Annotated in this window: 92 protein-coding genes and 1 rRNA gene (1 of these 93 running past the window's edge); 39 read left to right on the forward strand and 54 right to left on the reverse strand. The window is 41.2% G+C overall.

Annotated features, from left to right (window positions below; all coding sequences use genetic code 11):
- Nucleotides 1-89: ribosomal RNA gene (locus M472_RS38770) — 16S ribosomal RNA — on the reverse strand; the annotation flags it as partial.
- A 915-nt stretch (nt 90-1004) separates the two neighbouring features.
- On the reverse strand, nt 1005-2168 hold the full coding sequence (locus M472_RS38775) for an acyl-CoA dehydrogenase family protein (protein ID WP_021071383.1): 1164 nt from the start codon (nt 2166-2168) through the stop codon (nt 1005-1007).
- 106 nt (nt 2169-2274) lie between these two features.
- Between M472_RS38775 and amaB the strand changes: the two genes are divergently transcribed.
- The 3 genes from amaB to M472_RS38790 all read left to right on the forward strand — a co-directional run bounded on the left by amaB (nt 2275) and on the right by M472_RS38790 (nt 6121).
- Entirely contained in the window at nt 2275-3804 is a 1530-nt protein-coding gene (gene amaB, locus M472_RS38780) for an L-piperidine-6-carboxylate dehydrogenase (protein WP_031301904.1), read from the forward strand.
- A gap of 13 nt (nt 3805-3817) precedes the next feature.
- The gene (gene lat, locus M472_RS38785) at nt 3818-5107 is read left to right on the forward strand and encodes an L-lysine 6-transaminase (protein ID WP_021071385.1); all 1290 of its coding nucleotides are present in this window, start codon (nt 3818-3820) and stop codon (nt 5105-5107) included.
- Between the two features lie 186 nt (nt 5108-5293).
- On the forward strand, nt 5294-6121 hold the full coding sequence (locus M472_RS38790) for a sulfurtransferase (protein WP_021071386.1): 828 nt from the start codon (nt 5294-5296) through the stop codon (nt 6119-6121).
- A gap of 62 nt (nt 6122-6183) precedes the next feature.
- Here the strand turns inward: M472_RS38790 and M472_RS38795 are convergent, their stop codons facing one another.
- From M472_RS38795 to hutH, 5 genes are all read right to left on the reverse strand, one after another.
- Nucleotides 6184-7059, reverse strand: a complete 876-nt coding sequence (locus M472_RS38795) for a pirin family protein (protein ID WP_021071387.1) — start codon at nt 7057-7059, stop codon at nt 6184-6186.
- 212 nt (nt 7060-7271) lie between these two features.
- The gene (gene hutG / locus M472_RS38800; protein WP_021071388.1) at nt 7272-8231 is read right to left on the reverse strand and encodes a formimidoylglutamase; all 960 of its coding nucleotides are present in this window, start codon (nt 8229-8231) and stop codon (nt 7272-7274) included.
- Between the two features lie 187 nt (nt 8232-8418).
- Nucleotides 8419-10425, reverse strand: coding sequence for a urocanate hydratase (locus M472_RS38805; protein ID WP_021071389.1), 2007 nt, complete (start codon nt 10423-10425; stop codon nt 8419-8421).
- 2 nt (nt 10426-10427) lie between these two features.
- Nucleotides 10428-11675 (reverse strand): imidazolonepropionase, encoded by a 1248-nt coding sequence (hutI, locus tag M472_RS38810; RefSeq protein ID WP_021071390.1) that lies wholly within the window; start codon nt 11673-11675, stop codon nt 10428-10430.
- A 2-nt stretch (nt 11676-11677) separates the two neighbouring features.
- Nucleotides 11678-13237 (reverse strand): histidine ammonia-lyase, encoded by a 1560-nt coding sequence (gene hutH, locus M472_RS38815; RefSeq protein ID WP_021071391.1) that lies wholly within the window; start codon nt 13235-13237, stop codon nt 11678-11680.
- 78 nt (nt 13238-13315) lie between these two features.
- Here hutH and M472_RS38820 point away from each other — a divergent pair, with 78 nt between their 5' ends.
- Entirely contained in the window at nt 13316-14215 is a 900-nt protein-coding gene (locus M472_RS38820) for a LysR family transcriptional regulator (RefSeq protein ID WP_021071392.1), read from the forward strand.
- An 8-nt stretch (nt 14216-14223) separates the two neighbouring features.
- Here M472_RS38820 and M472_RS38825 read toward each other — a convergent pair whose 3' ends face one another.
- Entirely contained in the window at nt 14224-14814 is a 591-nt protein-coding gene (locus tag M472_RS38825; RefSeq protein ID WP_021071393.1) for a pentapeptide repeat-containing protein, read from the reverse strand.
- 189 nt (nt 14815-15003) lie between these two features.
- On the opposite strand from M472_RS38825, the gene M472_RS38830 reads away from it, so the two are divergent.
- Nucleotides 15004-20907 carry an alpha-2-macroglobulin family protein gene (locus tag M472_RS38830; RefSeq protein WP_021071394.1) on the forward strand — a complete coding sequence of 1968 codons (5904 nt, stop codon included), beginning with the start codon at nt 15004-15006 and terminating at the stop codon, nt 20905-20907.
- 74 nt (nt 20908-20981) lie between these two features.
- Here M472_RS38830 and M472_RS38835 read toward each other — a convergent pair whose 3' ends face one another.
- From M472_RS38835 to gyrB, 6 genes are all read right to left on the reverse strand, one after another.
- On the reverse strand, nt 20982-23210 hold the full coding sequence (locus M472_RS38835; protein ID WP_021071395.1) for a sodium-translocating pyrophosphatase: 2229 nt from the start codon (nt 23208-23210) through the stop codon (nt 20982-20984).
- 98 nt (nt 23211-23308) lie between these two features.
- A complete protein-coding gene (locus M472_RS38840) occupies nt 23309-25207 on the reverse strand; it encodes a RecQ family ATP-dependent DNA helicase (protein WP_021071396.1) in 1899 nt (632 codons plus the stop codon).
- A gap of 3 nt (nt 25208-25210) precedes the next feature.
- Entirely contained in the window at nt 25211-27184 is a 1974-nt protein-coding gene (locus M472_RS38845) for a ComEC/Rec2 family competence protein (RefSeq protein WP_158499926.1), read from the reverse strand.
- Nucleotides 27185-27291: 107 nt separating this feature from the next.
- A complete protein-coding gene (locus M472_RS38850) occupies nt 27292-29340 on the reverse strand; it encodes a helix-hairpin-helix domain-containing protein (RefSeq protein ID WP_021071398.1) in 2049 nt (682 codons plus the stop codon).
- Entirely contained in the window at nt 29330-30133 is an 804-nt protein-coding gene (locus tag M472_RS38855; protein ID WP_021071399.1) for a hypothetical protein, read from the reverse strand. Before M472_RS38855 ends, M472_RS38850 begins: the two co-directional genes overlap by 11 nt.
- A 161-nt stretch (nt 30134-30294) precedes the next feature.
- Nucleotides 30295-32253: a DNA topoisomerase (ATP-hydrolyzing) subunit B gene (gene gyrB, locus M472_RS38860; RefSeq protein WP_021071400.1), complete on the reverse strand. Its 1959-nt coding sequence runs from the start codon at nt 32251-32253 to the stop codon at nt 30295-30297.
- Nucleotides 32254-32525: 272 nt separating this feature from the next.
- Here gyrB and M472_RS38865 point away from each other — a divergent pair, with 272 nt between their 5' ends.
- Both M472_RS38865 and M472_RS38870 read left to right on the forward strand, forming a co-directional pair.
- Nucleotides 32526-33146 (forward strand): OmpH family outer membrane protein, encoded by a 621-nt coding sequence (locus tag M472_RS38865; protein ID WP_021071401.1) that lies wholly within the window; start codon nt 32526-32528, stop codon nt 33144-33146.
- Nucleotides 33147-33297: 151 nt separating this feature from the next.
- Entirely contained in the window at nt 33298-34203 is a 906-nt protein-coding gene (locus tag M472_RS38870; RefSeq protein WP_031301906.1) for a magnesium transporter CorA family protein, read from the forward strand.
- 1 nt (nt 34204) lies between these two features.
- Here M472_RS38870 and tsaB read toward each other — a convergent pair whose 3' ends face one another.
- The 5 genes from tsaB to mscL all read right to left on the reverse strand — a co-directional run bounded on the left by tsaB (nt 34205) and on the right by mscL (nt 36312).
- Nucleotides 34205-34897 carry a tRNA (adenosine(37)-N6)-threonylcarbamoyltransferase complex dimerization subunit type 1 TsaB gene (gene tsaB, locus M472_RS38875; RefSeq protein ID WP_021071403.1) on the reverse strand — a complete coding sequence of 231 codons (693 nt, stop codon included), beginning with the start codon at nt 34895-34897 and terminating at the stop codon, nt 34205-34207.
- A gap of 30 nt (nt 34898-34927) precedes the next feature.
- Nucleotides 34928-35179 carry a membrane protein insertion efficiency factor YidD gene (gene yidD, locus M472_RS38880; RefSeq protein WP_021071404.1) on the reverse strand — a complete coding sequence of 84 codons (252 nt, stop codon included), beginning with the start codon at nt 35177-35179 and terminating at the stop codon, nt 34928-34930.
- Nucleotides 35163-35552, reverse strand: a complete 390-nt coding sequence (locus M472_RS38885; RefSeq protein ID WP_021071405.1) for a ribonuclease P protein component — start codon at nt 35550-35552, stop codon at nt 35163-35165. The genes yidD and M472_RS38885 overlap by 17 nt, the downstream gene beginning before the upstream one ends.
- A 57-nt stretch (nt 35553-35609) precedes the next feature.
- On the reverse strand, nt 35610-35768 hold the full coding sequence (gene rpmH, locus M472_RS45020) for a 50S ribosomal protein L34 (RefSeq protein WP_081643199.1): 159 nt from the start codon (nt 35766-35768) through the stop codon (nt 35610-35612).
- A gap of 136 nt (nt 35769-35904) precedes the next feature.
- Nucleotides 35905-36312 carry a large-conductance mechanosensitive channel protein MscL gene (mscL, locus tag M472_RS38890; protein ID WP_021071406.1) on the reverse strand — a complete coding sequence of 136 codons (408 nt, stop codon included), beginning with the start codon at nt 36310-36312 and terminating at the stop codon, nt 35905-35907.
- A 204-nt stretch (nt 36313-36516) separates the two neighbouring features.
- Between mscL and M472_RS38895 the strand changes: the two genes are divergently transcribed.
- The gene (locus tag M472_RS38895; protein ID WP_021071407.1) at nt 36517-37158 is read left to right on the forward strand and encodes a response regulator; all 642 of its coding nucleotides are present in this window, start codon (nt 36517-36519) and stop codon (nt 37156-37158) included.
- A 61-nt stretch (nt 37159-37219) separates the two neighbouring features.
- On the opposite strand, the gene M472_RS38900 is transcribed toward M472_RS38895, so the two are convergent.
- The 14 genes from M472_RS38900 to mraZ all read right to left on the reverse strand — a co-directional run bounded on the left by M472_RS38900 (nt 37220) and on the right by mraZ (nt 53551).
- On the reverse strand, nt 37220-37396 hold the full coding sequence (locus M472_RS38900) for a hypothetical protein (RefSeq protein ID WP_021071408.1): 177 nt from the start codon (nt 37394-37396) through the stop codon (nt 37220-37222).
- A 151-nt stretch (nt 37397-37547) separates the two neighbouring features.
- Nucleotides 37548-39260: a cell division protein FtsZ gene (gene ftsZ / locus M472_RS38905; RefSeq protein ID WP_021071409.1), complete on the reverse strand. Its 1713-nt coding sequence runs from the start codon at nt 39258-39260 to the stop codon at nt 37548-37550.
- A gap of 130 nt (nt 39261-39390) precedes the next feature.
- Nucleotides 39391-40755, reverse strand: coding sequence for a cell division protein FtsA (gene ftsA, locus M472_RS38910; protein ID WP_021071410.1), 1365 nt, complete (start codon nt 40753-40755; stop codon nt 39391-39393).
- Nucleotides 40756-40778: 23 nt separating this feature from the next.
- Complete coding sequence (locus M472_RS38915; RefSeq protein WP_022829411.1) at nt 40779-41597, reverse strand: cell division protein FtsQ/DivIB; 819 nt, start codon at nt 41595-41597, stop codon at nt 40779-40781.
- Between the two features lies 1 nt (nt 41598).
- Nucleotides 41599-42951: a UDP-N-acetylmuramate--L-alanine ligase gene (murC, locus tag M472_RS38920; RefSeq protein ID WP_021071412.1), complete on the reverse strand. Its 1353-nt coding sequence runs from the start codon at nt 42949-42951 to the stop codon at nt 41599-41601.
- A gap of 11 nt (nt 42952-42962) precedes the next feature.
- On the reverse strand, nt 42963-44057 hold the full coding sequence (gene murG, locus M472_RS38925; RefSeq protein WP_021071413.1) for an undecaprenyldiphospho-muramoylpentapeptide beta-N-acetylglucosaminyltransferase: 1095 nt from the start codon (nt 44055-44057) through the stop codon (nt 42963-42965).
- 85 nt (nt 44058-44142) lie between these two features.
- Nucleotides 44143-45336, reverse strand: a complete 1194-nt coding sequence (locus tag M472_RS38930) for an FtsW/RodA/SpoVE family cell cycle protein (RefSeq protein ID WP_021071414.1) — start codon at nt 45334-45336, stop codon at nt 44143-44145.
- A gap of 134 nt (nt 45337-45470) precedes the next feature.
- Nucleotides 45471-46844: a UDP-N-acetylmuramoyl-L-alanine--D-glutamate ligase gene (gene murD / locus M472_RS38935; RefSeq protein WP_021071415.1), complete on the reverse strand. Its 1374-nt coding sequence runs from the start codon at nt 46842-46844 to the stop codon at nt 45471-45473.
- A 1-nt stretch (nt 46845) separates the two neighbouring features.
- A complete protein-coding gene (gene mraY, locus M472_RS38940) occupies nt 46846-48090 on the reverse strand; it encodes a phospho-N-acetylmuramoyl-pentapeptide-transferase (protein WP_021071416.1) in 1245 nt (414 codons plus the stop codon).
- A 9-nt stretch (nt 48091-48099) separates the two neighbouring features.
- Complete coding sequence (locus tag M472_RS38945; RefSeq protein WP_021071417.1) at nt 48100-49554, reverse strand: UDP-N-acetylmuramoyl-L-alanyl-D-glutamate--2,6-diaminopimelate ligase; 1455 nt, start codon at nt 49552-49554, stop codon at nt 48100-48102.
- 2 nt (nt 49555-49556) lie between these two features.
- Nucleotides 49557-51674: a penicillin-binding protein gene (locus M472_RS38950; RefSeq protein ID WP_021071418.1), complete on the reverse strand. Its 2118-nt coding sequence runs from the start codon at nt 51672-51674 to the stop codon at nt 49557-49559.
- Nucleotides 51675-51691: 17 nt separating this feature from the next.
- On the reverse strand, nt 51692-52102 hold the full coding sequence (locus M472_RS38955) for an FtsL-like putative cell division protein (RefSeq protein ID WP_021071419.1): 411 nt from the start codon (nt 52100-52102) through the stop codon (nt 51692-51694).
- A gap of 59 nt (nt 52103-52161) precedes the next feature.
- Nucleotides 52162-53088: a 16S rRNA (cytosine(1402)-N(4))-methyltransferase RsmH gene (rsmH, locus tag M472_RS38960; RefSeq protein ID WP_021071420.1), complete on the reverse strand. Its 927-nt coding sequence runs from the start codon at nt 53086-53088 to the stop codon at nt 52162-52164.
- Nucleotides 53081-53551 (reverse strand): division/cell wall cluster transcriptional repressor MraZ, encoded by a 471-nt coding sequence (mraZ, locus tag M472_RS38965; protein ID WP_021071421.1) that lies wholly within the window; start codon nt 53549-53551, stop codon nt 53081-53083. Before mraZ ends, rsmH begins: the two co-directional genes overlap by 8 nt.
- Before the next feature lie 417 nt (nt 53552-53968).
- Between mraZ and aspS the strand changes: the two genes are divergently transcribed.
- Together aspS and M472_RS38975 are read left to right on the forward strand one after the other, a co-directional pair.
- A complete protein-coding gene (gene aspS, locus M472_RS38970) occupies nt 53969-55723 on the forward strand; it encodes an aspartate--tRNA ligase (protein ID WP_021071422.1) in 1755 nt (584 codons plus the stop codon).
- 120 nt (nt 55724-55843) lie between these two features.
- Nucleotides 55844-57229: a LutB/LldF family L-lactate oxidation iron-sulfur protein gene (locus tag M472_RS38975; RefSeq protein ID WP_021071423.1), complete on the forward strand. Its 1386-nt coding sequence runs from the start codon at nt 55844-55846 to the stop codon at nt 57227-57229.
- A 36-nt stretch (nt 57230-57265) separates the two neighbouring features.
- Here the strand turns inward: M472_RS38975 and serS are convergent, their stop codons facing one another.
- The gene (gene serS / locus M472_RS38980) at nt 57266-58537 is read right to left on the reverse strand and encodes a serine--tRNA ligase (RefSeq protein ID WP_021071424.1); all 1272 of its coding nucleotides are present in this window, start codon (nt 58535-58537) and stop codon (nt 57266-57268) included.
- 90 nt (nt 58538-58627) lie between these two features.
- Between serS and rsmI the strand changes: the two genes are divergently transcribed.
- The 4 genes from rsmI to M472_RS39000 all read left to right on the forward strand — a co-directional run bounded on the left by rsmI (nt 58628) and on the right by M472_RS39000 (nt 63048).
- The gene (gene rsmI, locus M472_RS38985) at nt 58628-59293 is read left to right on the forward strand and encodes a 16S rRNA (cytidine(1402)-2'-O)-methyltransferase (RefSeq protein WP_021071425.1); all 666 of its coding nucleotides are present in this window, start codon (nt 58628-58630) and stop codon (nt 59291-59293) included.
- 118 nt (nt 59294-59411) lie between these two features.
- The gene (locus M472_RS38990) at nt 59412-60131 is read left to right on the forward strand and encodes a PH domain-containing protein (RefSeq protein ID WP_021071426.1); all 720 of its coding nucleotides are present in this window, start codon (nt 59412-59414) and stop codon (nt 60129-60131) included.
- 9 nt (nt 60132-60140) lie between these two features.
- Nucleotides 60141-61763, forward strand: a complete 1623-nt coding sequence (gene lnt / locus M472_RS38995) for an apolipoprotein N-acyltransferase (RefSeq protein WP_021071427.1) — start codon at nt 60141-60143, stop codon at nt 61761-61763.
- 151 nt (nt 61764-61914) lie between these two features.
- Complete coding sequence (locus tag M472_RS39000) at nt 61915-63048, forward strand: cysteine desulfurase family protein (RefSeq protein ID WP_021071428.1); 1134 nt, start codon at nt 61915-61917, stop codon at nt 63046-63048.
- A 31-nt stretch (nt 63049-63079) separates the two neighbouring features.
- Here M472_RS39000 and M472_RS39005 read toward each other — a convergent pair whose 3' ends face one another.
- Together M472_RS39005 and M472_RS39010 are read right to left on the reverse strand one after the other, a co-directional pair.
- Nucleotides 63080-63496 carry a copper resistance protein NlpE gene (locus tag M472_RS39005; protein WP_021071429.1) on the reverse strand — a complete coding sequence of 139 codons (417 nt, stop codon included), beginning with the start codon at nt 63494-63496 and terminating at the stop codon, nt 63080-63082.
- A gap of 94 nt (nt 63497-63590) precedes the next feature.
- Nucleotides 63591-63923 carry a hypothetical protein gene (locus M472_RS39010; RefSeq protein ID WP_021071430.1) on the reverse strand — a complete coding sequence of 111 codons (333 nt, stop codon included), beginning with the start codon at nt 63921-63923 and terminating at the stop codon, nt 63591-63593.
- 479 nt (nt 63924-64402) lie between these two features.
- Between M472_RS39010 and M472_RS39015 the strand changes: the two genes are divergently transcribed.
- The 4 genes from M472_RS39015 (at nt 64403) to M472_RS39030 (ending at nt 68301) form a co-directional block, all read left to right on the forward strand.
- Complete coding sequence (locus tag M472_RS39015; protein WP_021071431.1) at nt 64403-65140, forward strand: electron transfer flavoprotein subunit beta/FixA family protein; 738 nt, start codon at nt 64403-64405, stop codon at nt 65138-65140.
- Nucleotides 65141-65199: 59 nt separating this feature from the next.
- Nucleotides 65200-66174, forward strand: coding sequence for an electron transfer flavoprotein subunit alpha/FixB family protein (locus M472_RS39020; protein WP_021071432.1), 975 nt, complete (start codon nt 65200-65202; stop codon nt 66172-66174).
- Nucleotides 66175-66288: 114 nt separating this feature from the next.
- Entirely contained in the window at nt 66289-66915 is a 627-nt protein-coding gene (locus M472_RS39025; RefSeq protein ID WP_021071433.1) for a bifunctional nuclease family protein, read from the forward strand.
- A gap of 9 nt (nt 66916-66924) precedes the next feature.
- Nucleotides 66925-68301, forward strand: a complete 1377-nt coding sequence (locus M472_RS39030) for a nucleoside permease (protein ID WP_022829413.1) — start codon at nt 66925-66927, stop codon at nt 68299-68301.
- Between the two features lie 60 nt (nt 68302-68361).
- Here the strand turns inward: M472_RS39030 and M472_RS39035 are convergent, their stop codons facing one another.
- Nucleotides 68362-68778: a hypothetical protein gene (locus tag M472_RS39035; protein ID WP_037458830.1), complete on the reverse strand. Its 417-nt coding sequence runs from the start codon at nt 68776-68778 to the stop codon at nt 68362-68364.
- 238 nt (nt 68779-69016) lie between these two features.
- On the opposite strand from M472_RS39035, the gene M472_RS44635 reads away from it, so the two are divergent.
- Nucleotides 69017-70009, forward strand: a complete 993-nt coding sequence (locus tag M472_RS44635) for an energy transducer TonB (protein ID WP_021071436.1) — start codon at nt 69017-69019, stop codon at nt 70007-70009.
- A 57-nt stretch (nt 70010-70066) separates the two neighbouring features.
- On the opposite strand, the gene M472_RS39045 is transcribed toward M472_RS44635, so the two are convergent.
- Nucleotides 70067-70531 (reverse strand): helix-turn-helix transcriptional regulator, encoded by a 465-nt coding sequence (locus tag M472_RS39045; protein WP_158499927.1) that lies wholly within the window; start codon nt 70529-70531, stop codon nt 70067-70069.
- A gap of 812 nt (nt 70532-71343) precedes the next feature.
- Nucleotides 71344-71619: a GIY-YIG nuclease family protein gene (locus M472_RS39050; protein WP_235049520.1), complete on the reverse strand. Its 276-nt coding sequence runs from the start codon at nt 71617-71619 to the stop codon at nt 71344-71346.
- Nucleotides 71620-72581: 962 nt separating this feature from the next.
- Between M472_RS39050 and M472_RS39055 the strand changes: the two genes are divergently transcribed.
- Both M472_RS39055 and M472_RS39060 read left to right on the forward strand, forming a co-directional pair.
- A complete protein-coding gene (locus M472_RS39055; protein ID WP_021071439.1) occupies nt 72582-73382 on the forward strand; it encodes an RNA polymerase sigma factor in 801 nt (266 codons plus the stop codon).
- Nucleotides 73383-73385: 3 nt separating this feature from the next.
- A complete protein-coding gene (locus tag M472_RS39060) occupies nt 73386-74480 on the forward strand; it encodes a hypothetical protein (RefSeq protein ID WP_021071440.1) in 1095 nt (364 codons plus the stop codon).
- Between the two features lie 30 nt (nt 74481-74510).
- Here the strand turns inward: M472_RS39060 and M472_RS44640 are convergent, their stop codons facing one another.
- The gene (locus M472_RS44640) at nt 74511-75746 is read right to left on the reverse strand and encodes a DoxX family protein (RefSeq protein ID WP_021071441.1); all 1236 of its coding nucleotides are present in this window, start codon (nt 75744-75746) and stop codon (nt 74511-74513) included.
- Between the two features lie 180 nt (nt 75747-75926).
- On the opposite strand from M472_RS44640, the gene M472_RS44645 reads away from it, so the two are divergent.
- Nucleotides 75927-76973 (forward strand): WG repeat-containing protein, encoded by a 1047-nt coding sequence (locus tag M472_RS44645; protein WP_021071442.1) that lies wholly within the window; start codon nt 75927-75929, stop codon nt 76971-76973.
- 60 nt (nt 76974-77033) lie between these two features.
- Here the strand turns inward: M472_RS44645 and M472_RS39065 are convergent, their stop codons facing one another.
- Nucleotides 77034-78389: an ATP-binding protein gene (locus tag M472_RS39065; protein WP_021071443.1), complete on the reverse strand. Its 1356-nt coding sequence runs from the start codon at nt 78387-78389 to the stop codon at nt 77034-77036.
- 268 nt (nt 78390-78657) lie between these two features.
- On the opposite strand from M472_RS39065, the gene M472_RS39070 reads away from it, so the two are divergent.
- Nucleotides 78658-79836 (forward strand): hypothetical protein, encoded by a 1179-nt coding sequence (locus tag M472_RS39070; RefSeq protein WP_021071444.1) that lies wholly within the window; start codon nt 78658-78660, stop codon nt 79834-79836.
- Nucleotides 79837-79842: 6 nt separating this feature from the next.
- On the opposite strand, the gene M472_RS39075 is transcribed toward M472_RS39070, so the two are convergent.
- Nucleotides 79843-80406, reverse strand: coding sequence for a C40 family peptidase (locus tag M472_RS39075; RefSeq protein WP_021071445.1), 564 nt, complete (start codon nt 80404-80406; stop codon nt 79843-79845).
- Nucleotides 80407-80605: 199 nt separating this feature from the next.
- Here M472_RS39075 and M472_RS39080 point away from each other — a divergent pair, with 199 nt between their 5' ends.
- The 3 genes from M472_RS39080 (at nt 80606) to M472_RS39090 (ending at nt 83481) form a co-directional block, all read left to right on the forward strand.
- On the forward strand, nt 80606-81508 hold the full coding sequence (locus tag M472_RS39080; RefSeq protein ID WP_144062757.1) for a hypothetical protein: 903 nt from the start codon (nt 80606-80608) through the stop codon (nt 81506-81508).
- 79 nt (nt 81509-81587) lie between these two features.
- Nucleotides 81588-82160, forward strand: coding sequence for an RNA polymerase sigma factor (locus M472_RS39085; RefSeq protein ID WP_021071447.1), 573 nt, complete (start codon nt 81588-81590; stop codon nt 82158-82160).
- Nucleotides 82153-83481 (forward strand): carboxypeptidase-like regulatory domain-containing protein, encoded by a 1329-nt coding sequence (locus M472_RS39090; RefSeq protein WP_021071448.1) that lies wholly within the window; start codon nt 82153-82155, stop codon nt 83479-83481. The genes M472_RS39085 and M472_RS39090 overlap by 8 nt, the downstream gene beginning before the upstream one ends.
- Nucleotides 83482-83531: 50 nt before the next feature.
- Here the strand turns inward: M472_RS39090 and M472_RS39095 are convergent, their stop codons facing one another.
- The gene (locus tag M472_RS39095) at nt 83532-84416 is read right to left on the reverse strand and encodes an energy transducer TonB (protein ID WP_021071449.1); all 885 of its coding nucleotides are present in this window, start codon (nt 84414-84416) and stop codon (nt 83532-83534) included.
- Nucleotides 84417-84761: 345 nt separating this feature from the next.
- Here M472_RS39095 and M472_RS39100 point away from each other — a divergent pair, with 345 nt between their 5' ends.
- Nucleotides 84762-85187, forward strand: a complete 426-nt coding sequence (locus M472_RS39100; protein ID WP_144062758.1) for a hypothetical protein — start codon at nt 84762-84764, stop codon at nt 85185-85187.
- A gap of 306 nt (nt 85188-85493) precedes the next feature.
- Nucleotides 85494-88031, forward strand: a complete 2538-nt coding sequence (locus M472_RS39105) for a TonB-dependent receptor domain-containing protein (RefSeq protein ID WP_262506454.1) — start codon at nt 85494-85496, stop codon at nt 88029-88031.
- A gap of 34 nt (nt 88032-88065) precedes the next feature.
- Here the strand turns inward: M472_RS39105 and M472_RS39110 are convergent, their stop codons facing one another.
- The 3 genes from M472_RS39110 to floA all read right to left on the reverse strand — a co-directional run bounded on the left by M472_RS39110 (nt 88066) and on the right by floA (nt 90547).
- A complete protein-coding gene (locus tag M472_RS39110) occupies nt 88066-88662 on the reverse strand; it encodes a Maf family protein (RefSeq protein ID WP_021071452.1) in 597 nt (198 codons plus the stop codon).
- A 1-nt stretch (nt 88663) separates the two neighbouring features.
- Nucleotides 88664-89182: a KdsC family phosphatase gene (locus M472_RS39115; RefSeq protein WP_021071453.1), complete on the reverse strand. Its 519-nt coding sequence runs from the start codon at nt 89180-89182 to the stop codon at nt 88664-88666.
- A 381-nt stretch (nt 89183-89563) separates the two neighbouring features.
- Nucleotides 89564-90547: a flotillin-like protein FloA gene (gene floA, locus M472_RS39120; protein WP_021071454.1), complete on the reverse strand. Its 984-nt coding sequence runs from the start codon at nt 90545-90547 to the stop codon at nt 89564-89566.
- 318 nt (nt 90548-90865) lie between these two features.
- Between floA and M472_RS39125 the strand changes: the two genes are divergently transcribed.
- From M472_RS39125 to M472_RS39155, 7 genes are all read left to right on the forward strand, one after another.
- Complete coding sequence (locus M472_RS39125) at nt 90866-94153, forward strand: response regulator (RefSeq protein ID WP_158499928.1); 3288 nt, start codon at nt 90866-90868, stop codon at nt 94151-94153.
- Nucleotides 94141-94977 (forward strand): CheR family methyltransferase, encoded by an 837-nt coding sequence (locus tag M472_RS39130; RefSeq protein ID WP_021071456.1) that lies wholly within the window; start codon nt 94141-94143, stop codon nt 94975-94977. The genes M472_RS39125 and M472_RS39130 overlap by 13 nt, the downstream gene beginning before the upstream one ends.
- A complete protein-coding gene (locus M472_RS39135) occupies nt 94974-95552 on the forward strand; it encodes a chemotaxis protein CheB (protein WP_021071457.1) in 579 nt (192 codons plus the stop codon). Before M472_RS39130 ends, M472_RS39135 begins: the two co-directional genes overlap by 4 nt.
- Nucleotides 95549-97171, forward strand: coding sequence for a response regulator (locus tag M472_RS39140; RefSeq protein ID WP_021071458.1), 1623 nt, complete (start codon nt 95549-95551; stop codon nt 97169-97171). The genes M472_RS39135 and M472_RS39140 overlap by 4 nt, the downstream gene beginning before the upstream one ends.
- Before the next feature lie 197 nt (nt 97172-97368).
- A complete protein-coding gene (locus M472_RS39145) occupies nt 97369-97905 on the forward strand; it encodes a plastocyanin/azurin family copper-binding protein (protein ID WP_021071459.1) in 537 nt (178 codons plus the stop codon).
- A 130-nt stretch (nt 97906-98035) separates the two neighbouring features.
- A complete protein-coding gene (gene lpdA / locus M472_RS39150; protein ID WP_021071460.1) occupies nt 98036-99442 on the forward strand; it encodes a dihydrolipoyl dehydrogenase in 1407 nt (468 codons plus the stop codon).
- 110 nt (nt 99443-99552) lie between these two features.
- Nucleotides 99553-99963 carry an acyl-CoA thioesterase gene (locus M472_RS39155; RefSeq protein ID WP_031301911.1) on the forward strand — a complete coding sequence of 137 codons (411 nt, stop codon included), beginning with the start codon at nt 99553-99555 and terminating at the stop codon, nt 99961-99963.
- 20 nt (nt 99964-99983) lie between these two features.
- Here the strand turns inward: M472_RS39155 and M472_RS39160 are convergent, their stop codons facing one another.
- The gene (locus M472_RS39160) at nt 99984-100319 is read right to left on the reverse strand and encodes a DUF3817 domain-containing protein (protein WP_031301912.1); all 336 of its coding nucleotides are present in this window, start codon (nt 100317-100319) and stop codon (nt 99984-99986) included.
- A 263-nt stretch (nt 100320-100582) separates the two neighbouring features.
- Here M472_RS39160 and lpdA (M472_RS39165) point away from each other — a divergent pair, with 263 nt between their 5' ends.
- The gene (gene lpdA / locus M472_RS39165; RefSeq protein ID WP_021071463.1) at nt 100583-101971 is read left to right on the forward strand and encodes a dihydrolipoyl dehydrogenase; all 1389 of its coding nucleotides are present in this window, start codon (nt 100583-100585) and stop codon (nt 101969-101971) included.
- Between the two features lie 45 nt (nt 101972-102016).
- Here the strand turns inward: lpdA (M472_RS39165) and M472_RS39170 are convergent, their stop codons facing one another.
- The 5 genes from M472_RS39170 to M472_RS39190 are packed head-to-tail and all read right to left on the reverse strand — an operon-like array spanning nt 102017 to nt 106321.
- Nucleotides 102017-103027 carry a LacI family DNA-binding transcriptional regulator gene (locus tag M472_RS39170; RefSeq protein ID WP_021071464.1) on the reverse strand — a complete coding sequence of 337 codons (1011 nt, stop codon included), beginning with the start codon at nt 103025-103027 and terminating at the stop codon, nt 102017-102019.
- A gap of 46 nt (nt 103028-103073) precedes the next feature.
- Nucleotides 103074-104612 carry a S41 family peptidase gene (locus tag M472_RS39175; RefSeq protein ID WP_021071465.1) on the reverse strand — a complete coding sequence of 513 codons (1539 nt, stop codon included), beginning with the start codon at nt 104610-104612 and terminating at the stop codon, nt 103074-103076.
- 12 nt (nt 104613-104624) lie between these two features.
- Complete coding sequence (locus tag M472_RS39180; protein ID WP_021071466.1) at nt 104625-105191, reverse strand: hypothetical protein; 567 nt, start codon at nt 105189-105191, stop codon at nt 104625-104627.
- On the reverse strand, nt 105188-105658 hold the full coding sequence (locus tag M472_RS39185; RefSeq protein WP_021071467.1) for a hypothetical protein: 471 nt from the start codon (nt 105656-105658) through the stop codon (nt 105188-105190). Before M472_RS39185 ends, M472_RS39180 begins: the two co-directional genes overlap by 4 nt.
- 9 nt (nt 105659-105667) lie before the next feature.
- Nucleotides 105668-106321, reverse strand: coding sequence for an ABC transporter ATP-binding protein (locus tag M472_RS39190; protein ID WP_031301913.1), 654 nt, complete (start codon nt 106319-106321; stop codon nt 105668-105670).
- Nucleotides 106322-106460: 139 nt separating this feature from the next.
- Here M472_RS39190 and sucC point away from each other — a divergent pair, with 139 nt between their 5' ends.
- Both sucC and M472_RS39200 read left to right on the forward strand, forming a co-directional pair.
- Complete coding sequence (gene sucC / locus M472_RS39195) at nt 106461-107657, forward strand: ADP-forming succinate--CoA ligase subunit beta (protein ID WP_021071469.1); 1197 nt, start codon at nt 106461-106463, stop codon at nt 107655-107657.
- A 140-nt stretch (nt 107658-107797) separates the two neighbouring features.
- Nucleotides 107798-108946, forward strand: coding sequence for a calcium:proton antiporter (locus M472_RS39200; RefSeq protein ID WP_021071470.1), 1149 nt, complete (start codon nt 107798-107800; stop codon nt 108944-108946).
- Nucleotides 108947-108949: 3 nt separating this feature from the next.
- On the opposite strand, the gene tsaD is transcribed toward M472_RS39200, so the two are convergent.
- Nucleotides 108950-109957 (reverse strand): tRNA (adenosine(37)-N6)-threonylcarbamoyltransferase complex transferase subunit TsaD, encoded by a 1008-nt coding sequence (gene tsaD / locus M472_RS39205; protein WP_021071471.1) that lies wholly within the window; start codon nt 109955-109957, stop codon nt 108950-108952.
- A gap of 77 nt (nt 109958-110034) precedes the next feature.
- On the opposite strand from tsaD, the gene M472_RS39210 reads away from it, so the two are divergent.
- Nucleotides 110035-114384: a translocation/assembly module TamB domain-containing protein gene (locus tag M472_RS39210; protein WP_031301914.1), complete on the forward strand. Its 4350-nt coding sequence runs from the start codon at nt 110035-110037 to the stop codon at nt 114382-114384.
- A 10-nt stretch (nt 114385-114394) separates the two neighbouring features.
- On the opposite strand, the gene M472_RS39215 is transcribed toward M472_RS39210, so the two are convergent.
- A protein-coding gene (locus tag M472_RS39215; protein ID WP_021071473.1) for a DEAD/DEAH box helicase family protein crosses the window boundary here: on the reverse strand, nt 114395-115343 show its 3' portion. Its footprint extends 1808 nt past the window's final position; 949 of the gene's 2757 nt are visible here — the last part of the coding sequence; the start codon falls outside the window, past its right edge; the stop codon is at nt 114395-114397.

Below are 115343 nucleotides of genomic sequence, written 5' to 3' on the forward strand. Positions count from 1 at the left end.
TAGCAAGCTACAGATGGATCCCGTTCGACTTGCATGTATTAGGCCTGCCGCTAGCGTTCATCCTGAGCCAGGATCAAACTCTCCATAGTAAAATGAAGTGTGAGATCAAGACTATTTATGAAAAATAGAATTGTCCTTATTTAAATAATTTCTGATTCTATGATCGTCAGGTTGAGTTTTTTTAACTTTCGTTGTTTCTCAACACTACTCGTTACGTTACATGATCATTTCCTTAAAGAACTTTATCGCATCCGCTTCGCGCTTCTGCTTGTATCATCGACATCCGAAGATGTGACCTGTCATTTTTTTCCGGACTCCCTTGCGGAGACCGCCCTTCGTTTCCGTTGGGACTGCAAAGGTAGGAATCTTTTTCGAACCTCCAAATTTTATTTTAAAATAATTTCCGGAAAAGATTTCAGAGTGTTGGATCTAATCGATCAGATCGAAAAAGAACCACTCTGCCTACCCTATGTCATCGTTCCGAAGAACCGTCCCTCCCTCGCGGAGTGGTGCAAAGATAGGAACTTTAAAACCATATTTCAAAGACATAAAACAAACTATTTTACGCCAAACAGCATAAAACGCTGGAACAGCGAACAATAAAATTGAAAAAAGAAAGCACACAGGCACCATGGAATGCACAAAAGGCATACTGTTCCTATCATTGGGCAGGATCAGCAGGGATTTAAGCCTGGCATAACAGAGCTTTTATAGTGGTTTACCTCTATGAACCCTCTATAAAACCTCTATTATGTCCCTAAATAATCTCTACAAAATTTAAAGCAGGTACGGAACAATAAAGAAGTATTGTTAAAGAACAGATTACTCAGACCATACATATAAAGAAAGAAGAGACAAATTAGAACACACTGACTGCACCATCTTAAGCAGGGCTCATTTCTTAACTCCAATACAAGAGTCAAAAAAAGACCTTTTCCATTACCGAAAAGGTCTTCAAACAGTAAAACAATCGAAATATGCTAAACCAGAATTATTGCAACGAGCTAAAAACCGCTGATACCAGTAATATCCTGCCCCGTAATCAATAGGTGCACATCATGTGTTCCCTCATAAGTAATGACGGATTCCAGATTCATCATATGACGCATAATCGGATAGTCCCCCACAATCCCCATAGCGCCGAGAATTTGCCGAGACTCCCGTGCGACCTGTAAAGCCATATGCACATTATTACGTTTCGCCATAGATATTTGTTGAGGAGTAGCTCTATTTTCATTTTTCAAAACACCCAAACGCCACGAAAGTAATTGAGCTTTTGTTATTTCCGTAATCATCTCCGCCAGCTTTTTCTGTTGCAACTGATACGCTGCTATAGGTTTTCCGAATTGAGTTCTTTCTGACGCATATTGAAGAGCAACTTGATAACAGTCGATGGCCGCTCCTATTACACCCCAAGAAATACCATAACGAGCCGAATTCAAACAAGACAATGGTCCGCGCATAGATGAAACATCCGGCAACAACCGCTCAGATGGTATATATATACTATCAAACACCAGTTCGCCAGTTCGGGATGCCCTCAACGACCATTTGTCTTTAATCTCAGGAGTAGAGAAACCTACGTCTGTCCGTTCTATGATCACTCCTCTCACTTTTCCTTCCTCATCTTTGGCCCATACCACCGCAAGATCACAGATTGGGGCATTCGTTATCCAGGTCTTTGCTCCATTCAGTCGATATCCTTCACCGTCCTTCACCAGACGAGTTTCCATATTTGAAGGATCTGACCCATGATTTGGTTCAGTAAGTCCAAAAGCTCCTATACAATCCCCTGAAGCCAACATTGGCAAATATTTATTTTTCTGTTCTTCGGACCCGAAAGTATATATAGGATACATCACTAAAGAGGATTGTACTGATGCTGCCGAACGAATAGCCGAATCTCCTGCCTCTAGCTCTTGCATAATCACTCCATACGCCATATAATCCAACCCCGCTCCTCCATATGCACTAGAGACAAAAGGCCCCAAAGCTCCTATTTGCCCCAACTTTTTCATCAAATCTGGAATTTCCTCATGTCGCTGAGCTTTCTGATCAATAGTTGGCAAAATTTCCGCGCGTACAAAATCACGAATTGTATCACGAATCAGCAGGTACTCTTCTCCGAAAAGCTCCCCTACATTAAAATAATCTACAGTAGTATTCATATCCTATCTAGCTTTATGTAAAAATATCAATCATTCAACACAAAAGCACATATTATAAATATTATTCTTTATATTTATGAAAATTTCGAATAATATAAACCATATTATGACAATTAAAGAATTAAAAACACTAGGAATAGAAAACGAAAACCTAGGTACATCAACAGGTAGTAAATGGTTTGCAAAAGGAGACGTTATTTCTTCTTTCTCACCAACCAATGGACAACTTATTGCAAAAGTGCAATCAACAACACGTAAAGAATACGACAAAGTAATCGGTGAAGCTGAAAAAGCGAAACTTATCTGGAGAGATATCCCGGCACCTAAGCGTGGAGAGATAGTACGCCAACTAGGCGACAAATTAAGAGAACTAAAACCTGTATTAGGCAAGCTGGTATCTTATGAAATGGGCAAATCCTATCAAGAAGGACTTGGAGAAGTCCAGGAAATGATTGATATATGTGATTTTGCCGTTGGACTCTCCCGTCAACTTTATGGCAACACGATTCATTCGGAAAGACCAGGACACCGCATGTACGACCAATATCATCCACTTGGCATTGTTGGCGTAATTACTGCATTCAATTTCCCTGTTGCCGTATGGTCATGGAATACGGCGTTAGCTTTGGTATGTGGCGACGTGGTTATTTGGAAACCTTCAGAAAAAACACCGTTATGTGCAGTAGCTTGTCAAAAAATCATTGCTGATATCCTCAAAGCGAACAAACTTCCAGAAGGTATTTCTTCATTAGTAATGGGAGATGCAGAAGTTGGAAAATGGATTTCTGAAGACGAACGCATTCCATTAGTGTCAGCTACAGGATCCACAAGAATGGGTAAACTAGTAGCAGCAACCGTTGCTCAACGCCTTGGAAAGACGCTACTGGAACTGGGTGGCAACAATGCGATTATCGTAACCCCAAGTGCAGACTTGAAAATGACAGTCATAGGAGCTGTATTCGGTGCTGTAGGAACAGCTGGTCAACGTTGCACGAGCACAAGAAGGCTGATCGTACACGACAGCATCTATGACAAAGTAAAAAAGGCACTAACCGACGCCTATAAACAAGTCAAAATCGGTGATCCATTGGACACTAAACATCATATGGGACCATTGATTGATACAGATGCTGTAAAAATGTATCTGAATGCATTAGACAAAATCAAAGAACAAGGTGGAAAAATATTAGTTGACGGCAAAGTCCTAAGCGGCAAAGGCTATGAAAGCGGCTGTTATGTGACTCCTGTTATTGCAGAGGTCGAGAATCATTATCAAATCGTACAGGACGAAACTTTTGCTCCTATATTATATCTTATCAAATACAGTGGGGAAGTGGATAACGCCATTGCACTCCAAAACGGTGTAAAACAAGGCTTATCCTCGGCTATCATGACCTCTAGTCTACGTGAATCTGAACTATTCTTAAGCCAAAATGGGTCTGACTGTGGTATCGCGAATGTTAACATCGGCACTTCGGGAGCAGAGATCGGTGGAGCCTTTGGTGGCGAAAAAGAAACCGGAGGTGGCCGCGAATCAGGTTCTGATGCATGGAAAGTATATATGCGCCGCCAGACCAATACGATCAACTATACAACAAGTCTGCCTTTAGCGCAAGGAATAAAGTTTGACCTTTAAAAACAAAAAGATTATGAGAGAAGTACACCAAAGATTGGCAAAACATATATTAGCGGACGGATACCCTGTAGTTATCGATCTGGAAAAATCACACGGATCGTACATTGCTGATATAGACGGAAATGAATACCTAGACATGTTCAGTATGTTTGCCTCTTCCCCGATCGGCTACAACCATCCTTATATTATCAAAAATGCAGATCTGTTAAAGGATGCTGCCATAAACAAACTAGCATTATCCGACATCTACCCATCCATCTACGCCGACTTTATGGACACCTTTGGTCGCGTAGCTATTCCCAAAGAACTAAGCTATTGTTTCTTTATTGACGGGGGCTCATTGGCTGTAGAAAATGCACTGAAGGCAGGGTTTGACTGGAAAACAAGAATCAACCTATCCAAAGGCATAGAACATGAGGCGAGTCAGGTCATTCACTTTAAACAGGCATTCCACGGTCGTTCGGGATATACTTTATCTTTGACCAATACCAAAGATCCAAAAAAGTACATGTACTTTCCAAAGTTCAATTGGCCCCGTATTACGAATCCAAAGTTGAAGTTCCCACTCAATGAGAGTAATCTCGCAGATACTGTAGCACTGGAAAATCAAGCTATAGCAGAAATCAATGCTGCTATTGGACAACGTCCAGAAGATATCGCCTGTTTGATCATCGAAACCATACAGGCTGAAGGAGGTGACAACCACTTCAGAAAAGAGTTTTTCCAAAAACTGAGAGAGATTTGTGATCAGAATGATATCATCCTCATTTTGGACGAAGTACAGACTGGTATTGCCATGACCGGAAAAATGTGGGGATATCAACACTACGGAATCATTCCTGATGTAATCGCTTTCGGCAAGAAGACACAGGTTTGTGGGATACTCGCTAACCAGGAAAAATTTGACCTCGTAGAAAAAAATGTCTTCAAAGAGTCTAGTCGAATCAATTCTACTTTTGGGGGAAACCTGGTAGACATGGTACGCTTCAAGTTGATCTTGGAAGTCATCGAACAAGAAAACCTAGTCGCTAAGGCGGAAGAAAAAGGCAAGTACATCCTACAGCAGATCGAACAGTTGGTAAAAGATTTTCCACAATTATCAAATGCACGTGGAAAAGGACTACTTACAGCTTTCGATTTTGAAGATGAAAAATCACGCGATGCTTTTATTTCCAAAACATTCGACAACAAATTGTTAATATTAGGATGTGGAGAAAAAAGTGTACGCTTCAGACCACATCTAACGGTTAGTATCGAAGATATAGACAAAGCATTTACCATCATCCGTAATTGTTTAAAATAAACTCTTTTTCTATTCAGATAGATATTAAAAAAAACTAAAGGCTACATAATATATGTAGCCTTTAGTTTTTTAATTGTGTATCAGATCTAAATAGATGAGGATAAATACAAGGTTCGATGTTAGATAACAGTACAATTATATTGTTTGTAAATACGAATTTATGTAGGTTTATAAAAAAGAATATTTATGATACAATCTCCTTTAATCGACATAGAAACCCTTCAAGAATTAAGTAGTAACCATAACCTTATTCTATTAGATTCAACAATAGATAAAGTCACTGAAAAGATCGACAATGATAATATAGCATTAATCCCCAATTCAGTCTTTCTTGACATTGAAAAAGATTTTTCAGATCCCAACTCTGGATTACCACACACCTTAATCGACGAAACGGCGTTTACGGAAAGAGCACAGCAACTGGGCATCAACCAAGACAGTATTCTTGTTATCTATGATCGTTGGGGCATTTATTCAAGCCCACGAGCTTGGTGGATGTTTCGCTATATGGGGCATCAACAGACATACGTACTGGATGGCGGCATCAGCGCTTGGCAAGAAGCTGGGCTTCCTACGACCAATCGCCATATCCTTCCCTCAAAACAAGGCAATTTCCTTGCTGCTGTACAACCTGAATGGATCGTCGACAAAAAAATGATATTAAACGCTTTAGATACAAAGGCGATGACCATCGTAGATGCCCGAGGCGCAGGCCGCTTCAGCGGCAGCACACCTGAACCCAGAAACGGCGTACGCTCGGGACACATCCCCACCTCCAGCAACCTTCCCTTTGATCTCGTTTTGGACGGAGCATATTTAAAAGACATCGAATCACTGAAGGCCTTATTCCAGACACACCTTTCTGCCAACAAGAGAAATGTATTTTCTTGCGGATCCGGAATAACGGCGTCAATACTTGCTCTCGCCGCTTTTCAGATTGGCGTAACCAATATTTCGGTATATGATGGTTCATGGGCAGAATGGGGATCGGATCCTCAGTTGCCTGTTGCATAAAACAAAAAAGAAGAGGGTTCTCTCCTCTTCTTCTCAAGCCTAACTCCATGGTAAGCTCGCTATCAAGCTCCCGGATAAGGTACATAATCATCATCTCCTGGAACTTTAGGAAATTCCCGTGCAATCCATTTGCGTTTAGCCTCCTCATTAATTTCTCTATCGGTAGCTACAAAGTTCCATGATATAAACCGTTCTTCCGGAAATGGCTCCCCTCCAAAGATATATACCGTCGTATTAGCTTTCATTGTAAATGAGCAGAGGTGTGCATCTTTAGTAATCAAAATCTGCTTGGGACCATAATCGAATCCATTGCTTTCAATGTCTCCTTCTAAAATATAAAGACCGCTTTCCCCATACAGTTCTCCACGGATATCAATGAAAGCATCTTTTTTACCCGTCTTGATTTCAATCATATATAATTTACTATACACCGGAACGGGAGACTTCTTTCCGAAGGCTTGTCCTGCAATCAGCTTATAGGACACCCCATCCTTTTCCCAGGCAGGTATATCCTCAGCTTCGGTATGATGAAATTCGGGATCCATAAACTCTAACTCTTTGGGCAACGCTACCCAAATCTGTAAACCATGCATGAATTTATCCTGATGCCGGAGATACTCAGGTGTCCGCTCGGAATGAGTCACACCTTTACCAGCAGTCATCCAATTTACAGCACCTGGTTTGATTTCCATTGCTGTACCTAAACTATCACGGTGAAAAATCGCACCATCAAAAAGGTAGGTCAGCGTAGAAAGGCCGATATGCGGATGAGGCCCTACGTCGAGGTTTTCATGTTCAGCAAGACAAACAGGCCCCATATGGTCAATAAATACAAATGGACCTATAGATCTCTTTTGTCGAAAGGGTAAAAGCCTACCCACAAGAAAATTACCAATATTGGCAGCAGTTTCTTCTCTAATAAAATCAATATTTGACATACTATATTTCCTCCTTTGTTTTCTGAAAGTATATGATTTTAATGGACATCAAGAACTTTCATGTCTTTTGGTGATCCAAAGGAATCATGAAAGTTTCATACCTAAAGTTACATAATATATGTTAGTTATAAACTGAAGAAAATTTGAAAAAATGCCATCCTATAAAGGCGTGCCTAGCAAGGCACGCCTTTATAGGATAAGAACCGTTGTCTTTAAAACTTCTGTAAGATCTTAAAGATCAAATCAGAGCCTAACTTAGTCGTCCGCTGGTCAATATCATAAACTGGATTTAATTCGGCGATATCCACACTTACTAAATTAGGCAAACGGATAATTTCCTGAAAAATCTGTTGAAAGGTTACATCTGGAACAAGACCATTAAAAGCCAAGGCACTCACCCCCGGAGCATAAGGCGCGGCAAAAGCATCTAAATCTATCGTCAGATAAACCAGATCTACCTGAACTGCAAAATCACGCACTGCCTTCCGTATTTCCGATACGTTACCCGCGTGGACATCTTCAGCCTTTATAACCGTTGTTCCTTTATCTTTAGCATAAGCTAATAGCGATGGCGTATTCGAAATATCTTGAATCCCTAAGGCCAAATAATGAAAAGACCTTCCCTCCCGAGACAGATCATCGGCTATCTGATAAAATCCTGTACCCGAATTTCCCACACCATCTTTCAGGGGGCGAATATCCAGGTGTGCATCGATATTAATAATTCCAATGGATTTACCCTCGACATGCAATCCCTTAAAGTGCGCATAGGTAATCTCATGCCCACCTCCCAATAAGAGAGGGAACCCGCCTTGCTGGCGGATCTTGGCAACCAGTTCAGCGAGGCACTGTTGGGCTGCTTCCAGCCCAGTATCTTGACAATACACGTCTCCAGCATCCAGTAATCGGATTTGATCCGAAAAATGCACCGGCAATCCTGCTAATATTTTTCGGAACTGAGCAGGGCCATTCTGGGCACCCACCCTTCCCTGGTTACGGCGCACGCCTTCATCACAACAAAACCCCAACAGCACAACAGCATTTTTCAGTTCTTGTGTTTCGTCCAGATCGATAGAACGCACCTCCTGATGCCAGCGTCGCAGTCCTTGCTCCGTACCATCAACACGACCTGCCCAATGTCCGGGATTCCCTGGTTGATATAATGAATTCATATGTAAATAATTATCTTCGATGAGCTCGCAAGCTCGGTTTGTCTTCAATAGCCATTAACTTGTCCCGACTAGTCGGGATGAAATATCCAAAGTATATTATGCACGACTTTATTACTGTTGGTGTGCATGCTGCTCCGCGGTCATGCATGTTTGTGCAGTCCGTGCTACATGGATATTTCATGCTAACCTATTCAAAAAGTTTATCTAACACCGCGGTATCCACCAATTCGGCTTTTGTAACCTTCAATGTAGGGCTTCGCTGCAGTTCTGTTTCTATCGCCTGCATGGCCTCTTTATTGCGGGCCCAAGCTCTACGTGCGATTCCATTATTAACATCAAAGAACAACATATTACGCAACTTCTCTTCTGCAGCGGCGGAACCGTCCAGCAACATACCGAAGCCGCCATTGATTACCTCACCCCATCCTACACCGCCACCGTTATGGATAGACACCCATGTAGCACCTCTGAAACTATCACCGATTACATTATGTATCGCCATATCGGCCGTAAATTTACTGCCATCATAGATATTGCTCGTTTCCCGATAAGGCGAATCCGTACCACTTACGTCATGGTGATCTCTACCCAGCACAACAGGTGCAGACAACTGCCCCGTTTGTACCGCATCGTTAAATGCTTTTGCAATTTTCGTACGACCCAATGCATCGGCATATAAGATACGAGCTTGAGACCCCACTACCAAACGGTTTTCTTCAGCATCCGCTATCCATTTTATATTATCCGCAAGTTGCTGTTTGATTTCTTCTGGTGCTTCTTTCTGTAGATCCTTCATCACCTCAAGAGCAATTCGGTCAGTTGTGCGCAGATCCTCAGCCTTGCCTGAAGTACACACCCAACGGAATGGCCCAAAACCATAGTCAAAACACATTGGTCCTAGAATATCCTGTACATAAGACGGGTATTTAAAGTTAATACCATCTACAGCCAACACATCAGCTCCGGCACGCGAAGCTTCCAACAGAAAAGCATTTCCATAATCGAAGAAGTAAGTTCCACGTGCAGCGTGCTTATTAATAGCATTAGCCTGTCGAACCAAGGACTGTTGCACCGCCTTTTTAAATTCTTCGGGTTCTTCTGCAATCATCCTATTCGCCTCCTCAAAGCTATATCCCACGGGATAGTATCCGCCCGACCAAGGATTATGCAATGATGTCTGGTCCGAACCAACCGTAACAAACACTTCTTGCTCATAAAAAGCTTCCCATACATCTACCACGTTACCTATATAAGCCAATGACACGACTTCTTCCTCTTGGATTGCCTGTTTTACCCGGGCTATAAGCCCCTGCATACTTTCATGCAGCTCGTCGACCCAGCCCTGTTCGTGGCGCTTGCGTGCCGCAGCGGGATTCACTTCTGCACATACCGTGACACAACTCGCTATATTTCCAGCTTTAGGCTGCGCACCACTCATCCCCCCTAATCCCGAGGTCAGGAAAATTTTGCCCCGAGAACTATCGCCCTTTTTCAGATGCTTACGAAAAGCATTCATAACTGTAATCGTCGTACCATGTACAATACCCTGTGGGCCAATATACATGTACGAACCTGCAGTCATCTGTCCATATTGCGTAACCCCCAAAGCATTGAAGCGCTCCCAATCATCGGGCTTAGAATAATTAGGAATCATCATCCCGTTGGTCACCACAACTCTTGGTGCTGAAGTAGATGATGGGAACAATCCCATCGGGTGTCCTGAGTACATATGCAGAGTTTGCTCCTCCGTCATCTTTGCCAAATATTGCATCGTCAACAGATACTGTGCCCAGTTTTGGAATACTGCACCATTCCCCCCATAAGTAATCAACTCATGCGGATGCTGTGCTACCGCAGGATCCAGGTTATTCTGTATCATCAGCATAATCGCTGCCGCTTGACGGCTTTGCGCGGGATACTCTTCTATCGGACGGGCATACATCGCATAAGTCGGGCGGAAACGATACATGTAAATCCGTCCGTAACGACGCAGCTCCTCGAGGAAGTCTGCGGCCAGCTCTTCATGCCATCCTGCAGGAAAATAACGTAACGCATTTGCGATAGCCAATCGTTCTTCGTCTTTCGTAAGTATCTGTTTACGTACCGGAGCATGGCTCACCGAAGGATCTAAAGCCACCTTAGCTGGCAATTGATTCGGTATACCCTGTATTATTTCATTTTTAAATTTCTGCATGATTATTTTAAATTAGATCGAACAGCTACCCCGTTCTTCCAAACAGCTGATGGTTGCAATGCTCCTTGTAGGTAAGTGATGTTCTGATAATTGTTCGTATCATAGAGGACAAAGTCGGCTAACTGTCCTTCGACCAATCGACCTCTATCAGAGAGATTCAAGGCTTGTGCTGCTCTAAACGTAACGGCTGCCAACACTTCGGCATTGGAGAGTTTCTCCATCGTTGCCAGAATACCAGCCGATGCAATGAGCTGCCCCATAGGTGCCGAGCCTGGATTCCAGTCGGTTGCAATTGCCAACGACGCACCTGCATCCAATAAGCGTCGAGCTGGTGTGAATGCACAGCCTATTCCCAGAGAAGCTGCAGGCAAAGCGACAGCTACTACATCCGAATCCGCAAGTAGCGCAATCTCTGCATCTGTTGATGCCTCCAGATGATCAGCCGATACCGCATCAAAAGCAACAGCAACCGCAGATCCTGAGGTACTGAATTGATCAGCATGTACTGTGATCTTAAAGCCCAGCTCTTTTGCTTTTTTGAAATAATCCTGAATATCTTCTGCCGAAAAGGCAGTCTGTTCGATAAAAGCATCTATCCGCTCAGTCAGCTTCTCCTCCTTCAACACAGGGAAAAGGTCTGCTGCCATAAGAGCTAGATATTCTTTCGCTGTCCCTTCAAAATCTTTTGGTTTCATGTGCGCTGCCAGACAAGTTGGGACAAGATCCATCTCCAGTTCCGCATTAGCCTGCTTGACTGCCCGCAATGTCTTCAGCTCTTCCTCCTTATTAAGTCCGTATCCACTTTTCACCTCTACAGTGGTAATTCCTTGCGCCAAAAGATAAGCAGCCCTACGCTTTGTCAATTCCTTCAATTCCTCTTGTGTCGCCTCACGTGTATGTTTGACCGTACTCCAAATACCACCACCTGCTTGGGCAATCTCCAAATAGGAACTCCCCGCATTACGCATTGCAAAATCATTAGCACGATTGCCACCAAAGGCAATGTGTGTATGGCAATCAACAAATGAAGGTAAACAGACCTTATCTCCCGCGATCAACTCCACCTCTACCGCATCTCCCGCCTGACTACGGAGTGTCTCAAAATCACCTACTGCTTTGACTTTTCCATTTTCGATCCATAACCCACCCTGCTCAATTACCTCGAGCTGACTGTCATTCAACGCCCCTTTAAGAGGCAGATCACGCATGGTCAGCAACTGCCTAAAAGGTCCTATAAGTACTTCGTTCATCCCTAATAATTTTCAAAATATTCAACACCTGCGCCAAAATACGCTTTATCACCTGTAGCTTTGGCCAGCTCAACCAATTCACCCGATTTTACCAATGCCAACGCTTTATCCATAATATCCTGCATAGGCTGATCTTCTTCCAGATGAGGAATATGCTTGCGGATATGCTGATGTAAGGCTTCTACAACAGCTGTAGATTGCAGTGGGCTATGGAAATCCTTAGCTTGTGCTGCGCAAAGCAGCTCTACACTTAATATCTTATCCACATTATCAATAACCTGTAATAACTTTCTTCCGGATATCGACCCCATACTCACATGATCTTCCTGTCCCATCGATGTGGGTATGCTATCTGCCGAAGCAGGGAAACAAAGTCCTTTATTCTCGCTGGCAATAGCAGCAGTTGTGTACTGCAAAATCATAAAACCAGAATTTAGACCTGTTGCCTTCATCAACAACTTAGGCACCCCATTTGTTTCTCCCTCTAGGGAAAGATACACCCTACGATCGGATATATTCCCCAATTCACTAACAGCTAGTGTTGCATAATCCAACGGAAGTGCGATAGGCTGTCCATGGAACGAACCTCCACTAATGGTCAGTTCACTATTTATAATAATAGGGTTGTCTGTTACTGCATTAATCTCTGTTTCAATAATTTCTTTAAAATGCAGCCAAGCGTTGCGGGAAGCACCATGCACCTGTGGTATACAACGCATCGAATAAGGATCCTGTACTCTCGAACAGTTCTTATGCGACTCTAAAATTGCAGAACCCGACAACAGGTTATGTATCGTCGAAGCGACAAACACATTCCCCTTATACGGTCTCAACTGGTGTAATTCGCTAAAGAACGGTTTGATCGAACCATTCAATCCCTCGATCATTAAAGTTGCGATCAGATCAGCGTTATTCATCAATCGGTTCATCTCGACAACAGCCTTCACGCCATGTGCAGCCATAAACTGTGTTCCGTTGATCAATGCTAACCCCTCTTTTGCACCCAGAGCCACAGGTTTCATCTGTAATTCATCCAACACATCGGCTGTATTGCGGATTTCATCTTTATAAAACACCTTTCCGAGACCAATCAAAGGCAAGAATAGATGTGACAATGGCGCTAGATCACCAGAAGCCCCTACCGATCCCTGTTTTGGGACGACAGGAACGATATCCTGTTGGATATGCCAGATAATGCGTTGTACTGTACTCAACTGTACCCCCGAAAAACCTTTGGACAAAGCATGTACCTTCAAAATCATCATCAACTTGGACAACTCCTTATCAATAGGCTCTCCTACCCCTACAGCATGACTCATCAAGATGTTCTCCTGCAGTTTACGGGTATCGTTAGCATCAATCAGAGTCGTGCATAACGGACCAAAACCAGTATTTATTCCATATACTACCTTCCCCGAGTCCACGATTTCCTGTACATATCCTGCACTCTTCTCGATATCCTTTATTACTTCTTCTGTTAAGATACCATGCACTGTACCTCTTGCTATACCTAAAGCAATGGAGCTCTGTAAAAAATCGACTCCGTATTTAAATGTATTCATCTTGTCTTTCGTTTTATCTCAAATTTAACAGCTATATTTGATAACTGGTAATACCATTTAAGTCAACTATTAATAACTATGAATTATCAAATAGAACTTCGACATCTCCATTATTTCAAGGTTCTAGCCGAAGAACTTCATTTCCGTAAAGCTGCGGATCGGCTTTTTATCTCCCAACCAGGCCTGAGCAGACAGATCAAACAGATGGAAAGTATTTATAAGACTACACTATTTGAACGAACCAAGCGTACAGTGCAATTGACTGAGGCTGGCAAATACCTTTTACACGAAGTGGAACTGCTATTCAGTCAACTCAGCAACATTCAAACACAGATTGAAAAGATTGCGGAAGGGAAGATAACATCACTCAAACTGGGATTTATTGGCTCTGCTGTACAGACTATACTTCCCAAACTATTAGCTTCATTAAAGCAAAAGCAACCTTTGATCGACATCACGCTCAATGAGCTCAGCAATGAAATGCAACTCGAAATGCTAGGACGTAATGAATTGGATTTTGGATTTGTCCGTGTCGATGGTACGCCACCGCATATAAAATCATTACCTATCCTAACCGAGCATTTCGCACTTGTTATACCCAAGAATCATCCGCTCAAATCAAAACCCAATCTTCAGTTGACAGACTTCAAAGATGAACCCTTCATCCTGTTTTCAAAAGCTTATAGCATTTCCTATTATGACTTGGTGATGAGCATATTTCGCGATCATGATTTTGTACCCCATGTCACCCTACGAACGGTCAATGCATTAAGTATATTCAATCTGGTATCTCAGGGACTTGGAGTAGCGATAGTTCCCTCTTCGTTAAAAAACGGATACAGTACAGACGTTGATTTTATCGAACTCGAACAGATACGCCAGCGTACAACCCTAACCCTGATTTGGAATAGGGAGAACCGCAATCCTGGCATATCAGCTTTACTTGAAGAGGTTAAGCACTTGTTAGAAGATAATTAGTATCTCTGTTAATTCAGGTCGTTTTCTATTGCTAGATCATACTTTAGCAGCAGGAGCTCCAACTGATAGACCGTAAACTTTGCCTTTTTCACCTTATTGAGGTCCAGGTCTAGAATCACATTTGTAGATGTTCTAAAATCGACTTTCTCGATGTTTGTTCCTACAAAAGTCGCCCCCAGTAGATCACAGTCCGCAAAAACGCTCGCTGACAAATCCGCTTCGCTAAAATCCACCTCGCGCAAGGAGCATTTCGAAAAACGCATCTTCTTTAGATTTGCACCATAAAATATAGAATAGTCAAGCTGGCATTTTTCAAAAGAAAAAGAGAACATAAACTTGTTGAGGGAGGAAAAATCCAGCCCCATAATCTTACAATCCTTAAAAACCACATTACGCAATCCTACCCCCTGCAGATTCGCCATAGAAAGATTGCATGCATCAAAGGTACAATCTTCGAAATCATTGGTTCTTAGGTCACTCTTAGAAAAATCACAGCCCACAAAATGACACCGGACAAACTCCCTATTACGAAGTCCCTTCTCTGCATAATCAACCTGTTGAAAGGTTCTGTCGGCATGTGTAACAATCTCTGAGTTCATATTCTATCTGATTTTCAGGACCTGATCAAGACCCGCAATTTCCTGCTTAAGGTAGGAATTATTTCGCTTGCTTTTCAAAAAGCCGTAACTTGAGTGCATAATTTTACACTTCGTTTATGGAACTACGTCTGTTGCCGCATCCATTGTACAAAACGTAGTCATTTTTTAGTAAATACAATCACATTATATATGAAGCGACTGATCAAAACGTACTTTCCGCTATTAATAATCTGCCTATTGCCTTTTATGGGAGTAGCGCAGACCACCTCTACTCCATCCCCTAAATGGAAAGAAATAGAACGACTTATCTCCATCAGGAATTATGAGCAAATCCTACCTCTCCTAGCAGACATTAAAGCTGAAGCCCGTCGCAGCGGTAATTCCGCGGAATGGATACGCGCCATTGTTGCCGAAGGCCAGACAAAGAAAGTCAACCGCACCAATGACAGCTTATTTGTCGAGGTCGAGAAACACTTCCAACAACATATCAAACAGGCATCTCCTATAGAAAGAGCAGTTCTGAATAACTTTTATGCGCTATTCCTTGCTTCGAATATAAACCTATATCTGAGCGACACAGACAATAAGTTTATCGCAAGTGACAACAAACAAAAAATAAAGCACATCGATTCCCTGTTCCACCTTTCCCTGGAACCAAAAGGAGCCTTGCTCCAAGCTCCTTTGGAAAAATGGGCAGACCTGTTTGTTTCCACCCAAAACGTATCTTTATCTCCTACCTTATATCATTTCTTAGCATACCAATACATCGATTTTATCGCGAGCTACGAACGGGGTAATGGCGATAAAGTAAATCAGCTAAAAGAAGAGATTATTGCAATCAATGAAAGCAAAGGTTACACGAATGCAACGTCTTATCTGCTTTCATTGAGACAGGATAACTCCTACCTTTCTGCTCTTGAAATGGCAACCAACTACCTGGACATCATTGCAAGAAACAAAAGCGATTATAATGCGTACCTGCTAGCTCAAGTTGCCGGAATCTATAATAGTCGTGGCGACAAAAAGGAAGCGTTAAAATACATCAACCAAGCGTTAAAAGAATATCCCAAATCGCCTTGGATCGATGAATCAAACAACCTTCTAAAAGTAATCAAACAGGTTAATATCCAACTGACGGCCAAATCATTCGCTCCTGCCAATCAATATACCCCCATTAGAATCAGCACTACAAATACCGATAGTCTATATATCCGGGTCTACAACACCAGCAATACGCTCAAATCATATCGGTCCTTCGATATTAAATATGATTCATTGACCCATCAGACGAGCTTAGACGCCAAACTTGTCTATGAGGAGTTGCTGGCATTGAAGTCCTTTGCAGATTATCAAAACCACAGTACGCTTTACAAATTAAATCCACTGCCATTTGGCAATTATACGATTCTGGTGTCCAACAATAAGGAATTCAAGGATGATGGGCTGTACCTCGAGGTCGTAGATCAGCAAATTATTATTTCTGATCTTTTTATTTCGGCCAGTCAAGATCAAGACGATGATAACAGCACCTTGTTTAGGGGATTACTGCTAGACAGGATCTCAGGCAAGCCTTATACCGATAAAAAAATACAACTGTATGAACTGAACCACAACAACAGGTTAGCTTTGGTCCAAGGACTACGCACGGATAAAAAGGGTGAATTTTCGTATACCTCCAACCAGAGAAGAGCATTTGATTCTTACTTACTTTATCTCCCACAGGAAAATCAACTGATTGACCTCAATAAGCTAAAAACAATAGGCCGGCATATTTACAATAAACCACAACCGGACGAAAGGAACCAAATCTCTATACAGACCCTGACAGATCGTGCCATCTACCGACCGGGGCAACGGGTTTACTTTAAAAGTATATTGTACAATAGTCATACACTATTGGGAAAAGTGATGGAAAAAGAAGAGTTGAAAATTTATCTTCACGATGCCAACCATCAAAAAATAGATTCTTTGACCGTGACCAGCAATGCTTACGGTTCGATAGATGGGAGCTTTATTTTACCGAACAAAACATTGGCAGGATCATTTAGGATCGTAGCTCTACACAAGGGTAGAGAGCAGGGTTCCCATTACTTTCAGGTCGAAGAGTACAAAAGACCGACTTTCAAAGTAACATTTGATACGAACAAAGAGACGTACACACTCCGAGACACAGCGGTATTTACAGGTGCTGTAGAAATGCTGTCTGGAGCAGCATTGCCGGACGCAACCGTGAAATACAATATCACATTTTACAGCAAAAAGCACCGTCAATATGTTACTTATGCTGACTCTACAACAACCACTGATGCTGAGGGGAAATTTTCCTTTAAAGTCGCTCTGATGGATTCTACGTTTAAAGGTTTGAATAACTTCTCCCTACAATACAATGCCGAGATAACCAGTCAAAGCGGTGAGATGCAAGCAACAGCAGGTCAGTACAGTTTCTCTACCCGTCCGTGGCAGATTCAAATTGAGACTGTTGGTCGAATGGAGGAGAAAAAATGGAAAAATCTAACCATTAAGACTTCCAATCAAAATCGCCAACCACTTTTATTTGCCGGCAAAGTCAATATATACCAGTTGAGTCAGCCAACGACAGTCATGACCAGAGAAAGTAGCCAGATCTTCAGCAACCTCGAATACCATTTACTGAGTCCTGAAGAGTACGAAAGGTATTTTCCAGTCCTATTTGATCGAAGCTTATTACACAAAGAAGCACAAAAGGAGCTACTCGCGTCCTACGAATTCGACACACGCGACACAGGTCTGGTCCAGATAGATTCTAATCTATTTGCCAAAGGGCGTTATATGATCGAAGCCATCAGCATACAAGATGGCGACACCATAAAAGCGACCAGTTACATGCAACTGTATGACGCTATCACTAAAAAAGTAAGCAATACCGAGTTCTTGACTGCCAATACCGACAAGGCAAACTATAGCATTGGAGATAAGGTCACCATCACCTATCAAACAGACGAAAAAAGTGCCAAATACCTGTATTTATTCAGTTCCCTCGGGACAGCAAAAAGACCAACCCAGTTACTGAATATAAAAAATGGACAGGTTACATACACCTTCACTCTAGAAAAAGAGCAGGTATCACCCAACATCTCCTTTACAGCCTTATTGGTTGCTAACAATAAATTGGCAATCACATCGACAGCTATACCGGTGGTCAGACAGGATAAACTCTTACAGATTACTGCTAAAACATTTAGAGACAAAATCACCCCTGGTCAAAAGGAAAAGTGGAGTTTCAGTATCGCGCAGAAAGATCTACCGGTATCCGAAGCAGAAGTATTGGCTACAATGTATGACAGCGCTTTGGATGCATTTGCAAGCAATAACTTCCCATCATCGTTACCTCAGTATACCCCTTATTTTGGTAACATCCAATATTACCATCTTCTTAACGGGTTCTATAAAGACGATTATTCCAAGTCAATATTCCATAAAAACAATAGGCTACCGACTTTAGGAAATGGATTATCTACCATTTATACTTACGGCCTATTCACGGGGGGACTCATAGATCATCAAGGAATTTTTGACTCTTTCAACACGTTGGATGAAGTTGTCGTTTCTACCGCACCGCGGCAGAAAATGGCACTAACAGGATCAGTAGCAGGAATCAGCGCAGTAGAAAACCTGAGTATCCGAGGAGCATCCAGTACAGGACCATCAACTCCGCTATACGTTGTTGATGGAGAAATCATGGATGGCTTTGTCCTTGACAACGTTCCCGCGGACCAAATCGAAAAACTAGAAGTACTCAAAGATGCTGCTGCGACCGCGCTATATGGTTCCAAAGGTGCACATGGAGTAATTGTTATTACCACTAAAGAAGGTAAAAAGAAACAAGATCAGTTGGATCAAGCACAGACACGTACCAACTTACAGGAGACAGCCTTCTTCTTTCCTACCCTGTACACCGATGCCGAGGGCAATATCGACTTCGAGTTCGATACTCCAGAAGCACTATCGAAATGGAAATTGCTTCTTTTTGCACACCGCAAAGACCTTGCATCCGGCAATGCAACGTTCATCACCCGAACCCAAAAGCAGTTGATGGTACGTCCTAATCTACCTCGATACTTAAGGGAAGGTGATGAAATCATGTTGAAAGCACAGGTACAAAACATAAGCAAACAAGGATTGAAGGGCAATGCAAGGATTGAAATATTTAACCCAGAAGACAATACAAACATTACCAATCTGTTTTTGAATGGAGATAGCACCCTAGCTTTTGAAGTTTCTGCCACAAACAATAGTATTGTCGAATGGAAACTTAAAGTACCGGCACATATACCGACAGTACAGATTAAAATCGTCGCTGCTACCGATTCTTTTTCTGATGGTGAAATAGTAGAGTTACCGATCCTCTCCAATAAGGTATTGATTTCGGATACAGAAAAAATAATTTTGAAGTCCAGAGAATCCAAGGACTACAGCTTACAGAGTAGCGGAAAAGACAATCTACATGTTAAGGTACAGGTACAAAGCAACCCTATTCTGGAAATTATCGCAACACTAGACTATCTGAAAAACTATCCTTACGAGTCCACAGAACAAAGTGGCAGTAAATGGTTTGGTCTGAAAATGGTACAATATGTGGAGAAGAACTATCCAGAAATTGCCGCTTACTTCAAAACACTGGACCAAGATCAAAACAAAAGCGAACTCGAAGAAAACAGCAGTCTGAGTGAACTGAAACAAGAGGAAATGCCATGGTTACGAGCCATTAAAAGTGAAAAAGAAAAATTAGCTGCTATCGCAACCCTTTTCAATAGCGATATCCGCGGAGACATCAAAGCGGTCGAAAAGAAGATACTCCAGAACCAAATTGATGGAGGAGGATTCAGTTGGCTTCAAGGAGGAAAAGCAGATAATCATATCTCTATACGCATGCTCGAAATCGTGGGCAAAGTGCTCCATCTCGACCAAAGTCTAGTGGATTCAGACATGCGAAATGCAATGGAAGGTCTCACTCAATACTTAGACCAAGACAGTAGTATCTTTAGCCCCAAGGCATCTGTAGAACTCGCTCTGAATTACCTCTATGCTCGCCATTATTGGACGAGTTACTTCAAGCCTCAGGGCAACAGCATTCAACAGCTCACCAATAAGCTGGTAAAAGCGCCTGAGGTGACCGCCAAAGGACCAGCAGGTTTAGCGGCCAAAGCATGGGTAGTCAACCAATTATATGGTAATGCGAAACAGTCCAATGAATTAAAGAACAGAATTAGTCAAGAGGTCGTCCGTGATAAAGACGGCGGTATGTACTGGCCGAGCAATGACCGTGCTTACAACGCCGTCAGTATGCAGTCTTACCTTGTTGAAGCTTATAAGCTAAATGATCCTTCTCAGCTTCAGGCCATAACCCAATGGTTATACTACAAAAAACAAGTAAACCATTGGAACAATACCTGGATGACCGTAGATGCCATATATGCACTTCTACTCGCTAATAACCCGGACGACTTTAGCTTGGATAATAAGGTAAGTATACTCGTAGACCGCCAACAGGCCGATACTAAAGATATTGTATTAGGTCAGGTAGCCCTAGATTTTGACCGGTCTACATTAGAAAAAGACAAACAGCTAACTATTCAAAATAACAACAATAGAACGATATACGGAGGCATCTATCATCAGTATTTTGTGCCGCTTTCCGAAGTGAAGCGTAATACCAATGCCCTCTCCATTCAAAAGCAATACTTAGTAGAGCGCAACGGAACCTGGGTAGAAACGACAGAGGCTAAACTAGGCGAGCGTATCAAGGTCAAGATCATTGTTATAAATGATGCCCCACTGCAGTATGTACATCTGAAAGATAGTCGTGCAGCAGGCGTGGAACCTGTCTATCAACCTTCGGGATACCGTTGGTGGCAGGGGTATTATCTCAACATGAAAGATGCTTCGACCAACTATTTCTTTGACCATCTAGGAAAAGGAAAAAGAGAGCTCGAATACGAAATCAAAGCAAATAATATCGGAATATTTAACTCCGGAATAAGCAGTGTCGAGTGTATGTATGATCCGACAGTCAATGCACGATCAGCAAATAAACAACTCGTCATTGTACATTAACACACCTTATAATAGACTAAAAAAGGGGCGCCAACTGTTTGTTGAGCGCCCCTTTTTTTAGCAGACTCGTGCTACTACGTATTTTTTGTATATAACAAGACAATCTTTTCCTTAGGAACTTCCTTACCCTTCTTCGCTGATGTCAGGCTATGTTCTCCGAGAATCGGAGCTATTACCAAGCCTACTAAACAAGTAAGTTTGATCAGGATATTCATAGAAGGCCCAGATGTATCTTTAAAAGGATCTCCTACTGTATCTCCCGTAACCGCAGCTTTGTGCGCTTCCGACCCCTTGTACGTCATCTCTCCATTTATTTCTACCCCTGCCTCAAACGACTTCTTCGCGTTATCCCATGCACCTCCGGCATTATTCTGAAATATAGCCCACAGTACTCCCGACACAGCAACTCCTGCCATATATGCCCCCAAAGCCTCAGGTCCCATAATAAAGCCAACTAGAATCGGAGTGATTATCGTTAAAGCTCCGGGGAGCATCATTTCGCGTAGCGCTGCTTTGGTCGATATTTCCACACACTTATCATACTCGGGTTTGCCTGTGCCTTCCAATATTCCTGGTATTTCACGAAACTGCCGGCGTACCTCATTGACCATATCCATAGCCGCCTTGCCAACAGATTGCATCGCTAAGGCCGAAAACACTACAGGTACCATACCACCGATAAAAAGAGCGGCGAGTACATCTGCTTTAAAAATATTGATACCATCTATCCCTGTAAACGTGACATAAGCCGCAAATAAAGCAAGAGCAGTCAAGGCAGCAGAAGCGATGGCAAACCCCTTTCCTACTGCAGCAGTTGTATTACCAACCGAATCCAATACATCCGTACGCTGCCGAACCTCTTTTGGCAATTCACTCATCTCAGCAATTCCTCCTGCATTATCAGCAATAGGACCGAAAGCATCTATGGCCAACTGCATAGCTGTGGTCGCCATCATAGCCGATGCCGCAATAGCGACTCCGTAGAATCCAGCCAAAGCATAAGATCCCCAAATCGCAAAAGCAAATAATAAGACTGATGAAAAGGTCGATATCATTCCGGTAGCCAATCCAGCTATAATATTAGTTCCGGCTCCCGTTGAGGAATTCCGTACAATATTAAGGACAGGTTTTTTCCCCAATCCAGTATAGTACTCCGTAAAAGCAGAAATTAATCCACCAACGGCCAATCCCACTAGCGTTGCATAGAAAATATTCATCCGTGGTATATCTTTCAATCCTTCGCCAAAGAACTTCATTTTTATAACCTCAGGCAACATGTATTGAATCAGAAAAAAACAAGCTACGACCGTCAAAATGATAGATACCCAGTTGCCCATATTTAGCGCCTTCTGCACTTGGGCTTCTTTAGCATCATTGCTCGATACTTTGACAAAGAAGGTGCCGATGATTGAAGCCAATATACCGACTCCAGCAATTACAATTGGCAGTAAGATTGGTCCCATACCTTGAAATGCATCTGTATATACCGTACCGGATGCTTCACTCATATCTTTGATAACATAATTACCCAATACCATAGAAGCCAACACCGTCGCCACATAAGAGCCAAAGAGATCGGCTCCCATTCCCGCTACATCGCCCACATTATCGCCCACATTGTCAGCGATAGTTGCAGGGTTTCTAGGATCATCTTCAGGAATTCCCGCCTCTACCTTACCTACTAAGTCTGCGCCAACATCCGCGGCCTTCGTATAGATACCGCCCCCTACACGTGCAAATAAAGCAATCGATTCTGCTCCTAGAGAGAATCCTGCCAATGCTTCCAACACCACCGTCATTTCACTATAGAAGCTGTTCTCACCTGAGATAAACATTTTTACGAATAGCAGAAAAAAGATATTCAGTCCCAGAACGGCCAATCCGGCCACTCCCAATCCCATGACCGTACCACCTGAAAAGGAAACTTTCAATGCCTGAGGCAAACTGGTACGAGCGGCCTGTGTTGTACGTACATTGGCACTAGTAGCGATACGCATACCGATATTTCCGGCCAATGCAGAAAAGAAAGCGCCGAATACAAACGCAATGACAATAATCCAATGCGTAGTCTCTACCAAGGTCGAAACAAAAAATAATGCGATGGAAGCAATAACGACGAAAACTAATAGAATACGATACTCTGCTTTCAGGAAGGCCATTGCCCCTTCTTGAATACTCCTTGAAATGGCTTGCATCCGGCTTTCACCCGAATCTTGTTTTTTTACCCAACTTGATTTGGATAACATAAATAATAGACCGAGCACAGCAAGGGCAGCGGGCAGGTAAATGATAAGGTTCTCCATAAACTGTTTATTTGGTTACAGTTAAAGCTATCACTTTTTTTTGACAACAGAAAACCTTTAACACTTTCTTTTTGAGACCTTTCGCTCCAGAACAACACTTAATGTGCGATCCAATAATAAAGCGAATCGCGCAGCTCAACCTTTTCCAAATCCACTAATCTACGCAATACTTGAATTCGCTTATTCTCATCCGACACCGGGATAGCGTCAATGAGTTCATGGAGTGCTAATGCTTTTTCAAGCAACAGCACCCTGACTTCTTGCTCGATCTTCAGCTCCTGTTCTTCTTTAAAATTCCGGCTCAAACAGAGATCACATACACCGCACACCGCAGATTCAAGCTCGCCAAAATAAGAAAGCAAAGCCTGGCTTCTGCACATTCCCTCATCTAGATAGGCATACACTGCTTTGACCTGACGCTCCTTTATCTGCCGACGTTCTCTCAAAAAATCAGTATCGATATACAAGTTTTTGTAATCAACACGACTTTGCAAAAACTGAAGTTGGGGTTTGTCCGTACTTTTTAAATAGGATGCGATCTGTTGTTTTTCCAGGCCCTGCAACAGTTCTACGATCACTTCATAGGGCAGTTTCAGCTTTTTCGCAAACTCGTACTCGTTGATGGGCACATAAAAATCAAAGACACCTCCATAGGTACGCAACACCGCTTTGATTATAGGATCATATTTAGCCGACTGTACCTGGAATTTATACAGTTCCTGAAAATCTATTTCAAATTTTAGTCGGGAAGGTATATAGACTGCCTCTGATAATGCGAGCCATCCATCACGCTCCAAGAACTTTAACGCACTGAGGGTCTGCAGCAGATCTAGTGTATATTTCTTACTAAACTCGACAATATCAAAATCAAAAAACAAACCTTGACCAGATCCATAAGCGATCTGATAATAATTTGCCAGATAGTGATATACCTGTTGGATAAAACTAACTTCAGGAAAGCTGCTCTCCAAATTTGTCCACAGACGGTCTCGGTCCGCCTGTTGGTACAAAAGAACAGGGAATGCCTTCTTTTCATCACGCCCTGCACGTCCTGCCTCTTGGTAATAAGCTTCCAACGAATCGGGAATATCCAAATGAATGACAAAACGCACATCGGACTTATCGATTCCCATACCAAATGCATTAGTTGCTACGATAACCCGCATCTTATTCGAACTCCAAGCATCCTGTTTTGCCGAACGCTCCTTCATTCCCAACCCCGCGTGGTAATAATCAGCGGGGACACCATGATTCAGCAGGAACCGAGCCACTTCCTGTGTTTCTCTTCGATTACGAACATATACAACACCTGTGCCACCTACCTTTTTGACAATGCGCAACATCCGGTTCATCTTATTTTCCTCTTCCAATGCCATGTATCCTAGATTGACGCGCGCAAAGCTACGGCTCAAAACATGGGGACTCACAAACCCCAACTGCTCTTGGATATCGACAACAACATTGGGCGTTGCTGTTGCTGTCACTGCTAAAAAAGGAACTTTAGGATGTAATTCTCGAAGTTGAGCTATCTGTAGATAAGAAGGTCTAAAATCATACCCCCATTGCGATATACAGTGTGCCTCATCGATAGCCCAAAGATTGACCTTCATGTAACGAAGCCGCTCCCTGACCAGATCGGAATACAATCGCTCAGGAGCCAGGTAAAGAAACTTGATTTTACCGAATATGCAATTATCCAATGCTATATCAATTTCTCGGTACCCCATACCAGAATAAATAGCTATAGCTTCAATCCCTCTACCGCGCAGTTGCTCTACCTGATCTTTCATCAATGCAATCAAAGGACTAATCACTACACAAATTCCCTCTTGCATCAGCGCCGGTATTTGGAAACAAATCGACTTGCCTCCCCCCGTAGGCATCAAAGCCAGCGTATCCCTTCCGTTTAAGACGGATGAAATGATCTCTTCCTGTAAAGGACGAAAACCATCGTATCCCCAATACTGCTTTAATATAGAAAGACTATTTTGTACCATTTCTTATTCTCCATCCCAAACATAAGCAAAATTATTTTTGAGTATATACATCGGGACATCAAGACTATCCGTATCCGAATAAATAGATGCAATCGTTCTATCTGCATTACTCCCATCGAACAAAAAAAGTGGGGCTCTACCAAGTTTTTCTACAACACTTTCAATAATATTTTTATTATTTTTACGCCAGATGACCATATCCACGTCAGATAAGGTATCAAGTAGTCCTGTCTCCAGAATCAGTATTCTTTTATCTCCTAACGACAAGATGTGATTTTGCCTTTCCTCTGCTACCAATTTCTTATATTGAATATGTTCCAGCGGAACAAACCGACATAAGTCCGGCAGTATAGAAAAACGACTACCACTATGACTCAATGAATCAAAAGTAGTATACAACACGGCCTTCCCTTTTTTTATTTGTGCAATGGCCAAATGCGAACGAACATTATAAATGCGATACCCGCTGTACGTTGACCTTTGAACATAATGAAGACTGCCAAAAACCGAAAACATCAACAGACAGGCCATCGCCATAAAAAGAGCCTTTTTATACCTATAATTCCACGCACATACCATTGCTATCAATATTAAGAACGCCAGAACAACTTGAATTTGACTCCATATAATCCCATCCAGCACCGCATAAGGCAGTCTTTCCAAATACGCTAGCCCATATACAGAAAATTGCAGCAATGCTTCTAAGACGACTCCTACATAAGTATTGATTATTTCCAAAGGACACAATGCCAGCAATGTTCCCAAATACATAATTCCGGTACTCGGCAAGGCTATAAACAAATTGGCTGGAATAAAATAAGTAGGGAATTGTCCAAAATAGTATAGAATAACAGGTAATGTAAACAATTGAGCTGCTATAGAGATATACGTATACTCGACAATCCAACTCCACCATCTGATGGTGGGCAGATAGAGCTTTTTCAATAAGGGCTGCAAGAGAAGAATTCCCAATACGGCAAGATAAGACAGCTGAAAGCCAATATCAAATAAGCTCTTGGGAAATAACAACAAGATAAAAAGTGCAGACGCAAACAGGGTATTCAACGTTACTTGCTGTCGGCTGACAGTAAATGAAACAATAAAGAACGTAATCATAATTCCTGCACGAAGTATGGGGGGACTCATTCCAGTGAGAACAACATAAAACCAGACTGCACTGACGATAAGCACACTGCGCAGGGGGCGCCCATATGGAAAATATCCCATCCATTTCAGTAACAAGGTCAAAATTCCAAACACCATCGCTACGTGCAAACCAGAAACACTCAGTATGTGAACCGTCCCTGTATTGGTAAATGCTTTAACCATTTGCTCATCCATCTCCGAACGATAACCAAAAATCAATGCGACCGCCAGCTGTAATGCTCTATCGTCTTCAATATACAGTGAAAATTTTTCCATCATTTGCTCCCGGAATGAAAGCGCATTCGCCAAAATAACATTCCCTTTGCCTACATCGATTTTGATGACTTCGTCAGAAGCTAAAAAGCATTGATGCCAAATATCTTTTGTTGCCAGGTAATTTCGATAATTAAATTCGTTGGGATTAGACGGCTTTTTTACTTCCTTTACATTATTTGTTACATGCAGCATATCACCATACTGGATTTTTGGCATTGCTACAGAATCTATGCCTATGGTCATCATCAGTTTACCGACTGTACGTGTCTTGCCTGTATCGCTTACTACTGCTTTCACCACTACTGGAAACCGCAGCATTTTACCGCGCAATTGAGGTTCATCGTCCACCACGACCAAAAGACTCTTGCCCACAAAATTCGAGAAATGTGACGGCTGATAAGACGGCATTGTCCGTAAGGTCAACCACATCCCCAGTAAGCACCAAGTGCTGTAAAAGGCAAAGACAAACAATAACCTTCCCCAAGTTTGCTTTCGTTTAAAAAATCCCAGGCACTGTAATACAAAAAAAGAAAATACAACTAAATACCAATGCATAAAAGAATCCATTCTATGGTAATATCCTATATAAACACCTAGCACAAAAGCCAAAAAGGGTTTAAGCATAGGAATCTTTGGAAACTCTAAACCGAGGAGATTATTTTTCACCATTGCCATCTGACCTGTATTTTCACATCCGACTTTACCTTACCTGAAATCAATTCCAGGCCTGCACCAATATCATTTCGATCAAAATAATATGTCATCGCATACCTAGCCCAGAGATCTAGATTCTTAACAATTTTATAACGTACATTCAGATAACTCCGCATCCCTTTATCATAATACATTGGAAAACCGGAGGCATACAGCACATCATTTTCATAGGCGTAGATCCTTGTATCGTACCCCTCCGTATCAAAGTAAGCAGCACGTATATTGAACTGGAGCCGAGGCTTTCTCATTTGCCAAAAAGCATCCTGGTAAAATAAGAAACCATTCGTTCCATCGACTCCTTCCTTCTCAAAAAGCATCACTTCCACGCGTGAGCGAATCCGCCAACTATCACTTAGTTTATATTGAAAATCAACACGAAATTGGTCACGATTGACATCTGCCAACACATTTGTATGTCGTGTGTCTAATGCAAGATTCTCTTGTCGGAGGCGATGTCGGTAGCGGAATGTTAATTTTCCGATTTTGTACCAGGTATAAGTAAATTGACTCAGAAAATCTGTACCTGCACTTGGAGCATCGATACGATATCTCAACCACGGGAAATGAAAAACATCAAAGTAATTTACCCATTCAATCTTTCTACTCGGATGGTATACCATTCCAGCATATATGCCTTTCTCATTGGCGATCTGACTGCCTTCGCTTAGTGACTGCCCATAGAAACTATGGTAGTCACGTTGATAATTTCTATAATCAACAAAAAGAGAAAGCTTGGAATGCAAACTAGCAATCAATCCATTGTTGGTAGCCCAACCACCTCCAAAACTGTATGCTGTTTCTCCAAAAAAATAATAATTTCTAAAGGAATAATTATAATGTCCACCAACCACATGCAAACTATTACCCTGGAAATCAAATAGCTGCCGCATATCGCTCCCTTTTATACGCACGCCATCATAGGTCATCCCCATGTAAGTAATCCCGAGCTTCAAACGCTGATATTGATAGGCCAAATTACTTCCATAAACGACTTGTCCTATTGCTTTTCGATAAGACTGCTCGGTAGCAGTCCGATGCAATCCCGATTGGCTTATCGTAGAAATAATGCGACTGCCATCCTCTGTTTCCACCTTTCCGGACAGCTTATTATAAGCCACAAACGGAATCCATCTCATCGCTCCCTTTTCTATAGCAGCCGAAACACCCCGCTGGAAGTTGCTTTCGTTCATCGAAGAATACGGAACGAGTCCCTGTCCCTGTCGAGCGACGCTGCCGATCCAGGCCCCTTTACCGAAGCTCAAGCCATTCCACGAAACAAGTCCCTGCCCAAACTGTAGGGCGTAATCTCCAATCACAAGTTTCTTGACATACTTACTTAAATTCCGCGCCTCGAGATGCCCTGAATAAAAATCAAAACCATAACGCTGCTTTTCTCTAAAAAATGGCTCCCCTGCATCCTTTTCCATATTCAATGCAACGCGTATTTGATTATCGTAGTTCCATCGATAGCGAAGTGCATATTGATTAGCATCTCCGAGATATCTGCTCTTACTCTCTTCCTGTATTCGATAGCCAGTAGCAAGCTGTAGCTGACGTCCATAACGCATCATTAGCATATGTTCGTCTTTTTCCATCATTTTTTTTAAACTCAATCCTCTGAAAGAAGTTGGGGGAGCAATATAAACAAATGGAAGTAGGCGCTGGATAGTTTCAGCATCAAACCCTTTGATCGCTTGAAGTTCGAGCACGCTGACAAAATCCCCTGACCTAGAACGATGAAAGATCAAATTATCTACCTGCTGTGGAGAAAGAAAAAAAAGTACACTTAATTCAGATTCACTAGCGGTATTCAGGTTGAGCGGCTTTCTCAAATAATAATGCAACTTTTCTGATATTTCACTAATATCGACCTCTTCTCCTAATTCTTCTTGAATCTGCTCCAACAGGAGCTCATCGACACGTTCTTCTTCTTGCCCAAAAGAAAGCGCGGGATATACACCTATCCCCAATATGATTGCCAATATTCTAAAAACCATAAACCAAGGATACTTGAGGAGAAGCTCCTAATTGTGTATGAAAGGATGAAGATATATCACATAAAAATTTTCCAAGTGTCATGCCAACTCCCGTAAAATATTGCATGGGCACTAGGGTGACCCCTCCTCTTAGGACGACCAGTTTATCTATGGAGTAGGCAATCCCAAACCGAGGATCTATCTCACCCAATGCAGTATAATAAGCATCCGCTGTAAACAAGACCTCTTTAGATATATGATATAACAATCCCATACCGATCTCTCTAGCGATAGACTGGTCTATAGTGTCGTCAAAACGGGAAAAAGAAATATTACGCAGCAACAGCCCTATCGCCATTGCTTTAGTAAAAGTAAAATGAGCTCCTAAATCCATCGAAACAGCATTATCTCCACCGTAGCCTTCGACATGATATTGGTGATAATTGGTCGATACCGAAGTGGAAAAATAATCACCAAATGCACGAACATAGACAGCCCTTACCGTAAGTAAAGAAGAGGTACCTTTCAAACCATAGTTATTGATAGTTAATCCTAGGGTATTGTATTTACGCAGAGGTAGCGATGCTACGAGAGCATGCGCCTGTATATCCTGTGTTAAAAAATGAGGTTGGTAACCTATACCAACCTGTGGCCTTTCCAGCTTTGCCACCACAGCAGGATTGGCAGTTAAGCCGTACACAGAAGGTAAAGCCAATCCCGTATTTCCCATACCTTGTAGAGAAGCACCATAGAAACGTTGAGAATGCGCAGTAATGCATAGAAGCAATAAGAGTAGTATTACACCTCCCTTCATAAGATTAGCAATTAATTGGTTTTCACCAATTTACATAAAATAAAATCAATTTAAAAATCTTATTTTGCAATCTAGCAAGACTCTTGTCAAAAAAGTCACAAAAAAAGCCAGATGGTTTAGTACCATCTGGCTTAACATATCCTTGCTGAATAGAGTTTCTGCTACGTATCTATCTTGGCATACTTTGCATTTCTCTCGATAAATTCTCTTCGAGGAGCAACCTCATCTCCCATCAACATAGAGAACACACGATCAGATTCTGCGGCATTCTCTATTGTTACCTGGCGCAACGTACGTTTTTCAGGGTTCATTGTAGTTTCCCACAACTGTTCCGCGTTCATCTCTCCAAGTCCTTTATAACGCTGTACATGTACAGAATCTTCTTTACCAGTACCTTTCAAGCGCTGTATCGCTGCCAATCGTTGATCTTCGGTCCATGCATATTCAGACTCTTTCCCTTTCTTCACCAAATACAACGGCGGAGTAGCGATATAGATATAACCTTTCTCGATCAATTGGCGCATATATCGGAAATAGAACGTCAAAATTAAAGTAGCAATGTGGCTACCATCGACATCCGCATCCGTCATAATGATAATTTTATGATAGCGCAGCTTTGCCGTATTCAATGCCTTTGGATCTTCTTCGGTACCCACAGATACGCCCAAAGCGGTGAACATATTCTTGATCTCTTCACTCTCGTAAATCTTATGCTCCATAGCCTTCTCTACGTTTAGGATCTTACCCCTCAGTGGCATGATAGCTTGATAATTACGATCACGTCCTTGCTTAGCCGTTCCACCCGCAGAATCTCCCTCGACAAAGAAAATCTCACATAAAGCAGGGTCATTACTTGAACAGTCAGCCAGTTTTCCTGGAAGCCCAGACCCACTCATCACCGTCTTACGCTGCACGAGTTCACGTGCTTTACGTGCAGCAGCTCTCGCTTGGGCAGCTATAATTACTTTCTGAACGATAACTTTAGCTTCTCTTGGATTCTCTTCCAAATATACCCCTAAGATCTCCCCTACCGCAACATCTACCGCACCCATGACCTCCGTATTACCCAATTTAGTCTTAGTCTGACCTTCAAATTGTGGCTCTGCAACTTTTACAGAAATAACGGCTGTCAATCCCTCTCTAAAGTCATCTCCAGTCACCTCAACTTTCGAATTCTTTAACAAGCCCGACTCATCTGCATATTTTTTCAGCACTCTTGTCAATCCCCTCCGAAATCCTGCAACGTGCGTACCACCCTCTATCGTATTGATATTGTTGACATACGAGTGTACGTTTTCCGAATAGGTATCATTGTATTGAAATGCTAACTCTACAGGAATTCCTTGTTTAACACCTTCTAGATAGATCGGATCAGGAATTAATGGGGAACGTGTACCATCCAAAAACTTGACAAACTCCTGAAGACCTCCCTCCGATAAAAATACATTTTTCTTCTCTGTACCATCTTCATTCGTTTCACGCTCGTCGACCAAAGTAAGCGTAATACCTTTATTCAAGAAGGCAAGCTCACGTAGGCGATTTGCCAACGTATCATAGTTATAAACAATGGTCTGTGTAAAAATTTCTGGATCCGGTCTGAATGTCACGATAGTACCTGTAATATCTGAAGTACCTACTTCTTTGACATCGTACATCGGTTTACCTTTTTCATACTCTTGGTTGAATACTTTTCCTTCACGATGTACTTCTGCTTTCAGGTATATAGACAAAGCATTCACACAGGATACCCCCACACCGTGTAGTCCCCCGGATACTTTGTACGTGTCCTTATCAAACTTACCACCGGCGTGCAACACCGTCATGACGAGCTCCAATGCGGATTTATTTTCCTTTTTATTTATACCCGTCGGAATACCCCTACCATTATCTCTTACAGAAATTGAGTTGTCCTTATGGATAGTTACATGGATATCATTACAGTAACCTGCAACAGCCTCATCAATAGAGTTATCAACAACCTCGTAAACTAAATGGTGTAAACCCTTGGGGCCTGTGTCCCCAATATACATGGATGGACGTTTACGTACCGCTTCCAACCCCTCTAATACCTGGATATTATCAGCTGAATACGTTGTAGGATTCTTTTTTTCTTCGCTCATGTAATATATTAATAACAGAAAAAATCAACTCTCAAAGTTAATAAAAATTAGGCACTTAAGCAAGTGGTTCTAGGGGTAAAATAACCGCAAATACACTTTTTTTACGGACAAAAAAGCGAAAAAGATGGATTTGTAATTTTTTTATAGTAGGTTTGTTTTTCCAACGAGAAAAGGACATAAAGACATCGGCCCATAAGCCTCTCATGATTGAAATAAAGCCCTATAGAACGTTGTAAACAGAAGCATACAAAAAGATCAAAATAGACAAAAGAATGAATAGAATTTTAGCAAACTTATCAAAAGTTACTTTAGGATTAATATTAGTAGCATCGGTTGCATCATGTAATCAAAATGCATCCAATGCGCCAGCTTCTAAAAATGATAGCACAGCAGCTGCCTCTCCTGTCAAAATTCAAGAGAAAATTGTCTATGTAAACTCAGATACACTTTCTGAGAAATATGTATACTTCAAGGACATCAAATCCAAACTTGAGGCTAAAGTAAAGAAAGCTCAATCAGACCTACAGTCTAAAGGACAGGCGTTCCAAAGAGAAGTTGCAGAATACCAACAAAAAGCAGCTACAATGAGTGCTTCCGACCGCCAGGCTACCGAAGAAAAATTAGCACGCAAGCAAGATGAACTAGGAAGATTAGACCAAAATGCTTCTCAATCCCTAGCACAAGACGAAGCAACAGAATTCAATGCAGTCTATAACGCAATTACTGAATATTTGAAAAAACACGCTGAAGAAAAAGGATATCAGTTCGTGTTGACTTATTCTAAAACAAATCCTGCTGTAATCTATGCAGATTCAAAATTAGATATCACAAAAGAGGTAGTTGAAGCGTTGAACAAAGAGTACAGCGCAAAGAAACCTGCTGAAAAGAAATAGGGAAAAAAAACACCATAAAGAGGGATTCAAATCAAGTTTGAATCCCTCTTTTGTTTTATACGTGCCTCCACTTGTAGTCGGCGGAAACTCATTCATTCTTGATAATATAAACCAATATGATTACTTTAATACAAAATTAAAGCAATCACCTATGGTAACATATATCCTCCAGAATCCAGAAAGCAGTTTTGAATGGATTGACATATCCAATCCAAAAATAGAAGATTTCACGGAGCTGAAGGAAAAATACAAACTTAATGATGCCTCTATAAAAGATTGTTTAGAAACAGGCCACCTGCCAAAAATTGAGGAATTCGAGAACTACCACTTCCTGATACTACGATCTATTCCGAATAAATTTGACGAAGAATCAGACTCTCTTGTAGAAGTCACCGATCGCATATCCTTGTTTTACAATGAAAATGTCGTAATCACCGTACATCGAAATCAAATCGACTTTCTCGAGCGTCTTAAAACAATCGAACGTACCCACAAGCGACTACAATCCAGCAAAACACTAGTCAATGCATTAGTCTCGGATACCCTCAAAACATTTGAAGATCTAGTCTTAGGAAAAATGGCTATGCAACTTGATGAATACGAAGAGATTGTTTTCCTGCACCACCGAAGAAAACCCTTCTTAAAAAAATTATACTATATCAAAAGACAGATTGATGTCACCCGAAGCGTGCTCACACTTTACAAAGATATTGTGGATTACTTCCATATGCCAGAGTACAAAAACATCTATACACAGGATTTGAGGGATTTATTTTCAAGAACCAGCACACTCTATCGCAATATCTCTGAAAACACCTCTCAATTATTGAACATCTACTTCAATATCGAGTCCAACCATACCAACGAAATCATGCGGACGCTGACCATTATATCCGTATTCTTTATGCCTTTGACGTTTATCGTCGGTGTCTATGGAATGAATTTCGAAAATATGCCTGAACTGGAATGGGAATACGGTTACGCAGGTATATTGATCATCATGGCCCTACTCTCCGTACTGATCTATTACTGGTTTAAACGAAAAAGATGGCTATAACTTAAATAAGCTTCTTAGACACCGTCGCCACAAACTCCTTAAGATAGAAGGGTTCAAAATAAATCAATTCTTCAACCTCCTTATTTTGAAATTTCTGGAATGCAATCGTGCTTAAGTAAGCGGACGAGTGTTGGTATTCTGTATCTATTTTCACTTGCGCGCTACCTTCAAACAGTTCTTGGAACTTATTTGCTCCAGAACCGAAGAGTACAACATTTTTTGGAGCAAAAACATCAAACGTATCTGCGTCTACAATAACCGCTTCTGTCTTATGCAAGCAATTCTTTTGATCATCAAATACCGACATATATACTTCCATCCGCCTTGCATCCAACATAGGGATATAAACAAGATTATCTTTAGTTTCATTCTTCGCAATATAACCTTCGTACATGCTTTCTAAGGTATTCACACCAAGCAGAGGTATATCCAATGCATAACACAATCCTTTTGCTGTAGACACGCCAATTCGAAGCCCTGTATAAGAACCAGGCCCCATACTGACAGCTACTGCGGAAAGGTCTGCATAATCCAACGACACACTTTTCAACAATCTATCGATACAAACGGTAAGGCCTGAGGCATGCATATTCCGCTCCTCTGCCGTGAGCTCGGCAAAAAGCTTTCCGTTGTTACTGAGCGAGACCGAGCAAACTTCAGTCGCTGTGTCAATTTGCAATATATAGCTACACATAGAATGATACTTTCTGAAAACAGGTTAAATTTAGGGCACAGGATCATGCCCGTGTCCTCCCCAAGGATTACAACTGGCGATACGTTTGATTGCTAACCAACCACCCTTAAAAGGTCCGTATTTAAGGATAGCCTCCTTACCGTATTGCGAACAAGTTGGGGTATATCTACAGTTTGCTCCTAGCAATGGAGAGATAAAAAGCTGATAAAATCGTATAATCAACAAAAAGATTCCTTGCAGAATCTTCACTGCAAACAAACCGATACTATTGATTATTTTCATTGATCAACTGTGCTAGTGCTTTTTCCATTTTTGTCCACACCGTAGCAAAGGGTACTTCTTCCTTTCCCACATACTGTATCGCGAGCAACAGACCCGAAGATTTAGACTCCATGCAAGGATAAAGTGCGATAGACTTTTGCTGTCGGTAGGCTTCCCGGATCAAACGCTTAATACGATTACGATGAGGTGCGGCCTTAAATCTGCGTTTTGAGACAGATATAACTACACTCACAGGAGATTGCACTTTCTCAAGCGCTACCTCCGTATATACCATCCGAAAAGGGTATACAACAAAAGAAGAACCACTATGAAAAAGCTTATTCAATAAGCTCTTATTACATAGTCGTTCTTCTTTTTTAAATGTTTTTTTCATACGATGACAGAAAATGCCGGAACGGCACAGTTAAAGTCACCGGCGCTAAAAAAAGTATTAGCCTTTGTGGCGATACTCGTCAGAAACACTAAGACGTTTTCTTCCTTTAGCTCTACGAGACGCTAATACTCTTCTACCATTAGCTGTGCTCATACGCTCTCTAAAACCGTGTTTGTTTCTTCTTTTTCTTTGCGAAGGCTGAAATGTTCTTTTCATGACGCTTTATTATATTTTTTTAATATTCTTACCTGTAATTATCCTTAATAGGAATGCAAAAGTAGTGTATTATTTCTAAACTAACAAGGACTAAAATCAAAAAGTTTAGCGCAGCACAACTCTTTATCAGGTTAGTCTATTTATTTTTTAATATATCTCTGATCTCAGAAAGCAGTGTCTCCTCCTTAGATGGTGCTGGTGGCGCAGCAGGAGCAGCCTCCTCTTTCTTATTAAAAGAATTAATTCCCTTGATCACTAAAAAAATACAGAATGCAATAATCAAAAACTGGATAATCACATTCGCAAAGTTACCATATTTGATAGCAACTTCTTCTATCCCAGCTGCAGCATCAGCCTCTGTAATTACATATTTTAAATTACTGAAATCCACCCCTCCTGTGATAAAACCTATCGGAGGCATAATAACATCGTCCACCAAAGAGCTAACGATTTTACCAAATGCACCACCGATTACCACACCGACAGCTAGATCTAATACGCTACCGCGCATTGCAAATTCTTTAAATTCTTTTAAAAACCCCATAATTTTCTATTTTTTTGTTTTTCAATATACATACAATTATAATGATAATAATCAAAAATACGACAATTCATGCAAGTTTTTTATTATTAATTAATGTCGACATGCTAAATATATAAATGATTATTTCGTATGTTTGTAAGCAGCAATCACCTATTCAAGCTCACACTAAATAGTTGTTAAATATATAAACGTTCATCCCCCTTTATGAAAAAGATACTCATTGCAGATGACCACAGCATAGTCAGACTAGGGGCTGCCGTAGTGATTAACGAGAAATTTAAAGATGTTTCTATAACTAATGCAGTCACGATTAAAGAGGTCTATGATCATCTTAAATTTGAAAAATTCGACTTACTGCTTCTAGACATCAATATGCCAGGAGGCAATAACATCAAAGTAATCGGCGAAATTCTAAATTTCCAGCACGACCTAAAAATTCTAGTATTCTCATCTTACGATGAAAATATCTACGCGTTACGCTATATAGAAGCCGGAGCCGCAGGTTACCTCAACAAAAACACAGCAATGGAAGAACTGGCTAACGCCATACAAAGTATCCAGGATCGCGGAAAGTACATGTCCAATGAAGTAAAAGATCTTTATGTACAAAAGCTTACGAGCACCAAATCTTCCATGGATCGTGTAAATCCGCTAAATAAACTATCCAACAGAGAAATGGATGTTGCAAAACATCTCATTGAAGGACATGGTATCCTCGAGGTATCTAACCTGCTCAACTTAAGCTCATCAACTGTGAGCACTTACAAAAGTAGGATTTTTGATAAATTAGCAGTAAGCAATATCCCAGACCTAATAGAATTGTTTAAACTGCATGCAAAAGATTAATTTTTAATAGTGCTAGGAAAGAATATCGAGCGATATCTTTTCTAGCACCATGAAAAATTTCCTATTTCTTATTTTTCAAATCTTGTATCCCTAAACGCAACTCTTGCGAAAGCCCTTTTAGATCCTGAAGCCCTTTTCGCAATCGCGTCCCCGCGGCCCCGTTTCCTTTAGCATAAAACTTCTCTGCCTCCACTTCCAATCCTTGCACTAAAGCCTTTAATTCCTCAAATTTGTTCATACTTGCCATAATTTACTGATTTATATAGTTATAGATTTTAGTTTGACATCTAAAATAGCATCTTTTCTTTAAAAAACAAAACCTACATAAAAAGGTCAGCTATCAAGATAACCGACCTTTTTATTATACAGCAGTAAGAAACTTCTATTGCTTAATCTACATTATCATGTAAAAATGAATTATTCGAACGGATCTCCGTAACACCTTCATCAAAAGACAACGTAAAACGAGAAACCTGTGAGTCCGCAGAATGAGGCACATCATCTAATGTCTTTTGCTTTCTTTTATAAGCAGGCTCGTTCTCCAATTCCGCCAATCCATTGGAAGACTTGAGTTTCATACTTAATTCCTTAAGTCTTAAAATCCGCTCTTTGGTCTTCAACAGTTGATCTTCAAAATTAACCTCATCTTCCACCTTAACCGTTGCGCTTGTCACAGATGGCGTAGCGGGTGTGCTAGCAAAGGGACTCACGATATCATTCACTTGATTTTCGACCTCCTGATCTACCTTCTCTTCATAAGCGTCAAATACCGTAGGTAACTTAAATTCGAAAACTGAAGGCGAGGTCTTTAACTCAAAACCGTTACTTTCTTCTTTCTCTTCCACAAAGTCATCTTGCATATCCAATGTATGACGAACTATTTGAGGTTCGGCCTGTACCGAAGAATTAGAAAAACCAGCAGGTTTACTAGGTACAGAAAACAAATCAGCCTGCGAAGTGCTCACAGGAGTCTCCATAGCATTAGTAGGGACAACAGGCTTTACATAGCTATCCATCCTAGCGTCCACAGTCCGCTCTGCAAACTGATTCTGCGCAACAGGCTTAACGAAAGAAGCCGGAGCCTCTGGTGTAAGCGGCAAGGCCACTTTTTCTTTTTCTTTCTCCTTAATCCGCTCTTCTGATGTCTGGAAACCTGTAGCAATAATAGTCACAGACAAACCATCTTCCAACGCCTCATCCACACAGTTACCCCAAATCAAATCGGCAGTCAATCCAGCCTTCTCTTGAATAAAATCAGTGATAATTGCGACCTCATCCATAGTCACCTCTGTCTTACCCGATGTAATATTCAATAAAATATAACGAGCACCCTCGATTTCATTATCCTTAAGTAACGGCGATGCTAACGCACCTGTTACCGCTTTCAGTGCTCTATCATCTCCCGATGCAACATGATTCCCCATGATTGCCACACCGCTATCGTTCATAACTGTGCGCACATCTTTAAAATCCACGTTGACATAACCAGGGATAGTTATAATCTCAGCAATACCTTTTGCAGCAGTAGTCAATATATCATCCGCCTTTGCAAAAGCAGCAGTCATAGTCAAGTTACCGAAGATTTCACGAAGACGATCATTCGAAATAACCAAATAAGAATCGACATACTTACGAAGTTCGCTCAAGCCTTCTTCCGCCTGAGAGCGACGTTTTTTGCCTTCGAATGTAAATGGAGTCGTAATGATAGCAACCGTCAGAATTCCCATCTCTTTCGCAGCCTTCGCCAACACAGGGCTAGCTCCAGTTCCGGTTCCTCCACCCATTCCAGCAGTGATAAACAACATTTTTGTGTTAGCTCCTAACATCCGCTTGATATCGTCGATACTTTCGATAGCAGAGTTTTCACCAACATCAGGATCTGCACCAGCCCCCATACCTTCTGTAAGACTAGCTCCCAATTGTACTTTGTTAGGAATTGGGCTCAACTCCAGCGCTTGCGCATCTGTGTTGCACACAATAAAATCTACACCACTAATCCCTTGCTTGTACATGTGATTGACAGCATTGCCACCGCCACCACCAACACCTATAACCTTGATTATAGATGATTGTTCCTTTAACATTTCAAATTGTATCGACATAATATCCTATTTTTATGAACTGCCAAGCAATCAAAACGAAACTCAACAATTCGAATGTAATAATACCAAATTATTAACAACAGTTTTCCACAATTGTTAAAATGTGGAAAAAACCATGCTGTGTTGAAAATTATTTCTTCCCGATAAATGTATCGTCATCAATCTCTTGATTATCGCGAATGAACTCTGAAATAATTTTCGTAAACCAACTTTCTTTTTTACTTTGCTTTTCCGCAATCTCTTTTACCTGAACTTTTTCAGGCTTTTTACTCACAATTTCCTGATGAGCTGCTTCCTCATCTTCCAAGATCTGAATACCTTTGATCAAAAGACCTATACTTGTAGCGTACATTGGGCTCTTCATTTCCTCAAATGTCTGCTTGTTCAACATATCCGTCTTCGCTAGGTACTCATTTGGATAACCGATGCGGCAATCTATTCCAGTGATATACTCGACCAATTGCACCAAATGCTTCAACTGTGCACCTCCACCTGTAATAACAATACCTGCGATCAGCTTATCCTCGTATCCAGAAGATTTAATTTCGTAGTATACGTGTTCAATGATTTCTTCCATACGTGCCTGAATGATATAAGCCAAGTTTTTGACCGATATTTCTTTCGAGTCACGTCCACGGATTCCCGGAACACAGATTACCTCATTCTCTTTATTCTCATCTGCCAATGATGATCCGTATCTCACTTTCAACTGCTCCGCCTGGTTTCTAAGTACAGCACAACCTTGACGAATATCTTCAGTTACAATATTACCTCCTAATGGAATTACAGCAGTATGACGGATGATTCCTTCGTGGAAAATAGCCACGTCGGTAGTACCTCCACCAATATCAACAAGAACAACACCAGCCATTTTTTCTTCATCATCCAATACAGCTTCGGAAGATGCTAAAGGCTCCAACACCAGGGACGAAACTTCAAGATCAGCATTATCAACACACTTCTTGATGTTTTTAATATCCGTAACCCGTCCAGAGATGATATGGAAATTTGCTTCCATACGACGCCCTGCCATTCCGATAGGTTCTTTGATACCAGGTTCATTATCTATTGTGAACTCCTGAGGCAAGACATGGATAATCTCTTCTCCTGGAGGAAGAACCAATTTATACATATCCGAAATCAATCGTTCTACATCGATTCTACCTATTTCATCATCATCGCTTTTGGTTAAAATACCGCGATGTTGGATACTCTTGATGTGCTGACCTGCAATCCCGATATTCACGACCTTAATATCCACATTGGACTGTCCTTCAGCCGAGGAAACTGCTTCCCTGATACTGAATACGGTCTTTTGAATATTAGCGACCACGCCACGGTTTACTCCTGCAGATTCGGCTTTACCAACGCCCAACAACTCAATTTTATTCGAACCACTGCGTCTCCCTACAGTAACACAAATCTTTGTTGTACCGATATCCAATCCTACGATGATTGGATTCTCTCTTTCAATGTCTGTAATTCTTGGTTTCATATGCTGTATATTATGCTGTATTGTTAATTTTTCATATTTATTTTCATCTGCAAACTGTCGATAAACCAGTTCCCCCTGCGCTCACAGATGATCTGACCGCCATACTTGACGTTCACTTTTTCATAGGCCTCACTGCCTACCTTAGGCAGAATATTCTTGTAATACACTTCTAGCCTTCGAAGTTTATAATCTAGAGAATCTGCCGAACCGATCACCAAGACTTCCCGCCCTACACGTGGAATCAATTCGATATCCCGCTGTTCATTGACAAAAATCTGTACAATTTGGTTTTCCCAAAGATTATCGCCTCGAACATGTCCCGCTATACGTACCAAATCCTGCACTAACTTGGACTCGACCATCTCCAGCGGTTGCTTATACCCTTCACTGATATTGCCATTGGCCACCATCACATGCGGTACATATTTCAATGTCACAGGAACTTTCTTGCCAGAGCGATCGACATAGTACTCACGTCCGGCTTTGTTGATCACGCGCAATACGACTTCGCGTTGCTGTACCGTGACCTGCATCGTCCCATCCATATCCAGATGCACCTCCGCATTAGAGACATAGGGCAACATTTCGATCGCTTCTTCTATCTGTTGTACTTTTATACCTGCTAAATCTTTTCCAACAACTGACCCGAATTTCTGGTCGATCATCTTCGAAATATCCTGTTGGTCGATAAATGTTTCCTTACCCTCCACAACTACTTTCAACTCTTTACATAGCTGTTGACTATCCTTCTTCGACACCAGACTCATAAGCATAGCTAAGCCTACAAAGATCACTAGACCTAAGAAAACGTAAAAAACCATGCTCCATCTGATATTTCTCATACTAGCTCTCCAATAATTCTTTCAATGGTTTCACCAATCGATCGATATCTCCTGCCCCTACTGTTACCAACAATTCAGGCTGCTCGTCCCTAGCGATCTCCAAAACTTCCTGTGGACTCACCACGCGCTTGTTCGACAAATCGACTTTATCCAACAACCACGAAGAAGTCACTCCTTCGATAGGTAATTCGCGTGCAGGATATATTTCCATAAGCAACAGCTCATCCGCCATACCCAATACCTCTGCAAATCCATCTATAAAATCACGCGTACGGCTAAATAAATGTGGCTGAAATACAACCGACAATTTCTTCTCTGGATAAAGTTTACGCATAGAACTCAAAAAAGCCCTTAGCTCTTCGGGATGATGCGCATAGTCATCAATGTAAATATGCTTCTCATTCCTAACAATAAATTCAAAGCGACGCTTGGCCCCTTTGAAATTAGCCAGTGCGTCGACGATCTTTGAATCATCTATCTTCAACAGTCGCGCTACCGTAATCGCGGCTACCGCATTCTCCACATTGTGAAGCCCCGCTATACCTAAAAGAACATTCGCGATTGTCACTTCATGACTCACGTAATCAAAATAAAACTGACCGTCTTTAACGTGTATATTTTTAGCATAGGCATCCGCTTCAACATCCTGCGAATAGCTAATATCTCCTTTAAAAGGCAAGCCTTTTTTCACAATCCGCTTTCCACCATCGACAACCCTATCCAGATACATCTCAAAGGATTCGATCAAATGTGATTCATCGCCATAGATATCCAAGTGATCCGCATCTGCAGATGTCACGATAGCAATATCTGGATGTAGCGTCAAAAACGAACGGTCATACTCATCTGCTTCGACCACCACCACATTATTTGCTCCAAAAAGCACATTCGTATTATAGTTTGAACTTATCCCCCCTAAGAATGCAGAGCAATCATAACCGGAATCTTTCAAAATATGAGCAATCATTGTTGAGGTCGTCGTCTTACCATGCGTACCCGCTACTCCAATAGTAAAACGGCTAGCACTGATAATCCCTAATACCTGTGAGCGTTTGAAAAGCTCGAAGCCTTTATCCAGAAAATATTTTTTTATCTTCAACTCCTTAGGAACGGCTGGTGTATAGATAACCAAAGCTTCTTCCGATGGTGCTGAAAAAGAGGCATCGATCGTAGTGACATCATCTTCATACACCACAGGGATACCTTCCTGAGCCAAAGCCATGGTTAGTTCCGTCTCCGTTCTATCATATCCACTCACCTCACAGCCGAGTTTATGAAAGTAACGCGCCAGACCACTCATCCCGATACCACCGATACCGATTAAATAAACTTTCTTTATCTGATCAATGTTCATATCCCCTATTCCTAGATTAATTTCAATACCTCTTTTGCAATTACCTCATCGGCATCCAGCAAGGCCATTTTTTCTATATTCTGCGCCAGCTTCTCCGATGTAGGAGCATCATTTAATAATTCCAATATTTTATCCACCAGCACATCTCTCGCCTCCACATCCTTCACCATCACTGCGGCGTTCTTATTCACTAATGCCATCGCATTTTTTGTCTGATGGTCCTCAGCTACATTAGGCGACGGCACCAAAATAACAGGCTTACCGACCACACATAGTTCTGAGATTGTACCTGCTCCTGCACGGGCCACGATCAGATCTGCGGCAGCATATGCATAATCCATCTTCTGCAAGAAAGCAGACATTTTAATGCTATTGGGAAGTTCCCCTCCAAGTTCTGCTGTCAGCTTATCTACATAGTACCCTCCGCATTGCCAGATGACCTGTACACCTGCCGCATTCAACTTATCAATATTATTCTTCACGCAGTCATTGAGCGTACCCGCCCCTAGACTTCCCCCCGTCACCAAAATAGTTTTCTTACCCGCTTCTAGACCGAAATCAACCAAAGCCTCTCCTTTTTTACCTTCAATATCCACCGACGTACGGCGAATGGGATTTCCCGTCAATAGCACCTTTTCCTTTGCAAAGAACTGCTCCATCCCCTCATAAGCAACACAGACTTTCTTAGCTTTCTTGCCTAAGCTCTTATTTGTCTTTCCAGCAAAAGAGTTTTGCTCCTGAATCAGCGTTGGCACTCCCATCATATTTGCCATCATCAACAACGGACCAGAAGCATATCCACCAACACCTACCGCGACGTCAGCTTTAAAATCCTTGATAATCTTTCTTGCCTTCAACAAGCTATCCAGCATCTTAAATGGCAAAGACAGATTTTTCAGCAAAGACGAACGGTTGAACCCCTGAATATTCAAACCGATTATCGTATAACCTGCCGCCGGCACTTTCTCCATCTCCATCTTTCCCTCGGCTCCAACAAACAGAATCTCAACATCGGGCTCAATACGGCGCAAAGCATTAGCAATTGCTATCGCAGGGAAGATATGTCCTCCTGTACCGCCACCACTGATAATTACTTTATGCGCCATTTTATTAGTATTTAGTATTGAGTAGTAGGTATTGCGTATGGAGAGATCTCTTAACTCTTTACCCCCTTAACTCTTTAACTTAAAATCAAATTGTACCGACGACAACCCTTTTAGGCTTTATCACCTCGTCCAATTCTTCTTTACCTTTTAATTCTTCAATATTCCTACTCACAGACAGAATTATCCCTAATGCCACTGATGTAAACAAAATGGATGTCCCACCCATACTTACTAATGGAAGCGGAACTCCTGTCACCGGCCCTAATCCTACAGCCACTGCCATATTTGCAAGAGCCTGTATTGTTAGGCTAAACCCTAAACCTGCTGCCAAAAATGCACCGAATGCACGTGGACTCATCGTTACGATACGAATACAACGGTACATCAAAGCCAAATACAAGAACAATAGAATCACGCCCCCCATCGTACCATATTCTTCAATTATAATCGCGAATATGAAATCCGAATAAGGATGTGGCAAAACATTACGCTGCACACTATTCCCAGGTCCTAGACCAAACATACCACCTGTCGCAATTGCGATTTTAGCATTATTCGCCTGATAGTTTTTATCCTCCTGAAAAGGAACATTCGTCTCGTGCACTTCCTCCGTCTTGAAGAAACCTTCAATACGGCTGAAATAAGTCGCCCGTCGCGGACCAACAGAGATCACTATTATTCCCAATACCGCTACACCTGCCGTAACCATAGCAATCTGCCTAAAGGAAATACGGCCAATCAACAACAAAAGAACACTGGTTCCAAAAAGCATCACCGCCGTAGACAAGTTGGCCCAGGCAATCAAAACAAAAACCGCACAGACTGCCCCCATAATAGGAACAAAGGACTTCTTCACATCCTTAATCTCCTCTTGCTTACGTGACAACATACGCGCCAAGAAGGTAATCAGAGCTAGTTTTGCCAAATCCGAAGTTTGGAATGTCTGATTGATCACTGGGATGGTAACCCACCGCGATGCCTCATTCACTGAACTACCGAAAATCAACGTATATAACAGTAAAGGGATTGTAATAACCATCAGTATCTTCGAAATACCTGCGTACCATTTGTAATCCAACTTATGGGACAGATACATCAAAAGCAACCCCACAGCTACAATAGAAAAATGCTTAAACAGATACAGTTCCGTCCCTTTTCCTTCTTTATAAGCCAACGTACCTACAGAACTATACACAGCAAGCAGAGACCATCCTGATAGAATTATCACGATAATCCAGATCCACTTGTCTCCTTTAAGTTTTGCAAATATCTGTTCCATTATCTTTCTTTTCTCTGTTATCCAGTGATCTTGTTATCGAGTTATCTTGTTATCGAGTTGCCTTGACCATTCAAAACCTTGGCAACTCCTTAACTTGATAACTCCTTCACTTGTTAACTTGATAACTACCAAACCTACAACGCCATTACAGCATCTTTAAATTTATCTCCTCGTTCTTCGTAATTTTTAAACCAATCAAAACTTGCGCAAGCAGGTGACAACAATACAGTATCTCCTTTTTTAGCAAGATGCGATGCGATCTGTACAGCGTCATCCATAGAAGCACTGTTTACAATCACTTCTACCTCATCTTCAAATGCATCATGAATGCGTGAAGTATCCTTACCGATACAGATAATCGCTTTAACCTTTTGCTTCACCAAATCGCGCAACATATCATAATCATTTCCTTTATCTACCCCTCCTAACAGAAGAACGATATCTGGAGAAAAGCTTTCCAACGCATACCATACCGAATTCACGTTAGTAGCCTTAGAATCGTTGATATAATTGACACCACCTATAAATGCCACATGCTCCAATCGGTGCGGAATATTGACATAAGAGCCCATACTCTCCTTCATCGTCTGATTGCGCAACTCTTGTACTTTAGCGACCAAACCTGACGCCATATTATTGTACACGTTGTGTCTTCCCTGTAATGATAACTCTTCAATATTCATCGCAAATATCTCTCTATTAGGTATGTTAATTATTAATTCTTTCTTCTCGTTTAAATATGCACCTACCGACACGACATCCTCTTGTGTCATCGGTAGCATCATTGCTTTTATATCAAATCTCGGCAGTGCTTTGACCGTCTCTTCATCATCGCTACAGTAGATAAAGAAATCGTTAGCCGTTTGATTCTGAATCACTCTGAACTTCGAGTTCACATAGTTTTCCATCTTGTAATCATACCGATCCAAATGATCTGGAGTAATATTCAGCAATACAGCCACATCGGCTCTAAAGTGGTACATATCGTCCAGCATAAAACTCGATATCTCCAAGACGTACACATCAAAATCCGCGCGCGCCACCTGTAGGGCAAAACTTTTCCCGATATTTCCTGCCAATCCCACGTTAAGACCTGCCTTCTCTAACATATAATGTGTCAACATCGTTGTTGTCGACTTTCCATTTGATCCTGTAATACAGATCAATCGTGCATCGGTATACTGTGCTGCAAATTCGATTTCCGAAATAAGTGGAATACCCGCTTCTCTCAGTTTCTTTATTAAGGGGGCCTTCTCCGGAATACCGGGACTCTTGACAATCACATCTGCATTCAAAATAGCCGCTTCTGTATGCTGACCGCTTTCAAAAGCGATTCCTTCATCTTGCAACTGCTTTTGATAAGATTCCGCTATCACCCCTAGGTCGGATACAAATACATCAAACCCCTTGTCCTTACCCAGGATAGCAGCTCCAACGCCGCTCTCTCCTGCTCCCAGAATCACTAAGCGACCTTGCTGTGGATAATATGTGTTTGCAATATTTGCCATCTTATCTAACTTTCAACGTTACTATGGTTAAAATCGCCAGGATAACACCCACAATTACAAATCGGGTTACAATCTTGGCTTCGTGATATCCTTTCTTTTGGTAATGATGATGCAACGGAGACATTAAGAAAATGCGTCGCCCTTCACCAAACTTCTTCTTCGTATACTTAAAATAGGAAACCTGTGTAATAACCGACACCAACTCAATCAGGAACACTCCACACAAGACAGGAATCAACAACTCCTTCCGAATCAGGATAGCGAATGCGGCGATATTACCTCCGATCATCAACGATCCCGTATCCCCCATAAATACCTGTGCAGGGTAAGCATTGTACCACAAAAATCCAGTACAAGCTCCTATAAATGCTCCCGCGAAAATCACCAGCTCCCCCGAATTCGGGATATACATGATATTCAAATAATCTGAGAAAATAATATTACCCGACACATACGCCAATATGGCTAGGGTAATCCCTATGATCGCTGACGTCCCCGTCGCCAATCCATCTATACCGTCCGTTATATTTGCTCCATTCGATACCGCTGTCACGATAAATACGACAACAAATAGGAATAGAAAAAAAGTAGGCCACTTACCTTCTAGGCCAAAAACATCCAATACTTTGGAATAATCAAACTCATTATTTTTGTAAAACGGAATGTTCGTCTTTGTTGACTTCACATTTTCAGCATAAGTCTTTTCGCCGGTCTGTGGATTGATAATCACCTCCACAGGTCGCGATGAACTCGGATTTGTCACCTGCTCCCGCACCACGATATCCGGGTGGAAATACATCGTTATAGCGATCAGCGTACCTAATCCCACTTGACCAATCACCTTAAATCGGCCAGCCAATCCCTCTTTATTCTTCCGAAAGACCTTGATATAATCATCTAGAAAACCGATAGCTCCCATCCAAAGAGTCGTAATGATCATGATGATAACATAAATATTATCCAACTTGGCAAACAATAATGTCGGGACGAGAATACCTGCGATGATAATCAATCCTCCCATTGTTGGTGTACCCTGCTTCTTTTTCTCCCCTTCTAACCCTAAGTCGCGAATAGTCTCACCGACCTGTTTTTTGTGCAACAACCGGATCAAACGGCTACCAAAGACGGTGGTAATAATCAAAGAGACAATAACCGCCATTGCCGTCCTAAACGAGATGTACTGAAACAACCCCGCCCCAGGAATATGCAAGTGCTCTTGTAACCAATTAAATAAGTAATATAACATCGGCTCTTATTATTGTTCGTTAAATGTATTTTCCAATTCCTCACGATCATCAAAATGATGACGCACGCCATTGATTTCTTGGTATTTTTCGTGTCCCTTTCCGGCAATCAGCACAATATCCCCTGGCGATGCCAAATGGCATGCCGCACGGATAGCTTCCCTCCGATCCGAGATACTAAACGTATTTTTCTTTTTATCGGCAGGTATTCCTGCTTCCATTTCTTTGATAATAGCCAGCGGATCCTCTGTACGCGGATTATCTGAAGTAATAATAACCTTGTCGCTGTACTTCAAAGCCACTTTAGCCATTTCTGGACGTTTGGTCCGATCACGATCTCCGCCACAGCCTAATACCGTAATAATCTGCTGTGTTCCTGTGCGCAGTTGCTGGATCGTCTCTAGTACGTTCTCTACAGCATCGGGGGTATGGGCATAATCGACAACTCCAACAATCCCTTTAGCCGAACGCACCGTCTCAAAACGTCCTTCTGCACCTGTGATCTCGCTCAATGCAGTCAACACTTTTAAAGTCTCTTGCTCCAACAGAATTGCAGCGCCGTATACTGCCAAAATATTATAAGCATTAAATCCGCCCACCAATTTGACCCAAACCTCCTGTCCATCAATCTGCAGCAACATCCCATCAAAATGACTTTCTATTACCTTAGCCTTAAAGTCCGCCATACTTTGCAGACCATAAGTCTTCCGGTGCCCGAAAGTATTTTGCAACATCACCGCTCCATTCTTATCATCGATATTGGTCAATGCAAAAGCATAACGATCCAACTCATCGAAAAAGCACTTCTTCGCTTTTATATAATTGCTAAACGTTTTATGGAAATCCAGATGATCATGCGTGATATTCGTAAAGATTCCACCGGCAAACCGCAGACCCGCTATACGCTGTTGTACCACAGCATGCGAGCTCACCTCCATAAAACAGTAATCACAGCCCTCTTCTACCATTTCTCGTAGCAACTTATTCAGCGCTACCGGATCTGGTGTGGTATGTGTAGCCGGGATAATACGGTCACCGATTCTATTCTCTACGGTAGACAGTAGACCAACCTGATACCCCAAATGATCAAATAGATTAAACAACAAGGTTGCCACCGTTGTCTTTCCATTTGTACCAGTCACACCGACCAACTTCAAATCCTTTGATGGGTTGCCATAAAAATTTCCAGCAATCAATCCCAAGACATAGGCACTATCATTGACCAATAAGTAAGTCACCCCTTCCAATAGGTCTGCTGGCAACTCTTCGACAACAACAGCCGCTGCCCCTAAAGCCCCTACCTTATCGACAAAGAGGTGTCCATCTGTATGCACACCACGAACCGCTACAAAGAGCGCCCCATCTTTCACTTCTCGAGAATCAAAGCACACCGAAGCAATCTCCACTTCGAGCGAACCTTCAACCTGTATTACAGGCACCGCATGCAATAATTCTTTTAATATCATATCTAATTCAATTGAAGTGCAACATTAGTCCCTATTTTCAATTTTTCGCCTGGCACCAGAGATTGAGAAATCACTTTCCCTTTTCCATCGACCTGGCTTTTGAATCCTGCATTCTCCATCGTATACAGCGCATCGATCAATCCCATGCCAACTACATTTGGCACTACCCCTTCACGTACGGAGACCTCAATAAAAGGAACTCCTTTTTTTGAAGTATCTGTCACCGCACCTTGTGCTATAGAATTCCAATTATAAGATGTAAAGCCCAAAGCCTCATACACTTTTGTCGAAGCCTCTTTAGAACCGCCTAATGTAAGCGGTGTCTTCACACCTGCAACATTCACATTACGTTTCGCAAACGAGCCATGCAAGGACAAATCGTTTGCGTATACCATATCAGCCAATTCCTTAAATACAGGCCCTGCCACCGAACCGCCATAATACCCGTTGCGTGGATTACGAATCACCACAATCATCGAATACTTTGGATTTTCAGCTGGAAAATACCCCGCGAAAGAAGATTGGTACCTTCGCTGTCTATAACCCCGTGCATTATCTGCCATCTGTGCCGTTCCTGTTTTTCCGGCTGAAGTATACAGCGGACTCGCCAGCTTCTTACCGGTTCCCTCCGTCATCACACCTTCCAACATACGCTGCATTTTCGTTATCGCACTTTTAGAAGCCATCTCCTTGTTTATAACACGCGCTTCAAACTTTTCCACTGTATTCCCCAAATGCCTGATCTCTTTCACAAACAAAGGCGCCACCATCTTACCATCATTAGCAACACCATTATACAACACCAACGTCTGCAATGGTGTGAGCAACAACTCATATCCATAAGCCATCTGCACCAATGACAACTTACTCCAACTTTTATTCTTCGGTGTCTTTACCACCGGCTTTCCTTCTCCCGGAATCTGTAAGCCCAAAGGTTCATTCAATCCCCAACTATGCAACTTTGAGGTAAACTTGGACGGATTATCCCCGTACTTCAGGTTGATCAACTTCGTTATTGCCACATTGGACGACACTTCGAAACCTTCTTTGGCTGTCATCATTGATTTCTTTGGCGCATGTGAATCACGAATTGTATGCGAAGGCACCTTGTATGTACCATTTCCCACATCGACCATCGTATTCGTATCAATAAGACCATCGTCCAAAGCGGCCAGGAAAGAAGCCAATTTAAACGTTGACCCAGGATCCGCTGCTTGCGCTATAGCATAATTGAACTTCTCTCGGTACTCACCATCCGTATCTTTCGTGACATTAGCAATCGCCCGCACCTCTCCGGTAGCCACTTCCATTAAGACAACACAACCCTCATCAGCATTCGAGATCTTCATCTGTTTGCCCAGAGCACGCTGCGCCATATCCTGCATATTGACATCAATCGTTGCAATAATATCCGACCCATCCACCGGAGCCACTTCCACTTCACGGTTCAAAGGAACCCATACCCCTCCCGCAATACGCTGCATCATCTGCGCCCCGCTCTTTCCTTCGATATAATCGCCATAAGCCCCTTCCAACCCCACGCGATATTCATCATTTTTATACCCTATAGTCCGTGCCGCTAAATTGGTAAAAGGCAAAATGCGTTTGTTTTGCCTTACCGAAACCATACTGCTCGAAAATCGTGTCCTCCCCTCTCTAAAGGCCCGCATCAGCGGGAAGGTCTTCAACACTTTTAAGTCCTGATGCGAGACCCCTCGCTTAATCAAAACATAGCGTTGCTTTTTACTCCGCGCATCCTTCAACAAGTTTAAATATTGCCGCGATGATTTATCCTTAAAGAATCCCGCCAGCTTTATAGCTAGAGAGTCCACCTTCAAATTAAACACATCATTATGCTCAACTGGAATAGCCATCGCATCAAACCGGATTTCATACTCAGGAACTGAAGTAGCCAAAAGACTACCATCATTAGAAAAAATATTACCCCTTGCCGCCTCTACTACACGCTCTTGAATAGTCAAACTGTCCGCAATCGCCTTCCACTCTTTTCCATCCACATATTGCAAGTGAAGCAACTTGGCAAACACAGCCAAGGCCCCAAAGACCATAAGCCCGAAAGCCAGGTACACTCTTACCAATATGGACTTTCTAATATTCATGTCACCTAAGTGTTATCCTATCTTTTTTCTTTTAAGACCTCTAGTTTTATCGGCGGCTCCGTTCGCTCCTTCAAACCTAAGGTATCCGCCCTCTTTGCAATCTCCGTCTGTGTTGTCAACTTCATCAACTCTGCAGACAGTGATTTATAATCCCAACTCAATTCTTTCACTTCCTTACCCAACCGATCAATCTGTCGCACCGTACGCTCCGCCAAATGTCGATTCGATATATAGAGCAATGTCAAAAAAACCAAAAAAGCAACGAAAGGCAGATTTTTTGTCACCAAATAAGTAGAGATCCGAGTAGGAGAGAATATCGTACGGATAAAATTCTGCGTCTCCTCCACCTTTTCCTCTACCGCTTCAGACATCTCCTCCTGAACATCCTCACTCAGTTCTTTGTTACGAAGTGTGTTTTTTCTAGACATCTTTTTCTTTATATATCGCTCAATTCCTCATCCAACACTTTTCAATCCCAGCCAAGAACCTAACCCTCTGCGACAGGCAGCTTTTCAGCAACCCTCAACTTCGCACTTCTTGATCTGTTATTTTCAGCAAGCTCTGTATCCGATGCTGTAATCGCCTTACGCGTCACAATTTTAAACGGCTTGATTTCATTTCCGAAAAAATCCTTCTCCACCTCACCCTTAAACTTACCTTTCAGCATAAAATTCTTGACCAGCCTATCTTCCAACGAATGATAAGACATCACAACCAATCTACCCTCAGGCTTCAACACTGAAATCGTATGCAACAAAAACTCCTGCAATGCTTCCAGCTCTTTATTCACTTCGATACGCAAAGCCTGAAAAACCTGCGCATGATATTTATGTTCCTTTCCACGGGGAACCATCTTCTTTATAACCTCTTTCAGTTCGGCAACAGTCTCGATAGACTTCGTCAAGCGTGCTGTCACAATGGTTTTTGCCAAAGACTTTGCGTTCTGCACTTCCCCGTACATCCCAAAAATCCGGTGCAGCTCTTCCTCCGAGTAGGTGTTGATCACCTTTTTGGCATCCAAATCAGCCACCTGATCCATACGCATATCCAGATCGGCATCAAAACGAATCGAAAATCCCCGTTCCGCGTCATCAAACTGATGCGAAGAAACGCCCAAGTCCGCCAAAATCCCATCCACTTGCCTAATTCCTTGCAAGCGCAGATAATTTTTCAAAAACCTAAAATTTTGATGAACCAACACAAAACGTTCGTCATCAATCTTATTTCGCAAAGCATCCGGATCCTGATCAAAAGCAACCAAACGCCCGTTAGGCCCCAACCGCTTCAAGATCTCCCGCGAATGCCCACCTCCACCAAACGTCACATCCACATAAACACCATCCGGCTTGATAGCCAAAGCCTCCATACACTCATGGAGCATAACCGGAACGTGATATATCTGTTCACTAGCCATCTAAACCTCCAAAATCTAAACTGCCCATAACCTCTTCAGCCAATGCAGAGAAATCCTCTCCATCTCCCAGATCCATTTTCTCATCGTATACCGCTTTCGGCCATACCTCCACTTTATCAAACTGACAAGCCAACACCACCTCTCCCTCTATATTGGCATAATCCAAAAGCACCTTCGGCAATAACACACGCCCAGCCGAATCCAAAGACAAAATAGTCGCCCCCCGCATAAACTGACGGACAAACTCCCTGTTCTTCGCATTAAATGTATTCAACTTTGAAATCTTAGCAGCTTGTTTATCCCATTCCTCTCGTGTATAAATAACAAGATTCTTATCGAAGCCTCTATTCACAATAAGCCCCTCCTGCTCCACATCCGGCAATTGCCGTTTGAGCGCAGCGGGAACCACCAATCTACCTTTGGCGTCCAACTTACATTCGAATTCTCCGATGAGCTGAATCATTGAGCTAATTATGCTAAATTATATTTCAAATGTAAAAGTATACACTTTCCCCCACAATCCCCCACAATCCCCCACAAAAAAGTTTTCCACATAGAATTATGTTTACAAATACCACAAGAAAACAGGCTATACCAGGCAAAAACACAGCTAATTACTGATAATCAATAAAATCGAAATTTTGACCGCTTTGTAAAATCAAGACCCAGAACAAGTCCAACTTTCTACAAAAAAGATCAAAAGCAAGCAATTTTAAGCTCAACGTGGGGCAAAGTGGTAGACTCCAAATCTTAAAATTATTAATACCGCATCATTCGTTATTCTCCTCCAAATCCAATAATTTTGCAGCACAACCATGTGCCTGGCATTGAATAGACAAGTGGTTCATTTTTTACTTTTTAAATTTTTACTTTAATTCCAATGTATAGAAGTCATAATTGCGGCGAGCTGCGTGTTGCCGACATCAACAAAGAAATCACACTTGCTGGTTGGGTGCAAAAAAGTAGGGACAAAGGCTTTATGATATGGGTAGACCTTCGTGACCGCTATGGGATCACGCAACTTATCTTTGATGAGGTTCGAACCGATGCTGCTGTTATGCAATTAGCCAAATCACTGAGCCGCGAGTATGTCATTCAAGTCAAAGGCACAGTGATCGAACGCGAATCCAAGAACACGAATCTGGCAACAGGCGAAATTGAAGTTTTAGTAAAAGAACTTAGCATTTTGAATGAAGCACAGATACCTCCATTCACTATTGAAGATGAGACTGACGGGGGTGAAGATATCCGTATGAAATATCGTTACCTGGACATTCGTCGCAATCCCGTTAAGAACAGCCTTTTATTTCGCCATAAGGTCACTCAACAGGTACGTAACTACCTTTCCGACCTGGATTTTTGCGAAATTGAAACGCCTTATCTTATTAAATCAACGCCCGAAGGCGCTCGCGACTTTGTGGTGCCTTCACGTATGAACCCTGGACAATTCTACGCTCTACCGCAATCTCCACAGACCTTCAAACAGCTATTGATGGTTGGTGGTATGGACAAATATTTCCAGATTGTAAAATGTTTTAGGGATGAAGATCTTCGGGCAGACCGTCAACCGGAATTCACCCAGATCGACTGCGAAATGTCCTTTATTGAACAAGAAGACATCTTGAACGTATTTGAAGGATTGACTAGGCATTTATTAAAATCAATTCATAATATCGATATCGACGTTTTTCCTCGTATGACTTTCGATGAAGCCATGCGCAAATATGGTAATGACAAACCCGATATCCGTTTCGGTATGGAGTTTGGCGAATTGAATGCCGTAGCACAGCACAAAGAGTTTGCGGTCTTTAATAACGCAGAACTTGTCGTCGGTATCGCGGTACCTGGAGCTGCCAGCTACACGCGCAAAGAGATCGACGGTCTAATCGACTGGGTCAAGCGTCCTCAGGTAGGTGCATTGGGCATGGTCTATGTTAAATGCGAAGCTGACGGATCGTTCAAATCTTCTGTAGACAAATTCTACGACCAGGAGGATCTGGCAAAATGGGCCGAAGCAACTGGAGCAAAAGCAGGAGATTTAATTCTCGTCCTCTCTGGTCCGGCAAACAAAACTCGTGGACAACTGAGCGCATTGCGCATGGAGTTGGGCAACCGTCTAGGCTTACGCAAACCAAATGAATTCGCTCCACTATGGGTTGTTGATTTCCCATTACTCGAATGGGACGAAGATACCCAACGCTATCATGCGATGCACCACCCGTTCACTTCTCCGAAAAAAGAAGACATGCACCTATTAGATACAGATCCAGGAAAGGTTAGAGCCAATGCATATGACTTGGTACTGAATGGTAACGAAATCGGAGGCGGATCTATCCGTATTCACGACAAAGAAACACAGGCGCTCATGTTCAAACACCTTGGATTTACTGCCGAGCAGGCACAGGAACAATTTGGCTTCTTGATGAATGCTTTCCAATATGGAGCTCCGCCACACGGAGGCTTAGCTTTCGGTTTGGATCGTCTTACCGCTATATTGGGTGGACAAGAGACCATACGTGACTTTATAGCGTTCCCTAAAAACAATTCGGGCCGAGATGTCATGATCGATGCCCCAGCAAAAATAGACCCAACTCAACTCGAGGAACTGAGTCTTGCCTTAAATATTAAAGGATAACAAAAACTCCCGCTGTAATACAGCGGGAGTTTTTGTTAACACCTATAAAAACGGGCACGAAAGCGCATTATCGTGTCAATTAAAATATACACTTTCAGAAAAAAAGAGTAGTTTTACCACATGGCCCAAAACGTTGCAGAGAAATTCTTAAAAGACAGCACGACAAAATCCTTTGACCTCCGTCACCGCGAAATAATCAATAACAACATTGATAAATACAGTGTGGCCTTCGAAAAAGGAAAAAGCAAGTTTAAAAATCTAGATAACTCCAAAGCTAAGGCAAATCTAATAAAGTGGAAGGTGATGGAAAACCTCGACAGATACCTTTTGGACTTCGAGGCCAACTTTACACGTAACGGTGGGAAGGTTATCTGGGCCAATGACGCCGAAGAAGCACGCCAGGAAATATGGAAAATCATGGAAAGGCACAACGCCCGCTCTGTGATAAAATCGAAGTCCATGGCAACGGAAGAAATTGAGCTGAATCATTTCCTCCAGACAAAGGGCATCAATACTATCGAGAGCGACCTGGGGGAATATATTGTGCAATTGCTAGACCAAAAGCCTTATCACTTTGTGACTCCAGCAATGCATCTGAGCCTCGAAGATATTGCCAAGCTTTTTCACGAAAAATTCGACACACCACTAGACGCCACAGCGGAGCAACTCACCATGAAGGCCCGCGAACTACTCCGATCCCACTACACCAGTGCTGATGTCGGCATCACAGGCGCTAATTTCTTGATCGCGGACAGCGGAAGCATTGCCATCACAGAAAACGAAGGCAATGCACGATTGACCACAACTTTCCCTAAAATACATATTGCTGTCGTAGGAATAGAGAAAGTCATCCCCAACCTCTCGGACTTGGATTTATTTTGGCCCTTGCTTGCTTCACATGGTACAGGACAAAACCTAACCGTATATAACAGCATACTGAATGGACCGAGAATGGATACCGATACCGATGGTCCAGACGAGATGTATGTGGTCCTATTGGACAATGGCCGCTCGCATCTCTTAGAAAAGAAAGAACAGCGCCAAGGCTTATACTGCATACGCTGTGGATCTTGCCTCAACGTATGTCCGGTCTACCAAAATATAGGAGGTCACACCTACGAAACAACCTACCAAGGTCCCATAGGCTCATTGATATCTCCACATTTGAATGGTATGAAAGAATTTAAACATCTTTCGTATGCTTCCAGCCTATGCGGCAAATGTACAGAAGTATGCCCCGTAGGGATCGATATACACAAAATGCTCTTGAATAATAGACGCGACGCTGTTCAGGAAAACCTTGCAGCTCCCAATGAAAAACGTATGTGGAGAGGATTCGCCTACATCATGCGCAAGCGGAGCCTGCTCGATTTCTTTGGAGGCAAGTTTAAGAATTTCTTTATGCGCTATTTCTTCAAGAAATCATGGGGCGATAAACGTACATTGCCCGAACTCCCTAAAAAATCCTTTGCGCAGCAATGGAAAGAAAAAGACAGACATTCATAAAAAAAGCGAGCCTAGGCTCGCTTTTTTTATGAATGTCTAATCGATATATTCAAATCCGGTATAAGGTACCAGTACCGAAGGGATTTTAATACCACGTTCGGTTTGATTGTTTTCTAAAATAGAAGCTACAATACGCGGCAGTGCCAAAGCCGAACCGTTCAGCGTATGCGCCAATTGCATCTTACCTTCTTCATTTTTGAAACGTACTTTCAATCGGTTAGACTGATAGGTTTCAAAGTTTGAAACAGAAGATACTTCCAGCCAACGCTCCTGCGCAGCACTGAACACCTCCATATCATAGGTAAGTGCCGCAGTAAAACTCATATCGCCACCACAAAGACGGAGCACACGGTAAGGCAATTCTAACTTCTGCAACAACCCTTGTATATAATTGCTCATCTCTTCGATCACTTCATACGACTTCGCTGGATGCACAATCTGCACCGCCTCTACCTTATCAAACTGATGTAACCGGTTCAGACCACGAACATGTGCTCCATACGATCCAGCTTCCCTACGGAAACAAGGCGTATACGCACAGTGTCGGATAGGAAACTGTTCTTCCTTCACAATTACATCCCGATACAAATTGGTGACAGGCACCTCTGCCGTAGGAATAAGATAGAGATCATCATTCGTGACATGATACATTTGCCCCTCTTTATCGGGCAATTGTCCTGTAGCGAAGGCCGATGCTTCATTGACCATAATGGGCACCTCTACTTCCGTATATCCTGCCTCAGCAGCCTGATCCAAAAAATAATTGATTAAGGCACGCTGCAAACGAGCACCTTTACCTTTATAAACCGGAAAACCAGCCCCCGTCACCTTCACACCAAGTTCCAGATCTACAATATCATATTTTGTCAACAGCTCCCAGTGCGGCAACTTAGCCTCTCCCAGATCAGGTATAGTACCGTGTGTCAGCACCACCTCATTCTCTTCAGGAGTCGTACCTACCGGCACCGAATGATGTGGCAGATTGGGCAACTGTACAATTTTATGATTCAGATCCTGTTCTACCTGAGACAATTTTTCGGTAAATTCTTTAAGTTGCTCTTTATACCGCGAGGAGTTTGCTTTAATGGATTCGGCTTCTTCTTTTTTTCCTTGACGCATCAAATCACCAATTTGCTTAGCGGACGAATTTGCTTCAGCAGCAATCGCATCGGATTCATTCTGAATCTGACGACGTTGTTCATCCAAGCTAATGATTTCATCAACCAAAGCCACATCTTTAAAGTTTTTCACAGCCAATCTCTCAATGACTGCGTCCCTGTTTTCTCGGATAAAATTTAACTGCAACATATATTTTGAGTTTTATGTCGCAAAGATAAGAAGTCTATTGCTCAAAAAATTACTTTTTGAGCCTTTTCCTTAAAATCTTTACCTTTGACTATGCTATACTTAGTCCCCACCCCCATTGGCAACTTAGAGGATATGACCTTTCGAGCCATACGCATATTGAAAGAATCGGATCTCATTCTTGCAGAAGACACACGCACCAGCGCTCCTCTACTAAAACACTTTGGTATAGAAAAAAAGGTCTTTGCCCATCACCAGCACAATGAACATAAGGCCGTTGCCGAGATTATACGTTTCTTAAAAGAAGGCCAGCAGATCTCGTTGATCTCGGATGCGGGAACACCTGCCATCTCTGACCCCGGTTTTTTATTAGTCCGCGAAGCTATAAAAGAAGGCATCACGGTACAGTGCCTTCCCGGAGCGACCGCATTCGTACCCGCGTTGGTCAACTCTGGATTGCCCAATGACAAATTCTGCTTTGAGGGGTTTCTGCCCGTTAAAAAAGGGAGGCAGACCCGGATGAAGCAGCTTTCGGAGGAAAAAAGAACGATGATATTTTACGAATCACCGCACCGCCTATTAAAAACCGTAGAAGAATTTATCACCTACTTTGGTGAAGACAGACAAGCTTCTATATCTCGTGAGCTCAGCAAGCTATACGAGGAGACCCTGCGCGGGACATTGGCAGAATTAAAAGTACACTTTGAAAACAACCCGATAAAAGGCGAATTCGTCTTTTGCGTAGCGGGCTTAGAATAGCATTAACACCACACTTAGGTAAAAGTTTGATTGACAGTTAGTGAATACAGCGCTTTTTATTTAAGTTTACTAGTAGATATATAGCACATTATTGATCACGATCATTATTCAATAAGACATGAGTTTAGATAAGTTTATACAAGACGGACAAGACATTAAAGTTGTAGAAAAAATATATGGCAAGATTGCTGATATGCTGACACATGGAGAGGCCATTAGTTATATTGCACTGCAAAAAAAACCAGCAGTAACCTTGCTCCCCGACAGCATCACGATCAGCAACAAACGGATCTTTCTCTGTGAATTCACCAAATTGGGGCTGGCCACCAATTTTGAAATTTTCTCTTGGAAAGACATTAAAGATATTGCATTCAAAGAAGAGATATTCGGTTCTAAGGTCACGGTAATTCCATTTACAGGCGAAAACCTCAGTATAGATTACATCCCCAAAGTACAGGCTCGTAAGCTATACCAACTGATTAAAGAAGCCTTAGAGAATGTTAAGATAGAACAGGACGAGCCGGCTCCTATTACAAAGATCGCAGCACCTACACGGGACATCTACGAAGAGCCTAAGAGAGAGATCCCAGCACCTGCCGCACCGGTGTTCGAGACTCCGGCACAACCGATCGTCGAACGTCCTATAGAATCAGTAGAAGAGACCAAAGTAGAGCCGACTCCTTTCTTTGAGCAAGCAACCCCGTCTCCTGTTTCTATTCCGGCAGAGGACGACGAACTCACGCTAAAATTAAAGAAGTTAAAAACACTATTTGACAAACAGTTGATTTCTCAAGCAGAATACGAAAGCAAAAAAGCAGAAATTCTATCCCAGCTATAAAACGATCACGTGAAACAGAACTATTTATTGGCCATAACAAGTGCCTTCATACTGTGGCTAGCCTGGCCCCCTATTCCCTACACGGGTATACTGTTATTGGCCGCTTTTGTACCACTACTGGTAGCGATTGAAAATATAATCCGGGGTAACTACGAGAAAAAAGGGGCTAAAATATTTCAGCTTGCTTTTCTGACCGGATTTCTCTGGAATACAGCTTCGATATATTGGGTATTCAATGCTATGAATGCTTTTCTTCCCACGGCGGTATCCCTCTTCATTGCCCTGATACCTTACGCCCTCGCACCATTACTGATGGCTTTGGTTTTTAGGCTATACTATCAAATGCGCAAACGCCAAGCTATCGGCATTAGCTTTATCGGTCTTGTATCTCTTTGGATTGGATACGAATACCTCCATCAAAGCTGGGGATTGGCCTTTCCCTGGATGAATTTGGGAAATGGGCTGTCCAATGTCCATCAATTGGTGCAATGGTACAGTATTACAGGCGTATACGGGGGTACCTTGTGGATTTGGATAACCAATATATTTGCATTTTTACTTTATTGGCAATACAAACACAAGATAGCTGCTTTTTCGCAACAGACATTACTGATTAGCCTTTCCGTTATCATTATCGTGCCAATAGCGACCTCGCTGATCCAATATGTCAATTACGAAGAACATATCAACCCATCAGAAATCGTCGTCGTACAACCCAATATCGATCCGTATCAAAAGTTTGGATCCATTTCCCCGGAAGAACAACTGAACAAGCTCATCGAACTTTCAGCAAGTGTTGCCAAACCCAATACGGAGTTTTTCTTATGGCCAGAGACCGCGATCTCCGACCGTAACGGTATCCATGAAGAAGATTTCAGAGCCTATCCGGCTTACGAAAAAAGCACCGAATTTTTGGAAAAATATCATAATGGCAATATCCTATCGGGTATCGAAAGCTACTCGATCTATGCAGACCAGAAAACGCTGACAGCCCGCCCTTACGGCAATAAGTACATCGATAGTTTCAATGCGGCCGTATTGATTGATGGATCGAGCAAAGTACAATTCTACCACAAGTCTAAATTAGTACCCGGAGTAGAGCAGATGCCTTTTGGACAAGCACTTTCATTTATGAAACCTCTTTTTGAACATTTTGGCGGTACTACCGGAGGTTATGGTTATGACAAAGAGCCGTCTGTATTTTACAGCCAAAGCGGTATAGGGGCAGCTCCCGTCATTTGTTACGAATCAATATGGGGACAATATGTGGCCGAATACATAAAAAAAGGAGCACAGTTTATCGCCATCGTCACGAATGATGGTTGGTGGAAAAATACTTCTGGCAAAGATCAACATCTGGCTTATGCCAAGCTAAGAGCCATTGAAAATAGAAGATGGGTGGCTCGTTCGGCCAATACCGGGATATCAGGCTTCATCAATCAACGCGGCGACATCGTACAAAATACAGCCTGGTGGGCACCAGCAGCACTATCCCAGGAGATCAATCTGAATGAAGAGCTCACCATCTATACGCGATATGGAGATCTTATTGCTTATTTGGGATTATTAGGTTGCCTATCCAGCTTACTGTTGCTGCTTATACCAGGATCCAAGCGCAAAAAACTCGCCTAGTATACAGGGTTCTGGAAAGCTCTGGACAGCATGTGCAGGATACAAGTAGTCGACCGCTGCGGAGACACAGGTTCCTCATTGAGAACTGTCAAGAATAGACTCTTTCGGAAAAAATATAAATAAATACATATACAATAGCTAATTTTGTCCTATGCAAGTATATCTAGACAACGCAGCTACCACCGCTATTGACCCCGAGGTCATTGAAGTTATGGTGGCAACTATGCAAAATGATTTTGGGAACCCTTCTTCTATACACACGCACGGTCGTCAGGTAAAAACAATTATAGAGAAAGCGCGCAAAACAATAGCTAATTTACTCCATGCTTCCCCTTCGGAGATCTTTTTTACTTCGGGTGGGACCGAAGCAGACAATATGGCTATCATTCGATCCATAGAGGACTTTGGTATTACGCATGCGATCACTTCCCCTATAGAGCACCACGCTGTTCTCCACACCTTGGAAGAATTGGAAAGAATAGGCAAGATTCATTTAGATATATTAAAAGTAGATAAGGAAGGCCACATCGATATTCAACACCTCGAGGAGCTCTTGCAAAAGAATCCACGCAGTTTGGTATCTGTCATGCAAGCCAACAATGAAATCGGCAATCTCACCGATCTACAGCAGGTGTCGGAGATCTGTCAACGCTATGATGCACTTTTGCATTCTGACACGGTGCAGACCATGGGACACTACCCCCACGATCTGACCGAGCTTAAGATCGACTTTATGACGGGAGCAGGGCACAAATTCCATGGTCCTAAAGGAGTCGGCTTCTTGTATATCAATGGTAAAAACAAGATAAAACCGTTCATTTATGGTGGTGCCCAAGAGCGCAATATGCGTGGAGGAACAGAGAATGTGTATGGTATCGCCGGAATTGCCAAGGCATTAGAAATTGCTTATAGCCATATGGAAGAGCACCATACTTATATACAGGAATTAAAAAGCTATATGATCGCCGAGCTTTCCAAAGCTATTCCGGATATACAGTTCAACGGCTGCATCGATCCACAACGATCCCTATACACCGTATTAAACGTATCTCTCCCTTGTACAGAGATGGCCGATGTCTTATTGTTCAATCTCGATATTATGGGGATATCCGCTTCGGGGGGCAGTGCCTGTAGCTCAGGCTCTGATATAGGGTCACATGTACTGACCGGTATTCAGGCTGACAGCCAGCGTCCTTCCGTACGTTTTTCATTCAGTAAATGGAATACAAAGGCAGAGATCGATTATGTCGTCTCCAAGCTCAAAGAAATCTGCGAACATGATTAATAAAAAAAGGAATCTAAACTAGATTCCTTTTTTATTTCATCTTAGCTAACTGATAGCTCTCCGCCAGATCGCCGGTTATTTCATTCCCCGAGAGATCCAACTGTACCAGCAGCTCACTTTCGATTTTATATTTATAATCAACCCCATCCAGGATCAACTTATTTTTGTCGATTTCCCACTTGCCCTCTTTAACGAAACGTTCATTCGATTTACCATCATACTGGTAAGTCAGCGTGTAGGAATGATCACGATGCAGTTCCAATAATGTACTGATAGCATCACAATCCACACAGGGCAGATTGCCGGTATATGCGCCAACTATATTCGCAGCTAATAACTCGATATTCTCCAGCTTGTCCTTTGCCGTAGTTCGCTTTTTATTGTTGATACAAGCAACAAAAAGAGCCAAAATCAATAGAGCTGTAGATATATAGTTAAAAATCCGCATATGTACTTCTTTAAAAAGGACTTTCAAAAACAGTACCAAAAAACACAAACGTGTTATTTAGGAGTTAAAACTCTCACAGCTCCTGAGACATGCCTTAGTAATCATCATCGTCATCTATGCCACGCAAGAGATTCAAAGCTGCCTGCAGTTCCCCCATAGCATGTCTATTCCTCATCCTATTTGCGACAATTATCCCTGCTTCATAAATCTTCTCTGCAGATTCTTTTTCACCTTGTTTTTCCAGGAACTTGGCATAATGATAATAGGTACCCACATAATCCGGATAGGTCGACACCATGTGTTCAAAACCAGACCTGCTCTGTTCAACATCCCCCAACTTGACATATTCCATTGTCAGGGCATAATGCAAAAACGGATCCTGAGGTGTCTCCTTTATGAATTCCTTGAGTTGCTCTATCCTATCCATCGGTATTAAAATTTAGTGATAAGCTACAAAGAAAACCAAAGACCACGAAAAAACAAAACACTACTTTTCTAATACTTTAAAGCACGCGATAACCCCATACAATTACAACCACTTCTGGAATCACATAATCTTGCTTGTAAGGGAATACTAAGTAAAACAAATACCCCACAATCACTCCTTTTATCGCCTACAAATTTTTGATAATAGTAGCGGGAAGCACGAATGTTGTATCAAAAATTTTCAGCGATGAGTTTAGCTTCGCTGAGCTACACTTCGTTTCGGTTTTGCTTACTTTTTGCGGAAAAAAGTGAGAGCCATTCGCGGCTTGAGCGAAAACCAATATTATGCACGCATAGGATTTTACATAAAATTGACTATATTTGATAAGTAAACTTAAGTGTTAATCAGTAGATTTACTGTATCAAGCGTTCTTAGCAACAATGTAATGAATTTATGGTTTAAAAATAAAAGATTAGTATATGAAGATATTAGTATGTATCAGTAATGTCCCGGACACTACATCGAAAATAACGTTTACCAACGACAACACAACTTTTAATACTGCAGGTGTACAGTATATCATCAATCCATACGATGAGATCGCACTGTCAAAAGCTGTCGATCTTGCTGCCGCTACAAGTGGTACCGTTACAGCTATCACTGTAGGTGATGCCGCTACAGAACCCACCATCCGCAAAGCACTGGCTATAGGTGCCGACAACGCTGTTCGTATTGACGCCGCTCCATCGGATGCCTGGTTTGTGGCCAATCAGGTTGCTGCTTACGCAAAGAACAACAATTTCGACCTTATCTTAACTGGTCGGGAATCCATCGACTACAATAGTGCTCACGTAGCGGCTATGTTAGGCGAACTATTGGGCATCCCTTCCGTATCTATCGCAAAGGGGTTACAGATCGACAATGGACAGGCCAATATCGAACGGGAGATCGAAGGAGGAAAAGAAATGCTTACCGCCTCTCTTCCAGTAGTCGTCGGTGCTGCTGAAGGCGTCGCCGAACCGAAGATCCCCAATATGCGCGGAATCATGGGGGCACGCAGTAAACCGCTCGAGGTAATCGCGGCAATCGCCGTTGATCCACTTACAAAAATGAAGTCTTACGCGACTCCTCCTTCAAGAGGTAGTGTGACTCTAGTCAATGAAGACCAGGTAGAACAACTGGTAGATCTGTTACACAACGAAGCGAAGGTAATCTAAATCAAGCCTCTATATCAATAGAATGCATTGAGTTTACGAAATAATTAACTAGAAATTTTATGTCAGTATTAATATATATAGAGAATACAGAAGGTCAACTTAAAAAGTCTGCTTTTGAAGCTGCTTCGTATGGTAAGGCTATCGCCGAACAACTTCAAACCGAAGCCGTTGCTATTTCCATTGGAAATGTACAAGACGACCAACTCCAGGCACTAGGAGGCTATGGCATCACTAAAGTACTTAATGTCACGACCGACAGTCTAAAATCATTTGTCAATCAAGCATACGCTTCTATTATTACAGCAGCTGCGCAAAAAGAAAATGCATCCGTAGTTGTCCTTTCAAATACATTTAGCGGTAAAGGACTAGCCCCACGTGTGGCAGCCAAGTTGAGTGCAGGTATTGTATCTGGAGCCTCTAGCCTACCGCAAATCAATGGCGATACGTTTGAAGTACAGACTTCGGCATTCTCCAATAAAGCGATAGCAACGGCGTCCATACAATCAGCGGTAAAAGTTCTCACAGTCAATCCTAACGCATTCCCTGCCAAGGAAACAGGAGGTTCTGCCAATATTGAAGCATACACCCCGGATATTGCACAGACAGATCTGAATACAGTCGTACAAGAAATCGTACGTGCTACCGACACCATATCACTACCCGAAGCAGAGATTGTAGTATCTGCGGGCAGAGGGCTCAAAGGTCCAGAAAACTGGGCTATGATCGAGGAATTGGCACAAGTCCTTGGTGCTGCTACCGCTTGTTCAAAACCGGTATCTGATGCAGGTTGGAGACCCCATTCGGAGCATGTGGGTCAGACAGGCATCGTCGTAAGCCCCAATCTTTATATCGCCATCGGTATATCGGGAGCCATACAACATCTCGCAGGCGTATCGTCCTCCAAAACGATCGTAGTCATCAACAAGGATCCAGAAGCTCCTTTCTTCAAAGTAGCAGACTACGGTATAGTAGGAGACGCTTTTGTCGTTGTACCCAAATTGATAGAGGCATTAAAAAAACATAAAGGAAACTAAAACATCAATTAACAATGGCACCATCAACGGTGCCATTGTTAATTTCCAGCATTTTATCTAAGTTTGTATCATTGGAAAAGGGGGAGCCTAATCCATATCACGGAGTGTATTAGGATGAAGAAATTAAAGTTAGATATTGTCGGCTTATCATATAGTCAAACGCAGTCTGGCGCTTATGCATTAGTACTGGGTGAAGTAAATGGGAATAGACGTCTTCCTATTATTATTGGAGGTTTCGAAGCACAGGCAATTGCCGTGGAGATTGAAAAAATGACACCGAGCAGACCGCTCACACATGATCTTTTCAAGTCTTTTGCAGATGCTTTTAGTATCGGCCTCGAAGAAGTATTGATATACAACCTCGTTGACGGAATATTTTTTGCTAAGATTGTATGTAACACCGCAGGAAAGCTCCTAGAAATTGATGCCCGGACTTCCGATGCTGTAGCGCTAGCCGTACGTTTCGGCTGCCCGATATACACTTACGATTTTATCATGGCCTCGGCAGGCATTGTTATTGAAAACAATGACTTTGCATTTCTGGAAAATATATCTGCTGCCTCTAGCACCGAAAGCACGGCTCCCGAACAACAGGACGAACAACCTACCCCAACTCCAGCATCTCCATACGCATCGCTCACCGATGAACAACTGGAAAACACCTTGCAAAAAGCGATTGCCAATGAGCAATACGAAGCTGCAGCCCGTATCCGAGATGAGATCGAAAGACGAAAATCATAATACATCGATATGTCTATAAAATTAAGACTAACTGTCATGAACTTCCTACAGTTTTTCGTGTGGGGAGCATGGTTGATTACCATTGCCAATTATTGGTTCGGTACCAAGCAATGGGACGGCACACAGTTTGGAGCTATCTTTTCGACCATGGGGATCGCATCCCTATTCATGCCGACACTGATGGGGATTATTGCAGACAGATGGGTCAATGCGGAGCGCCTTTATATCGGACTTCACTTGCTCTATGCGGTGTGTCTCATTTATTTGGCACAGGTAACAAATCCCGACAGCTTCTTTACGGTGATGTTGCTGGCCATGTGTTGTTACATGCCCACCCTAGCCCTCTCCAACTCTATTGCCTACAGCTCGCTGACGAAAGGAAACCATGACTTGATTAAGGCCTTTCCTCTGATTAGAGTATGGGGCACTGTAGGTTTTATTGCAGCTATGTGGCTCACCAATCTTACAGGCAATAAAGCGACCGAGTACCAGTTTTATATTGCTGCTGGAGGATCCATATTTCTAGGCATCTATGCGATGTTCATGATTCCCAAATGCCCACCGCAACACCTTACTAAAGAAAATGCCAAGCTATCCGAACTCTTGGGATTAGAAGCCTTCAAACTGTTTGGCAATTACAAGATGGCGCTCTTTTTTATATTCTCTATGTTCTTGGGTGCCGCCCTTCAATTGACCAATGCCTATGGTGACGTATTCCTGAGCGAGTTCGCTTTTTATCCCAAATATGCAGATTCCTTAGTGGTAGAACGCTCGACCATCATCATGTCCATATCACAGATATCAGAGACACTATTCATCTTGGCTATTCCATTTTTCTTAAAGCGCTTTGGTATCCGCAATGTCATGCTCTTCGCGATGATTGCCTGGGTATTACGTTTCGGTCTTTTTGCTTATGGAGATCCATCTTCCGGTCTATGGATGATTATCCTATCCTGCATTGTCTATGGCATGGCATTCGACTTCTTTAACATATCTGGATCACTTTTCGTAGAGACATCGACAGATTCAAAGATACGCTCCTCAGCGCAAGGGCTATTTATGATGATGACCAATGGAATTGGTGCAATCTTAGGTTCACAGGTCTCCGGTTGGCTGATAGATAAATATTATACGAAGCCCTTTGACACCCTAGCAGGTCTCGCAACACGGCTCGAAACCAGTACAGATAACCCAAAACTATTGGACTTTATTGCCGGTAAAGGAGTGCAAATCACGAATGGCACATTCGATTCTGCGATTTATTTAAAAGATTGGCAACATATATGGCTAGCATTCGCTATCTATACCTTGGTGATTGTAATTGCCTTCTCGATTCTATTCAAGCACAAGCACGATCCCAAAGACTTAGAAAATACAGGTCATTAACATACAAAAGGCTCTTCAGAAATTGAAGAGCCTTTTTTGTTATCGTTTAAATATTTTTATTTATCTCGCCTTGACCTCAGCTATCATCGTTAATACTGCATCAATAGTCGATTTGGCGGCATCTTTCATTTTTTGTGTACCGGCGTAATCCGCATCTAGTGTCACCTCTTTAGATTTTTCTTTGTACGTATATTTTAAGATATAGCGCGGCACTTGCTTTCCTTCCGTAGAATCTTTCCGTGCTGTAGTCATGTCGTCATCCACGTTCCAAAACCCCAACTCCATCGCTTTGCGGTGTAAGTACAATAAGTCGTTGTCCCGCATTTTCAATGTATCCGTCAAAACCTGGTTATCCTTTGTCAGATAATGATAAATCCTTGTCTTAGAATTGTACGTATTCAACATCTCTCCAGGCGTACCATACGTAATCTCAATGGATTCAAAATCTGAAAATCGGTAAGGAGCATTTTTTATCATAGATGAATAATAAATACCACAGTAGACTACAAATGGAACAATGATACAGATTCCTAGAAAAATTTTTCTTGCCTTATCGCTCATAACTAAAAAATATGCACAAAAGTACATATTTAAAATACAACCTGTGTCAGAGAAACGCAATTAGCACGTTGCTATTTAGTCAAAGCTTGATAAAATTTATTTTACTTATGTTTGTATACACGTCGTGCATAACAATCATTGGTGAGTGGAAATAATGAAGCATACAATTTTCTCTATCGGTAAATATCTAGTAGTCTTTTTTTTTTTAGGCTTAACAAATCAGCTACAGGCGCAGGAAACCATCGTTACCTACATCAAAAAAGATGGAGGGTTCACGCCTCTCCAAGATTCTGCTGCATATACCAGCATATTGCACCTCGAGCCCAATGAGGCAGGTTTATACCAACTTCGTGAATACTATCCCAATGGCAACTTGAAGCGCCGGGGTTGGGTCAAAGCTGCTGACCCTAAACGATTGCGCTTTGAAGGCTTGGTAGAAGACTTTTATGATAATGAAATACTAAAATCCACCTATCAGTACAGTAATGACAGGCTACTGGACACGGCAAAAAAATATTATAGGAACGGGGGGTTAAAAGAGACTATCGTGCATTTAAAACCCACAACTCCCCCTACTGACCTCTCGCCTAGAGATCTGTCCAGCAGACTTGTCTATTATGCAGACTCATTGGGCCACGTTCAGGTTAGCAATGGCAATGGCATTGCCACAATAATACGTGATGAGACCAAAAAAGAACAAGGAGAATACATCAACGGGCTACGCGAAGGACATTGGACAGGCTTCCTTCATAATGGAAAGTCTCAGTTTGAAGAATGGTACAATAACGGAATTTTAGAAAAAGGAGTAACAACAGACAGCCTAGGGCAACAGCACAAGTACACACAGAAAGATGTTGAACCCGAATACCCAGGAGGCATCATGCAACTGAGAATGTTTATAGGCAACAACTATAGATACCCGGCTGAAGCTATTAAAGCGAACGTATCGGGACAATTACTCATCAGCTTTGTAGTTGAGAAAACAGGAAAGACCTCCGAACATAAAATCATTAATGATCTAGGATATGGTACAGGGCAAAGAGCCATCGAAGTACTAAAGAGAGCAAAAGACTGGACTCCGGGGTACCACCGCGGACTTCCTGTCCGAGTCGCCTACTCCGTCCCCATTCAGTTAAACCTGAACTAAGTAGTCTTAAATTCAAGCTGATCTGAGATAACACTTTTGCCAAACAAACAGGCAAAACTAGAACTCTGACTCTGATGGAGGCTTTAAATACTTTTTGTAATTCCCCTCTTTGATATAGTCTAGGTCTCCTTCTTTGCAGTAGCCTGTCAGGTAGACCGAATACTTGTTACTATCCGCTTTATCTGCTCCGAGCTCTTTTATCACATCGGAGACACGTCTCGGGGTTTCAAAAAAATCGGAGTCGTATACAAGATGATCGAGCTTCTGATTCTTTTCAATACGTTTTTGAGATTCAGGAGAAAGGCCAAAGAGCGGAGCTAATTCGATGTCATTCTCGAAGACATCACGAGGTTGGATTTGTAATGCCCGACAAATAAGCAAAAAGTTATTAAGCGTAGTGCCTCTGCCTTTTTCGAGAAAAAGAATAGTATTGATAGTCAACCCGGTCATATCCGCTACATCATTCTGCGAATAAGAAAGAGCTTCCCTCCTTTGACGGAAAACATCTCCTATTTTAATCAAAACATCTTTATTTGTTGCACTCACAAAACAAATAGAAACAATATTTGCGCAAACAAAATATTTATATTTGAAGAAATAATTTGCTTCGATAAAATTAACTACTATCTTTGATTAGAGATAACCAATACTTATATATAATCATGAGAAACACACTATATAAGAACATCGTTAAATCCCCTGTCTAATTAAAGCAGGAGAATTACAAAAAGAGGTAATAGTAAAGCAACAGTATTAGCGCCCAATTTTATACAAAAACCAATTATTGCTTAAAATCCTCCACTATTTTTAGTTCACGTCATTTATGCTTTTCAGGCATGAAATAGGAACAATATTGCTCTTTGACATATTGGTATGGGTAAAAAATATTTGAGGCTGCTTGTTCAGCCGTAGGGTGAGGACACATTGCCACTCACTAAGTACCCTTAATATTATTTCTGTAGATGCTCACAGTTTGTACATCTTGACGTCATCTCGACCGTAGCGGAGAGATCTAACAATATATTATCACAGTTTGTAGGGTAGTAACAACCACATTAAAGATAGAGTCCTGTATATGGCCCCCTGTAGATGCTCATAGTTTGTCTGCTAGCCGTCACCCTGCTGCGTCCCGATATTGCATCGGGAAGCATAACGAAGTGAGGTCGAATGGGTCTAACGACATAATAGTCACTCCTTGACAGTTCATAGATCTCTCTATTCCGCTTCGCTCCAATCGAGATGACGAAAGGAACAAAGCAAATGCTATTTGTAAGGGTATACACAACCGAGTCTCGTTCCCAAAAACTAAGCTTTTAACAAACAGACATCTTAATTTACCACTCCTTAACAACCTGCCAGAGGTCGTTCCATTGTGGATTAAGCTTGTTGATGAGATTTTCTTTCTTGGAGCGATTCCATTTCTTGAGTTGTTTTTCTCTGTCAATGGCTTCTTCAATCGTAGGAAAGGATTCATAATAAACACAGAGACAGGAATTATACTTACTCGTAAACGAATTGGCATACCGCTTCTCACGGTGCTCAACCAACCTAGTGTATAAATCAGAAGTCACTCCAATATAGAGCACAGTTCGGTTTACATTAGTTAGCATGTATATCACACCACCTCTTTCCATAGTATTAAGATACTAAATTAAACAACATACACGAGGCTGCTTGTTCAGCCGTAGAGTGAGGGTGTATTGCCACTCACTAAGTACCCTATATTGAAAACACACAGGGGCACCCTGTAGGTAATCAAAATTTATTCCCATCACGTCATCTCGATTGAAGCGCAACGGAATAGAGAGATCTAACGCTAGAAGTATCCTGTAAAACTAATAGATCTCTCCACAAGGTCGAGATGACGAAAGGAACAAAGCAAATATTATTTGTAGGGTAGTAACAACCCGATTAAAGCTAAATTATTCCCCCGACCTGTAGTTGATCACAGTGTGTAGGGTATTAAAAACGGCTTCTACTGTAACCCTTTTGCTTTAATCATCTTAATGACAATTTATTTGTCTTGTCCCCGTCATCTCGATTGTAGCGCAGCGGAATAGAGAGATCTAACGAGATAACATTTAATACCAGACAGTCCATAGATATTCCGATACTCGGAACAGGCACTCGACTGCGCTCGGTATGACGAAATGAATAAGCAAATACAATTTGATAGGGTAGTAACAACTCTTTGTTTTACAATCAGTCAATCTGAACACCTGTAGATGCTCACAGTTTGTAGGGTATTAACAAAGTATAGGTAAATATATCTAAGACTCGTCGCCTGTAAATGACCAAAATGTGTAGGGCAATTATTAATTGCAAAAGTAGTTAACCCTACATAGTTCATAGATATCTCCACAAGGTCGATATGACGAAAAATAGTTGAGTAAAATTTAAGGAAATATACAACCACCATCTTATAGGTGGCGTGAGAAAAAAAACAGCACCCCATACCAATACGTCTAGCAAACAACACACAACTGCGGTAGCCTTGGCAACAAAAGATAAAACCGGCAAAATCGCCAAGGTTATACGCAGTTATTTTGACAGCACGCTAAACAATTAAAACATGAAGCTATGCAACACACAGCTCCACCTCTCCTTGCTCAAGGAGGGGAAGGAAAAAGGTTTGGATTATTTTTACCAAAAGTACTTCGATACATTCTGCTATCGGGCCGAACGTGCCACCGAAGACTTATGTGCAGCAGAGAGTATTGTACAGGAGGCTTTCTTTCGTCTGTGGCTCTTCCGAGAGCAGATCGAAGACAGTGAAGCCGTATTTAACTTTCTAAAAAAACAGATCCGAGCGGCGATTGGTATATACTTCACCAAAACTAGGAATAGATTTCAACGTAGCCTATTACGTTTAGATAGTATTGAAGACTATCAAGAATTCATGTTGGGTTACGATATGGAAACTGAGGATGAAATAGATACTGTTTATTTAGAACGACTGGAGGAGGAGAAACAAAGTCAGCTTGAAAAACTCAATAAGTTGCTCCCCTTCCTTTCCGAACAGCAACAGAACTTTATCAAATTATGTTTACAATACAGCTTTAATTATGAACGAATTGCCTACTACCTAGGTGGAATATCGGATTATGAAGTCAGTTTGCAAGTAGAAAAAACAATTGATGCCCTACGTCAGATATTTCAAAGTCAGGACAAACTCAATATCCTCAACACCCCTAGCTCAATAAAGTTAGAAGGCGAATTTTCGGCAGAACAGGCCGAGATATTACGTATGCGCTATGAACTTCAGATGTCATTCGATGAGATCTCAGAATCACTCCAACTAAGTTCATCCCTTGTCAAAAAAATATTTATAGAAGCACGAGCTAAAGTTAAATCCACTAAAAAGACAGCATAAATCATGGAAAAAGACACTATTGTACTCACCAGAAAAATACAGTTACATATTGATTCGGACGACAAGGAAAAACGATCCGAATATTACAAGACGCTATTCGAGTGGCAGGATGTCGTATTCCGCGGAGCTAATATGGTGATGTCTCACCAGTACATACAAGAGCAGATGAAAGACCTGATCTACTTACAGGATGACGTAAAAATCAAACTAGCCGACCGCAACAAGGATGAAGAAGGCATACTAAATACATCACGAATGAATACGACCTATAAAATATTGTCCCGTTATTTTAAGGGCAAGATCCACTCCGATATCCTGTCCTGTATCAACATGACGCTGATAAAAACCTTCAATACCGAAAGGCTAGACTATTGGAAAGGTACCAAGTCCCTACGTAACTACAAAAAGGATATGCCCATTCCATTTTCCGGTAGCCAGATCAAACTCCATAAGGATGAAAATAACAGAGATTTTAAGTTTACTCTGTTCAAAATCCCTTTCCGAACGTACCTTGGCAAAGACCGATCGGACAAACGGGTATTATTACAGCGCGCACTCGTAGGGCAGATCAAGATCTGCGGAAGCTCTATCAAGATCGTAAAAGGTAAGATTTTCTTACTAATCGCACTGGAAATGCCTAAAAAGCAACAGGAACTAAAAGATCATATTATTGCCGAGGCCTCATTAGCTGTTGAGCATCCCATCACGGTACAGATTGAAAAAGAGAATTTTCAAATCGGGAATAAAGAAGAGTTTCTCTACCGTCGTATCGCAATACAATCGGCCAGACATCGTATCCAACGGGCGGCAGCGTTCTCCAGAGGCGGCCACGGACGTAAGAAGAAACTAAAAAGTCTAGATCAATACAACGAAAAGGAGAAAAAATACGTGGACAACAAACTTCACCTCTACAGCCGCAGATTGATAGACATCTGTATCAAGGCGCAAGCAGGCACTCTCCTGCTCGTCAACCAAAGTCTAAAAGAAGAAGTCGCCAAAGAAGACGAATTCCTCCTCCGAAATTGGTCTTACTATGGGCTTATCGAAAAAATAAAATACAAAGCCGATATGGCAGGAATACAAGTTATTACGGAATAAATATAGGGCTGTTTCAAATGAGACAGTCCCCTATCTATTATAAGGATATTCCTGTATCCAATTGAACCCACGCTTCCTCAGTTCAAAGTCCTCTGGCTTCTGCTTAACCAACTTGATGACTTCTGTACGACTATCAAAAACTTTCTTTAAGAAGACATCGCCATTATCATCAACAGAATAGTCGAATGTGTAATTATTTAGTGATATTGTCTTGTTACCAGCATCTATTGTTGGTGTTATCGCTATTTTCTTATAGTATTTATCCCGAACACTCGCATAGCCATCGAGTTCAAAGACAATAGACATCCAATCCTTGGGAATACTCTTCCGCTCGGTATTATCATCGTCAATATGGTAAATACCATAGAATGCTGATTTCTTGAAATAGTGGTCAATTAGCTTATGCCTATTCAACAAGCCTGTAATCTGCTGCGTTACAAAAACAAGAATAATCACCACTTTGAGCCCGATCATCAGCTTATTTTTCCAAGGTCTCGCGTATACTGGCCTTTCCAGTAGTTGCAACTGACCAGGACGCCCACGCACCAACAAATTGAACAAAGTCCGGAGATAAGGTAAGAGCAGATAGAGCGATAATAACAACAAGGCTGTCGAAACAATTTTGACAGGGACATCAAAAAAATAGTTGGTCGCCATAATATTGATACTCACAGCTGTGGTGATCAGCGCCCCGAGTACCATTGTTCTGCGAAACAGCAGGAGACTTGCAAGTATCTCTACGATACCTACGAAAATATTGTAGCCTTTGGAATAACCAAAATAGGTCCAAGCCAGTCCCATTGGAGAAAACTCACCCAAAGGTTGCATCAGTCTACCCAGCCCCGGAGGAGGCATCTGCGAGTGAGTCAGCTTGACAACACCATAATTGATCAGCATAAATGCGATGTAGTATCTCGTAATCGCTGTCAACCAATAGTAACAGGTATTATAGCTCTTCCTGTCTCTATCCAACACAGACCAAACCAGGGTCCCTAATACCGCAACAGCCAAAAATACCGCCAAAGAAACCCAATCATACGAGGTGTCTCCGCTGCCATTAGTATACACTGCGTAGTCATACCGATAATTTAGAATATGAATTGCAAACCAATGACATAACTGGCGTATCGGCGTAGTCAGAAACTGAGTCAAATAACCCAATAACGAGAAAGCTCCATTATTCTTAAACAGGATAAACGAAAGAATGAAAATAAAACTGAAGCGAAAGCCTATTTTCCTTGATAGCGTCCATGATTGGTCAGTCATAAGTTAACATATTAAGTTACTGTTGAAGTTAGTAAAAATCATCCATCTCTATTCACCTTTAACTTTATTTAAGACTTCAATCCTGCCGTTCCTTTTTATACCCAACTTTCCATATCCACAGTAACAAACATTCCTACTTCGATAGATTTTATGTAGGTTTAAAAAGAAATAGCGACGTATATGTCTATAAAAAACAGTTTTAGTATAATCGGGTGTATTCTTTTAGGTTTTATCAGCTCCGTATCTGGACAAGAACTCTATTACTTTACGGATAAAGATTCTATTCAATTGGGGGTAAAATCAGCGACAGAAATAATTGTCCCCCTTGGAAGACATAGAATAACGTACGAAATTGATTTTTCTAAACCTATCCTCTCTCCCATCTTTGAATTACCGGGAAGTCTAAACAAATCCCCACTCGCGACGGATAATCCCGCTATGCCATCGGCTACAGTATATAATAGAAAAGGGGAGCCTCTTTACTACACCTTGTGGTTTGATAATGGCAGTGATTATTTTTCGGAAGACCTACAACGTATTATCGCCTTAGATAATGGAAAAATTGGATTTGCCGACGAGGAGGGAAATATCAAAATCTCCCCTGAATGGGACTTTGCAATTCCATTCAACTATGGTTATGCAACAGTACTACGCGATGTCAAAAAAGAACGAATAGATGAAGAGCATTGGACTGTAGTGCCAAACTCCTCCAGCTCATTCAAAGGATATATGAACAAAAACGGAAATCTGATCACACCGAGCAAAACAAAAAAACATGAAAAAGACTATGTCTTAGAAAATGGGGAATACCTCCCTTACCCGTTCAGCTATACCAAAGATGAACAAGACATTCTAAAGAGATTTGAAGAATATTACGAGATTATTAATGATATCTCTTTACACAATTATTACAGCTCGGATCCTAAACCAGAAGTATCCCTACAGTTTGAAATCATAAAAAGACCTACCAAACATTTTCCGTATTACAAACTTCAAGGTTACCGTAAGCAGCGTACAAACGATGATTATATATTTTTGTTTCATGCCGAGGCTCAAACTTTTCACTATATCGATTACCCTTATTCCTTAGAACAAGAAAATATTAAGCCAATAAAAGAATATATACTGGAAAACCTAGAAAGAATCATCGAATACGACAAGCAAACGTCTAAACATCAATCATCATATCCCTTTGATATTGACCATGCCTATCAAAAGTGGAGATAAAAACAAAAAGAACAGTATAACAGTAGCCTAAATTTTATTACATGAGGGGGAAATTTGACATTAGTCTACTTTGCTTATAAACCAATCGATATATTCTGGCAACTTTGTTCCCAAATAATACGGAAGGTTCAGTAATTTATAAGGCTTTCCATTTGGTGTAACGGTATCCTCAACTCTTAGCTCTCCTCCATATATCCGAACTGCGAAATGATGCTCCACTCTTTCCAAAAATTGATGAAGAGACTTCAATGAACCTGTAGCACCAGACTTTACTTCAATAGGTATTACCAACCCCTTGGCAACAAAAAGAGCGTCAACCTCTGCACTGGACTGAGCCTTATCCCTAACCCAAAAGTGAGGCATTGATGTTGAGGAAAACTGTATAGAGATCAGCTCTTGTACAATCAAATGAGGAACTAATGTCCCTTTATATGCAGGACTCAAATCTTTCATCGCAAGCATATCAGACTGAATACCTGCCGCATAATTAATGAGTCCTGTGTCTAAGAACTGTAATCTAGGCGACTTCTTAATATCGCTCCGAATCGGAGGAGTCACATCAGTAGTAGGATAAATCAACCTTATAATTTTAGCATTATCTAAGGTCCGGAATGACTCTCCAATTTCCCGTGAACGGTAGTTTGAATTACCAAAACCCTGAAATTTAACACGTTCATCTAAATACAAAGGAGCTGTATCCATAATATGTTTAATAATCTTACGTTCCGTATCATTAGAAGCGTATTTCTCCACATCGTTTTTATATGTCCCCCAAATACTCTCGTATTTAGAAATAAGGTCAGATAGATTAGATGTTACCAAATCCGCTTTAACAATCTCTGGCATTCCTCCTATGATTGCAAATCTGTGAAATTCATCCATTAAAATCTGATGAGCAACTTTAGAAACAGGAATTTTATTCAGATATCCGGCAAGATTAGTCTTACTATTGGCTTCTAGATACTCTTGAAAATTCAAAGGATGCAAATACAAAAACTCAACCCTACCGACTGGAAAACTAGGAATCTCCTGCATAGCAAATTCGAGAAGAGAACCTGCACTAATAACATGTAGTTCTGACATCTCTTCATAGAAGTAGCGTAATAATTGAATTGCAGCAGGACTCTCTTGAATCTCGTCTATAAAGAGAATGGTATCTGAAATGTCCTTCGAAGGAACTTCGTGAACAAGAAAGAGAGCTTCAACAATGTCTTGTACATTATCAAAGTTTTCAAAATATCGTCGATCTGCGGGCTTTTCTAAATTAAGAATAATACGATGCTTGTATTTCTTTGAAAAATCACGTATTAAAGTCGTTTTACCAACCTGCCTTGCTCCTCGTAAAATCAAAGGCTTTCGATCTACACGACCTCTCCAATTATCCAAACACCCCTGAATAGCTCTCTTGAATTCCATAACAAAAGTTAAAAATGTAACAAAAGCAAACCCAAATATACACACTTATTGTCACAAAATAAACCCAATTTCACCCAATACCTGTAACAAAATAAAGCCAGTCTCAACAAACTATTGTCACAAAGTAAAGCCAAATTAAAAAACAAGAAGATAAAACAGCAATTTCTTTCGATCCACAGTTTACTTCCATAACCTTCCCACTTTAATTAAGAAACTAAAAAATCAACGGCAAATTCCTACATTTGAGCAATACAGCATTCATACACACATGGACAGAAGCACACCTACCTTTATATCCCTAACCGGAGAAAACAGCCACAAAATAGTAATCCCTCCCGGACAGGGGAGTTTTTCTATAGGAACGAAAAATATGTCCAAAGGGAAATACGATGTACTGGTTGTGGAAGGAAGCGCAATCAACTGGGATGTATTCAACGAAATGTACACACCACATGGAAAACAAAATGCAGATCGTTATCCTAATGGTGACTGGCCTCGTTTTTTCTATTACTCGGGAGATGATACAGGTTTCATCCAATGGTCGGAGAAGCGAAGGATAGAAAACCTGAACTGGGCTCCGATAGGCCCAATGAAAGCAGACCTCAGCAAGGCAAACATCTATGAACTCAGCATCCATGCTACAGCCAATCCGATAGAATTAATACTGGGCGAAAATATCAAAAAACTATACCTCTCCGGCAATCTGGCCAACATACAGATTAAAGCCAGTCCTAGCACTACGCTCGTACAATTTGCTCCAGATACCGGTACAGCAGCTGATAACAACTACTGCTTACCGGAATTCCTGTCATTAAATAAGACAGTAACCTCAGTACATGTAGACAATACTGTGATAGGGGCAGCAGTCGACTGTAGCAGCTTATTGCAGTTCAAAAACATACAAAGTCTGAATCTTAGCGGTAATATCACCAATCTACAGGCTATAGCTCAACTACATGAGCTCGAATATCTGGGATTACGGACGATGCCCGATCTAACAGGCATGCCAGCACTGAAAATATGGCAAAAACTCAAAAGCTTCATCGGTTGGAACATCGAAGAGACACAGGGTAAGATCCTACAACAGGAACTTAAAAGCCTGCTTAAAGAACGGGAGATGGAATACTCCTCCGTATCGAAGCTGCGTAAAAAAATATGGTTTACGACCGAGTATGGAATTCCATTCACCAATTGGGAAGGAAAAAATGCCAAAATCGCAACCAAAGCATACAAATCCGCCCTAAAAGCCATAGGTAAAGCGAAGACGGAAGCAGAAGTGAAACAAGCTATTATCGAATTGATAGACCTGATCAATACCTTGCACAATATAGAAACTGTCGAGCGAGAAGATACAGGTACTGCCGTAGAGCAACTCGTTGCTTCTTCCCGACTCGATCTGCCACAGGAACTCGCCGCACAATGGTTTGATGACAGACGGGACTTTTAACGAGACCTAGCTTGTAGGTGTACCACAGCGCTTGAGATATTTGTAATACCATGTATCTTTAAGATTAGAGATCACCACCCCCTGCTTGGTCGATACATGTACAAATTTCCCATTTTGAAGATAAACACCTACATGATCGATATCACGACCACCGAAAGAGAAAAAAACCAAATCTCCTTCCTGCAACTGGTTGTCATACTTACGCTTGATGCGCTGGGCCATATCTCTGGATGTACGGGGCAAGTCCTTTCGATACACCTCGTTATAAACCATCCCGACAAAGGCCGAACAGTCGATACCTGAACGCGTAAGTCCTCCCATACGATGCGGGCTTCCCATCCAGTCATCAATAAAAGAATAAAGATCGGCGTTCAATGCTTTAGCATCTGTGCCCAGCAAGTCCGCATAGTAGGCTGTTAGATTTCCTTTTTTTGTTCCTTTTCTAGATGCTATTTTACCTGTCTCAACCTTTCCTGCGTTACTATATAAAGTTTTCTTTTTGGCGCCACAGGAGGTTAAAAAAAGTGGAACAAGGATCAATAATACATATATACTTTTTTCTATCTTCATATCATTTCCTCCTAACTAACACGAATATAACGGTTAGCAATTATACGACAAAACAGGTAGTTTTCCACATTTGTGATTTAAAAAACCTCCTAATTTCGACAGAACGTGTGCTTTGTTCTAAAAAAGCTACAAACACCGCACCAAATCTTCTTCTGTAAACCACCATGGTTTTAAAACATTTTACATTAAATTTGTATTCATGAACAACACATATCTCCGATGGTATTTATTACCACTGTACATCATCTCGATGGTGTTCTATATGGGATGTAATAATCCTCAGCCACAAAACAGTATCACTACGACAATACAAGACACTACCCTTCGGACTGTCCCAGAGAGCGTAACCAGCGATACCTTATCTCATGGAGATATCAGCTTTGGACTATTCAATGCCACGCGCGACCAAATCATTGTCATCGACGATGAAGAACCACCTATAGAAGACTACGATAAGATCAAGCATACCTGGATTAATGAGCAGTCGTATAAGCTGGATTTTGTTAAAGTACAAAAAGAGTCAGACGATTATAACGGAAGACAGACACCCGACAACTTTGACAATGTACCAGGGGCCGTATTTAAACTGGCTGCCAAAGCAAAGCCCGGTGATGCTTATGTCCTGCTCTGCAGTGACAGCTTCTTAAAAAGCAGGAAGGCACTTAAGATCCATAACAACGTAGCTTATGCTACCAAAAGCAGTTTAGTGACCGAATTGAAAAAGACATACGGCCGATCTGTTACAAATGCCAAACTGATCGCTACGACAGCTCAAAAGGACAGTATATTTTTAGCGCAATTAGCCCCTGTTGGAGATAGCCTGACCGTAGTACTTGTTACCAAACCTCTAACAGGAAAGAACCTATTGATTCAGGAATTCAAAGCCGAATATAACGAAATGAGTACTTGGCGAGTAGATGATGGTGGCGAATTCCCAATGGAAGATTTCACCATTCTGAATGCTTTTGAGCATAAGGGCAAAATAGAATTGGTAACCTCATTTCCAGGAGCTGAGGGGGGCGATCTTACTTTCCTAACACCGGGCAAAAACAACCGCTATCATATTGTCAAAGAGTCCTACGTATACTGGTCTCCTTTATAAGGAAAATCTCCTGCAAAAGCTGATTTAACATTAAATAACTGATACTCTGAAAAAAAAGCGGTAATTTGACGGCAATTTTATGAAACTATACAATGCAGACCTTCCTTCCATTGAAGACGATGCTGTCTTACTGACACGGTATCTTCGGACAGATGATATGGAAGCCTTAGGCACACTGTATAGCAAGCATACAGAAATGGTATACTACGTATGCTTGCGCTACTTTAAAGAAGAGGAAAAAAGCAAAGATGCCGTAATGCAAATCTTTGAAGAGCTTATAACCAAAATTAAAAAGCAGGATATCAAGAGCTTTCCAAAGTGGCTATACGTTGTGAGCAAGAATTTTTGCTTGATGGATCTACGGTCAAAAAAAGGCAGAATAGAAGTTTCAATGGATGAATTTGTGGAATTCCCAACAAATATGCATCAGGAAGAAAGTTATTCGGAGAAAGAAGGAAGGTTATCGTTATTGGAACAGTGCATAGACAAGCTTCCTGAGAAACAAAAGGTAACCGTAGATCTCTTTTTCATAAATGAACATTGTTACAAAGAAATAGTCGAAATAACAGGATATAGTATGAACGAAGTAAAAAGCTATATCCAAAACGGAAAGAGAAACTTAAAAAATTGTATGGATAGAGCCGATGCGTAAACTGACTTTCGATATTGCCCATCTACGCAAGTACATCAATGGCGAATTGTCTTCACGGGAAATGCACGAAGTAGAGCGTGCTGCCCATGACGATGAAATGTTAATGGATATACTGTCGGGTCTAGAAGTCGAAAAACAACATGGAACCTCTATACCATCATTTGGTGATATACGTCAGCAAATAACACGAAAAACGGCCCGAAAGCCGTTCTGGACCAACAAATTTTTACAGATTGCGGCATCTGCCATCGTAGTGCTGTCCATAGCAAGCCTATTACTTTGGAATAATGACGACCAAAATGTAAAAACCGAAATTGCTGCTGTCAACAACGACACAAACCCAGGCTTTGTCGGCCCGAGCCATGATCGTATCGCAGAAATAGCTTCAACAGCTGATAGCTCTGGACGATCTTTTGTAAGCCCAGATTATACAGCTCAAGCCGGTCCAGCTGAAAACATGCGGAAACAGTCGAATGCGTCCAATAATCCAGCATCCAGAAAGCTTACCGAACAAGAAAGCAAAATCCTGGCCTACACGCCTACAGAAAAAAACATTGAACTGAATCAAGATCTAACAGGCACTTTGAATCTTGGCCATCCTAAACATGAAAGCGATGTCATCATCATCAACACGGAAGGACAAGACAAGTACAGCCTAATGGCAGCGAATCAAAAAAAGCAAGCGCAAGGGAAAGTCGCAGATACGAGGGTTAGTAACAACCCCAACACGCCACTGTCTAGCGCTCAAATGAGAGCTCGCCTCAGTAGCCTAGGCTTGGATTCTAAGACCGACTTAATCTGGGGACAAATTCTGGATCAGCAATCAAAACAGCCGCTCGCAGGAGTAGAAGTAACGGATACCCAAAATGACAATGTCGTCCTGACAGATGCCGATGGAAGATTTTTGTATGCGGCCAATAGCAAGAAAAGTTTGAAAATAAATGCCTCCGGATATCGAGCAAAAGAAGTTAAAGCGGAGGACGGCTCACAAACCATATTGCTATCTCCTTTAGAAGATTTATTGGACGATATTGGTTTTGACTCCAAAGCCGTCAGGTCCGGAAAAAGCGTACCGAGCAACGGCTGGGAAAAGTACATGTCATACCTATTTTCAGAAATCGATAAAATGACGGAGGGGGAGTATGATCTGTCTGTACGACTGGAACTCAACAAAGAAGGTACTCCTACAAATGTATCTATAATAAGATCATCAGACAAAAAGCTAAACGCCAAGGTAATCTATCTCATCGAACATGGTCCACGTTGGAAAGTTGGAGTGGATGCAAAAAACATCTACCTACAGATCAAACCGCGCCATTAACACAGGTAGCCCCTATAAATGATTCAAGCCCCATGAGGGGCCTGAAAAAATCATTGCTGTATAGTGCTCAGTCTTATGGGCAGACTATAAGAGACCCTAACCGGTCGGCCATTCTGAATACCCGGAGCCCATCGTTTTGCTCTTTTCAGTAGTTCAACAGCTTGATTTCCGGTACCGAATCCCAGGTCACGCTGGACATCAAAAGAACTCAAGCTTCCGTCTTTCTCTACCACAAATGAAACTTGTATGAGACCAGCTACTTCATTGTCGACTGCAGCCGATGGAAATTGATAGTTACGAGCAACCCAGTCTACAAAAGCTTTCATACCTCCTGGAGGTTCAGGCATGATCTCCACTGTCTCAAAGGGAGTATCACCATCCTCTCCTCCCCCAACAACACTTCCGATAGACTTGCCTTTGCTTCCACCTTCCCGCTTTTCCTTACCAAAAGCACCTTTTGGCACGAGCGTACCTCCAGCCTGCCCTTTCATCGAAATCGCAGCAATCATCTTTCGCGACAACAGCGTTTCGGATGTCTCTACGATATCTTCTCGAACCGAAGCTCTATTGGTGGGATTAACTTCAGTAAACTTTACTAAATCTACAGCAGGAACATCTTGAGCGACCTGCTGTGCCTCTCCCGATTCCCGAGGAATAACCACTTCTTCCTTGATCGGCACGGAATTATCAATTTCCACGGTGATCAAAGAAGCATCGAGCATCTGCCCATAGTTTACTTCGGCCCTTCTGTCCTTAGGGGATATAAAAGATAAGCTACACAAGGTCATAACACACAACACCACACCTCCTAAAGAAATCTGTATAGCCTTGTCTCCAAAAAGCCTTAATTGATAAGCTCCATAAGCTTTGTTTCGTCCAACAAAGACGATATCCATCCATTCTTTGTTGAAAATAACTGATTTTGAAAATAGCATAATAAAAAGTGTTTGGGTTTATAACTCTCTTTTATGCTATGATGATGGAAAGTTGAACTTTCCATAAAATTCATCTAAAACAAATACTGCTTCTTTTCAATCAGACCATAAGTCGAACAATCTTCCATAGCATAGATTATCGTACTCTGGACATCACTTTGGAATATACTCTAAATAATAAAAGGGCGGCGAAAACCAGTGCTGCGACACCTGCTAGAGCGACAACAGGTTGTTCAAAAAATTCTACCATAATAATCAGATAAAGGTTAGCTAACACTAAGATAACAATAATGTTGCAACAGCAAAACATTTTTTATCATTTTATTTCCGTTATATTTGCTTCTAATGAAAAGATTTCTAGCCCTTTTATTATGTATTGTTTATACAGTGGTCTCTTTCGGGGGGTCTGTATACATGCATAATTGTTGCGGCGGAACATCGATCAGTATATACGAAAAAGCGGGACATGACCTATGTCCTGTATGCACAAAAGAAGAACAACATACTTCTAGTTCTTCTACGCACAAAACCTGTTCTGATGGAAAGTGCAGCGATATCGAGATTAAGATCGACCAGCTCGCCAACAAACTCTTTTCCGGACATTCCAATTTCTCTATCGATGTAGCTCCGGCTATTCTCACAAGATTATGGATTAATCTTAAGCCAGTCAGTTTTGAATTACAAAAAACTGAATTCGCACTGAAGAATTCCTTTGTCTATACCGACACTTCTCCACCTACATTTCTATTAAATTGCATTTTTAGGATTTAGAATAGATTCTCCTTTGTCAGTACAATGGGGCACGGTACATCTATGCCTCATAAATCACAACAGATAAGAGCATCTATATGTAATATCCTAAGTATAGTACCTGTGTCGATCAGCACAGCATACAACCTAGATATCTCATATGGCACGGTAAAACATAAAATGGGCTTATGAGCTCACCAAGTATATTATACACATATGCGTACTTTTTATAGAATCACATCATTACTTATATTTATTTTTATAGCGCAAATTACAATTGCACAAACACACAGCACTGCGGTATTCGAAGTCCCAGGAAACTGTGGAATGTGTAAGAAACGTATCGAAACAGCAGCGAAGATACCGGGAGTAGAATCTGCCGTATGGGACGACAAAACCCATAAGATCACAACAAAATACAACTCAAAAAAAGTCAATCTGACACAAATCCAACAGGCTATAGCCAACGCTGGGCATGATACGCCATTGGTAAAAGCAGCTGACGATGTATATGCAAAACTACATGAGTGCTGTCTCTATGAGCGCCTAGGTGAAGTCAAACAGGGTGATCACGAAGGTCACAACCATGACGATCACGCGGGACATAATCACGATGACCATGCAGGGCACAACCACGACTCAAAAGGGAAGCATGATGATCATGATCACCATGACCACGAGCATATCATCACCGGAGTGGTAGTCAACGAGGATGGTAAAGCCGAACTGACGCCTATAGTAGGGGTCAATATAAAATGGCTAGAGGCACCATCTAAACAGACCACAAGTAATGAGAATGGTGTTTTTAAGATAAAACACGAAAAAGGATACAAGCACCTTATATTTTCACATCCGGGCATGCAAGCTGATACCATAGTCATAAAAGACCTTCATGAGGTATTGGTCATTCACTCCAAAGACAATGTGTTGTCAGAGGTCGTTGTGTCCAGAAGCAGAAAATCTACTTACCTCGACAAGCTGAGTCCTAACCGGAAAGAAATACTGACGACAAAAGAGCTTTTCAAAGCGGCTTGTTGCGACCTTAGTGAAAGTTTTTCTACCAATGCATCGGTAGACGTCGTAAGTAATGATGCCGTAACGGGCAGTAAACAGATTCAAATGCTGGGCCTAAGTGGGATATACACTCAACTTACAGTAGAAGGTCTACCAGGGCCACGTGGCTTCGCTACACCGCTGGGACTGAACAGTATTGCTGGTACGTGGATCAGCTCCATAGAAATATCAAAAGGTATAGGTTCGGTCGTGAATGGCTTTGAAAATATGGCTGGACAGATTAACGTGGAATTGAAAAAACCACACGATTCGGACAAACTGTTCTTCAATGCCTATGCCAATGACATGGGGCGTACGGATCTAAATTTAAATTTAGCCCAAAAACTGAATGAAAAATGGTCTGTAGGTTTCTTGCTTCATGACAACTTCATGTACAACAAGAATGTGAACTATAGCAAGAATGGATTCAGAGATGCTCCTGTAGGAAATTTATTCTCCGGTATCAACAGATGGCATTATGAAGATGGCAAAGGGGTAATCGCACAGTTCGGAGTCAAATACCTCAAAGACGACCGTACGGGAGGGCAGACCAACTTCAACAAATCTACTGACAAAGGTACAACCAATGCATATGGACTTGGTTTTGACAACCAACGTATCGAAGGATTTGCAAAAATAGGTTATGTGTTTCCAGAAAACAGATTGAGAAGTATCGGCTTACAGCTATCCGGTTCCAATTACAAACAGGACAGTTATTTTGGATTGACCAACTATTTGAGCAAGCAAAGCAGCGGTTACGCCAACCTGATTTTCCATGATGTAATCGGTTCTGTCGCACACAAATACAAAGTGGGAGCCTCGGTATCCTACGACGATTACGACGAGACCATAAATAAATTCAATTTTAAAAGAAAAGAAGCCGTCACTGGGGCATTTGCAGAATACACCTACAGTCCAAACGAAAACTTTGACGCAGTATTAGGTTTACGTCAAGACTATAATTCGTTATACGGCTGGTTTACAACTCCACGAGCTGTCGTACGCTACGCTCCCACATCTACCACCACAGTCCGTCTAAGCTCAGGCAGAGGACAACGTACAGCGAATATATTCGCTGAAAACATGAGCATATTTGCTTCTAGTCGTGCCATCGACTTTGCCTCATTAGCGAACCAGAATAATGCTTATGGATTAAAGCCTGAAGTATCGTGGAATACGGGATTGACTTTTGATCAAAACTTTCAATTGTTCGGAAGAGAAGCTGGGGTATCTGTCGAACTCTTCCACAACAACTTCCAAAATCAAGTTGTCATAGACTATGAAGACCCAAGAGCAGTTTCTTTCTATAATTTGGATGGCAAATCTTTCTCTAACAGCTTGCAAACGGAGCTGCGTTTTATGCCTGCTCAACATTTTGAAGCCAGATTTGCTTATAGGCTATTGGACGTACAGACGGACTATACAAATGGGCGCTTACAGAAACCATTGACAGCAAAACACAGAGGCTTCATGAACCTGGCCTACAACCTGCACAGTGGATGGTCATTTGACTATACATTGAATGTAGTGGGAGAAAAAAGATTGCCGTCAACAGCTGCTAATCCCGAGGCGTATCAATTAGCTTCCAACTCTAAAAGCTACGTAACAATGAATGCACAGGTAAGCAGAACATTAGGACGAAATAAAAACTTTGATATCTATATCGGCGGAGAGAATCTAACGAACTATTATCAAAAAGATCCAATCCTTGGTTTTGATGAACCATTCGGTCAATATTTTGACACCAACTTATTATGGGGTCCACTAACTGGTAGAATGTTCTACACAGGAGTGAGATATCACATCAAATAAGAAAAAAGGGCTGTTTGAATAAAACAGCCCTTTTTTATGTCATTATAATTCGCTTGAGCTCTTCATAGAGCCTGCTCGTCGGCAGCCCAACGACATTTTCAAAAGATCCCTCAATGGACTCTACCCCGATACGGCCAATCCATTCCTGAATCCCGTAGGAGCCTGCTTTGTCATAAGGCTGGCATTTGTTAAGGTAATAATCGATCTCTATTGGATCTAAACAACGAAAACAGACGACAGTTTTACTGGTAAAACTACAGACTTGTCCCCTATAGCGAATCGCTACACCCGTATAGACCCGATGCGCACGACCGCTCAATGTGGACAATACGGCTCTTGCCTCTTCGACATCACGGGGCTTACCGAGTACCCGATCTGTATGATCAACTACCACCGTATCCGCAGTAATAATAAGATGTTCAAAAAACTCCGAATCTGAAAAAGCTTCTATCTTTTGTAATGCAATATATTCCGCTGCGTTGGCAGAAGAAATTTCGGTTGGTACGCTTTCGTCGATCTCACGCACAACGACCTGAAACTCCAGATCCAATGAAGACAAAAGCTCTTTTCGACGGGGAGATTGGGAGCCTAAAATAATAGAAATCTTGGCTACTGCCTCTGAAAGTAACATATTACACACTTTTTATAAGAACCTCACTATGCCACTTATCCTGGAGTCGCAATATTTTTTCGATCGTTTCACGCACTACGCCCTCTCCCCCGCTCTTGGTGGAGACATAATGACTTACCTTCTTAATATCCTCGACAGCATCTGCTGGGGATATCGCCGCTCCAACGGCTTTCATACACGTATAATCGGGCATATCGTCGCCAATAAAGGCAACTTCTCCTAAACTTAATCCATAGCGAACCAACAGCTCCTTTAGCAGTGTCAATTTATCACTCACGCCCAAATGTATCTCGGGCACATGTAATCCTTCAAAACGACTCAAAACACCCTGTGATCGTCCACCTGTAATTACAAAAACCAAAAGTCCCTGTCTGACCGCATACTGAATGGCGTAACCGTCCTTAACATTGAAAGCTCGCAATTGATGGCCTTCTTCATTTACCAGTATCGTACCATTTGTCAATACGCCATCGACATCCAATACGACACATTTTATTTTTTTAAACGTAGAATAAATCATATTTAACACAAAGGTAACTATTAATTGTAGATCTACTAAACTCTGTCCTTACTCAGAATAGCCATAGATTTATCGATATAAACCACAAACATCAAAACTTTGTCACAAAGTAGTTGTTATCGCAACTTTTATCACCAAAGGGCTTGACAGCTATCAATTCTTGACGTAACTTTGTCTTAACAATTCGGGAATATGTGCAAAGAGATGTAGTGCGGAGAGTTGTTCTAGAATAGTCTTTTCATAATTTAGGTTTATAATTGGTTAGTAGCAAACCTTGGCGCCCATCGTCAAGGTTTTGTTTTTTTATCGATGTACCAAAATTATTCACAAAACGAAAAAAAGGGGCGTTTTATCGCCCCTCTAGATAAGAGTTACTTTTTTTTAAGATTTATTCTTTTCGTTCCCCTTAGGGTTCGATATCGACGAACGCATATCGGTGTCCGCTTGGATATTTTGCATTTTATAATAATCCATCACGCCTAGATTACCATTACGGAAGGCCTCCGCCATAGCTAAAGGTACCTGCGCTTCAGCTTCTATTACTTTGGCCTTAGCCTCTTGTGCCTTCGCTTTCATCTCTTGCTCATTGGCTACAGCCATGGCACGACGTTCTTCGGCACGGGCATTGGCCACTTTAAGATCTGCTTCTGCCTGATCGGTCTGTAATTTTGCACCCACGTTTTCACCAATATCGATATCAGCGATGTCAATAGATAAGATTTCAAATGCTGTCCCGGAATCTAAGCCTTTAGATAATACTGTCTTCGATATACGATCAGGGTTTTCCAACACCTCCTTATGATTTGCAGAAGAACCAATTGTCGTCACAATCCCCTCTCCGACACGAGCTAAAATAGTTTCCTCACCAGCTCCACCCACCAATTGATTAATATTAGCACGTACTGTAACCCTAGCTTTTGCAATCAGCTGGATACCATCTTTTGCTACTGCTGCCACTGGAGGCGTATTAATAACCTGAGGATTCACAGAAAGCTGAACAGCATCGAATACATCACGCCCAGCTAAATCGATAGCCGTAGCAAGCTTGAAATCCAAAGGAATATTCGCTTTATCCGCTGAAATCAATGCTTTAATCACCTTATTCACATTACCACCAGCAAGGTAGTGAGTTTCAATATCATTCGTATTGATACGAAGCCCTGCTTTAGTCGACGTAATCATCGCATTGGTCACTAAGGCTGGTGACACTTTACGTAAGCGCATCAATACCAGATTCAACAGGCTGATACGGACATTGGATAGTTGAGCCGTAAACCAAAGATTGACCGGCAACAAGTAAAGTAAAAAAAATAAGGCTACTACAGCGCCAATGACCGTTAGAATTAAAGAAACGTCTGAATTCATATATTAATATTTTTAAAATAGCTCTTTAAAGATATCAATTTATTTTAGCTTTTTCACTAAAAATATGCTTTAGATTATTCCAAATCCTTATAAAGAAATTTAAACATTTATATACCTTTGTAGTATTCTGGCCTAGTCCGACAAGTGAAAAACAAAAATGTCAATTGATATTTTTCACTCTTTAAAATCGTTTTTTAGAAACCTTTACCCATGAATAAACGGAACAAATTAAAAACACAAGTTTTTATAAGTATTGGCACCGCCACAACTATCATCTTATTGTCGATACTTTATCTGTTTAACCAATTTTCTAACTATATGGTTAGAAATGATGAAATCATTAAAAACTCGCAAGATCAACTTCAAGCAGCAACAGCAATAAACACCGATTTTTACAACCTCACCAGAGCACGAATAGATAAAGTAAAAGGACGACAGGGTGCAGATCTAAAAATATCGACACAACTAGAGACCCTTAAAAAGCAAGCGGCAGCATTAGAAAATATCAGCACAGAGAACGGTGAGAATGCCAAACACCTTATCGATCGTATTAAATTGGTAATAGCAGACACCTACTCGCCTGAAATGGCTGCCTCCAAGGATAGCGAGATCGGCTATTGGCTAGAAGAACAAGAGAAGAACTTAGATTCCACCAATGCCTTTGTCGGATCTGTCATCGCTAATCGAGCGAAAGAGATGACGACCAATGAAAAATATATAAATGATGTTAAATCGGTTACAACAGGACTTATTACGATCAGTCTTCTAATCATTGGTTATGTCTTTTATAAAATCTTCCAACTCTTATATCAGCTGCGCAAATCAAGTAACGAGTTAAAAAAAGTCAACAAAGAATTTGAAGAAGCAAGAACGAAGATTGAAAACACCAACTGGGTATTAGAACACAGCGCTTATCTGGCAGACCAAATAAGTGGCATCGATGAGAGCCAAAAAATCAGTAACATCGTTGTCAATCTATTGAATCAACAAGTGCCTCTACAAGCCGTAGCAATATACATCAGAAAGCCTGATTCCTACGAATTTGAAAGAACAGCAGCCTTGGGATTAAGAAACGCTTCTAATTTCCTTCGTTTTACCAGTGGAGAGGGCTTTTTGGGAAAGATTGTTGAGGATAAAAACTTTGTAATCCAGGAAATAAAAGATTCTCTCCATTTAAATACCAACACAGGCCTCATCAATCAATTTCCGGCCACCGTTTTCCTATCTCCTTTAGTTCATGAGAATCACTGCCTAGGGGTTATTGAAATAGCCGCGTTGTGTGATAAAGAGGACGAGAGAAAGCTTAAAGAGTATCTCACACGCATCAGTAGAGTTATCGCTACACGAATCAAATTTGGACAAAGTCACTTATTGGTCGAACAGCTTCTGGAAGAAACCCAGAGACAGACGGAAGAATTAGAAGCACAACAAGAAGAGCTAAGGATTACAAACGAGGAGCTGGTCCATAAAACACACTTATTGGAGTCATCGGAAGAAGAGTTGCGTGTACAACAAGAAGAACTAACCCAAACCAATACGGAACTGAATCAGAAGGCCGTAGAAATCGAAAAGAGGAACAATGAACTTAACGATGCACACAAAGTCGTAGAACAAAAAATAAGTGAAGTGCAACAAGCGAGTAAGTACAAATCTGAATTTATGGCCAATATGAGTCACGAATTGCGGACGCCACTCAACAGTATTTTAATACTTGCCAAACTACTCCAGGACAACAAAGCGAAAAACCTAAATACGGAACAAGTAAAATATGCCAGTGTAATACACGGTGCTGGCACGGATCTCTTAGAGCTCATCAATGAATTACTGGATCTTGCAAAAATTGAGTCAGGAAAAATTGATTTAAACATCGACAGTATATACACAAAAGACTTTGTAGAGAATACAGAAGAACTCTTCCGCGCTGTGGCCAAAGACAAACGGATCACATTTACGACAAATATCGCTTCAGACGTCCCTGGAGGTTTCCTTTCGGATGAATACAGGTTACAACAAGTTATCAAGAACTTCTTATCCAACGCCTTTAAATTCACGCCTATAAACGGAAACGTAGATTTCAATATCAGGATGCAGGCAAACAACCTGGTATTTGAAGTCAAGGATTCGGGCAAAGGGATCACCAAGGAGAAGCAGGAGCTCATATTCGAAGCCTTTAGACAAGAAGATGGTTCTACAAGTCGTAAATATGGCGGTACAGGTCTTGGCCTATCCATCAGTCGCGAGATAGCATCTTTACTCGGTGGACGAGTAACATTAGAAAGTGAACCTGGCACTGGGAGCATTTTCGCTTTGATAATACCGTACACATCTCTCGAAAACAGAGAAGAGATACAAACACAGCTTCTTCAAGAGAAAAAAGAAGTTGATAAACCTATTGTCCTGCCATCTTTGGAACAAAAAGATGCTCTAGAAAAAGACAGAAAAATCCTGATTATAGAAGATGACATCAATTTTGCGGACATATTAAAAGGATTTGCAGAAGAATATGGTTTTGCGGTTACACTTGCTCACGATGGAGCCAAAGGTTTTGAAGAGGCACTGCAGCACATTCCTGACGCCATCATCCTTGACGTCATGCTTCCAATTGCCGATGGGTGGGAAGTTTTAAAAATGCTTAAAGAAAACGCAACCACAAAACACATTCCTGTCCATATGATGTCGGCGGCGACATTCAACAAGAAAGACTTCTTGGAAAAAGGCGCAATAGGCTTTATGCATAAACCGGTGACAGCAGATACCATACAGCATACATTTGAAACTATAAATCTCAACTTAAGTCAGTCTGTCAAAAAAATATTATTAATTGAAGACCAGGAGCTCCAAAGCGAATTTATCAAAGACTCCTTTGCGGATCACAATATCAATGTTATCCAAGCTTTTTCACTGGCTTCAGCCTGGGACAAACTCACGGAAGAAGTTAATATCGACTGTATTATTCTAGACATGCAACTTCCTGATGGAAATGGTCTAGACCTCATAGAAAAAATAAAGGAAACCCCAAGATTGCTCAATATTCCGATTATTATCAATACAGCGTATGAATTACCCAAAGAACAATATGATAAAATAATCGCTGACGCAAGAGCTACTATTTTAAAGTCGGACAAATCGAGCGACCGTCTGATAGATGAAGTCAACCTATTTTTAAATAAAATAAATGACTCGTCCTACCAACCCATCAAGAATATGGGCAACATCCAACAAACGAGCAACCTCAAGGGCAAACGCGTACTTGTAGCAGATGACGATATGCGCAATATATTTGCGCTCACGACCTCCTTGCAGAGTTTTGAGATGGAGATAGAAATCGCCAATAACGGAAAAGAAGCGGTCCAGATCATGAGTAACCCTGACAATAAAGTGGATATTATCCTCATGGATATTATGATGCCGGAAATGGATGGATATGAAGCCATAAAAATAATCCGAGAGGACCTTAAATACAAAAACATACCAATCCTGGCGGTAACAGCCAAAGCAATGAAAGGTGACCGTGAGAAATCAATCCAAATCGGCGCCAATGACTACGTCAGCAAACCTATAGATATAGATAAACTAACATCATTAATGCAGGTATGGCTAGGCTAGGACATCATAACGAGTTCATCAGTTTTGCGGACCTAAATGAGGTTATTTATATATTAAAAAAAACCTCTGAGTTTGATCTAACGGGCTATTCTAAATCTTCGCTTAAGCGCAGGATAGAGCGTTTTCTCATTATTGAGAAAATGGATGTGGTGGACTTGAAAAATGCCATTCTAAATGTCGAAGGATTTGAGAACTATTTCATCCAAGAACTCGTGGTCAATGTCACGGAGATGTTTAGAGATCCAGAGTTTTTCAGACAACTAAAAAACAAAACCTTTCCATACCTAGAGACATACCCTCAACTCCGTTTTTGGAGCGCCGGCTGTGCCACAGGAGAAGAGGCCTATTCGCTAGCTGTTCTTTTAAAGGAAAACAACCTATTGAACAGATCATTCATATATGGAACTGATGTCAGTTTAAAAGCACTGGACACTGCTCGTAAGGGCGTATACCAACTCACAAAAATGAAGTCCTATACCGACAATTTTAACCGATCTGGACTTACTTCCGATTTCTCTTCACATTACACAGCGATGTACGATGCGGCGATAATAAACCATGAGTATAGAAATAAAATCCTATTTTCAACGCACAATCTGGTTTCAGACCATGTTTTCAACGAATTTCAATTGATTCTTTGCCGAAATGTTATGATTTATTTTGACAAGCCGCTACAGGAACGTGTATTAAATCTGTTCTACCAATCGTTAAGTCTTTTTGGTTTCCTCTGCTTGGGAACCAAGGAAAGCTTATATGGCCATCCTATTAAAGATAAATTTAAAATTATAGACAGCAACTTAAATATCTATCAAAAGATTAAATGAAAGGCAGTGCGGAAAATATCGTTCTAATTGGCGGATCGGCGGGATCCTTATTACTCATCACAGAAATATTGGAAAACCTGCCTAAAAAAATTGACTATGCATTATGTATTGTAATCCATCGCAGCCCTGTGTTCAGTACTGGAATTGAAAACAATCTCTCAAAAAAATTGAACAGAACGATTATAGCCGTCACTGATAAAACACCTATCAAGGAAGGAACCATATATTTTGCTCCTCCTGGATATCATTTACTTATAGAACCTGACAGATCCTTTGCCCTAGACAGCTCAGAAGAGGTTAATTACTCCAGGCCATCGATCGATGTCTTATTTGAGACCTGTGCACAAGTATATGGTAAAAACTGCAGTGCTTTTTTATTGTCTGGCGCCAATACCGATGGAGCGCACGGACTGAAGACGATTGAAGAATTTGGGGGATCAACCTTTATTCAGAATCCGGAGGACGCACTGATCGATACCATGCCAAAGTCAGGAATCTTGGAATCCAACACATCGACTATTCTTAAAAACCAAGAAATAATACGTTATTTTAGCCACAATCTCCAGTTACCATGAAAAACATAAACTTATTAATACTTGACGACAAAGAAGAAAATATCATAAGCTTAAGCGCTCTTTTATCGGATATCGAGAATATCAACATTATATGCTCTACCAATCCCAATGAAGCGCTCAAACTCTGCTGGAAAAACGACATCGCTTTAGCTCTTGTCGACGTTCAGATGCCCGAAATAAACGGGTTTGAGTTTGTTTCCCTCCTGAAATCTAATCCCAAAACCAGCCACATCATGGCTGTGATGGTTACGGCGATATCGAAAGAAGACAAATACCTCATTAAGGGACTACAGAGTGGTGCTGTCGATTATCTCTATAAACCACTGAACCCAGAAATTACAATTGCAAAAGTAACATCGTTCATCAAGCAGATCCATATACAGGAAGAAATTATCCAAAAGAATATAGAATTAGAAGAATCGAAAAAGGCATTGATAAAAGCCAACCAAGAAGCCGAGCAGGCTCGTAAATCCAAAGAAATATTTTTGGCAAACATGAGTCACGAAATCAGAACGCCTATCAATGGCATCAAAGGAATCGTTCACATGTTAAAAAATGCCTATCTAAGCCTAGAACAACTGGATTGGATCAATAGATTGGAAATCGCGTCCAGTTCACTACTACTTATTATCAATGATATTTTGGATATTTCCAAAATCGATTCGGGAATGATGAAAATTGAAATGGAGGACTTTCATTTCACCAACCTTCTTTTGGATCTAGAGCAAATGTTTAAGATCAAAGCATCTGATAAAAATCTAGAATTCGACGTAGTATTAGATCCAAAGTTACCAACTCATGTTCATTTCGACTCCCTACGTCTGGAACAAATCATCAGCAACTTCGTATCAAACAGCCTAAAATTTACCGAAAAAGGAAAAATAACCCTTACTGTCGAATCACTTGAAAAAAAAGATGAAATACACCGAATTAGATTTTCTGTCAGTGACACCGGAATAGGTATAAAGCCTGATTCCGTGGACAAGATATTTCTTGCTTTCGAACAGGGTGATGATGGAATCACTAAAAAGTTTGGAGGCACTGGCCTAGGCTTAGCTATCGTCAAGCGACTGGCAGAACTATTGGATGGTGAGGTTCATGCAAAAAGTATTTATGGTCAAGGCTCTGAATTTTCTTTTATAGTAGACATCAAAGAGGTAAAAGACAAAGTAAAAATAAAGAGGGAAACGAATCTCCCCTATTCACAGTTTCCTAAGCTAAACCCTATAAATGTACTCGTGGCTGAAGACAATGAACTCAACAGCTTCATGTTGGCCCATATGCTACAGACTTGGAATTGTAAGGTCACAGTTGTTAAAAATGGTCGATTAGCGTTAGAAGCATTAGAGAAAGACAATTTTGACTTGATATTAATGGATACACATATGCCTGTTATGAGTGGTTTCGAAGCGATCAGAGAAATAAGGGGAAATATTGACCCGACGCGAAGACAGACTCCTATCATCACGATTTCGGCTTCCGTCTTAGAGCATGAACAACAGGCCGCCTTTCAGGTCGGTGCAGATGAAGTTATAGGAAAGCCGTTTGAACCTACAGAACTCTACCAAAAAATTATAAAAATATACGGGTCGGGAAAAGTCAACAATTTGCCATTTTGATGATAAAGCCAACACATAGTTCTTTTATTTTTAGTACCTTTAAGCATTAAATTTCAGAACAATCAGAAGTAGCATAAAGGAGATCCTTTAAATGAAAGGAGCATACTTTTAGCACCTTCGTTTAAACAAAATGAAACGAGTATAATCCCGATGTATTATGAATTACGGATGTATACTTTTAATTTAACCACATTTCAATGAAAAAATTATTTTTTATTCCAGCTCTAGCAGCAGTTGTTTCTCTAACTGCTTGTGGAGGAAACAACAGCAAATCAGAAGGCACAGCACAGAACACTACAGAGGAATCTTCAACATCAGATGCTCCTGTAGAAACAGTTGCTGGTATTGAAAACGTAACTATTTCAAACAATTGGACTGTAGAGGGTAACGACCAAATGAAATTCAACACAGAACTGATCCGTGTTAAAGCGGGAGAACCTTTGGAACTGACGTTAAAAAATGTGGGCAAGATGCCTAAAGAATCGATGGGACATAACCTCGTGATATTAAAACCAGGAGTAGACCTTCCTACTTTTGGAGGTGAAGCATCAGCTGCAGCAGATAACGAGTACATCCCTAAGTCGGCATTGTCATCGATCGTAGCGCACACTAAACTATTAGGTCCTGGTGAAGAGGATAAAATATCCGTAACCTTAGAAAAAGGAGTGTACAGCTATATCTGTAGTTTCCCTGGACACTACGCATTAATGCAAGGAAAAATCGTTGCAGAATAAAATAAGATCCCTTATAAATCAAAAGGCACGGTTTCGTGCCTTTTGATTTATAAGGGATTTTTGACTCAATATTTTGGAATTACTTCAAGATAAGTCTTAACTTAGCCCTCAAAATTAAATACTCGCAATCATGCAATACGATGTTATAGTTATAGGTAGTGGTCCAGGCGGTTATGTAGCCGCTATCCGTTGCGCTCAATTAGGTCTAAAAACAGCTGTGATCGAAAAATACAGCACTTTTGGAGGAACATGTCTTAACGTAGGCTGTATCCCTTCTAAAGCATTGTTGGATACCTCTGAGCACTATCACAATGCTGCTCATGCCTTCGGCACTCATGGAATCAGCCTTAGCAATCTCAAGATAGATGTTAAGAAAATGATTGAACGCAAAGACGATGTCATTGCCCAAAATACGGCAGGAATCACCTACCTATTCAAAAAGAATAAAATAGACTCTTACGAGGGGGTAGGTTCTTTTGTCAATAAGAACACGATAAAAATCACGAAAAAAGACGGCGCAACTGAAGAGATAACGGGTAAAAATGTAATCATTGCTACAGGCTCTAAACCAACAGCGTTACCGTTTTTACCTATAGACAAACAACGTATCATCACTTCTACAGAGGCTTTAAACCTCACTGAGGTACCTAAACACCTTATCGTGATTGGTGGTGGAGTAATCGGTCTTGAGTTAGGATCTGTTTACGCTCGCTTAGGTGCTAAAGTCTCCGTGATAGAATACGCGAAGTCTATTATCAGTACGATGGATGGTGGTCTAGGTAAAGAGTTACAACGCGTACTAAAAAAATCCCTTGGAATGGAGTTTTTCTTGGGACACAAAGTAACTGGAGCAACAGCAAAAGGCAAAAAAGTAACGGTTACAGCTGAAGATAGTAAAGGACAAGCTGTTTCTTTCGAAGGTGATTACTGTATCGTATCTGTAGGACGTGTAGCGTATACAAAAGACCTCGGATTAGAAAACATAGGAATCACTCCGGAAGAAAGAGGTAACAAAATCCCTGTAAACGATCATTTGGAGACAGCCGTCGAAGGTGTATATGCAATCGGAGATGTCGTAAAAGGTGCGATGCTGGCACACAAAGCAGAGGATGAAGGTACTTATGTGGCTGAGCGCATCGCAGGACAAAAACCACATATTGACTATAACTTAATCCCAGGTGTCGTATACACATGGCCAGAAGTAGCATCTGTAGGACAGACTGAAGAACAGTTAAAAGAAGCTGGTAAAAAATACAAGTCTGGATCCTTCTCTTTCAAAGCTTCAGGACGTGCAAAGGCGTCTGGAGATACTGATGGATTCATCAAGGTATTGGCCGATGCAGATACAGATGAGGTATTGGGTGTACACATGATTGGACCACGCGCAGCAGATATGATTGCTGAAGCGGTGGTAGCCATGGAGTACAGAGCGTCAGCAGAAGATATTGGTAGAATCTGTCATGCGCACCCTACGTTTACCGAAGCATTGAAAGAAGCAGCATTAGCCGCTACGGCCAACAGAGCCATTCATGCTTAATCTTATAAAAACTTAAAAAAGAAGTGCCTTTTGCTAAAATCGTTGCGCACAACGGCTATATGCGGAAGGCACTTCTTTTATATAGAAAACTTATTTTAAATTTTACAGCTATGAACTTTCATACTCGAAAATGGGTAAAGCCTGAAGATTTAAACCCCAACGGATCGCTATTTGGCGGCACACTCTTACGTTGGATCGATGAAGAAGCCGTAATCTATGCCATTGTACAATTGGGGAACCCACATGTGGTCACCAAGTTTATCTCTGAAATAAACTTTGTCAGTTCTGCCAAACAAGGTGACATTATAGAACTGGGAATCACCGCTACGGAATTTGGAAGAACCTCTATTACTATGCGCTGTGAAGTAAGAAATAAAATAACGAGAAAAACAATACTATCGATTGACAAGTTGGTCTTTGTTAATCTCGATACGGAAGGAAATCCAACTCCACATGGCAAGACAGAAATTACTTATGCCTATATGAGTGTGGACAAATTCACAAAGGGCGAAAACCAATAACGCCCTTTGTAAAAACATATTTATAAACTAGCACTTGTCTTTTTCTGAGACGCTATATCTTTCTTTACATCACGTTCTACCCAAAAGGATACCACAGGAATCAATGATACAATAAAGTATTTGACCACTCTCGAAAATTTCCAGTTGTAGCTTTGCCAACACGCGATCAACAGAACAACGAACAACACCACAAGAAAACCATGAATCGACCCTGCAATACGGACAGCCCCGTTTCTAATATCATCCGGAACTTCCATAAAGTAGTTTAAAACATACTTAATTGGCATAGCAACAAAAAACAAAATAATAGTGGAAATAGCTTCCCAAAGAGCAACTTGCTGAAAGATACGTATCATGGTATAAATTTTTTTCATCAAAAATAAACCAATATTTGACCTGTTCAGAATCATTTGATAGAATTGACTAGCCTTTGACAATCTATTCTACTGTATCTCATCCTATTATTCCAGCCTTGCACACCGTATTTTCAGCCTTACCCACTCAAAAACATAGAATTTAGAACCTGAAAGAAGTCAAACAAGCGCTTAACAATACAGATACTTTCAATAAAAAGATGTATTTTTGAGCGCATATTGTTTAATATAAATACATAAAATATATGAACTACGACATCATCGTGATTGGAAGTGGCCCAGGTGGTTACGTTGCAGCCATACGTGCAGCTCAGCTAGGCTTTAAAACTGCCGTTGTAGAGCGTGAAGCTTTGGGTGGGATTTGCTTGAACTGGGGATGTATACCGACCAAAGCCTTATTGAAGAGTGCACAAGTTTTCGAGTATCTAAACCATGCTGAGGAGTACGGAATCAAAGTACAGGGCGGCGAAGCTGACTTTGGCGCTATCGTAAAAAGAAGCCGTGGTGTTGCTGAAGGCATGAGCAAGGGTATACAATTCTTGATGAAAAAGAACAAGATTGATATTATACTAGGTACTGCTAAAATCAAAAAAGGCGGCAAAATCGAGGTAAAAGCAGCAGATGGCAGCACTAAAGAGTATACCGCAAAACACACTATCCTAGCGACCGGTGCACGTTCAAGAGAATTACCTAACCTGCCTCAGGATGGTAAGAAAATCATTGGATACCGTCAAGCGATGAACCTGCCGACACAACCTAAGTCATTAGTGGTTGTTGGATCTGGTGCTATCGGCGTTGAATTCGCTTATTTCTATAATGCTATCGGCACGAAAGTTACTATCGTTGAATTTATGGACAGAATCGTCCCTGTTGAGGACGAAGAAGTATCGAAACAACTTGAAAAATCGCTAAAGAAAGCAGGTATCGATATATTAACAAAATCTGAAGTGCAATCTGTTGATACGAGTGGAACACTTTCAAAAGTAAATATAAAAACTGCGAAAGGTACAGAAGTAATCGAAGCGGAAGTCGTTCTTTCAGCAGTAGGTATCACGCCAAATATCGAAAACCTAGGCCTAGAAGAAGTTGGTGTAAAAGTCGATAAAGGACGTGTCTTGGTAGATGATTACTACAAAACAAATATAGATGGCGTATATGCAATCGGAGATATCGTAAAGGGACAAGCCTTAGCTCACGTAGCTTCTGCAGAAGGTATCACTTGCGTCGAAAAAATCAAAGGATTACATGCTGAACCAATCGATTACAACAATATCCCTGGATGTACATACTGCTCTCCAGAGATTGCATCTGTGGGCTATACTGAAAAGGCTGCTCGCGAGGCTGGATATGAATTAAAAATTGGCAAGTTCCCATTCTCAGCATCGGGCAAAGCTTCTGCTGCAGGTGCTAAAGATGGCTTTGTAAAACTGATCTTTGATGCAAAATATGGCGAACTTCTTGGAGCACATATGATTGGAGCCAATGTTACGGAAATGATTGCAGAAATCGTTGTAGCGCGCAAACTGGAAACTACTGGTCACGAAATGATCAAATCAGTACACCCGCATCCAACAATGAGTGAAGCTATTATGGAAGCAGCAGCAGATGCGTACGATGAAGTAATTCATTTATAAGAAATTCACAATAAAAAAAGGCTGATTATAACAATCAGCCTTTTTTTATTTTAAGATCAGTTTTGATGAAAAGACAACCTCTTGGGGTTCTATTTTATCATTGCTTTCTAAAATTTGAAAAAGTATCTCTGCAGCCTTCTTACCTTGCTCGTCTGGGTACTGTTCTATACTCGCCAAAGGAGGATTCTCCATATATTTCCAAAGCGGATAGTTAGCAAAGCTTATAAAATGCATATCCTGACCAACACCTATCCCCTTACTCCGTGCATAACGTATGACATCCAAAGTAACATAATCATTGAAAGAAACGATAGCGGAAGGACGCTCTGGCAATACGCACAGTTGTTCCATCGCAACATTATTTCCTTCTTCCGTAAGATCAGTATGTACGACATACTTCTCATTAAACTCATAGCCTTGCTTTTGTAAAGCTTCACGAAATGACGATGTCCTTTCGGTCGCCGCCAATAATGTTTCAGGCCCATTGATCAGTGCTATGTTCTTGTGCCCGCGGGAAATAAAAGCTTCAATTGCCTCCTCCATTCCGGAAGCAAGATCACAATATACCTTATGTACCGCAGTAGACTCGGGCACACAATCGAAAAACACAATAGGTATCTGCGAACTTGCCAAGATATCAACAAAGCCTAAATCGGTCGTATTTTTGCCTAATGACATCAATATACCATCTACGCGATGTTTCTTAAATGTAGTAATAATTTGATTCTCCCGATTGGCATCGTCCAATGATTGTCCCAACAGCACCGTGTATTTACGATCTTCTGCTATAGTCTCTATCGCACTGATCGCAGAAGAAAAAAAGGGTTCTGACAATGTAGGCAAAATAACGCCTATCGTAAATGTTTTTCGCTGTTTAAAAAAGATAGCTGTCTGGTTGGGTTCGTAATTCAACTCTTCGGCCATCTTCTTAACCCGCATTGTCGTAACCAATCCGATACTGGGATGATCGTTGAGTGCTCTTGATACCGTAGACGGTGATATCTTTAATTTTCTTGCTATTTCTTTAATCGTAGTCGGTTTGTTCAACTTCGTCATGACACAATTCTATTTATAATAAACCTCCTCATACCCAAAGATAACTTTATTCTTTTAACCGCAAAGTCTCTTTGTTAAACTTAAACATTCCCATGTCACTTGGTCTACTATTTATATTTTTGATATTTTTACTATTTTGATTCCGCAACCTGTCTTTCGATGCGATAGCTGCTTTAGTTAAAGTAGAGTACATGCCCGTTTTAACGTGATACAATGCCTCCGCAATAAATCCTTCTTGTGAGTCACCAAAGTCTTTTAGAAAATCTTCATATGTTATTTTATCTGGTTTAAGTCCGCCAAAATAATCACCGAACCCTTCTGAATTAAACATTTGAAAAGAAGTCACATATATACCGACCTTAGACTCACCATGCTCTATTGGCACTTCAAAAAAACCAACAGGTTTTCCATAAGTATTCTCAGAGCCAATCACAACTACATTCATATGAGGCTTCAATGTATTAATCAAAAGCTCACTGGCTGAAGCGGTGGAATTAGTTACTAAAAAGTAAACAGTGGCTAGATTTAGATTTCCTTTTTTATCAAAGTTCACTGGGCCAAAAGCACTATCCTGCGCAGTCCATTTCCACTGTTTTTCCAATACATCATTCATCTTAAAATCATACATCTTCTTTTTACCAGAAAATGCGGGAATAATCTTATCTGCAAGATATTCGGCGGTATATACCGAGCCACCACCATTATAGCGCAAATCGACAATCAAAGAGTTAATCCCACTAGATTCAAAAGAATTGAAAATATCTTCAAAATCGGCATACATTTGAGTTTTTATCCCCTTATTCTCAATAGCGACAAACGAACTAAATGCCAGATATCCAACTTTCTGGATGCCTTTTGCATTCGTATTAACTTCAAATACTTTGTTTTCTAAAACTGGGTCAAAATTATAGATACTATTGGTGATCAGCTTTTCATTAGTTACAGAATTTGGTGTCGCCCATCTTACATTCATCGAACTAGATTTCAGTGCTTCATTCAATCCTTTAAAGTTTTGCCGCTGTTGATTATTCCAATCGAGATCCGTCCGCCCTGCTAAACTTAAAATACGATCACCACGACGAATACCCGCTGCATATGCTGGAGAGTTAACATCAACCATTCGAACATAGAGATAAGCATTACCAGCGTCTCGAAAAGCTTCCTCTGTTTGTAAATAAAAAACATACATTCCATAACTACTAGCAACGGCACTTTCAATTTCCCGACTAATTTCTCCTTCCCGGTCCAAGAAACTAAATCTATCTATTGGTTTTCCAGTAGTAGGATCAATTGGTGTTAATCCCATCAGGTAATTCAAAACGTTTTCAGCAGTATTATAATTTTTAGTAAGCGAACGCAAAACAGTAGGATCATCGAGACTAGCTAAATTCCTTGGTATAATATAATCTTGCCATAGGGATAATAACTTCGTGTATAACAAAGTAGAATCCTTCAAAAAAAGCTCATCTTCTTCAACAATCTCAATAGGGGGCTCTTCAGGCTTCGGTTCTACAAGATTTTTTTTACATCCAACCGAAAAGCTTATTGCGGCTAGGAGTACGAGATAAGATAAAATCTTTTTCATATAGGAGGCGTATTATTCGTTATCGATTATTTCATTAATCCTTAAAACTTGATCTATTGGCAAATGGTATTCATCTGCAATATAATCAATTGGATCGAAAGATTTAAACTCCAATTCATCTACGAAATACACCCGAAGCTTTTCTTTGACTCGATCGGCCATACCCCAATCTAAAAACTTAAGCTTATTCAATTGCTCCACAGGATTCCCTTTGGTAAGTATAGCGATATGCTTTCCCTTGTCTTCCAATTGGAGTAGCAGTTGGGCAACAGGTTCGAGAATCAATAATTTCAGTGGAATTTGCGCATTGGCTTTTAATCGGTTAAAATTTTCCTCATACTTCCCATCGATACCAAACATTACTTGTGCAGCTGGGAAAACAGCCTCTGCACCATGATGGTCATGCACTTTTTTCATAAACTCAGCCATCTCGTTAGCCTTTGCTATCCCTTCGGTAAATTCATAAAAACTACCGAACAAGTAGTAGACCTGCAACAGATAGTCACGCGTCGAAAAAAGCACATCATCGATTTCAAAGAGGTATAAAGACTTCTCTAATGTTATATCCGTTAACTTCATTTTGCAACTGCTAGTATAAACGATTCGCCAGAATCAGACAACAGACCCAATCCCTCATAGCAATAGTCCTCAGAATTAGAGTTCAAAACATCTTGGCCACCAATAAAAAGGCTCAAAGCTAATTCCTTCGTTGGATTTTCCAGAACAGACAATTCTACCAGTTCTTCCATACCAGGACATAAGACATGGATGCCATACTCTTCAAACAATATTTTAGATCTGCTGAGCGTCTGGATTTCATCTAACCCGAGGGGAAGTACATAATCGCAGGACAAATCCAGTGCGACTTTAAGTACTTCATGAGCATAGGTTAGATTTACGCCTTTGGGGATCTGTGTATAACGATTTTTGAACACCGTAGGCACCTCGTCGGAAGTTGCCAATACTAACTCAAATTTGTCGGATAATAATTGTGTAATGCGCATCGCAAAAGCGCGCGTCGCACAAGTCAATAAAAGTTTCTTCATATAAATTTTCTAGCCATAAATGAGCCCGTCACGCATATGTATAGTTCGATCTGAAATACCAGCTAATTCTTCATTATGCGTGACTATAATAAACGTCTGGCTCATGGAATCTCTAAGATTAAAGAAAAGCTGGTGCAAAGATGCGGCATTTTCAGAGTCTAAATTTCCGGAGGGTTCGTCTGCCAATACCAAAGAGGGGGTATTGATCAACGCCCGTGCTACGGACACGCGTTGCTGCTCTCCACCGGAAAGCTGACTTGGCTTGTGATTTGCTCGTTCTGTCACTCCCAATATATCCAACAATTCCATCGCTCTATTCTCTGCTTTTTGTTTTGAAGTGCCGTTAATAAATGCCGGTATACACACATTTTCGAGCGCTGTAAATTCGGGCAATAAATGATGGAACTGAAATACAAATCCAATATGCTGATTCCTAAAAGCACTCATTTCATTGGAAGAGAGCCTATGTATCGCTGTATCATTTATAAAAAGCTCTCCTTTATCGGCCTTGTCCAATGTACCGATAATATGCAAAAAAGTACTCTTACCTGCACCTGAGGCACCTACAATAGACACAATCTCGCCACGTTGCACCTCTATATCGACTCCTTTGAGAATAGGGAGCGCCCCGAAAGACTTATGAATATTTGTTGCTTTAAGAATCATAAAGCGAATTTACTAAAAAGAATGAATTTATAATCCTCCAAGTGGCAAGCTATCTATTTTTGACAAACATCCTTTAAAAATAAAACCTTGCCTCTTCCGAATAAAAACCCTATTTTTACGTCAAATTTTTTTATCAATGAACATTCACGAATATCAAGGAAAAGAAATACTTAAGAGTTTTGGTGTAAGAGTCCAAGAAGGAATCGTTGCCGAAACACCTGAGCAAGCAGTTGAAGCTGCTAAGAGAATGAAAGAAGAATTCAACTCGGATTGGGTTGTGATTAAAGCACAAATCCATGCAGGTGGCCGTGGTAAAGGTGGTGGTGTAAAGTTGGCTAAAAACCATGATGAGGTATTGCAACGCGCTACAGATATCATCGGCATGCAGCTTGTTACTCCTCAGACAGGTCCTGAAGGTAAAAAAGTTAACAAGGTCTTAGTCGCACAGGACGTTTACTACCCTGGAGACAGCGATACGAAAGAATTCTACATGTCAGTATTGTTAGACCGTGCTACAGGACGTAATATCATCATGTACTCCACTGAAGGTGGTATGGACATCGAGGAAGTAGCGGAAAAAACTCCACACTTAATCTTCAAAGAAGAAATCGACCCTAAAGTTGGTCTACAAGGATTCCAAGCACGTAAAATTGCGTTCAACCTAGGTTTGTCAGGTGGTGCACACAAAGACATGGTAAAATTCGTAGCGGCGCTATACAAAGCTTACGACTCTATCGATGCTTCTATGTTTGAAATCAACCCTGTATTAAAAACTTCTGACGATAAAATATTAGCTGTTGACGCAAAAGTAAACTTAGACGAAAACGCACTATACCGTCATGCTGATATCGCAGCTATGCGCGACATCACTGAAGAAGACCCAACAGAAGTTGAAGCTGGTGAGTCTAACTTAAACTATGTTAAGTTGGATGGAAACGTAGGCTGTATGGTCAACGGAGCTGGTCTAGCAATGGCTACAATGGATATTATTAAGTTAGCTGGTGGTGAGCCTGCCAACTTCCTAGATGTGGGTGGTACAGCAAATGCAGAAACTGTAAAAGCAGGTTTCAACATTATCTTAAAAGACCCTAACGTAAAAGCTATTTTGATCAATATCTTCGGAGGTATCGTACGTTGTGATCGCGTTGCTCAAGGGGTAATCGATGCTTACAATGAAATAGGAAACATTCCAGTTCCTATTATCGTACGCCTTCAAGGTACAAATGCTGCTGAAGCGAAAAAATTAATCGACGAGTCTGGTTTACAAGTTTATTCTGCAATCTTATTAAAAGAAGCTGCAGAATTAGTAACCAAAGTATTGGGAGATAAATAAGCTTTTCAACAATAAAATAAAAAAGGGGTGGAATTGAATTCTACCCCTTTTTTGTATACGGGCTTTTTTTAACAAATGTAAAATCCAATCTTCTTTGCAATTACGATATTTGTAACAGATAAAAACATAAATAGAAAACTATGAATACGATTCTCTCCAAGAAAACCACAATACGTCTGGCCATTATTTGGCTGGTTGTTCTCACTTTCAGTTTTCTGGGACAGCAGCTAACGCAAGCACTCACCCCTTTACATGGAGCCTTGTTATTTATCCTGCTATTAAGTACTATCGTATATGCATCATTCGGGGTCGTCAAAGAAGCAGATGAACTCGCACATAAATTAGGCGAACCTTATGGGACATTGATTCTCACACTTTCTATCGTTGCTATTGAGGTCATATTGATATCTGCAGTATTATTAGGGCCGGGAGAATCAGCAGAAATTGCCAAAGATTCTATCTTTTCAGTGATGATGATTATCATGAATCTCGTTATAGGTATCTGTCTTCTATTCGGAGGGCTAAAATATGGGGAGCAGGAATACAATGCTCAGGGAACAATGACATACCTATCCATGATTATCATGCTCTCCGGAATAGCATTATTGCTCCCCAATTTTATTCAAGGAGCAGGAAATGGGATATTCAGCAATGTACAGGCCATAGGTATTGCAACATTGGTCTCGATTATGTACGCATGCTTCCTTGCCTATCAGATGAAGGACTATAGGCATCTGTATCTGCAACCTCAAAGGGGACATATGGAGATTCTATACCAGAACAGACAACAGAACGCCCTCACATCAGAAACAGGTGCAGAACAAGCTATAAGTAAAAAAGAAATTGTACTGCGCAGTATTCTACTTATCGCAATGATACTTCCTATTGTACTACTATCGCATTACATGGCTACGGTTGTTGACTATGGCATTAAAACGGCCAATCTCCCTCCTCTTCTCGGCGGAATTCTAATCGCAGTGATTGTTTTTACGCCCGAATCGATGACTGCTGTTAAGGCAGCATTAAACAACGAATTTCAACGAGCGATCAATCTCTGCCATGGTGCATTTGTATCGACAGTAGGCCTGACAGTACCCGCAGTTCTGATTATAGGTCTATTAACCGGAAAAACTGTGGCTTTGGGACTAACCGCAACAGAGACAATTCTGTTTGTGATAACACTCTTATTGAGTTTAATGACTTTCTTAGGCAAACGCACCTCCCCTATTCTAGGTATTATGCACATTATCCTATTCGCCTTATTTATACTATTGGTGTTTAATCCTTAATTTTTAATCCGCAATAGGCATTCTAGCTAAAGGTGCAATATCTTGCCCAACAAAATCTTTATTCAAGTACTTGTGATAACCAGCGATAGCAATCATCGCTGCATTATCCGTACAATACTCAAACTTCGGGATGAAGACATTCCATTTATAACGCTCCCCCATAGCCAGCAATTCTGTCCGTAACCCCGAGTTAGCCGATACACCACCCGCTATGGCAATATTTTTCACACCAGTCTGCTTCGCTGCTTTTTTGAGTTTATTCAACAGAATTGATACAATTCGATCTTGTACAGAAGCACATACATCATCTCTTTTTTCTTCCAAAAAGGCAGGGTTTTCCTTGAGCTGCCCCTGTATTAAATAAAGAATAGCTGTTTTCAGTCCGGAGAAACTAAAGTTCAAGCCTGGAATCTGGGGCTCAGGCAGACTAAATGCCTTGGGATCTCCCAATTGCGCATACTTATCAATTAACGGCCCTCCCGGATAAGGGAGATTCAAAATCTTGGCTGTCTTATCAAAGGCTTCCCCAGCAGCATCATCTAGTGTTTGTCCGATCAACTCCATTTCAAAATAATCCTTGACCAGTACAATCTGTGTATGTCCACCAGAGACAGTGAGACACAAAAAAGGGAAAGAAGGTTTGGGATCCTCTATAAAATGAGCCAGAATATGTGCCTGCATATGATTAACTTCAATAAGCGGAATCTGACGGGCGAGCGCAAAAGATTTAGCGAAAGAGGTACCAACTAATAATGAGCCTAATAATCCTGGCCCCCTTGTAAAAGCGACAGCATCTATATCTTTTTTCGTAATTTGCGCCTGTACAATTGCTTGGTCTACCGTCGGAATAATATTTTGTTGGTGTGCTCTTGATGCTAATTCTGGAACGACACCACCATATTTCGCATGAATTGCTTGACTCGCAATAATATTTGACTTAATTTCACCGTCTATACAGACTGAGGCTGAAGTTTCATCACAAGAAGATTCTATTCCGAGGATAATTGCCATTTGAGGAAGTAATTTTAAAATACAAAAGTATCAAAAAAATACTAAAAATAACGCTAATAACTCTTGCTAGTATCCTCTTGCTAGTAGTAGCTGCTATTCTTTCCCTACAATTTCAAACAGTACAAACTTATATTTCAAAAAAAGTAGCGACTTATCTTTCCAAAGAGCTAGATAGTGATATCCATATAGGATATATTTACTTTAGACCTTTTTCGTCCATAGTCATAAAAGACTTTGGCATTCAAGACAGGAATGGTATATCCTTGATTGAGGCTGGCGAACTTAATGCAAGTATATCACTCGCCAAGATCTTTAACAACAAAATTGTTATTGAAGACCTTCGTTTAAAAGAGGGCTTTATCAACATTGATATATATAAAGACAGTACAAACTTCTCCCAGATTGCTAAATATTTCGCTACTAAGTCTTCTGGCAAGAAAAAGAAAACACAAAAAATTGACCTGCAACTGGGCAAAGCTGAGTTTATAAATAACCGTTTCAAGCTGCGCAACCACAATTTCAAAGGTCACAATAAAGGAGTTGATTTTGCAAATTTAGACATCACTGAATTTTCTGCTGTTTTTGACAACATCAGAATAGACTCCGTACTAGCAGCTGACATTTCTGGTTTTACACTTCATGAGCGCTCAGGCCTCATCATTCAGCAGATGGACGCTAAAGCATCCTACAGTGCGACAAAAATGGAGTTTAAGAATCTTTTGTTAAAAACGAACCGTTCAACAATTCGCGATTACCTCTGCTTCGAATACAGCAAGATTGGTGATTTTTCAGAGTTTCTGACAGACGTGCATATCAACAGTAACCTGACCAATGCATCGGTCGACTCACGAGATATAGAGTTCTTTGCACCGACAATGCGTTATGTCGTTTTCAGAACAGCGGTGCACCAAGCGAAGCTACGAGGTACGGTATCGAATATAGATGCACAAAACATCCACCTATCAACAGGAGAAAACACCGAGTTAAAAGGCAGTATTTCTATCAAAGGTCTGCCCGACATTGATAAGACCGTATTCAAAGCAAACTTAAAAAAACTACATACTTCGCCTGAAGACATTGAACAACTCGTACCTCAGCTCGCCAACAGGAAGGATTTTGTCTTGCCTCAACAAATCCATCAGTTTAAAGGGACGACATTCGAAGGTCGATTTGATGGCTTTTATAATGATTTTCTAATTGATGGTAATTTTCAGACGGCTATAGGGGGTATTTCTTTACAGAGTTCCATCAATCTAAAAAAAGAACTTCAATATACAGGACATCTTGCTTCAGAACAGATAAATATTGGTGCGTTTTTGAATATCAACACGATTGGCAATACTGGCGTTGCACTAGACTTCAATGGCCAGGGATTGACCATGGAGGAGCTACTCTTGCAATTTTCGGGTACACTCAACAATAGTGAACTCTTTGATTATTCCTATGCCAAAATACAGTTAGACGGTTCGCTTAACGACAAAATATTAGAAATTGATGGGCGTGTCGAAGATGAAAATTTGACCTTGGATTATCAATCCACACTAAATTGGCAACAGAGCTCCCCTGACTATCTCCTCAACACAGCTATAGAACACGCTGATTTAAATAGATTAAACCTTTTAAACAAAGACAGTGTTATCATCCATGCAGCAGCTATAAATACCAATCTAACGGGCAACTCACTCAATACCTTGACGGGCCATCTGAATGCGGAAGCCGTCCAGCTATCCACAACTAAGGGGGACTTTAATATCAAATCGATTCAGTTTCGTGCAGAAGGAGGTGAAGGTCAAAGAGAATTAACATTAAACTCGGACGTATTGGATGCAAAAATGGCCGGCATCATTGATTTAAACACCATAATACCCTATTTTAAATCTTTAGCAATGCGCTACGCTCCGGCAATAGGTATCGATACACAACCCTATAATGTGCAAGATTTTAATCTTGCCATAAAAATAAAATCATTCGATCCCATTGCTCCTCTATTAGATCCTACGCTAAGCCTAGATAGAGGTGCTCACCTCAATGCTATATTCTCTTCAGAAAAATACACAGCTAGTTTCACTGCATTCAGTCCAACAGTGCTGTATAAAGGGATAAAACTTGCCAATCTGTCTGTTGAAGAAAATGCCAATGACCAGGCATTCTCGCTCGATATATTAGCAGATAGAATGAGCTTTGGAGACAGTACCTACATCAATAACATTGCCATACACAATGTACTTGCCAATGACAGTTTACTGTTTAATGTCCGAATGTCGGAGAAAACCTCAATTAATTACTTAGATCTTAATGGGAATATTCACTTTGCGCACAATGCCCCAGCTTATATCAAATTTAAACCCTCTTCTATTATTATCAATAAAGAGACCTGGCAATTGAATAACGATGCGGCTATGCGTGTCTCTAAGGGAAAAATACACATAGCCAACCTTATTCTAAGCCAGGCCGAGCAGCAGATCAAGCTAAACGGAATATTATCCAACGAGAATGATAACATCAATATTCTCTTTGATAAATTTAGCTTGACCTCACTTAATGGGGTTACCAAGCCTTTGGGGATAGAGCTAAAAGGCTTTCTGAGTGGCGATATTGAGGTAAGTTCTCTTTTTAAGAAACCTTTTGCTTCTGGTCGAATCACGACAACGCCAATTATCTATAATGGATTTCCTATCGGTCAACTAAATCTCAATGCTGATTTTGATCCCGATATCGGTACCGCAAACATTGATCTAGCGTTGGTAGACGAACAGAATAGAGGCGTAAACCTTCAAGGCAAGTATAACTTCTATAATGAAAATGAGCCGCTGGATCTATCGGGTAAACTTAAAGAAACAGACTTGATGTTATTTCAGCCTTTTCTCAAAAATCTTGTTTCAGGCTTACAGGGCAAAGGGAATGCAGATATAAACATCAAAGGAACTTTCAAGAATCCTAAAATCACGGGGGTAGGTCGGTTTACAAATGCGGAGTTTACCGTCAATTATCTTAAAACGCACTATTATGTAGATAACCAAATGGCCATGGTAGAAAACAATGCTATTATGGTTCAGAATCTACAAATTAGAGATAATAAAAACCAAGTAGCTACAGCGAATGGCATTATAAACCTATCCAAACTAGCTACTCCTTATATCGATGTAGATATTAATGGGTCTAACTTTATGATTTTAAATACGACCTATAAAGACAATAACCAATACTATGGTACTGCTCATGCGACGGGCACTTTTCGTTTCAAGGGATATACCTCGGCTATTGATATTGATATCAATGCGAAATCAGAGAAAGGAACGGTCTTGACCATTCCATTCAATAGTGCAATGACGGTGACGGACAGTGACTTCATATACTTTATCAGCAAAGACTCTACGGAGAACGAAAAGCAACGTCGAAAATCATCATTTGAGGGGCTGACAATGAACATGAACCTTGGGCTTACGGCCGATGCCGAGATCAATCTTCAAACAAACCTCGGCTCACTCAAAGGAAACGGGCTAGGTGAAATCGCGATGAAGATAACTACATTAGGTGATTTTGAAATGTTTGGAGATTATACCGTCAATACCGGAAAATTTCATTTTACTGCGCAGGATTTTATAAACAAATATTTTGACATCAAAGAGGGAGGTACGATTCGCTGGACTGGTAATCCCAGTGAAGCGAGTATAAACCTCACGGCCATCTATCAACAACGGACAGCTGTGGGGCCATTATACAATGCAGCAGGAAGATCTGGTGATGACGAGCGTGTACTGGCTCAGGCTGACATGTTAATCAAAGGCACGCTTGAACAACCGGATATTACTTTTGACCTAAACTTTCCCCAAAACCCTTATATCAAAGATCAGCTTCAAAGCTACCTAAGTGATGCTAATAATATCAACCAACAGGCATTGAGCTTAATTGTAAGGCGTAGTTTTACACCTAATTCAACCAGTGAAATTGGAAAGGAGGTCAACAGCACGCTGCTCTCTGCAGGGACAGAGATTGCATTCAACCAGCTCAACAATATCATTTCTCAATCTCTAAATGTCAATTTCTTTGATCTGAACATCCGGTCATTCAATGATGCATCTGCTTCGGTCAGACTATTGAACGACCGCCTGATTCTTACTGGAGGGATTACCGATCGGACAAACTATCAAGCCAATGATCTAACTTTTTTTAGAGAAGGAATAACCACAGATGCGGAGCTGACCTATAGACTACGAAAAGACGGCAATCTTATCTTGAGAGCGTATAATAGACCTTACACGCGAAACTTCCTGATACGGATGAATGAAGGGGAGTATATCAGTGCCTTTGGAGTGGTCTACCGCCAGGAGTTTGACACATTCCAGGAATTCTGGAAAAAGATGTGGAACTGGGGCTATCGTAAAGAGCAAAAGCCGAAGGAAGAAACGAAAAAAGCAGACAAATAGTGCTCTGGACTCAACGCCAAATACTGACAGCCTGAACCTTGTTCTCTTCCGCAAATTGATTGGCTAATGCATTAAACCGCGATCTCAACAATATCTGTCTGCCTGTAAAGGTTTTGGTATAATACAGATCTGCTTTACCCACCTGTTGCTGCCAATTATTCAAAAAATCGGTCGCCAATGCCGTTTTTTTGCCCAATACTACAGGTACGGCATGATAATCCTGCTGATTGAAAAGACCTAACACCTTACTCTTTCTTACGATGATAAATCGAGGCTCATCAACAGGGTTGACAATTTCTTGGATCATCTGAATAAAGCGAGACTGCTCATAAACCGTTCCCCCTTCCATATGACAATAGACATTCCCGTTTTCATCTCCAAAAGTCAATACCTTCAACTCATCAATTGGAGTATGAAACAGTTGAGCTTTACATACGGTCATTAATAACGCATTTCCGATTTGATAAATGTCCTTGGTTATATCTCTATATTTACGGTAATACTGAAAAGACCGAACAGTCTGTCTTCCGTAGAAAACTGCTGCTACACCAAACATTCCCATTATAGCGTAGCCTGCTGATTGTCCAGGGCTTATTCTCATAAACTTGCCAAGAACCTGTGTAGAGGTCTCCATAAAAAACAATAACGAGCTTCCTAATCCGACAAGCATATTGTTGATATACTTCTTCATTGAGGCTGTCTTGGCCTGTTGATAGCTTGCCCCTTCAGCATAAGGAATCCAGACCTCTTCGACGAGCCGTGTTCCTTTGCGCATACCTTCCTGCCAACGTATCGCTAGTCGCGAACGGTTTCTAGCCAGTTCGAAAAGTCTGGTATTATAAGCTTGCACAGTGCTATCCGTGTATAATTCTGGCAGTTGGAGCCTATCTTTACCATTCTCTATGCTGGAAATTTCATACTCCGAAATACCTACAAAATTCTTAAAGCGACGTTTCATC

The sequence above is a fragment of the Sphingobacterium paucimobilis HER1398 genome, from assembly GCF_000416985.1.
Taxonomy (GTDB): domain Bacteria; phylum Bacteroidota; class Bacteroidia; order Sphingobacteriales; family Sphingobacteriaceae; genus Sphingobacterium; species Sphingobacterium paucimobilis.

Excerpts from the sequence above, each read along its gene's own strand:
- rpmH (WP_081643199.1), bottom strand. The coding sequence starts at position 35,768 with ATGAAAAGAACATTTCAGCCTTCGCAAAGAAAAAGAAGAAACAAACAC.
- M472_RS38885 (WP_021071405.1), bottom strand. The coding sequence starts at position 35,552 with ATGAAAAAAACATTTAAAAAAGAAGAACGACTATGTAATAAGAGCTTA.
- M472_RS39060 (WP_021071440.1), top strand. The coding sequence starts at position 73,386 with ATGGAAAAAGACACTATTGTACTCACCAGAAAAATACAGTTACATATT.
- M472_RS38975 (WP_021071423.1), top strand. The coding sequence starts at position 55,844 with ATGGCCCAAAACGTTGCAGAGAAATTCTTAAAAGACAGCACGACAAAA.
- M472_RS39000 (WP_021071428.1), top strand. The coding sequence starts at position 61,915 with ATGCAAGTATATCTAGACAACGCAGCTACCACCGCTATTGACCCCGAG.
- yidD (WP_021071404.1), bottom strand. The coding sequence starts at position 35,179 with ATGAAAATAATCAATAGTATCGGTTTGTTTGCAGTGAAGATTCTGCAA.
- M472_RS39175 (WP_021071465.1), bottom strand. The coding sequence starts at position 104,612 with ATGAAAAAGATTTTATCTTATCTCGTACTCCTAGCCGCAATAAGCTTT.
- mraY (WP_021071416.1), bottom strand. The coding sequence starts at position 48,090 with ATGTTATATTACTTATTTAATTGGTTACAAGAGCACTTGCATATTCCT.
- mraZ (WP_021071421.1), bottom strand. The coding sequence starts at position 53,551 with ATGATTCAGCTCATCGGAGAATTCGAATGTAAGTTGGACGCCAAAGGT.
- gyrB (WP_021071400.1), bottom strand. The coding sequence starts at position 32,253 with ATGAGCGAAGAAAAAAAGAATCCTACAACGTATTCAGCTGATAATATC.
- ftsZ (WP_021071409.1), bottom strand. The coding sequence starts at position 39,260 with ATGTCGATACAATTTGAAATGTTAAAGGAACAATCATCTATAATCAAG.
- M472_RS38865 (WP_021071401.1), top strand. The coding sequence starts at position 32,526 with ATGAATAGAATTTTAGCAAACTTATCAAAAGTTACTTTAGGATTAATA.
- M472_RS39100 (WP_144062758.1), top strand. The coding sequence starts at position 84,762 with ATGAAAAGATTTCTAGCCCTTTTATTATGTATTGTTTATACAGTGGTC.
- M472_RS38850 (WP_021071398.1), bottom strand. The coding sequence starts at position 29,340 with ATGGTTTTTAGAATATTGGCAATCATATTGGGGATAGGTGTATATCCC.
- ftsA (WP_021071410.1), bottom strand. The coding sequence starts at position 40,755 with ATGAAACCAAGAATTACAGACATTGAAAGAGAGAATCCAATCATCGTA.
- M472_RS38955 (WP_021071419.1), bottom strand. The coding sequence starts at position 52,102 with ATGTCTAGAAAAAACACACTTCGTAACAAAGAACTGAGTGAGGATGTT.
- M472_RS39200 (WP_021071470.1), top strand. The coding sequence starts at position 107,798 with ATGAATACGATTCTCTCCAAGAAAACCACAATACGTCTGGCCATTATT.
- M472_RS39140 (WP_021071458.1), top strand. The coding sequence starts at position 95,549 with ATGAAAAACATAAACTTATTAATACTTGACGACAAAGAAGAAAATATC.
- M472_RS39105 (WP_262506454.1), top strand. The coding sequence starts at position 85,494 with ATGTGTAAGAAACGTATCGAAACAGCAGCGAAGATACCGGGAGTAGAA.
- M472_RS39160 (WP_031301912.1), bottom strand. The coding sequence starts at position 100,319 with ATGATACGTATCTTTCAGCAAGTTGCTCTTTGGGAAGCTATTTCCACT.
- M472_RS39010 (WP_021071430.1), bottom strand. The coding sequence starts at position 63,923 with ATGGATAGGATAGAGCAACTCAAGGAATTCATAAAGGAGACACCTCAG.
- M472_RS38790 (WP_021071386.1), top strand. The coding sequence starts at position 5,294 with ATGATACAATCTCCTTTAATCGACATAGAAACCCTTCAAGAATTAAGT.
- hutI (WP_021071390.1), bottom strand. The coding sequence starts at position 11,675 with ATGAACGAAGTACTTATAGGACCTTTTAGGCAGTTGCTGACCATGCGT.
- sucC (WP_021071469.1), top strand. The coding sequence starts at position 106,461 with ATGAACATTCACGAATATCAAGGAAAAGAAATACTTAAGAGTTTTGGT.
- serS (WP_021071424.1), bottom strand. The coding sequence starts at position 58,537 with ATGTTGCAGTTAAATTTTATCCGAGAAAACAGGGACGCAGTCATTGAG.
- M472_RS38830 (WP_021071394.1), top strand. The coding sequence starts at position 15,004 with ATGAAGCGACTGATCAAAACGTACTTTCCGCTATTAATAATCTGCCTA.
- M472_RS39015 (WP_021071431.1), top strand. The coding sequence starts at position 64,403 with ATGAAGATATTAGTATGTATCAGTAATGTCCCGGACACTACATCGAAA.
- M472_RS39185 (WP_021071467.1), bottom strand. The coding sequence starts at position 105,658 with ATGAAGAAACTTTTATTGACTTGTGCGACGCGCGCTTTTGCGATGCGC.
- M472_RS38795 (WP_021071387.1), bottom strand. The coding sequence starts at position 7,059 with ATGTCAAATATTGATTTTATTAGAGAAGAAACTGCTGCCAATATTGGT.
- floA (WP_021071454.1), bottom strand. The coding sequence starts at position 90,547 with ATGAATTCAGACGTTTCTTTAATTCTAACGGTCATTGGCGCTGTAGTA.
- M472_RS38870 (WP_031301906.1), top strand. The coding sequence starts at position 33,298 with ATGGTAACATATATCCTCCAGAATCCAGAAAGCAGTTTTGAATGGATT.
- M472_RS39080 (WP_144062757.1), top strand. The coding sequence starts at position 80,606 with ATGAACAACACATATCTCCGATGGTATTTATTACCACTGTACATCATC.
- mscL (WP_021071406.1), bottom strand. The coding sequence starts at position 36,312 with ATGGGGTTTTTAAAAGAATTTAAAGAATTTGCAATGCGCGGTAGCGTA.
- hutH (WP_021071391.1), bottom strand. The coding sequence starts at position 13,237 with ATGAATACATTTAAATACGGAGTCGATTTTTTACAGAGCTCCATTGCT.
- M472_RS39075 (WP_021071445.1), bottom strand. The coding sequence starts at position 80,406 with ATGAAGATAGAAAAAAGTATATATGTATTATTGATCCTTGTTCCACTT.
- M472_RS38915 (WP_022829411.1), bottom strand. The coding sequence starts at position 41,597 with ATGAGAAATATCAGATGGAGCATGGTTTTTTACGTTTTCTTAGGTCTA.
- murC (WP_021071412.1), bottom strand. The coding sequence starts at position 42,951 with ATGAACATTGATCAGATAAAGAAAGTTTATTTAATCGGTATCGGTGGT.
- M472_RS38825 (WP_021071393.1), bottom strand. The coding sequence starts at position 14,814 with ATGAACTCAGAGATTGTTACACATGCCGACAGAACCTTTCAACAGGTT.
- lpdA (WP_021071460.1), top strand. The coding sequence starts at position 98,036 with ATGCAATACGATGTTATAGTTATAGGTAGTGGTCCAGGCGGTTATGTA.
- lat (WP_021071385.1), top strand. The coding sequence starts at position 3,818 with ATGAGAGAAGTACACCAAAGATTGGCAAAACATATATTAGCGGACGGA.
- M472_RS39070 (WP_021071444.1), top strand. The coding sequence starts at position 78,658 with ATGGACAGAAGCACACCTACCTTTATATCCCTAACCGGAGAAAACAGC.
- amaB (WP_031301904.1), top strand. The coding sequence starts at position 2,275 with ATGACAATTAAAGAATTAAAAACACTAGGAATAGAAAACGAAAACCTA.
- M472_RS38840 (WP_021071396.1), bottom strand. The coding sequence starts at position 25,207 with ATGGTACAAAATAGTCTTTCTATATTAAAGCAGTATTGGGGATACGAT.
- M472_RS39155 (WP_031301911.1), top strand. The coding sequence starts at position 99,553 with ATGAACTTTCATACTCGAAAATGGGTAAAGCCTGAAGATTTAAACCCC.
- M472_RS39135 (WP_021071457.1), top strand. The coding sequence starts at position 94,974 with ATGAAAGGCAGTGCGGAAAATATCGTTCTAATTGGCGGATCGGCGGGA.
- lpdA (WP_021071463.1), top strand. The coding sequence starts at position 100,583 with ATGAACTACGACATCATCGTGATTGGAAGTGGCCCAGGTGGTTACGTT.
- hutG (WP_021071388.1), bottom strand. The coding sequence starts at position 8,231 with ATGAATTCATTATATCAACCAGGGAATCCCGGACATTGGGCAGGTCGT.
- M472_RS39020 (WP_021071432.1), top strand. The coding sequence starts at position 65,200 with ATGTCAGTATTAATATATATAGAGAATACAGAAGGTCAACTTAAAAAG.
- rsmI (WP_021071425.1), top strand. The coding sequence starts at position 58,628 with ATGCTATACTTAGTCCCCACCCCCATTGGCAACTTAGAGGATATGACC.
- M472_RS38805 (WP_021071389.1), bottom strand. The coding sequence starts at position 10,425 with ATGCAGAAATTTAAAAATGAAATAATACAGGGTATACCGAATCAATTG.
- aspS (WP_021071422.1), top strand. The coding sequence starts at position 53,969 with ATGTATAGAAGTCATAATTGCGGCGAGCTGCGTGTTGCCGACATCAAC.
- rsmH (WP_021071420.1), bottom strand. The coding sequence starts at position 53,088 with ATGGCTAGTGAACAGATATATCACGTTCCGGTTATGCTCCATGAGTGT.
- M472_RS39125 (WP_158499928.1), top strand. The coding sequence starts at position 90,866 with ATGGTTAGAAATGATGAAATCATTAAAAACTCGCAAGATCAACTTCAA.
- M472_RS39130 (WP_021071456.1), top strand. The coding sequence starts at position 94,141 with ATGGCTAGGCTAGGACATCATAACGAGTTCATCAGTTTTGCGGACCTA.
- M472_RS39085 (WP_021071447.1), top strand. The coding sequence starts at position 81,588 with ATGAAACTATACAATGCAGACCTTCCTTCCATTGAAGACGATGCTGTC.
- M472_RS44635 (WP_021071436.1), top strand. The coding sequence starts at position 69,017 with ATGAAGCATACAATTTTCTCTATCGGTAAATATCTAGTAGTCTTTTTT.
- tsaD (WP_021071471.1), bottom strand. The coding sequence starts at position 109,957 with ATGGCAATTATCCTCGGAATAGAATCTTCTTGTGATGAAACTTCAGCC.
- M472_RS39170 (WP_021071464.1), bottom strand. The coding sequence starts at position 103,027 with ATGACGAAGTTGAACAAACCGACTACGATTAAAGAAATAGCAAGAAAA.
- M472_RS39065 (WP_021071443.1), bottom strand. The coding sequence starts at position 78,389 with ATGGAATTCAAGAGAGCTATTCAGGGGTGTTTGGATAATTGGAGAGGT.
- M472_RS39145 (WP_021071459.1), top strand. The coding sequence starts at position 97,369 with ATGAAAAAATTATTTTTTATTCCAGCTCTAGCAGCAGTTGTTTCTCTA.
- M472_RS39055 (WP_021071439.1), top strand. The coding sequence starts at position 72,582 with ATGAAGCTATGCAACACACAGCTCCACCTCTCCTTGCTCAAGGAGGGG.
- M472_RS39180 (WP_021071466.1), bottom strand. The coding sequence starts at position 105,191 with ATGAAGTTAACGGATATAACATTAGAGAAGTCTTTATACCTCTTTGAA.
- M472_RS44645 (WP_021071442.1), top strand. The coding sequence starts at position 75,927 with ATGTCTATAAAAAACAGTTTTAGTATAATCGGGTGTATTCTTTTAGGT.
- M472_RS39025 (WP_021071433.1), top strand. The coding sequence starts at position 66,289 with ATGAAGAAATTAAAGTTAGATATTGTCGGCTTATCATATAGTCAAACG.
- tsaB (WP_021071403.1), bottom strand. The coding sequence starts at position 34,897 with ATGTGTAGCTATATATTGCAAATTGACACAGCGACTGAAGTTTGCTCG.
- M472_RS39090 (WP_021071448.1), top strand. The coding sequence starts at position 82,153 with ATGCGTAAACTGACTTTCGATATTGCCCATCTACGCAAGTACATCAAT.
- M472_RS38950 (WP_021071418.1), bottom strand. The coding sequence starts at position 51,674 with ATGAATATTAGAAAGTCCATATTGGTAAGAGTGTACCTGGCTTTCGGG.
- M472_RS38990 (WP_021071426.1), top strand. The coding sequence starts at position 59,412 with ATGAGTTTAGATAAGTTTATACAAGACGGACAAGACATTAAAGTTGTA.
- M472_RS38835 (WP_021071395.1), bottom strand. The coding sequence starts at position 23,210 with ATGGAGAACCTTATCATTTACCTGCCCGCTGCCCTTGCTGTGCTCGGT.
- M472_RS39050 (WP_235049520.1), bottom strand. The coding sequence starts at position 71,619 with ATGCTAACTAATGTAAACCGAACTGTGCTCTATATTGGAGTGACTTCT.
- M472_RS39030 (WP_022829413.1), top strand. The coding sequence starts at position 66,925 with ATGTCTATAAAATTAAGACTAACTGTCATGAACTTCCTACAGTTTTTC.
- M472_RS44640 (WP_021071441.1), bottom strand. The coding sequence starts at position 75,746 with ATGACTGACCAATCATGGACGCTATCAAGGAAAATAGGCTTTCGCTTC.
- M472_RS39035 (WP_037458830.1), bottom strand. The coding sequence starts at position 68,778 with ATGATAAAAAATGCTCCTTACCGATTTTCAGATTTTGAATCCATTGAG.
- murD (WP_021071415.1), bottom strand. The coding sequence starts at position 46,844 with ATGGCAAATATTGCAAACACATATTATCCACAGCAAGGTCGCTTAGTG.
- M472_RS39115 (WP_021071453.1), bottom strand. The coding sequence starts at position 89,182 with ATGATTTATTCTACGTTTAAAAAAATAAAATGTGTCGTATTGGATGTC.
- M472_RS38895 (WP_021071407.1), top strand. The coding sequence starts at position 36,517 with ATGAAAAAGATACTCATTGCAGATGACCACAGCATAGTCAGACTAGGG.
- murG (WP_021071413.1), bottom strand. The coding sequence starts at position 44,057 with ATGGCGCATAAAGTAATTATCAGTGGTGGCGGTACAGGAGGACATATC.
- M472_RS39110 (WP_021071452.1), bottom strand. The coding sequence starts at position 88,662 with ATGTTACTTTCAGAGGCAGTAGCCAAGATTTCTATTATTTTAGGCTCC.
- M472_RS38945 (WP_021071417.1), bottom strand. The coding sequence starts at position 49,554 with ATGATATTAAAAGAATTATTGCATGCGGTGCCTGTAATACAGGTTGAA.
- M472_RS38900 (WP_021071408.1), bottom strand. The coding sequence starts at position 37,396 with ATGAACAAATTTGAGGAATTAAAGGCTTTAGTGCAAGGATTGGAAGTG.
- M472_RS39095 (WP_021071449.1), bottom strand. The coding sequence starts at position 84,416 with ATGCTATTTTCAAAATCAGTTATTTTCAACAAAGAATGGATGGATATC.
- M472_RS38820 (WP_021071392.1), top strand. The coding sequence starts at position 13,316 with ATGAATTATCAAATAGAACTTCGACATCTCCATTATTTCAAGGTTCTA.
- M472_RS38930 (WP_021071414.1), bottom strand. The coding sequence starts at position 45,336 with ATGGAACAGATATTTGCAAAACTTAAAGGAGACAAGTGGATCTGGATT.
- M472_RS38775 (WP_021071383.1), bottom strand. The coding sequence starts at position 2,168 with ATGAATACTACTGTAGATTATTTTAATGTAGGGGAGCTTTTCGGAGAA.
- M472_RS39005 (WP_021071429.1), bottom strand. The coding sequence starts at position 63,496 with ATGCGGATTTTTAACTATATATCTACAGCTCTATTGATTTTGGCTCTT.
- M472_RS38845 (WP_158499926.1), bottom strand. The coding sequence starts at position 27,184 with ATGCATTGGTATTTAGTTGTATTTTCTTTTTTTGTATTACAGTGCCTG.
- M472_RS38855 (WP_021071399.1), bottom strand. The coding sequence starts at position 30,133 with ATGAAGGGAGGTGTAATACTACTCTTATTGCTTCTATGCATTACTGCG.